The sequence below is a fragment of the Streptomyces luteolifulvus genome, from assembly GCF_008806595.1.
Taxonomy (GTDB): domain Bacteria; phylum Actinomycetota; class Actinomycetes; order Streptomycetales; family Streptomycetaceae; genus Streptomyces; species Streptomyces luteolifulvus.
Map to the genome: position 1 here is coordinate 1 of NZ_VZRB01000024.1, position 115343 is coordinate 115343.

Here is a 115343-nt window from a genome sequence, read left to right on the forward strand (position 1 = left end):
TCCTTCGGCGCTGCGAAGAGGTCATGCGCGACGTGTGCACCGACTTCGGCGCGGAGCTGCGGGAGTTCAACGGCGAACGCGATCACGTCCACCTGCTCGTGCACTACCCGCCCAAGGTCGCCATCTCGGGTGTCTCCGCCCAGCGCCTGCGGCAGGAGTTCCCCGGCCACATCCGCAAGTACCTGTGGGGTGACCACTTCTGGTCGCCGTCCCACTTCGCCGCATCCTGCGGGGGCGCCCCGCTCGCCGTCATCAAGGAGAACATCGAGAACCAGAAACGTCCCGGCTGAGGTCAACAGCGCAGACCAGTGCACCCGCGCAGGTCAGAGCAGCGTTAAGAAGCGCTTCCTCCCGGGCGTGAACGCCCGGGGTTCCGCGCTAGATCACGCTGAAGAGGAACACACGGTCCCGCTAAGGAGCGGGCGACTCGCGGTGAACGGAGCACACCGCCGGTCGGCCCGCTCGTTGCGCATGCTCAGACACTGTCACAGCAGAGCGAGTTCGTCTTCCTTCGGGACAAGGGACTGCTCCGCCCAGATGGTTGACGCCGTCCGAGCAAACGCGTTCCCCAGCCCGATCAGCGAGAACTGCAAAGCGTTCGATCTCACCGCTGCAGCTGTTTGGCGACCACAGTACGCATGCGCGCGACCTGCCGGGGATCACCACTGATGTCCCAAGTGGCGTAGGCATCGGGACTCAGGGCGCGGGTGCGGGCGAGCAGCAGCGCGGCGTCGGCCGCGTGTGGACTTGAAGGGCGGCCTCCCAGCCCCGGTGGCGGACCGACCGGCAGTTCCGCGAGTTCCGCCGTACCGGACGGCGGAAGGACGATGGGCGGTATGTGCCCGGCGTTGGAGAAGGTGCACCGCCGGGAAACCGGGTCGTAGACCGCGTACAGGCACGTGGCCCTCGTCGGCCGCGTCGCTGCGGTGCGGGATGAGCAGGACTGCCCGCCCGGCCACCTTCGCCGATACCGGAGCGACAGCCCCGGCGTCGGCCCGGGCCTGCTCGGCCAGGCGGTTCAGCACCCGCTCCGCGATCGCCAGTTCATCCCGCTCGGCCTGGACCTCCTGGAGTTGCTTGGCCAACTCCTCGGCGAGGGCGTCCAGTTCGCTCCGGCGGGCGGTGATCCACTGCCGCTCCTGCATCCCCGCGCCCTCCCGCGTTCTCACGGCGTGCCGACCTGCTGACGGATCGTAGGCGGGGACCGGTCGTGGGCGCAGCCGAACCCGGCATCCCGCCGGAGCCGGACCTGCCCGATGATCTACGCCATCGTCAAGGCCGCCGACCGGCACGAGTACCCAACTCGCCATTCACACCGGACCCGTGACCTGCGACGTCACGATGCACACCACTCATTGCGTCCGGGTTGTCCGGCGCCTCAGCGGCCGGCCCGGCGTAGGCGATCATCGGCCCGTCGGTGAGCACCACCGCGTCACGGACGGGATCATCCCGACCGGGGATCATGATCTGGGCCTCGATCCGCTGCATGGCGCGCCGTCACCAGATCTTGCGGGCGCCGGCGTCGGCGATCAGGCTTCGCATGGGGACGAGCTCCTTGGACGCGATGGTGCCGAGCATCTGCTGTGACATGTGGAAGCCGAAGTCGTCGGCGACGAGCTTCTTCCACGGCCGCGAAAGGATGTTGTGGGTCGCCCAGCGTGCGAAGCGGGGGCGCTTCATGATGAACTCGGCGAGCTCCCATGCGCGGTCGAGGAGCTGCTCGCGGGGGAGCACGTCGCTGATGATGCCGAGCTCGAGCGCGGTCCTCGCGGGGATCGACTTGCCCCCGTAGATGTAGTATGCGGCTCTCTTTGTCCCCATGAGTGCCTGCAGGGCGAGGGCCTGGCCGTCGCCGGGTGCGCTGCCGGCGAGGAAGTGCGGGTCCATGAAGTCCGCGCTTTCCACGGCGAGGGTGATGTCGCACAGCATGGCGAACTCGGTGTGGATGCCCGGCCCGTTGACCGCCGCGATCGTCGGGATGTCGAGATTGTTGACGAAGCTCTCGATGAGCTTCCAACCGTCGTAGGTCTGCTGGAAGATGTAGTCGGGCTCCTCCTCGACGATCGGCTTCTCCCAGGTCTTGTTGGGGTCGCCCTGGAACCAGGTGTCTCCGGTCGCGGTGATGATGAGGACCTGGTTCCCGGAGTCGTTCCCGACGTCCTGCCAGACGCGGTTCCACGCGTTGTGGGCGGCCCAGTTGTGGATGTAGGGGCCGTCGTTCGTGTGCAGCCGCAGTTCGATGATGCCGTTCTCGCGGCGCATCTTGAAGAAGTCGGCGTACTTCTCGGAGTACTCCTCGAAGGGGACAGGCGGAACGTGACCGGCCCAGGTGTCGCCGTAGTCGCTCGACATGGATTGCCTCCTGTTCGGCGTGGGGAGACTGCGCGACCGGAGCGGAACGTCGCTGAACAGCCCACCTCTTCGCTTAATGAAACAGAATCGTCTCATTAGGTAGGGAGGTGGGTCAATCCCTTTGCGAAGTCAGGGTGCGGGTGCTGTCAGCCCGTGGAGAACGGTATGGGCGATACGTCTGGCAAGCTCCCGAGTGAGTGGGCGACGGTCGCGCATGACCAGCAGATACACGGGTGCAGCCAGCATCGTGTTCAAGAAAGAGGCATCCACAGGGGGCAGTTCGCCCGATTCCACGGCGGTGTCGATCCGGTGCTGCAACGCCCCGAGCCGGGCCTGGAGGACATCGTTGCTGAGCTGCCGGATGGGATCGTCGGCATCCGCCACGATCGACGCGTTGACGATCGCACGACCGATCGGGGTGGCCAGAGTGTCGCTGATCGAGCACAGGAACTCGACGATGTCCGAACGCACGTCGCCGGTGTCCGGGGCAGACACGGATGACTCCGCGAAGCGCATGAGCGCGTCTTTCAAGAGGTCGTCGCGCTCGGGCCACTTGCGGTAGACGGTCGCACGGCTCGTTCCGGCCAGCTTGGCGACCGCGTCGTACGTCACGGCCGCGACGCCGTGCTGCGCGATCAGTTCTGTGGTCGCGGTCAGTACCTGCTCACTCACGCGAGCCGTCCGCCCACCTGGCCGGGAACGTATCGTAACTCCTGACTCCTCATGCGCTGCCATAAGGGCAAGCCTATGTCCTGGCCGCTTCCCATTCTCTGGACACGTGACGCGTCAGTGGAATCCTGCAGCGGCTGGAGCGCGCCCACCGCGGAGGAGCCGCGGACTGGACGGTCCGGTCCATGCGATGGGGCGTTGTGTGCAGCAGTTGCCCTTACGACCGTGGCCTCAGGCGCCGATCGGGACGTCAGCGCTCCAGGCTCCTTCTGGACCCGTTCCGCCCTTTCCGGATGCATGAGCTCACCCAGGGCTGGGGCGGCCGGTCCCGTGTTGTGCCTGATGCGGCGGAGTCGGCGGATACGCACCTGTCAGGCCCGCAGGGGCGGCCGCCGGGCACGCAGCACCTGATCCAGTCGCACTTCGCACGACAAATGTCCGGCCAGCAGTGTCCGCAACGGCCGGACCACGTGCCGTCAGTAAGACGATCTCTCCACGCCCGCCCCCGACTTGACTGGAGCGGCCTCCTACCGGAGGTGAAGAGTTGAAGCGTCCAGGGGGCAACCGTGAGGACCAGCCGGATCAGCGACGGCAGTGTGACCGCGCTGCTCGTCGTCGACGACGTCCGTGTCCGCGAGGCGATGAAGGACCTGTTGTCCGCGGCAGCCGGCTTCCGGCTGGTCGCGGCGGTCGCCGATCCCGCCGAGGCCGTGGAGCAGGCCGCGCGTCACGCCCCGCACATCGGCATTGTCGATCTGTGGTCCACCGCCGCTCAGGTATCGAGAGGATTGAATGTGGTCACAGCCCTGTGCCAGTGCGGGGTGGCCGTGCTGGCGCTGACCCCGAGGGAGCGGGTCGGCGCACTGGCCCTGGAGGCGGGAGCCGCCGCGTTCGTCGACAAAGGATGTGGACCTGACCAGGTCCTGGAGGCGGCACGCAGCGTTGCCGGTGCCCGCAGCGGCGTGCCGACGGCCCCGCGCGGTGAGATCCGGGCGGACCCGGCGTGAGTGGCGCCCAGCCGGCTCCCGCCCCGGCCCCGCTCCGGCTCAGCGAACGGATCGTCTACCCCGAATCGCCCAGGTGGAGAGACGGCGCGCTGTGGTTCTCCGACGTGCACGACCATGCCGTCAAGCGGACAACCGCCGACGGCTGCGTGCACACAGTCGTCGGCGTGCCCGGGCGTCCGGCCGGGCTGGGCTTCCTGCCCGACGGACGCCTGCTGATCGCCAGCGCCCTCGACCGGTGTCTGTGGACCTGGGACGGGGAGGCCCTGACTCAGGTCGCGGACCTGAGCGGCATGACCCGCGGTTTCCTCAACGACATGGTCGTCGACGGTGCCGGACGGGCGTTCGTCGGTGACACCGGTTTCAACCTCATGGCCGGTGAGGAGCCCCGGCCCGGTCAGGTGATCCTCGCTGCCGAGGTCCCGCGGACGCGCGAATTCCGGACCCGGGTCGTGACCCGCGACGTGGTCTTTCCCAACGGGGCGGCTGTCTCCCCGGACGGCCACACGTACTGGGTGGCCGAGACGGCTGCCCACCGTGTCTCCCGCTTCCGCGTCACCGCTGACGGCGATCTCGTGGACCGGTGCACGTTTGCCGAGCTGCCCGACATGCCCGACGGCCTCTGTCTCGACGAGACGGGTGCCCTGTGGGTGGCCCTCCTGCGGCAAGGGGAGTTCCGGCGGATCGGCGCCGACGGGACCACGACGGACGTCGTGTCCGCAGACGGACGACTGGCCGTGGCGTGCACGCTCGGCGGGCACGACCGGCGCACGCTCTTCCTCTGCTCGGCCGCCACCACCATGGCCGACCTTGCCCGTGGCGTGAGCAACGGGCTGATCCACACCCTCACGGCGGCTTCCGGTGCCGGCTGGCCTTGACCGCCCCCTGGTTCGACGCACTGCGCGTCCGACGCACACCACCCGCACACCGACAAGGAGTTCCCATGCCTCAGATCATCAAGGGCGCGACCTCGCCCAGTGGCGCCCGAGTCACCGACGACCGGGTGAGAGAGACCGTTGCAGGAGTCATCAGCGAGATCCGCACCCGCGGAGACGAGGCGGTGCGCGCCTACTCGGAGAAGTTCGACAACTGGTCGCCGGCCTCCTTCCGGCTCACGAAGGACGGGATACGCAGCATCGTGGCGGGCGTGCCCGAGACGACGCTGGACGACATCCGCACCGTGCAGCGCAACGTGCGCGAGTTCGCCAAGGCGCAGCGCGAGTCGATCGGCGACTTCGAGGTGGAGACCATGCCGGGCGTCTTCCTCGGACAGCGCAACATCCCCGTCAGTGCGGCGGGCGCCTACGTGCCCGGCGGACGGTATCCGCTGGTGGCCTCCGCCCACATGACCATCGTGACCGCGAAGGTCGCCGGTGTGGAGCGCACGGTGGCCTGTACTCCGCCCATCAGGGGTGAGATCCCCGCCGCCACCGTCGCCGCCATGTCCCTGGCGGGCGCAGACGAGATCTACCTGCTCGGCGGTGTGCAGGCGGTGGCCGCCATGGCGGTCGGCACCGAGACCATCGGCCGGGTCGACTTGCTGGCCGGACCTGGCAACGCATACGTGGCCGAGGCCAAGCGCCAGCTCTTCGGCGAGGTGGGCATCGACCTGTTCGCCGGCCCCACAGAGATCCTCGTGGTCGCCGACGAGTACGCCGACCCCTTCGTCGTCGCGGTCGACCTGCTCTCCCAGGCGGAACACGGACCGGACTCGCCCGCCGTGCTCGTCACCACGTCCGAGCAGGTGGCGCGAAAGGCGCTGGAGCACATCGACACGCTGCTGCCCACGATGTCCACCCAGGACTACGCCGGCCCCGCGTGGCGGGACCACGGACAGGTCATCGTGGTCGCCGACCTCGACGAGGCGTACACCGTGGCCGACGGCTTCGCCAGCGAGCACGTGCAGATCCTCACCCGGCAGCCGCGGGAGGCGCTGGAGCGGATGAGCCAGTACGGGGCGCTCTTCCTGGGCGAGGGCACCTGTGTCTCGTACGGCGACAAGGTCATCGGCACCAATCACACCCTGCCCACCCGGGGCGCGGCCCGGTACACCGGCGGTCTGTGGGTAGGCAAGTACCTCAAGACGGTCACCTACCAGGAGGTCGTGAACACCGGCTCCAGCGCGGAGCTGGGCGAGCTGTGCGGGCGCGCCGCACGGGTGGAGTTCTTCGAGGGCCACGCGCGCTCCGGTGACGTTCGGGCGGCGAAGTACGCGGGCGCCGACCTGCCGTGGGCCCCGGAGGTCTACCGGGCCGGGTCGGCATGAGCGTGCTCGAGGGCCGTACGGCCCTGGTGACGGGAGCCGGCAACGGCTTGGGTCGGGCTATCTCGCTCGCCCTGGCCGGCGCCGGGGCGCGGGTGATCCTCACCGGCCGCACGTCCGGCAAGCTGGACCGGGTGGCGCAGGAGATCGGCGAGAAGGGCGGCGCCGCGCGCACGGCGGTCTGCGACACCTCCGATCCGGACGCCGTGGAACGGCTGCGCACGGAACTGGACGACGAACGGATCTGCACGCTGGTCAACAACGCCGGCGTGGCCGGGCCGGTGGCTCCGCTGGTCGACATCGACCCCAAGGACTGGGACGACGTCTTCGCCGTCAACGTGCGGGGGGTCTTCCTCGTCTGCCGGGCGTTCCTGCCGGCCATGATGGCGGCCGGACGCGGTGACGTGATCAACATCGCCTCGGTGACCGGCAAGCGTCCGCTGGCCCGCCGCACCCCCTATGCCGCCTCGAAGACGGCCGTACTCGGACTGACCGCGACTTTGGCCTGTGAGGCCGGTCCGCACGGTGTGTCCGTGAACAGCCTCTCACCGGGGCCGGTGAGGGGGCCGCGCATGGAACGCAACTTCCGTCTGGAAGCGGAGCGGACGGGCACTGATGCCGCTGCCGCGGAGGAGGCCTTCGTGTCGCGTTCCGCCCTGGGCCGGATGGTGGAGGAGGACGAAGTCGCCGCTGCGGTGGTGGCCATGCTGCAGATGCCCGGAATGACGGGCGCGGACGTGGACCTCTCCGCCGGGATGATCGCTCGCTGAGAGGCCCGGCACGACAGGACGCCGGCTCACTGAGCCGGCGTCATGCCCTGGCGAATCGCCCACAGCGCTGCCTGCGTCCTGGATGTCACCCCGATCTTCAGCAGGATGCTGCTGACATGTGTGCGCGCCGTACGCTCGCTGATGGTCAAGGCATCGGCGATGTCCCGGTTGCTGTAGCCGTCGGCGACCAGTACCAGTACCTCTCGCTCACGCTGGCTCAGGGACGACAGGCCGTCGGACACGCCGGTCAGCGTGCGAGTGATCTTTCGTGCCACGGCGGTGTCCAGGTGGGTCTCGCCGGCTGTCGCGGCCCGGATCGCGGTCGCCACTTCGTCGGCCTCGGCGTCCTTGAGGAGGTAGCCGGAGGCCCCGGCGGCCAGCGCGGCACGCACCCGCTCGGTTTCGCTGAAGCTCGTCATCGCGACCACCTCGACGCCTGGGTGGAGCTTCTTGATCGCCTGGATGCCGGACACCCCGTCGAGTCGGGGCATGACCAGGTCCATCAGCACCACGTTCGGCATGACGCCCCGTACCGCTGCTCTGGCGAGGAAGTCGAGTGCGGCCTGAGCGTCGCCTGCCTCTCCGACCACCTCCATGTCGGCCTGCAGGGACAGAAATGCCTTCATCCCCTGCCGCACAACCGCGTGATCGTCCACGACCAGTACCCTGATCGGCTCCGGTCCTGCTTGTCCGCTCATGGCGCCGTCCCTTCCTTCATGCCGTCGTCCGGGGAACGCAGTACTCCGGGAATCGCGGCCCGTACGGTGGTCGGCCGCCCTGGGGAGGAGACCACCGTGAACGTGCCGCCGAGCCGTGTGATCCGCTCGGTCATGGAGACCAGCCCAAGGTGGCCCGGATGCGGTGTGTCCGGGGTGAAGCCCTGGCCGTCGTCGCGTACCTCGATGAGCAGGTCTCGCCCGTCCGTGCCTTCGCACCGGATGTGGACTTCCAGCTGCTGCGCCTCGGCGTGTTTCACGGCGTTGATCATCGCCTCGCTGACCATCCGGAACAGGTCGGTCTCCTGTTCCTGGAGCAACGGCAAGGGGTGCTGAGGACCTTCCACGACGACGGGCAGATGATGCCGGGCCTCGATGGCCGCGGCGTGCCGCCGGACGGCGGAGACCAGTCCCTCTTCATGGAGGGCTTCGGGACGGAGCTGGAAGATCAGCGCCCGCATCTCCGCCAGTGCGCCCTGAACCAGGTCCCGCAGTTCGGCAAGGCCGGCCGTCACCTCCGGCATCGGGGGTGAGGCCTGTTCGGCCAGCATCTGCACCGCACGGCTGCGCAGGGTCATGGAGAACAGGGCCTGGCTCACCGAGTCGTGCAGGTCCCGGGCCAGGCGGTGCCGTTCGTCCAGGGCTGCCTTCGCCTCGAGCTGGACCAGCATCCGCGCGTTGTCGACGGCCACGGCCGCCTGGTCGGCGATGGCCGACAGGAACGCCAGGTCGGAGTCGGAGGGCTGACTGCCTTTGAGATAGAAGCCGTTGAACACCCCGACGGTCGTGCCGCGCACGATGAGTGGCAGCACGGCGATGGTGTGCCAGCTCTGCCGCCGGCTGATCTCGTGCAGTGGTGTGAAACGCTCGTCGGCCAGGGTGAGTTCCCGCCATCCTTCGACCACGACGGGCTTGCCGGTCTCGAAGACCTCCGAGGACAGCAGGGGAGCCCCCAGCTCCCGGCAGGCCTTGAGACGGTCCACGTAGTCGGGCGTGCCCGGGTAGTCACCGCTTGTGCCCACCTGCCGCAGCTCGCCCTGCTCGTCCATGATCAGAAAGGTGCACGCTTCCATGCCCGACGCGTGCCGGACGTCCCGTGCCAGGGAGTCGAGGCCCGTGGTGAGCGACTCGGCGAAGGCGATGCTCGCCGAGGTCCGGCTGAACGCCTTGAGCCGCCGTTCCTGGCGTCGAGCGTCGGTCACATCACGGAACCGGACGATCCGAACGGGCTGCGGAGGCGTCCGTACCACCGCCGGCATGTATTCGATCTCCCGGTCCCCGAGGGTCACGACGGCCGTCACACCAGGTTCCGCGCCGACCATGGGCAGGGGGAAGTCGGCAGCGGGCAGGGCGCGCAGTTCGTCGAGATCACGGCCCAGAATGTGGCAGCCTGCCTGGTTGACATGCTGGAAGTGCTCGCTGTCGGGGCTGAGCACGGCGATTCCGTCGAGTGCGCTCTCCACCAGCTCGACGAGTGCGGCCAAACCCATGTTCTCCAGGGACACGCTCGAAGCGTGCCCCACGTGCCCCCCTTTCGCATAGGGCAAATGTCCTGTCTGCGGTTGCCCCCTCGGCCACCCGATGAGTCCGTGTCCGCGCGTGCGCCGAGCGTCAGCTGTCGGATGTGCGGGGCAGCGGCCAGGCCGGAGACTCGCGTCACGCCAGTGTGACGCCCACGTTGCGCCCACCGGCACTCCCCGCGTTCCCTTCGGCGAAAGGCTTCCCATGCGGTTGGCGAATCTAGGCGGACGGTTGTCCCTCGTACACGGTGACGGTCTGGTGGACATCGAGCGACTCAGCGGCGGGCGCTTCGACCACGATCCGCAGCAGGCCTTCGAGCGCTGGGACGAGTTGACCCGCTGGGCCGCGACGGCCGATCTCGAGGCCGCCGAGGTGCTCCCGTTCCGGCCGGAGGACCTGGGGCCGCCCGTCCCGGCCCCCCGACAGGTGTTCGCCGTCGGACTGAACTACGACGAGCACGCCCGTGAGTCCGGCTTTGTGCGTCCGGCCGCGCCGCTGGTCTTCACCAAGTACCTGTCCTCGCTCACCGGGCCGGTGAGCACCGTGGAGCTGCCCACGGACACCGTCGACTGGGAGGTGGAGCTGGTCGCCGTGATCGGGCGTGAGGCCCGGCACGTCTCTGCCGACGAGAGCTGGTCCTACGTCGCCGGACTCACCGTGGGCCAGGACCTCTCCGAGCGCACCTGCCAGCACGCCGGGCCCGCTCCGCAGTTCAGTCTTGCCAAGTCCTTTCCCGGGTTCTCGCCGACCGGCCCCTTCCTGGTGACGCCGGACGAGCTTGACGATCCCGAGGATCTGGCGCTGAGCTGCGAGGTCGACGGCGTGGTGCTGCAGAAGGGACGCACCGGCCAGATGATCTTCCCGGTGCGTGAGCTGATCGCCTACCTCTCGTCCATCGTGACCCTTCACCCCGGAGACCTGGTCTTCACGGGTACGCCTGCCGGGGTCGGCGCGGGCCGGACCCCGGCGCTCTACCTTCGGCCGGGGCAGACGCTGCACAGTCACATCGCCGGCCTGGGCGACCTCCGGCAGACGTTCACCGGAGGTGCGTGATGCCCACCGGACGGCGATCCCACAACGACGCCGGCACCTCCCTTCCAGCGGACGGCGACACGATCCACGACCTGCTGATCATCGGCGGCGGCTCCGTAGGACTGACCCTGGGGGCGACCTGGGCCATGCTCGGCCGGGACGCCGTTGTCTTCGACCGGCAGCCGAGCCTGTACGGCCTTCCCCGAGTCGGCCACATCGATCACGAGATCATGCGGATGCTCCAGCAGCTGGGCGCCGAAGGACCTACCCTCGAGGACGCCTACGCGACCAAGAGCTACACCTGGATCAACGCCGAGGGCGAGACCCTGCTGGAGTTCCCCTGGGGCGAGGAGGGAATCTCCGGCTGGCACTCGGACTACATGCAGAACTCCGCCATCCTGGAACGCAGCCTGCTCGACCGGATCCTGAGGTCCCAGACCGTTGCGCACATGCCGGGCTGGGAAGTCGTGGACCTGGTCCAGCACGACGACCACGTCGAACTGAGCGCGGAACGCACCCGCACGGTCCCGGGCGAGTCGCGCCCCGTTCTCACCGGTGAGCACCGCCAGTTCCGCGCCCGGTACGTGGTCGCCTGCGACGGTGCCAACAGCCGAACCCGCCAGATGTTGGGCATCGACCGCGACGATCTGGGCTTCAACGAGAAGTGGCTGGTCATCGACGCCCGTATCAAGCGTCCGTTCTCGCTGGCCTTCGACTCCGGCCAGGTATGCGACCCACGTCGGCCGACGACCGTACTGCCGCTGGGCAAGGACCACCGACGGTGGGAGTGGCATCTCCGACCGGATGAGAATCCCGAGGACTTCCTCCGACCCGACAAGGCCTGGGAGCTGCTCGCCCCGTTCGACGTCACCGAGCACGACGTCGAACCGGTCCGGCAGCTCGTGTACACCTTCGAAGCACGGATCGCCCATCGCTGGCGCTCCGGCCGCGTCTTCCTGGCCGGTGACGCCGCCCACACCATGCCGCCCTTCATGGGCCAGGGCATGTGCTCGGGCATGCGGGACGCCCGTAACCTCGCCTGGAAACTCGACCTCGTGCTCTCCGGAGTGGCCGACGAGACGCTCCTTGACACCTACCAGGTCGAGCGCGACCCCCATGTCAGGGACTGGACGGTCATCTCCCTGGAGAGCGGCAGGATTCCCTGCATCATCGACCCGGAAGAGGCCCGCAAACGCGACGAGATGTTCCGCGCCGGCTTCCGCCCGCCCATGCCGGACTTCCCGCAACTGGTCAACGGAATCCTGCACCGCACAGCCGACGGCAGCCCGTTGGCGCCCGCCGGGGAACTCGGGCTCCAAGGACGCGTCCGGATCGCAGACCGGATTGACCTGTTCGACCGCCTGCTGCCCACCACCGGCTTCACGGTGGTCAGCATCACCGACGACCCACGCACCACGCTCGGCCCCCGGCGCACCGCCGCTCTGGAACGCCTCGGCTGCCACTTCTACACGGTGCGCTCAGCCGCCTCCGGCCCGAACCGCAGCTCCGGCACGCCGGGCCGCACCGACATCGTCGACGTCGACGGAACCTACGCGGAGTACTTCCGCACCCGAGGCATCGACGTCGTCATCAACCGGCCGGACTTCTACGTCTTCGGCGGCAGCGACCTGTCCGGCCTGGCAGCGCTCGCCGACGACCTCCTCGACCAGACCACGGCCGTGCGGTCCACCCCTGCAAGCCAGGATGACCGGGTGCCGGTCACGGCGGTCCGGGATGGCGGTCACGTATGAGCACCGACCGGTCCCATCCTGTCCGCCCGCGAACCCCGCAGGGGAGGAACCCGTGCCACTCCACAGGATCGAGCAGCTGACTCTCGGAGTTCCCGACGTCGCCGCTGCCGCCGGCTTCTACGAGGACTTCGGCCTCGTCCGAAGCCACACCACACCCACCGCAAGCCCCGAACCCAGCCTCGTCTTCGGCACCACCGACGGCGGCGACCAGCTCCGCCTCGTGCACAGCGACCGGCGTCGGCTGCTGGAGGCCACGTTCGCCGCCGACGACCCCGACGACCTGGCACGCATCACGCGCCGACTGCAGCACCTGGACTTCCCGGTGCAGGTCACCACGACCGGCATCGGCAAGAACACCCAGTGCCTGGCAGCCGAACCGGCCACCGGCATCAGCGTCCGGATCGTCGTCCGCTCACGCCTGGTGCAACCGCCCGCCCCGGCCCCGCTGTACAACGGCCCCGGTCGCACGGCCCGCATCGCCCGGCGGGCCCCCGCCCTGCTGCGCCCCGATCCGGTCCGGCCGCGTCGACTGGGCCACTTCGTCCTGGGCACGACCGACTTCGACACCACGCGCCAGTTCTTCACCGACGGACTGGAGTTCAAGGTCAGCGACATCGTCAAGGACGTCGGAGTGTTCCTGCGATGCTCCACCGACCACCACAACCTGCTCGTCCAGCGCGCCCCGGTACCCTTCCTGCACCACACCAGCTGGCAGGTCGACGACGTCGACGAGATCGGCCGCGGCGCGATGAGCATGCTGGAGCGGGACCCTGGCCGCCATGTGTGGGGACTGGGCCGCCACTACGCCGGAAGCAACTTCTTCTGGTACCTGAAGGACCCGGCCGGAAACTTCGCCGAGTACCACAGCGACATGGACTGCATCCCTGAAGACGCCCTGTGGACCCCGGAGGAACTCGAAGGGGCACGCGGGCTCTATCAGTGGGGGCCGCCGCCTCCGCCCTCCTTCATCAAGCCCGAAGACCTGGCGGACATGATGATCTCCAGCCACCCGTGAGGCCTCTCGGGCGCTGTCGAGCACCGACCCGACTGCGCCCGCGAGCATTCTTGCCGGGCGTGCGCCGGACGGTCCCTCAGGACCCCTGCTTCCACCGGTCATCGAAATCTCCCGCGCACAAACTCCGGTTCTGCTGCCCGGCCTTTCAACGTCGTCAACACAGGCGCCCGCACACGCCCCCGAGGCCGCCACCTCCTCAGCCCGAATCCGAAGGTCGATATGACACCATCCGCAACGCACACCCAGGCCGGCAGCGAGTCGGTGCGACGCAGCCGCTGGCGGGCACGCACCGTCCTGCTGCTGGGCATGCTTGTCTTCTTCGCCTACGGCTACGACCTGTACGCCCTGCAGACCGTTGCACCGTCGCTGCTGAACCACCCCACCTGGGATGTCACACCAGGCACCTTGGGCACGCTGGCCAGCTTCACCGCGCTGGGCGAGGCGATCGGCGCCTTCGGCGTCGGCCGGATGGGCGACGTCTACGGCCGCAGGACTCCGATCGCGATCTGCGTCGCATGGATCTCGGGCTGCATGCTGGCCGCGGGACTGGTCACCGGCTTGCTGGCCTTCGGAGTCACCCGTTTCCTGCTGGGCATCGGCCTGGGGGCGCTGGCCCCGCTCGTCTGTGCCGTTGTCGTGGACTGGGCCCGGGTGGGGCGGCGTTCGCTGTACTGCGGCATGGCACTGTCGGCCATCCCTCTCGGGGGAGTGGCGGCGGCGAGTGCCGGTCGCGGCTTCCTGCCGGGCATGGAGTTCCAGTGGTTGTTCCTGGTCGGGGTCCTGCCCATCCTGCTGCTGCCGGCCTGCTGGAGTCTGATTCCGGCTGTGGCGCCTGAGGAGGCGTCCCTTCCCGACCGGGCCACGCGCCGGAACACCCAGGTGGTCTCGAACGAGTGGTGGGCCCTGTTCGAGCCCGGCTGGCTGGCGGCGAGCATCCTGTTCTCCCTTGCCTCCTTCATCGGGCTGCTGCTGATCTACGGGGCGAGCTCCTGGCTGCCCTCCCTGATGACCGATGCGGGATACGACGTCGACTCCACCCTCGAACTCGTCCTCGTGTTCAACTGCGGAGCCGTCGCCGGAACGCTGCTGTTCTCCATGCTCGCCGACTGGATCCCCGCGAAGATCTGCGTCGTCTGCCTGTTCCTCTGCGCCATGGTGGCCCTGCGGGCTCTGACCACCGCCGAAGGGCACACCGCGCTCCTGGCCGCGGTTGCCGTGGCCGGCGCGAGCATTCTGGGCGCACAGAACGTCATCAACTCCTACGTGGCCCGTTACTACCCCCATCGGATACGTGGCACCGCCCTCGGATTCACTCTCGGGGTCGGACGCTTCGGCTCCCTCCTCGGTCCCAGCTACCTGACCTTCCTGATCGGCGTGAACTCCGATGCCAAGGCCGGCTTCTACACTCTCGTCACACCGGCGCTGATCGGGGCGGTCGTCGTCTTCCTGGTGCCCCGCGGGCGGCGATCGGAGCGGCTCCGGGCGTCCTGACACGGTTCCGTCCTCCGGCTCATGTGCGGGCGTGACCCCGCCGTCCCTTTCACGTACGCGCGTGACCCACCGTCCGATCCAGCCGGCAGCCTGTTTCAGGCTGCCGGCTCCCGGCTTTCCGCCCCGTACTCGGCCACGTCTCCGTTCCGCCTGTGCTTGAGCGCCCAGGGCGCAAGCAGGGCGACCGCGGTGGGAAGTGACAGGTTCGCGACCATGATGAGCAACTCTTCCCGCCAGGTGTAGCCGGCGGCGAACACACCGAGCAGCGCATTGGCGCCGCACACGAGCGACCACAGAGGAAGGAAGGCGGCGGTCGCGCCCCGGCTCCTCGCCCGGTCCGCGACACCCGGAGCCAGCACCGCGACCAGGAGGGTCACGGCTGCCCAGAGCAGGATGCCGGCCGTAAGCATCACCGGAGTGCGGCCCGTCGTGAGGACGGGACCGCCCTCCCACTCACTCTCGCTCACCCACCACATCACCAGGCTTGCCAGGACCGGCAAGGAGAACATGACCCCGAAGTCGACGATCCGGTCGGCGACTCGGATGCCGGAGGCCATGCCGAGCCCTGCGTTCAGCGCCGACAGGCAGTACCAGAGAGGTACGAACACAGCCACCGAAGCCGCGCCCACCGAGCGGGAGGCGGGTGGTGCGAAGAGGGCCGAGAGCAGGAAAACCGCGATGGACAACAGCATCCCGGCGAGCAGAAGTCGTGGCAGACGCATCAAAGTTCACTTTCGTGCTGTACGACGTGCAGGCCGTGCGCGGCCGGCGCGCAGAGGAGTGGGGGGAGATGGCGTGGGGCGACCGGGAGAGTCCCGGTCGCCCCACGCGGAGACTGTCTGCGTCAACTGTTCGCCCGGCACACCGTGAGCAGATCGGCGAGGCCGACGCGGGTCAGGAACTCGCGCCGGATCCGGTCGGCGACGTCCGAGACTTCTTCGGAACCGTCGTCGATCGGGTCGATGGTGACCCGATACGGGCGCTGCCCGGCCGGCAGCGCGACGATGCGGGTGATCTCGTCGGAGACGAGGGACGCCTCGGCACCTTCCGGGGCCAGCGCGGCGAGCTTCTCACCCACCTGACCGACCAGGCCGGCGTACCTGGTCTCGTACTCCGCTTCGACATCGTGGTCGGACGGACGACCGGAGTGGGTGAAGTGGTTGGTGCCGCTCGTGAACGCACCCGGGACCACGATGGATGTCTCGACTCCCCAGCGGGCCAGTTCGGCCGCGTAGCTGACGGCGAGGGAGTCCATCGCGGCCTTGGCGGCGAAGTACGGTGCCAGGTAGGGCGGGGTGCCGCCCTTGACACTGGTGCTGGACACCCAGAGCACCAGGCCTCGGCCCGCCTGACGCATGCTGGGCAGGGCGGCACGGTTGACGCGCTGCGTCGACAGCACGTTCACGTCGTACAGGTCGGCCAGCTGCTCGGGAGTGAAAGCCTCGGTGGGGCCGGTGACCATGTGGCCGGCGTTGTGGATCAGGACATCGATACGGCCGTGCTCGTCGAGGATCTGGCTGATCGCGGTGTCGACGGACTCCTGCGAGGTGACGTCGAGTTCGATGGAGCGCAGGTCGACATCGTGTTCCTTGCTGTAGACGCAAGCGGCTTCGACCTGTGGGGCGTTGCGGGTCGTGGTCTGGCGCATTCCGGCGTACACGGTGTGCCCGGCGTCCGCGAGAGCGCGGGCGGTGAGGGCGCCGAATCCGCTGGAGGCACCGGTGATGACGACGATGTTGCTCATGACACGTATCTCCTGGGGTTTCTGGACGACCGGGTCCAGCCGACGCAGTTGACAGCTGCGGCCGGTTGCGGGCGTTGCGATCAGGCGATGCCGCCGTTGGCGTAGAGGACCTGACCGTTGATCCACCGGGCCGGGCCGGCGAGAAAGGCCACCGTTTCGGCGATGTCCTGCGGGGTGCCGAGGCGTTCGAGCGGTGCCGCCTTGGACAGGTTGTCGATCGTCTTCTCGTCCTTGCCCTCGAGGAAGAGCGGAGTGGCGGTGGGGCCGGGTGCAACGGCGTTGACGGTGATGTCCTTGCCGCGCAGTTCCCGGGCCAGTACGAGCGTCATGGCCTCGACCGCGCCCTTGCTTGCCACGTAGGCGCCGTAGGCCGGGAACTGCAGGCGGGTGACGGACGTTGAGAAGTTGATGACCGCGCCGCCCCCGCGGACGCGCCGGGCCGCCTGTTGGGAGACGACGAAGGTGCCGCGGATGTTGGTGCGATGCATGCGGTCGAGGTCGTCGAGGTCCAGCGTCGCGATGGGCGAAAGGATCATGATCCCGGCAGTGTTGACCACGACGTCGATGCCGCCGAACTCCCGCTCCACCGCGTCGAACGCGGCGGACATCGCGTGCTCGTCGGCGACGTCACCACCCACCGCCACGGCCCTGCCACCGGACGAGGCGATGGCGGCGACCGTCTCCTCGGCCTTGGCCTTGTTACCTGCGTAGTGCACGCCGACGGCTATGCCGTCCGACGCCAGGCGCTCTGCGACCGCCCTGCCGATGCCGCCGGAGCCGCCGGTGACGAGGGCGACGCGGGTCACGTTGTCGTTCATGATGTGTTCCTTCGGTGAATTCAGGTGGGGGAGTGTGAGGGGGCGCCCTGATGTCGGGCGTGCTTGACCAGCGCCGCGAGCTGAGGCAAGTCAGCTCGTCCGGCCGGAGCCTGCGATCTGGGCCAGCCACTGCTCGAGCAGCGCGGACTCGGCAGGCGTGAAGGGCCGCGGCGTCAACTCGTCCACGAACGACAGCAGCGTCGTGGCTGCTGCCACCCGTGCGTCCTGCGCTGCGGCGTCTGCCGCCTGTGTTGCGGTGTCTGCTGCCGGGGCGAGGAGGATCGCCCGGTGGATCGCATCGCGGACCATGACGGACAGGGCCAGGTCCGGGTACAGCGCGGGACGCGTGATCAGGGCGAGGGCGACACCGGTGTTTGCCGACATGACCATGCGTGCGCCCACATCCGGTGTGACACGCAGGCGCCCCTGCTTGGCGAGCCGCTCGAGGACCTCACGCAGGATGCGCATGGCCTCCTCCGCGGCCTCGGGCTCTGGGCCCAGCGCCGAGGAGAACATCAGCTTGTAGGCGTTGGGGTGTGCCAGCGCGAACGCAGTGTGGCTGTCCCATCCCGCCCGCAGGTCCTGCAACGGGTCCTCGGACTTCTCGGCGGCCCTCTTGCTGCCCAGGTACTGATCCCAGACATGGTCGACCGTGGCTCTGAGCAGCCCGTTCTTGTCGCCGAACAGCCGGTACAGCACGGGCTGCTGGACACCGGCGGCCTCGCTGATCGCGCGAGTCGACACGTCGCCACCGGGGGAGTGTGCGAGCAGCTCCGCCGTCGCCTCGATTAGCGCTGATCTCGTATCCATGTAATCGACGATAACAGTGATCGTAGTCAACGACAACAGGAAGTTGTTATCGATGATTCGTCGGGGTGTGCCGTGGGCCGGCTCGGTGCAGGCCGAGTCGGAGGTCGCCGATGGCTCCCGGCGTTTGGTCAAGGCGAGGGCGTGGACTCCACGGCCTGCCCGCTCCTTCGTCAGCCCGGCAGATCTCGCCCGCCGCGGGTCAGATCGCGGGGCCTCAACCAGCGGTGACGGCAGCGCCCGTGACGTTGCCGGCTCGGTCACTGACGGGGAGCGCGACCGCTTGGGCGACTTGTGCCGGATCGGCACCGAGGCGCGGCGTGGTCGCCTCGCCCATGCCGCACATGACGACAGCCTGGGGGTGTGAAGGGGCCGGCGACACTGCGTTCACGCGGGTGCGGCCGTGCTCAACGCCGCTGAGGGTCAACACGTCGCGGCTCGTCGGCTGCTGACCTGGCGGGTGACGGCTGTGCGCCTGGCCGCCTCGCCCCCAGCGAGAACGCACGAGCCGCCGGCACCTCAACCGTCGGCGGCAAGGCGGTCCAGCCACTCCCTCAGTAGATACTGCTCCGCACCGCTGAGGGTCGTCTGTTCGGGCAGTGCGGCGTGCAAGGCGCGCGCGGCGCCTGCCGGGCCCGCGTCTTGCACGGCCGGCTGCTGGTTGGTGACTGCCGCGACCATGGCCTCCCGCAGAGTGGTCAAGAGGGCCGGGCTGCGCCGGTCCTCGGGCAGGGACAGCCAGGTGAGCACTGCGCCGCGCGCCGTGGCATGGATGATCTGGGCCGCGAGTTCCTCGTCGACCCGGAGCCAGCCGCCGGCGGCGAGACGCCTTACACGGCCCATCAGGATCTCCATGCCGGCCTTGAAGGCAGCCGATGTGGCCCTCGTGGGTTCGCTGTACATCAGTGTGTACAGCGCGGGATTGGCCAGACCGAACTCGACCGCGACGTTCCAGCCGGCTCTGAGGTCCTCAATCGGGTCCCGCGGGTCGGGGTCGACGTGTTTGGTGGCGAGAAACGTGGCGAAGCCGTGCTCGGCCACCGCGTCGAGCAGTCCGTCCTTGTCGCCGAACAGCCGGTAGATGGCCGGCGGCTGCAGGCCTGCGCCCTCAGCGACCGCGCGGGTGGTGACCGCGTCGCGACCCCCGCGCGTCAGCAGGTCGATGGCGGCCTCGATGACCCGCTGCCGGGTCTGTTCGCGACCGACTGCCGCAGCGTCGGCTGCGCTGCTCCCGCTCAGTGGACGTGGTGACATGTACCAATGATACCGCGCGACTGGTTCCGTCGTTAGTATCAGTGATACCTTCTCAATGATTCCATTGGAAACGGATCGTTGAGGAGCATCGCATGTCCGACAGGTTGCGGATCATTGCATTGGAAGAGCACGTCGTCGTGCCCGCGATCATGGAGGCGTGGTCGCGGTCCGGGGTGCCGGAGCTGCCGAATCTGGGGTTCGGCGACAGCCCCGTCGCCCAGCGACTGCGCGACACCGCGGAGATGAGGCTTGCGCACATGGACGACCAGGGAGTCGACGTGGCGGTGCTGTCGATCTCGACACCGGGTGTGCAGAACCTGCCTGATGCGGATGCGGTCGCCGTGGCCCGCGACACCAACGATCAGCTCGCGGAGATTGCGGCCGGCAACCCCGACAGGTTCCGGGCGTTCGCAGCGATCCCGACGCAGTCGCCGTCGGCGGCGGCTGCGGAGCTGGAGCGGGCGGTCACCGAGCTGGGCTTCCCGGGCGCCATGCTCTACGGGCGCACCGGATCCAAGCTCGCCGACGACCCCGACTACGACGAGCTGTACGCCGCTGCGGAGCGGCTGCAGGTCCCCCTCCACTTCCACCCGCAGATGCCTGTGCAGGCGGTGAGGGACGCCTACTACTCGAACATCGGTCCCATCGGGACTGCGCTGGCAGGGCCTGCGATCGGCTGGTACTACGACCTGGGCGTGCAGTACCTGCGGATGATCTTCTCCGGCGTCTTCGACCGGTACCCCGATCTCCAGGTGATCGCCGGACACTGGGGAGAGATTGTGCTCTTCTATCTCGACCACACCGGATTCTTCGCCGACGCCGGTGGCCTGGCTCGCCCGCTCGCCGACTACTTCAAGCAGAACTTCTGGGTCGCCGGCAGCGGCACCGTCAGTCCCCGCTACTTCCGCTGGACAGCCGAAGTCGTGGGGACCGAACGGATGCTGTACTCCACTGACTACCCCTTCACCTACGGGTTCCGCCCCCGTGGCTTCCCCTTCGTGGACACCAGCGCCGGCGTCGCCCGGTCCTTCCTCGAGGACGCCCCCTTCACCGACGAGCAGAAGGCCGACATCGCGCACCGCAACTGGGAACACCTCACGTCCCGCGCCACACACCAGGCCCGGTGATCTGGTGTCCCCAAGATGCTGTCCGTGTTTCACAAGGGGCGTCCGGTCGGGTGGCCGGCCCGCGCCGACTCCCGGCTGCCGGAGGGCTCCGGCGTCGAAACCGACGAGTCGGCACTCACCGGGTCATGGCGAGGCGATCAGGCTTCCTGCGCGGGTTCGTGGTCAGTGCAGCCAGCCAGTCCGGCCGCGGTCAGGGTGAGGTGCCGGGCCAGCACCCCGGCCGCGGTGCCGGCGTCGCGGGCCAGCGCAGCCTCCTCCAGCCGGCGGTGCTCGCCAACGTGGTCCCGGTCGGGGGCGCGGTACGCCGACCAGCGGCGGGCCAGCTCGCTCGCGGTCCACATCCGGTCGAACGTCTCCAGCAGGACAGGGTTGCCGCAACCCTCCAGCAGGGTGCGGTGGAAGACCCGGTGGGCCTCTGACCATGCGCCGCTGTAGTACGCGCCCTGCTCCGGCGCGTATGCCGGGGTCCGGGCCAGACGGTGATGGGCGGCTCGTACCCGGGCCTCCCAGTCGACATCGCCGCGCTCGATGGACATGCGCAGCACGACCGGTTCGATGGTCCGGCGGGCCTCCGCGATCTCCTGCCAACGGCGGTCGGAGAAGGCCGGGACGGCGAAGCCGCGGTTGGGCAGCCGGTCGGCGAGGCCCTCGCCGACCACCCGCACGAGCGCCTCACGCACGACGGCCAGGCTCACGCCCTGTTCCTTGGCCAGGTCCTGTGGCTTGAGGGCGTCGCCGGGCGCGTAGTCCCCGCGCATGATCGCGTCCCGCAGATGTGCGTAAACCTGCTCGGAGAGCATCTGCTTCCCCGACGAGGTCGAGGTGTGAACCGTCTGGGTCATGCCGGCATCATAGACGATCCCGCAAATAATCGATTATTAATGCTATCGTCGATCCAGTGGCCGAGGATGCACGGCGTCGGCGCTACCTGCGCGATGGGACGCTGCGGGCCCTCCGATCGGCCGCATCACCGCCACCCCACAGCACGACATGAAAGGAAACGACGCGATGAGCACCAACGACCCCTTCGCCCGCCTCCCCGAGGCGGCCTCCTTCACCGTCACCAGCACCACCGTCACCGACGGCGCGGCCTGGTCGCCCGAGCAGTTCTCCGGCATCTTCGGCGTCCCCGGCGGCAAGGACGTCTCCCCGCAGCTGTCCTGGAGCGGCGCCCCGGAAGACACCAAGAGCTACGCCGTCACCGTCTACGACCCCGACGCCCCCACAGGGTCCGGGTTCTGGCACTGGGCGGTCGCCGACATCCCCGCCACCGTCACAGAGCTGCCCGAGGGCGCCGGCGACGACACCGGCTCGGGCCTGCCCGAGGGCGCCTTCCAGCTGCCGGGCGACGCCCGCGCAGCCCGCTTCATCGGCGCCGCCCCGCCGGCCGGGCACGGCCCGCACCGCTACTTCATCGTCGTGCACGCCCTCGACGTCGACTCCATCGGCGTTGCAGGCGACGCCACCCCGGCCGTCCTCGGCTTCACCATGGCCAGCCACATCCTTGGCCGCGCGGTCCTGACCGCCACCGCCGAAACCCCCGCCTGACCAACAGCATGTCCCCACTCATCAACACCACGGAGATGTATCTCCGCACCATCCTCGAGCTGGAGGAGGAAGGCGCGGTCCCCTTCCGCGCCCGGATCGCCGAGCGCCTGGACCAGAGCGGCCCCACCGTCAGCCAGACCGTCGCCCGCATGGAGCGCATCGGTCTGCTGCACCTCGCCGGCGACCGGCACCTGGAACTGACCAGGGAGGGACGGCGGATCGCCACGCGGGTGATGCGCAAGCACCGGCTCGCGGAGTGCCTGCTCGTCGACGTGATCGGGCTGGAGTGGGAGCATGTTCACGCCGAAGCCTGCCGCTGGGAGCACGTGATGAGCGAGGCCGTCGAACGCCGCCTTCTGGAGCTGCTGCGGCACCCGACGCAGTCGCCCTACGGCAATCCGATCCCGGGCCTCGAGGAACTCGGCGGGAAGAGCCCGGTGGAGCCGTTCATCGACGAGAGCATGGTCAGCCTCAGCGACCTGGAGCCCGGGCCGAACGGCGCGAGCGCTGTCGTACGGCGCATCGGGGAGCTGATCCAGACCGACCCCCAGCTGATGTACACCCTGCGGTACGCCGGGGTGCAGCCCGGCATGGTCGTGAGCGTGACGTCGATGCCCGGCGGCGTGATGGTCGGCAGCGGCGGGGAGGCCGCTGAACTCCCCACGCAGACTGCCGCGCATGTCTTCGTGGCCAAGTGCTGAGGCCAGCCGGGCGCCGGCCCGTTGCCGGGGCCGTGCGGGCACGGGGATGGTCCTGGACCACTGGCCTGGTCCAGGACCATCCCCGTGCTACAGCTGGGGGAGTCAAGGGCCGTGTTTTCCGCCGCGTGAGTTTGGGTGGTTATGGTCGGTAGTTGTGCCAGGGACCCCACCCGTCTCTACACTGCGCGGCCATGTCCACGCACTCTGAGCCTGCACATGGGGCATACGGCACTGATGCCGCGAACAACGCGACCGGCGGGTACGACGTTCATGGCGGGTACCCGCCGATGGCCGAGCCTCAGGGCCTGCCAGCCGTGTACCAGCCGCGGTACGCCAGGACCCCCGCCTACGGGGCGTACGGGGTTCCGGCGGTCGCCGACGGCTGGCAGAACGCGTTCGACCGGACGGCGGAGCTGCCGCCCGTGACCGCGGACGGGAGCCCCGCGCACGGCCCCGGGCCCGGCGTGTACGAGCAGCACACGGTGTACGTCGCTGCGGCCGGAGCGAACGAGCAGTACGGCGCGTACGAGCAGTACGGCGCGTACGAGGACACCGGGCCCGAGGAGGACGACGGCTCGGTGTTCGTCGACGGGTCGGGGAGGCGCGGGCGGCTGATACGCCGGGCGGCGATCGCGGCGGGCGCGGTCTGTGTCCTGTTCATCGCCGTGGTCGTGGCCGGGCTCTTCGACTCCGGGCCGGCCGGCAACCCGCTGCCCTGGGTGCAGGGCAAGGACGACACGAAGACCGGGGAGCCCACGCCCGCCTCGTCGTCCGCCGACGACTCGTCCTCCGGCGCGGGCGGCACACCATCCGACTCCTCCGCCGGTTCCGGAGACTCCGACGAGGCGTCCGTCTCCCCGAGTTCCACACCAAGCGGCTCCTCGGACGGCGATGGCAAGACCGAAGAACCCTCCACGGCGCCCTCGACCACGGCCGCGCCCACCATGACCGGGCCGGACCGGGGGAACGCCGGCGACAACCCGGGCAGGGGCCAGGGTTCGACCAAGGGACCCAAGTGAGCCCACGACCGCGAGCCAACCGTCCGGCGGGACAGGCCCGCACCGCGCGCACCACCCCCGCCCCTCGCTCCTCCGGTGGTCCGCACGGCTTCGTCACAGCACGTGGATCTCGTACGGCCGAGCCGCCGCAGAGCTCCCACGGCGCTCGTGACTTTCGTACGCCTCCGCCCTCCCGCCCCGCCCCCAACCGTCGCGCCCGCCGCCGCGACCCCCGCGCCCACTGGCTGCTGCTCCTGCTGACGCTCGCCGTGGCCGCTACCGCGCTGCTCTTCGGCGGATACGGGCGGCACGAGATAGCGCCGACCGCGGCGTCCGCCCGGGAGTGCGCCACCGCCCCCGAGGCGGTGCGCACCGGCGGACCCGTGCTGACCGAGTCCGACGGCAGACTGCGCAGCGCGCACCTCCCGGCCCGCACGGTCGCCCTGACCTACGACGGCGGGCCCGATCCCTCCTGGACCCCGCGGCTGCTCGACGTCCTCGCGGCGCACCACGCCAAGGCCACCTTCTTCCTCACCGGCACCGAGATCGCGGCCCACCCCGGCCTGGTCCGGCGGATCCGCGACGAGGGTCACCAGATCGGCTCGCACACCTACACCGACGCCGACCTCGCCCAGACCGGCACCTGGCGGGCCCGGCTCGAACTCGCGCTGACCCAGAACACCCTCGCGGGCGCCGCGGGCCTGGGCACCCACCTGCTGCGCCTGCCGCACACCGCCTCCGTCGGCACGCTGTGCGCCGCCGAGTGGAGTGCGGGCAGGCGCGCCGTCGACGCCGGGTACGTCCTGGTGGCCGCCGACGCGCCCGGCCGCAGCCTGAAACGCGGAGCGGTCCGTCAATACACCGGCTCGCCCGCGGCCGTGACGGAGACGGAGAGACTGCTCGCCCACCCACCCGTGAAGGGCCTGCACTTCACGACCGTCGGCGCCGGGCTCGGCATGAACGGCGTCACCTACCCGGTCGACGGGGGGAACGAGGCGAAGGGCAGGGCCGTGGTGTGGGCGCAGGCCTTCTCCCGGGCCTTCGCCGACGGCATGACCTGGCTCATGGCGGCCGCGGGCGTGATCACCGTGGCCCGGCTGGTGCTGCTGTTCGCCGTCGCCCGCGTCCATGTGCGCCGCACCCGCAGGCAGCGCCGCCGGGGCAATCGTCTGCCCCCGGTCACCGACCCGGTCACGGTGATCGTCCCCGCGTACAACGAGGAGGCGGGGATAGAGGCGACCCTGCGCTCGCTGCTCGCCTCGACGCACGAGTACGTGCAGATCATCGTCGTCGACGACGGCTCCAACGACCGCACCTTCGAGATCGCCGAATCGGTGCGGGCAAAGGACGCGCGGGTGATGGTGATCCGACAGCCCAACGCGGGCAAGGCCGCCGCCCTCAACACCGGCCTGTCCTGGGCCCACTTCGACATCGTCGTGATGATCGACGGAGACACCGTCTTCGACCGGGACGCCATCCGCCGGCTCATCCAGCCGCTCGCCGACCCGCGCGTCGGCGCGGTCAGCGGCAACACCAAGGTCGGCAACCGGCAGGGCATCCTCGGCCGTTGGCAGCACCTGGAGTACGTCATCGGCTTCAACCTCGACCGCCGTATGTACGACGTCCTCGAATGCATGCCGACCGTCCCCGGCGCCATCGGAGCCTTCCGCCGTCAGGCGCTCGCTGATGTCGGAGGGGTCAGCGAAGACACCCTCGCCGAGGACACCGACCTCACCATGGCGTTGTGCCGGGCGGGCTGGCGGGTGGTCTACGAGGAGTCGGCGATCGCCTGGACCGAGGCACCCTCGACGGTCAGGCAGCTGTGGAAGCAGCGCTACCGCTGGTGCTACGGCACCCTCCAAGCGATGTGGAAGCACCGGCGTGCGCTCGTCGAGCGCGGCGCGGGCGGCAAGTTCGGCCGCCGCGGGCTGACGTACCTCACCGTCTTCCAGATGCTGCTGCCGCTGCTCGCCCCGCTGGTCGACGTCTTCGCGGTGTACGGGCTCTGCTTCCAGAGCGCCGCGCGCGCCGGAGCGGTGTGGCTCGGCTTTACCGCGATCCAGGTCGTCTGTGCGGTCTTCGCCCTGCGTCTCGACAAGGAGAGGTTCGAGCCGCTCTGGACCCTGCCGCTGCAGATCGTCGTCTACCGGCAGCTGATGTACCTGGTGGTCGTCCAGTCGGTGGTGACCGCCCTGCTGGGCAGCCGGCTGCGCTGGCACCGGATGCAGCGCACGGGCACGGCCATGGACACGTTGCTGCGTCAGCCGACCTGAAACACAACTCCAGCTCACGGGGATCGAGGTACGCCGCAAGGGAAGCCTTCAGTGTCGGTACTGAGCTGACGCGGCGGAGCGTCGGAGCCCCCGTCGCCTCTCAGCAGGACCGAGCGGCATCGGGAGTTACGCATCTTCCAGATGCCCTCCCACGCCCCGAAGTTGAACCAGGCAGAGGGGACTCGGCCCCTGCTCAAGTGGCACCTGCCGACTTCGCCGCGGCCGAGTGGGCATCTGACCCGTGTGATCAAGCGGAAGCCGAAGAAGATCCAGTACCGGGCACCACCTGATCGACGGCTTTCTCCCGCCGACTGGTCTGATCATGGACCACGACGCGATCACATCACCGGACTCCATGAGTTCGCCCCGAGGAGCTGACCGAAAGTTCTCTTACGAGTGGGATGTTCCGCTGCCAGCCTCGCGAGCATGAAGGGAACCAGAAAGCTCGCCGCCATCGGCGCGACAACCGCCGCCATCGCCGCCGCCCTGACCGTCGCGGCCCCGCCTGCCTCCGCTGACACCTACAACGGATGCGTCTGGCCCCGTGTCTGCTTCTACCTCACCAGCAGCGACTGGAACGCCGGAGCGCCCAACGCTGCTTTCCAGGATGTCACCAGCTACTACCAGAACCTCGGCTCCAGGAGCCGAGGGGCCGACTACGTCTGGAACAGCCGCAACGACGATCGTGCATATCTCCGCTACCTCGACAGCAGCGGCAGCACCCGGTACTACTGCCTTCCCCCGAACCAGGGGGTCTACTTCCCTTCGGCGCTGACCGTCACCGGCATCAGGATCGATACGGCGCCCAGTTGCTGAGAGCATCCCCCAAACAAGGAACCTCTACGGCCAGTTCGGTCCGGGCGCCACACTGTGGTGCGGCGCCCGGGCTGTCGACGTGGCGGGGCTGATCACGCGGGTCAGGTGGGCCAAGTCGGCTGCGGCGAAGTCGCCCGGTGCCGCTTGAGGAGCAACCAGACCCCCTCAACTCCCCGGTGTAGAAAGGTATCTGGGGCCCAACCAGGGCGCGCACCGCCTTGCTCCCACGCACGCCGCAACGACCGCGCCGTCACTCGAAGATCCCGCGCGACGGCTTCGCTCTGCTCCCCACGAGCGACCCGGTCCGCCGCCTCCAGGCGCACTCGCTCCCGCTACTCCTGCTCCCTGGGCGTCAGTTCGCCCCCATACGCGTACGGCATGACGACGTCGTGCCGCAACGATCAAGAACCCCCGGCATGGCGAATCTCCTTGGGGATGTGAAGCGCCCCTCGCGACCGGGTCTGCGAGGGTCGCATGGGATGTCGGGGCTTGACGCTGTCGGCGTGGTCGTCTCGCTCGGCACGTGTGCGCGCTCGGTGGCCTGTAGGCCACGGGCTCCCGAGCCGCCGCGGACGGTCGCGAGGACGCATGATATCCCTGCCCGCGGCGTTGGGACCGTGTGTGCCCAAAAGGGCGGCCGCCGCCACAACCGGGTTTGAGCAGGGCGCACCGAGAGCGTCATGATGGGTCCGTTCGAGTCGCCCCGGGTGCGGTGGGAGCAGCAAATGCGGCGAGACGGGAAGACAGCCCCGTCCGATCTCCAGCTGAAGATCGTCCTTCACGGCACGAGACCGCCCCTGTGGCGGCGCCTCGTGCTGCCGTCCGACGCCTCGCTCGGGACGCTGCACGACGCCATCCAGGTCGCCTTCGGATGGCACGGTGGCCATCTGCACCTCTTCACCGACGAGTTCGGCCGGGGGTACGGCGATACGGCCCGACTCACCGACATCGATCTCGGCTTCGGCCGCGGGGTCGGGGACGAGGACGCCACCGCACTCGGCGACGTGCTGGCCGAGGCGGGAGCACGGCTGCGTTACGTCTACGACTTCGGCGATGACTGGGAGCACGGAATCACGCTGGAGAAGACGCTGCCGCGCCCGGTCGGCGCGGAGCGGACGGTGCGCTGCGTCGGCGGGCGTCGCGCCGATGTACCGGCCGAGGACATCGGCGGCGTGTGGGGACTGGCCCAGGTGCTGGAGCTCCTCCAAGCCCCGGACGGTGCCGGGGACGGCCCGCACGGTGAACTCGTCGCCGAGTTGCGGGCGGCCGGTTACGATCCGGCGGCCTTCGACCGGGACGGGATCACCGCGCAGCTGGCCCAGTTGACGCCGGTCGCGGCATCCCGTGCGGCGAAGCCCCCGGCCCGTGATCGGGTCGGGCGCGGCGGCGTCCGTCGGCTGACCGCCGAGGATGTGGCGTTGTGTACCTGCGGGCAGTGCCAGGTGGGCGACCCGGCCGATGCCGGAGTCGACGGACCGGCCGACGACCTGCCTGTGCTGCGCCCGGTGACCCTGGCTCCGCAGAAGGACCTTGTCGCTGCCGTGCGGGGTGTCCCGCTCTTCGACGCGGCGCTGCGGCTCGCCGCCTGGTGCCGCGAGGGACGTCAGGTCACCGCCGGCCGGGTACTGCGCCCCGCACTCGCCCGTGAGGCCGTCGAGGAGCTCGAGCTGTGGAAGCTGGCCGGCGACGGCTCGCCGTACGCCGATGCCGTGGCGCGGGCCCGTGCGTTGAAATCGCTGCGCAGCGCCAAGGACATGACCGTTCTCGATGATCCGTGGTGGCTGGCTGTGGACGGCGGATTGATCACGATCAGCGGAGGCCGCGGGTGGGGCGGTGCGGCGACCGCCTTCGCCGGTGAGGACGTTCTGAAGTTCTGGGCCGCCGCGGTGGGCGACCTGCTCGAGGAGATCGGTGAGACGGGGGTGCTGGACGGGTGGCACGGTGAGCTGGGTGAACTGACGGCCGAGATCGCCGACGGACTGGTCGGGCTGCTGTACGACGCCCCGGACGACGTCTGGGTGGCTGGTGACGACCTGCGCGCGATGACTCGTGAGGCGGGCGAGATCGGGCCGGAGTTCGACCTCCTCCAGGCGCTGTTCGCAGCGTCCTTCCGGGAACTGGGGGTTGCGCTCGCCTATTTGGGCGCGGTGGAGTACGAGCCCGGTGACGGCGACGTATCGTCCGAGGAGGTTCTGCGTACACTCCTGAACGCCATGGGCGGGCAGGAGCTGGGCAGTTCACCTTCGCCGACGGCGTCCGACCGGCCGCGGGACGACAGACGCGGGGACCGTATGCGGCTTACCCCGCTTGGCCGGTACGGGCTCCGCGCCTACCTGATGGAGTGCGGTGTGCCGGCGCCGCTGCTCGGTGAGTACGCCGACGCCGACGCCGGCGCTCTGCTCCAAGGGCTCCTGGGCTACTCCCCCGAGGAGATGCGCCAGGAGGTCGAAGGGTGGCTGGATCACCGCTCTGCGGCGGACGCCGCGGTGGGGCTGCTCGACGCATGCGCGGGAGACGGCCCCGATGCCGCGGCGAAGCGCGCCGTGGCCCGGCTGGTACTGGCCGGCCTCGACGACCCCCGGGCATTGCGCGTACTGCGCAAGGCAGCGGACTCCGACGTCGAGGGGTGCCGCCACGTGGCCGCCGCGACCCTGGGCACACGCCCTGAGGCAGAAGCGCACGTGGAATCGGCGCGGGCGAGGGAGGCCGGGTTGTGGCTGCTCATCGACGGGCTGTCGCTCCACGCCGGTGCTCACGAGGACGAGGAGCTGGTCCAGGGCTTCCTGGAGAACTGGAACACGGCATCGCAGACGCCCCAACAGCGGATGGACGACCTGTGGCGAGTGAGGCATCCGGCCACCGCCCAGGTACTCGCCGAACTGGGGGAGGCCCTGCGCGGCGTCGACAAGCAGCTCGCCAAACGTATGCGTACCGCGGCGAACAAGGCGCGCTCGAGCCGGTGACGACGGGGCCCGCACCCGTTGGTGGGTGAGGTGCGGGGTGAACAGCGGGGCGCGGTGGGTACCGCATGGAGACGATGGGCGGAAGAGAGTGGCACGAGTCGTCGTACGAGAGCCGCGCACCGGCACAGGGAGGACGCCGCCGCTCGCCGCGCCGGAGGCAGCCGACTTCGCGAAGAAAATGCTCGACGACGGCTGGGCGGCGGTGTTCCTGCCGGGCGAGCCCGCCCGCTTGGGACGGCTGCTGCTGTGGCAGCCCGTCGGGGCAGCCGCCGCGAACGGCAGGCCGTCCGCCGGCCTCGGGACCGAGTCGGTGGAGCTGGTGCTGCCGCACGGCCGCTCGGTCAGGCGGCGCCAGGTGGAGGGCTACGCCCTGCCCGTCGCGGTCGCCGTGGCCGCCCTGGCCGGTGCACAACCACCGCATCCGTCCGCCGCAGCCTGGCAGGCCGCCGCTCGGCTGGCGCTGCGGCTGCTCGCCGACGGCCGCCTCCACCCGGCCCTCACCCCGGCCGGCTACGACACCTGGCAGGCGGGCCCCTTCAGCGCCGCCCAGCGGCAGACCCTGGCCGCCCTCGCCGCCGCCTTCCCGCCCCATGCCCACTGCCTGACCGAGTCCGGCCCGGCCCCCCTGCGGATCACCGAACCGGCCGCGCTGGTACGCCAGTTCTGCGACGCGGTCGCCGACGACCTGGTCCGCACTCCGGCCGCAGCACTCGCGATGGGAGCGCTGCCGTACGCCTGGCGCGAGACGCGCGCCGTGCCCGTCCTGCGCGAGTGGGCCGAGGAGACCGCCGCCGCGTTCACCGCCGACGTCAGGGTCTCGCTGCGGGTCGATGTACCAGAAGGACGCCGTCGGCAGTTCCGCGCAGTCCTCCAGCTGCACACCGCTGCGGATCCGGCGCTCGTCGTGGAGGCCGCACAGCTGTGGGGCGAGCCGGCCGAGACCGAGCGCCTGCTCGGCCCGCGCGCCGAGACCGAGACACTGCTTGCACTGCGCCGCGGTGCCCGCGTCTGGCCACCGCTCGACCGGCTGCTCAGGGATGCTGCTCCGGACCATCTGCGGCTGACCGACGACGAGGCGTTCGACCTGCTGGGCGACGCCACTGACACGCTGCGCACCGCCGGTATCGACGTGCACTGGCCGCGCGAGCTGGTCAAGGCACTCACCGCGACCGCGGAGATCGGGCAACGCACCGCGCCCGGCTCCAGCGCGGGCGGCATGCTCGACGCCGACACCCTCCTCGACTTCCGCTGGCAGCTCTCGCTGGGCGGCGAACCGCTCACCGAGACCGAGATGGACACCCTCGCCGAGGCACGCCGCCCCCTCGTCCGGTTGCGTGACCAGTGGGTGGTCGCCGACCCGAAGCTGGTGGCCCGCGCAAGGCGCCGCCGGATGGAACCGCTCACCCCCATGGAGGCACTGGGCGCCGCGCTGACCGGCGAGATGGAGCGGGACGGGGAGACTTTTCGCTGCGCTGCGGCCGGGGCGCTCGGCGACCTCGTCGCCCGTATCCGCGACCCCGAATCCCGCACCCCCGCCGCGCAGCCCGCCGCCCTGAAGGCCACGCTGCGCGACTACCAGAAACGGGGCCTCGCCTGGCTGGCCGAGATGTCAGAGCTCGGTCTCGGAGGCTGTCTCGCCGACGACATGGGCCTGGGCAAGACCATCACGCTGCTCGCGCTGCACCTGCACCGCCAGACCGACCCCACCACCGCGGGCCCCACGCTCGTTGTCTGCCCCGCCTCCCTGCTCGGCAACTGGCAGCGCGAGGCAGCCAGGTTCGCACCGGCCACCCCTGTGCGCCGTTACCACGGCGGCGACCGCCACCTGAAGGACCTCGCCGACGACGAGATCGTCCTGGTCACCTACGGCGTCCTGCGCCGCGACCGGGAGACCCTCGCCGAGCGCGCTTGGTCGCTGATCGCCGCCGACGAGGCCCAGCACGTCAAGAACCCCTACGCCGTCACCGCCCTCGAGCTGCGCGCCCTGCCCGCCCGTGCCCGCGTCGCTCTCACCGGCACCCCCGTGGAGAACAACCTCTCCGAACTGTGGGCGCTCCTCGACTGGACCACCCCCGGACTCCTCGGCCCGCTCACCGCCTTCCGCGAGCGCCACGCCCGCGCGATCGAGTCGGGCGAGGACCCGCGGGCCGCCGAACGGCTGTCGCTGCTCGTCCGCCCGTTCCTGCTGCGCCGCAGGAAGTCCGACCCGGGCATCGCCCCCGAACTGCCCGCCAAGACCGAGACTGACCGCGTCGTCCCACTGACGACCGAACAGGCAAGCCTGTACGAGGCAGTGGTCCGCGAAACCATGGCAAAGATCGCCGAAGCCGAGGGCATTGCCCGACGCGGCCTGATCCTGAAGCTCCTCACCGCGCTGAAGCAGATCTGCAACCATCCCGCCCAGTACCTGCGCCAGTCCACACCGCTGCACGGCCGCTCCGGCAAACTGGCGCTGCTCGACGAACTGATCGACACCATCACCGCCGAAGGCGAATCGGTGCTGGTCTTCACCCAGTACAAGCAGATGGCGAACCTGCTGGAGAAGCACCTCGCAGAACGAGGCGTCCCCACTCTCTTCCTGCACGGCGGCACCCCCGTCGCCGCGCGTGAGGAGATGGTGGACCGCTTCCAGCACGGCGAGGTGCCGGTGTTCCTGCTCTCCCTGAAGGCCGCGGGCACCGGCCTCAACCTGACCCGTGCCACTCACGTCGTGCACTACGACCGCTGGTGGAACCCCGCGGTCGAGGACCAGGCCACCGACCGCGCCTACCGCATAGGCCAGGACAAGCCCGTCCAGGTCCACAAACTTCTCGCGGAGGGGACCGTGGAGGACAAGGTGGCGAAGCTTCTCGAATCCAAGCGCGCCCTCGCCGACGCCGTGGTCGGCTCCGGTGAGGCCGCCCTGACCGAACTCTCCGACGCCGATCTCGCCCGACTCGTCGCCCTGGGGAGGCAGCCATGAGCCCCTCCATCCCCGGCCCGCGCCGCGCGCCCGCCCGCGGCAGGCGCGCCTTCGCCGCGACCTGGTGGGGCCAGGCATGGGTGACGGCCCTGGAGGATTCCACCCTGGACTCCGGACGCCTGTCCCGCGGGCGCACCTACGCCCGTCAGGGCATGGTCGGCGCCGTCACCATCGCCCCCGGCCAGGTCAAAGCCGCCGTCCAGGGCAGCAGGCCCCGCCCCTACCGCTCCGCCGTCCACCTGTCCGTCCTCACCGACGCCCGGTGGGACACCCTCCTCGACACCATCGCGGCCCGGTCCGGGCATCTCGCCGCGCTTCTCGACGGCGAGATGCCCGCCGAACTCGTCGACGACGCCCGCGAGGCCGGCGTACCCCTGCTCCCTCAGCCCACCGAACTCGACCCCGAATGCTCCTGCCCCGACTGGGGTTACCCCTGCAAACACGCCGCCGCGCTCTGCTACGCCATCGCCGCCACCATCGACACCGACCCGTTCGTGCTCTTCGCGCTGCGCGGCCGCAGCCGCGAGGAGGTCCTCGCCCAGCTGCGCACCCGCCGTACCGCCACTCAGGCGACCTGCACCCCGCCGACTCCGGCCGGCCTCCCGGCCGCCGGCGCCTACGCGGCCTGGGCCGCCCTGACCGAACACACCCCACGCCTTCCCGAACTCCCCGAACCGGCCCCCCACACCGCCGCGCTGCCCGCCGCCCCGCCACCCGGAACCGGTCTGTTCACCACGGACCTCGAACGCCTCATCGCCGACGCCGCCGCACGCGCCGCCCAGCTGCTCACGGGCGCTACCACGGGCCTGCACCTGACCCAGCACCAGGACGCGGTACGCATCGCCGCGAACGCCCCCGGACCCGAGTGGTTCCACCGCCTCATCCAGAACACCGGCGCCAAGCCCACCGCCTTCGCCCGCCTCACCCGCGCCTGGCGCCACGGCGGTCCCACCGGCATCACCGTCGCCGAACACCCCCACACGCCCGACCCGACGGCGATGACGGCCGCCCGCACCGCCCTGACCGAGGCCCTCACCGAAATGACCACCGCCCCGATAGCCCTCAGGGCCTGGCGCAACCGCCTCACCCTCAGCGACCACGGCATCCAGCTGCGCCTGGGCCCCGACGCCCGCTGGTACCCCTATCTCCACGACGACGGCGAATGGTGGCCCGCGGCACCGGCCGACCCCGATCCCGTCACGGCACTCACCTCCGTCTGGCAAGACCGAGGAGTGACACGTACGACGGACCTGTGAATCCGCCGCCTCAGCACACAAGTTGGATCTTCCATTGGAGTGGCTTCGGCCAGGGCGTGATCCTCGCGCTGTTCGGGGCCGGCAGCGTGCGAGCTGTCCACCTCACGTGCACCGGTTACGGCTTGCAGTAAGGGCGACCGTCGGTCGGCCGAGGGCGGGTGTGGTCGGAGGGCCCTTACGGCGCGCTCACGGCGGCTCGCCGCAGCAGGCGCAAGGTGTTGCTGCTGGCCGGAGGTGTGGGCATTACCCCGATGCGCCCGCTGTTCGAGACCCTGCCCGCCCAGCCCCCCTTCGCGGTTACGGGGGACGCCAGCGAAGTGCCGCTCCCTCTCCACGTTGCGGCCGATCATTCACGCCGTCGACGGCCCGCGCTCCCATGCCGGCCCAGATCAACCTTCGGCCGTTCTGGATCAGGGAACTCCTACCGTTCCGGGTCAGGAACCGCTGGGCGTGCTGCCGGCCGCGCGCCCGGGCGCCGCGTGCCACGGCTATCGCGTCCGGCTCGTGGCGCAGCGCCAGGTCCTCGGGGCGGCGGGCGCGGTAGACCATGGTCAGGTCGTTCGGCCGCGCCATGTCTCCCGCCCGACGTGTGAAGGTGTGTGGTGGCCCTCCAGCTCAGTGCCCGCCCGGCGCTGGAACAAGCCATCACTGCGCCCTGCCTAACGGATGGTACGGACAAGCGGAACACGCCGTTCGCTTCGTGCAGGGAAGGAATCGGATGGTGCGCCCTTGGCGATGGCCGCCGAGGTGCCCGAATCCTCGCCCACGGCGGTGGGCGTCTCCATGAACGGCAGGTGACTTTTCGTACAACCATCGGTTTGGTTCACGTGTCTCTTGTGGTGTGTGAGCTGGATGTGATGGCTCGTCACTTCAGCGGCTTGCATCCCTTTGAGCAGGAGGTTCGTGTGCCCAAGCGCGCACTTCGTACGACGGTGGCCGTAGCCGTGGCCATGACGGCCACATCGGCTCTGGCGGCGACCGCCGTGCAGGCGGCACCTATGTCCCCCGTGGCGAACGCCGCCCCGGACAAGGTCGACTTCAACGGCGACGGCATCACGGACGTGGCTGTCGCCGCGCCCGGAGCAACCGTGAGCGGCGAGGGGCAGGCCGGGTATGTCGCCGTGGCGTACGGCTCGGCGGCCGGAGTGAAGACCCTGTACAAGAAGGTGTTCCACCAGAACAGCACCGGGATCCCGGGCAGCGCCGAACAGGACGACCGCTTCGGCTCCACGGTGGCCTCCGGGGACGTCGACGGCGACGGCTACACGGATCTGGTCGTCGGCTCGCAGGGCGAGTCCGTCGGGAGTCTCCATGGGGCGGGCAGCCTGACCGTGCTGTGGGGCGGGGCCAACGGTCTCTCCGGTGGCACCGTCATCAAGGGCACGGCGAACTATCAGCACATCGGCGCAGCCGCCGCGGTCGACGACTTCAACGGTGACGGCCACCTCGACATGGCCACGGGAACCACGGTCTCGTACGGGCCGATGTCCCGCACCGGCGGATGGACCCGTACGGACGAGATGACGGTCGAGGTGGGCGGCTCGGCGGAGGAGCTGTGGGGGCGCCCGGAGTTCGCCACTGGTGATGTGAACGGTGACGGCATCTCCGACCTGGTTGCCCTGATCTCGCACGGCAGCGAGGAACTTCCCTACCACGGCCCCCGACTCGTCCAGTATCTGCAGGGCACGTCGGCCGGCCTGTCGGAGGCGCGGACGCTCAAGGACCCGTCCGGGAAGACCCTGGACGGCGGCCGGTCCGTGGCGGTCGGGGACATCGATCGGGACGGATATGCCGACATCGTCCTCGGCCGCACCAGCGAGTACGACATGCGAGGCACGGAGGACGTGAACGATGTCGGCGGCGGTATCGAGGTCGTCGCCGGCACCGCCACCGGACCGGACACCACGAGCCCTCGTACGCTCATCCACCAGGACACCCCCGGGGTTCCGGGCTCGGCGGAGGAGATGGACGGCTTCGGCGACAGCGTCTCCCTGGGCGACGCCAACGGTGACGGATACCTTGACCTCGCGATCGGTGCCGGCCGGGAGGACGTGGGCAGCGCGAAGGACGCGGGCTCGGTGACCGTCCTGAAGGGCAGTGCCGGCGGACTGACTGTGACGGGCGCCCGGAGCTTCACGCAGAACACCGGCGGCGTACCGGGCAGCGCCGAAACCGGCGACGCGTTCGGGCGCGCCGTCAAGCTGGCAGACGTGAGCGGTGACGGCAAGACGGAACTGTTCGCCGGCGCCCCCTACGAGAACGGCGCCGCCGGCGGTGTATGGGCGTTCCCCTCCACCGCGTCCGGGGTCACGGCCACCGGGGCGTATTCGTTCGGTGCGGGCACGCTCGGCCAGATCGCGGCGAACGCCGTGCTCGGCTGGTCGTTCAACGACTGACGAACTCAAGGAACGGTGTAGGGGGCAAGCCCTCCGGACACGCGCCAGGCCGGCGACGTGAGCTCGAGCGCGGCTTCGCCGCCCCAGGTCGGACAGGCTGAGCCGGTCCGCGAGCATCCGGGCTGCGCCGTCGCGCATCGCCGTCCGGGCCACAGCCGGCCGACGCAACAGGCTGGTCGTGACTTCCTCCCCGCACGTGTCGTCCCTGGTAGATCGGTGGCGACCTGGGCAGCGACCGGTGCGATGACGCACCACGGCCCGCTGCTCGCGGACCCCGGGCGGGACGATCCAGGCTCCCGACAGGAGGTCCGCGCGCGGCAGGTGGGCCGCAGATCCCGCCGCGGGATGGCGTCTGTCGGCGCACGAGAATGCCGTTGATCACCCCTGCGGTGGGCTTTCCGCCGTTGATGTCAACTGTCGTCGCGCCAGGGGCGCCGATGGCGGGACTACAGGGCGGCGATGACGTCTGCAGAGGTCATCGGCAGCGAAAACATGGGGAAGTCGTAGGAGATGGCATTGTCGTGCTCCTCCTGCGAGGTGGCGGCGACGCAGTCGGTCAGGGTGATCACCCGGAAGCCGTGCTCGTAGCCGGTGCGCATGGTCGACTCCACGCAGCAGTTGGTGAGGAAGCCGCCGAGGATGATCGTGTCGATGCCCTTGCTGCGAAGGATGAAATCGAGGTTCGTGCTGGCGAAGGTGTCGAGCCCGCGCTTGCCCTCGATGACGATGTCTCCGTTCACCGGAGTCAGCTCGTCGACGATGGCCGCGCCCCACGTGCCCTTCACGAACGCCTTCCCGTCCACCACGCCTTTGAGGATGCCGTAGGGGTGTCGGGTCAGCTCGCCGTAGCCTTCCGCGAACGTGATGGGCGCGTGCATGATCGACACTCCGGCAGCGCGGGCGGTGTCGACCACGGCGACGGTGTTGGCAAGCATGTCGGTGCGCTGCATGACGTCGGCGACTGCTCCGTGCAGCACGCCGCCGTCGCTGGTGAACTCGTTCTGGTACTCGATGAGCACGATTGCGGTCCTGGCCGGGTCGAGCTCGAGCTTGTCGGTCATGTCGCCACCTGTTTTCCGCGTCTTTGAGGCGAGGGGCCTCTGTGTCCTGAGGCACAGCGAGACGTACGATAGCTGCTTGTCCGACAAACAGACAAGAAGCTATCGTGTGCCGCATGACGATCTCGCCGGTATCGCGCGTGCCCCTGAGTCTGGACGTGGCTCAGCGACTGCGGGCAGCCATCCTCGACGGCACCTTCCCCGCCGAGACCGAGCTGCCCACGGAGACCGAACTCGCCCAGTCCTTCGGTGTCGGGCGGTCCACCATCCGCGAAGCGCTCCGGGTGCTGCAGGCCCACGGTTTGATCAGCGGAGCGGATACCGTCTCCACCGCGCGTCCGCGCGTCACCCACGACCGCACGGCGGGCGCGGCGGGCCTGGCGCTGAGCACCGCGTTGCAGGTCGGCGCGATCCCGCTGGGCGACCTGGTGGCGCTGCGCATGCTGCTGGAGGCGGAGGCGATACGGAAGACCACCTCCGTGCCCGATGCGGTGCGGTCCTGCCTGGTGACCATGGCGGCAGCGGTGGAGAACACCGACATCCACACGTTCCACGCCGCTGACGTGGACTTCCACGTGCAACTCGCCTACGCCGGCGGTAATCAGGCGCTGGGGTTCGTCATCGGCGTGCTGCGCGACTGCATCGCCGGCTACCTGCTCGACGCGCTCGACGCGGTGGCCGATCGGGGCACGGTGCTCGCGCGTCTGCTGGCCGAACACCAGGCGATCGTCGACGCGCTGGACGCAGGCGAGTCCGACCGTGCCGCCGAGCTGGTCGTGGCTCACGTCCGCGATTTCTACGAGCCGGAGACACCATGACCGAGGTTGTAGGCGACGTCTCCGCCGCCCTCGCCGCCGCGCTTCCGGGCCGGGTGGTCACCGACCGGGGTGCGATGGAGGCCTACCGTCGTGACCAGTGCCTGTTGGCTCCCGCGGGGCACCCGGCGGCGGTGGTACGGGCCCGCTCAACCGATGACGTGATCGCCACACTGCGCACAGCCGGCGACCATCGCGTCCCGGTGGTGACCCGGGGGGCCGGCACCGGGTTGGCCGGCGCGGCCAATGCGATCGACGGCTGCGTCGTACTCTCCCTCGCCGCGATGGACCGGATCCTGGCCCTTGACGTGGCTGGCCGGACGGCAACCGTCGAGCCCGGCGTCGTCACCGGCGATCTCGACGCCCGCGCCCGCGAGCACGGCCTGTGGTATCCGCCGGACCCGGGCAGCAAGGCGATCTCCACCATCGGAGGCAACCTGGCAACCAACGCAGGCGGCATGTGCTGTGCCAAGTACGGGGTCACCGCCGACCATGTCGCCGCGCTGACGGCCGTACTCCCCGATGGCCGCGTGATCCGTACCGGTCCGCCGACCCGCAAGAACGTCACCGGGCTCGACCTCACCCGGCTCCTCGTCGGCTCCGAAGGCACCCTCGCGGTGATTGTGGACGCCACTGTGCGACTGCGACCGTTCCCGACGGCCACCGCGACCGCAGTGGCCGCGTTCCCGACGCCCCAGCAAGCGGTCGACACCGTGCTGCAGATCGCGGAGGTCGCCGACCCGGCAGCGGTGGAGCTCATGGACCGCACCTGCATTCGCGCGGTCAATCGCCTGACGCGGATGGGGTTGGACGAGTCGGCCGGGGCGCTCGTGCTCGTCCAGTGCGACGGGCCGTCCGCCGGTCAGGAGGCGGCCACCTTCGCCAGGCTGGCAGAAGCCGGCGGTGCCATCGAGGTGCTGCACACCGCCGACCCGACGGAAGGCGAGATGTTCATGCAGGCCAGACGAACGGTGTACCCGGCGCTGGAGAGACTGGGCACCACGCTGCTCGACGACGTCGGCGTCGCGGTCCAGGACCTTCCCCGATTGCTTGCCGCGATCGAGCGCACTGCTGCCCACCACGGCGTGCTGGTCGGCACCTTCGGCCACGCCGCCGACGGCAACTTGCATCCGACCATCGTCTACGACGCCGCAGACCGTGACGCTGCTGAACGTGCTGGTGCGGCGTTCGACGACATCGTGGCCGCCGCGCTCGCACTCGGCGGCACGATCACCGGCGAGCACGGCGTGGGCTCGCTCAAGACGCCCTACCTCGACGCACAACTCGGTCCCACCGAGAGGGAGCTGATGACCGGCATCAAGGCCGTCTTCGACCCGGAGGGCATCCTCAACCCGGGTCGCGCGTATTAGCGGCCTTTCAAAACGACCGCCCCCCTGTTCACGTCCGGTGGTGACGGAGCGGCGCTGGTGTCCTCGTTGCCGTACCCTGCGGTTCACAGCCCGGGGACAAGGCCTCATCCTCTCCGGCCGACCGGCTGGATCCGCTCCAGCGTCCACCAGTGGGTCTTGCTGCAGTCCTGGCCCCGAAGATAGGGCCGGGCGGGCCGGCAACTGCTGTACGTCATCGGCCGCCTCCGAGGATGCCCTGGTCTTCAGGCCGGGGAGGAATCGGACTCCTGCGGAGCGGGGTCAGGGGTAGCCGGATCGCCGTCGGGGCGATCCGGCGTCCACGCCACGCCGGGGTGAGGAGGCCAGGGAGGATCTCGGCGCGGCCGTCCGCGAGGCCCAGGTGTCGCCCGATGCCCTGCACGCGCGCAGCGGCCGAGCGCCGGAACGCTGCCCCGGGCGTCGGCGATCCGCACGAGCCCGTCAACGGATCCTGCCCGTCGCGATGTTTGGCGCCCCGCCGAGCGCCCGGTCCAGCGCGGCGACGGCAGGCGGGTCGCTACCCAGCTGAGCCCACGCGTCCGAAACGACAGCAGCCCCGCGTACACCGACCACGCCCCCATGGTCCACCCGTCGGTTGCGAGGGCGTCCCACCGCACTTTGGCATATGGCCCGACGCGGGAGTGCCGTTCGAAAAACGCGACGTGGAGCGCGTGCGCCCAGGTCCAGTGGGTCTGGCATGTTGCGCTTCGCGTGCCGTGCTGCCTGGCCGCGTGCCCGGTCGGCCGTTCCGCGTTGGCTGGGTCGCGTGCTGGGCGTGCTCACGCGCTGCGGGGTGCGGCAGTCGGTCCGGTGTGCTCCGCGCCCTGCCTCCTCCGTTCGCGTTGCCGCATCCCTTGCCCGTGATGCTCTGCGCCGCGGGGTGCCGACGCGCCTCGCGGTGTGCCCGGGCCGGGCGGCCCAGAACCAAGTTCTGCCAGGGAAAGTGAGCCGAAGAACGATCGTCCCTCCCTTGCAAAACCTGATGCTGGCGCAGGTCGCTGCGTCTCGTCGGGCAATTGCCCGGTGTGGGCCAGGGGAGCGCCCTCCGACCGTTGCCTCAGCTCTTGATGTCGCCGATCTTCGGGGCGAGCTCAAAGTGGTAGTGGGCCCGGCCGAAATGGCGTATCACGGCCCCGCCCCAGGAGCCGTCTCTGACCATCTTCTCGAGAGCCTTATTGATCTTGTCGACGGTTCGGCTGTCGCCCTTCTTCACGCCGATGCCGTAGTTCTCGTTGCTCAGTTGGAGTCCGGCGAGCTTGAACTGGTCCTTGTACTGCTTCTGGGCGGCGAAGCCGGCGAGGATCGAGTCGTCGGTGGTCACTGCGTCCACGGCGCCGCTCTGCAGGCCCGCGATGCACTCCGAGTAGGAGCTGTACTCCTTGAGGTGAGCCTTCGGAGCGATCTTGTTCTTGACGTTCTGGGCCGAGGTCGAGCCCGTCACTGAGCACAGGTTCTTGCCGTTGAGGTCTGTTCCCTCGCTGATGTCCGAGTCCGCTCTCAACAGCACGTCCTGGTGGGCCAGCAGGTACGGGCCGGCGAAGGCGACCCTCTGCTTGCGCTCGTCGGTGATCGAGTAGGTGGCGGCGATGAACTGCACGTCGCCGCGCGAGAGGGCGCTCTCACGGTCAGCGCTCTTGGTCTCGACGAACTCGATCTGGTCCGGCTGGTAGCCGAGCTCTTTGGCTATGTAGGTGGCGACGTCCACATCGAAGCCGGCAAAGGAGCCATTGGGCTTCTTCAGGCTGAGGCCGGGCTGGTCGTACTTGATGCCGATCTTGATGGTGCCGCCGCCGCTGCCGACGTCGTCCTTGTCGTCACCGCCTGCACAGGCCGTTGTGGTCAGGGAGAGGAAGAGCGTAGCCGCGGCCGCGCCGGAGACGTTGAGAAGCTTCATGGTGAATTGCCTTCATATGATCAGGAAATGGCGTGTTGCGGGACAACGCCGTACTCGCGGGTGCGACGGGGCGTCAGTGGGGCAGAAGCATCGACAGGTAGTCGTTGGCGCGCTCGCTGCGCGGGTTGCTGAAGAGCTGATGGGGGCGGCGCTGCATCGACGATGCGACCCTCGGCCATGAACGGCTGAGCGGGGACTTCGTCGGCCTGGGTGCAACGCCGACCTGGTCGACCAGGGCGTGGGCCTTCTCGTTCGCCTTCTTCCTGTCAGTCCCGTGGACCTTGATCTGGCCCAGCATCACGTTTTCGAGCACGATCTTGTGCGCGGACAGGTTGAAGAACTGGAAGAAATGCCGGAGTAATCGTCTCCAGGCGGTTGATGTGCGGCACAAGGTGGTCTTCCCGGACCCGGGGGGCCCGGTCACCACGACGACCTCGCCGCGAGCGATCGTCACCCTGGCCACTGATACTTCGGTCATCGCACGATGGCTCTGTTTCTACTCGGTTGCGGAGGACAGTAATGACCTGCATGACCACCGTCATTACATCTGAGCGGAATCTGAGCTAGGACCTGCTGTCCATCGTCGTGGGTGCACCGCACCCCCCATGGCCCCACCTGCCCCGCCTGTTCCGTGCCGCCGCGGCCCGCCTCGATGGGTATGTCGTCACCCTCGGCCAGACCGCCGTCCAGCTTGACCGTCCCATGCTCCTGACCTGGCGGCCCGGCCAGTTCGGGCGCTGGCACGTCACCGAGCCGGGCGAGGTCGACGCGCAGCGCCTGGTGCGCGTGGCCGGACGCGTGCTCGGGCCTGGCTGCGTGATGTCCGACTGCTACGACCCCGGTCGCGACCGACCGGACGACTGGGACGGACAGGCCGGCCTGATCCTGGTGGACGCCGACGCCGACGCCGACGCCCCGGGAGACCCTGCCGCGTGGTTGGTCATCGAGCGACTTGCCTCCTGTCAGTGCGAGGGCCTGCGCCAGCCGGATCCCCGACCTTCCCGAGCGTCACGTCGCGACCAGCGCGAATGCGTCACTACCGTAAGGCTCCTCTGTGTGGGATCAACTCGCCGCGTACCGGCGGTAATCCGCATGGTGTTCGAAGGGTGCACGGTAATGCGCGGTGAAAGGTAAAGAATTCCCCGGCGATTCGCCGATGAATCGACCTGCCGCCGTCGATTCCGGCCCCTTTCGTGTGAGCGTATGGCATACGTCAGTTCGCCTAAGCGCCTTTCGCGTTCCTTCCCGCTCCTTTCAAGATATCCGAAATTCGCCTTACGTCGCCCATGAGGCACACCTCATCCTGGCATCCCGAGCACCGCACGACGCATCCGGCCAGTTACGGCCGTGCGCGGTGCCGGGCGCGGAAACGGCGCGGAAACGGGGGGTTTCATGGACGTGATCAGGGGTGTGCCCGGAGAGGCGCGATCGGGTACCAACGGCGAGCGAATGTCCGCCCCCTCCGCGAACCCCTCCGCGAACAGCGGACAACTGTCCCCCCCTTCCGTCGCTCTTCCCAAAGGCGGCGGCGCCATCCGGGCAATCGGCGAGAAGTTCACCACCGACCCGGTCAGCGGCACCGGCCGGATGTCCGTGCCGCTTCCGGTCAGTCCCGCCCGGGAATTGACGCCTTCCCTGGCCCTCACCTACGACTCGGGTTCCGGGAACGGGCCCTTCGGGCTCGGCTGGCATCTCTCCCTGCCCGCCGTCAGCCGCCGCACCGAGACCGGACTGCCGCGCTACCGGGACGCCGAGGACTCCGACACCTTCGCCCTCTCCGGGGCGGACGATCTCGTACCCGTGCCCGCCGCGGCGGGCGGCGAGCGGGAGATCGCCGGCCATCTCGTACGCCGCTACCGGCCCCGGACCGACTCCGACACCACCCGGATCGAGCGCTGGACCCGCGGCGCCGACGGGGACGTGCACTGGCGCGTGCTGTCCGCGGACAATGTCCTGAGCGTGTACGGGCGGGACGACGCCTCGCGGATCGTCGACTCCGCCGACCCCCGCCGTGTCTTCAGCTGGCTGCTCTGCGAGACCCGTGACGACCGCGGCAACGCCGTCCAGTACCGCTACCGGCCGGAGGACTCCGACGGCGTGGACCTGACGGCCCCACATGAGCAGGGGCGCGGGGGCGCGGACGCCCCCTCCCGCCGGGCGGCCCGGTATCTCAAGAGCGTCCGCTACGGCAACCAGGTCCCGCTGCTCGACCAGCAGGGCCGCCGCCCCGTCGATGTCAGCCCGGTGGCACTGCTCGACGCGGGCTGGATGTTCGAGCTCGTCCTCGACTACGGCGACCATGAACCTTCGACTCCCACACCGGAGCCGACCCGGCCCTGGCTGTGCCGCGCGGACCCCTTCTCCACCCACCGTCCCGCGTTCGAAGTGCGCACCTACCGGCTCTGCCAGCGGGTGCTGATGTTCCATCACTTCCCCGAAGAGCCCGGCGTCGGCCGCGACTGCCTGGTCGCCAGTACCACCTTCGGCTACCGCGACACCCCCGATACGCAGGGCGTGCCCGGCGACGCCCGCCTCGGCCATCCGGTGGTGTCCCTGCTCGCAACGGTGGCTTCCACCGGCCACCGCAGACGTACCGACGGCCCTGGATACACCACCCGCTCGCTGCCGCCGCTCTCCTTCTCGTACGCCACGCCCACCATCAGCTCCGAGGTCCGGCGGCTGGACGCCGGCAGCCGCGAGAACCTGCCCGCCGGACTCCACGACACCCTGCACACCTGGGTGGACCTGGACGGTGAGGGACTGTCCGGAGTCCTCAGCTCCCACGGTGGCGCCTGGTACTACAAGCCCAGTCTCGGCGGCGGACGGCTCGGACCGCTGCGGCGCCTGAGCCGGCAGCCCGCCGCGCCCGTCGGCGCCGCCGCGCCGCTGCACCAGCTCACCGACCTCGACGGCGACGGCCGGATCGACCTCGTCCGACTCGGCGCCGAACCGCAGGGCTTCTACGAGCGCACCGCCGACGCCGAAGGCTGGGACACCTTCACACCCTTCGCGTCCGTCCCGCACACCGACCTCGCGGGCGCGGGCAGCCGACTTCTCGACCTCACCGGAGACGGCCTCGCGGACCTGCTGACCTGCCAGGACACCGAAGTCGTCTGGTACCCGGCCCTCGGCGCGCAGGGGTTCGGGGCCCCGCAGGGAGCCCCCCACCCCGACGAGGAGGGCCGCGGAGCGCGCCCGCTGCTCGGCGACCGCACCCAGACCCTCTTCCTCGCCGACATGACCGGCGACGGCCTCACCGACCTCGTCCGCGTACGCAACGGAGAGGTCCGCTACTGGCCCAACCAGGGATACGGCCGCTTCGGCGCACCCGTCGTCATGAGCGGGGCCCCGCACTTCGATGCGCCCGACGCCTTCGACCCGCAGCGGCTGCGGCTCGCGGACCTCGATGGCTCCGGCACCGTCGACCTGCTTTACATCGCGCCGGACGGCGTACGGCTCTGGTTCAACCAGTCGGGCAACGGCTTCGGCCCCGCGATGCAGCTGCCCGACCTGCCCCACCTCGGCCACCCGGCCCAGGTCAGCACAGCCGACCTGCTCGGCAACGGCACCGCCTGCCTGGTCTGGTCGTCCCTCCTGCCGGCCGACGCCGACGACCCGCTGCGCTACATCGACCTCATGGGCGGCACCAAACCGCACCTGCTGACCGGCTGCGTCAACAACATGGGCGCGGAGACCCGGATCAGCTACGCGTCCTCCACCGCGTTCCACCTCGCCGACCGGCGGGCCGGACGGCCCTGGCTCACCCGGCTGCCGTTCCCCGTCCATGTCGTCGAGCGGGTCGAGTACCGCGACCGGGTCCGGCGCACCCGCTTCACCACCCGGTACGCCTACCACCACGGCCATTACGACGGCGTCGAGCGGGAGTTCTGCGGCTTCGGCATGGTCGAGCAGCACGACAGCGAGGCGTACGAGGGATACGCGGCCGCGGTGGCGCGGGAGGGGGGCGCCCAGGAGCCCGCCGCCGAACTGTTCCAGCCGCCGGTCACCATCCGCACCTGGTTCCACACGGGAGCTCACCCCGACCGGCGCGCAGCCGCCGGCCTGCTGGAGCGGATGACGGGCGAGTTCTATCTGGGTGAGCGGCGTCTGCCCGGGCCCGAGCTGCCGGCCGGTCTCGATGCCGGAGAACTGCGGGACTGCGCCAGGGCGTTGAAAGGGCTCCCGATCCGCAGCGAGGTCTACAGCTTCGACGGATCACCCGACCAGGAACACCCGTACACCGTCTCCGAGAACACCTACACCGTGGACCTGCTCCAGGCGCGTGAAGGCACCCGGCGGCCGGTCTTTCTGGTCACGGCCCGCGAGTCGATGACCTTGCAGTACGACCGTGATCCCTCCGACCCGCGGACCGAGCACACCCTGGTCCTCGAACGCGGGCCGCACGGCCGGGTGCTGCGCGACGCGGCCGTCGTCCACGGACGGCAGGTGGCCGATCCCGCGCTCCCCGCAGAGGTGGCCCGTGACCAGCGGCGCTGGTACATCACCTGCGCCGAGAGCGACTACACCCCCGACCTTGACATCGTCACGCCCGTCCCGGCGCACCGCATCGGCCAGGTCTGCGAGAGCCGCGGATACGAGATCACCGGACTGGCACCCGGCGGCGCCGCCTTCACGATCGAGGAACTGCGCGCCGGTGTCGACCGGGCCGGCGCCATCGGATACGAGGCCGAAGCCGACCCCGGAGCCGTGCGGAAGCGTCTGCTGGCGCAGAGCCGCACGCTGTTCCGCGACAACGCGCTCGCGCCGCTTGCGCTCGGCCGGTGGGACTCGCTCGGCCTCCCGTACGAGAGCTACCGGCTCGCCCTCACCCCCGCCGTCGTCGCCGCCCACTACGCGGGGGAGCTGACCGACGCCGACTTCACGGCCGCCGGCTATGTGCACCTCGACGGCGACGACAACTGGTGGATCCCGTCCGGCACCGCCGTCCACCCCCCGGGCGACCCGGCGGCCCGCTTCTACCGGCCGGTCGGAGTCCGCGACCCCTTCGGGATCGAGACCGTCGCCGACCACGACCGCTACGACCTGCTGCCCGAACGGGTCAGAACCGTCCAGGCACCCTGGGACACCACCACCGTCCGCAACGACTACCGCGTACTCGGCCCCTGGGAGCTCACCGACCCCAACGGCAACCGCAGCGCCACCGAGTTCGACGAACTGGGCGCCGTCGTCGCGACCGCGCTCCTCGGCAAGGAGGGCGCGGGCGAAGGCGACACACTCGCCGACCCCACGACCCGGCTGGAGTACGAACTCTTCAACTGGACCCAGCACGGCATTCCCAACCGCATCCGCATCCTCGCCAAGGAGCAGCACGGCCCGGGCGCGCGGCTGCGCGAGTCGTACGCCCATCTCGACGGCGGCGGAGCCGTGGCGCTCACCAAGTCCCGCACAGCTCCTGGCGAGGCGCCCGTCGTCCTCCCCGACGGCAGCCCCGGCACGGTCCACGCCGACCCCCGCTGGATCGGCAGCGGACGGACCGTCGTCAACAACAAGGGCCTGCCGGTGAAGAGTTACGAGCCCTACTTCAGCCTCACCTCCGCGTACGACCCGGAGGAGGCGATGGCCACCATCGGCTCCACCGCGATCCACACCTACGACCCGCTCGGCCGGGCCATCCGCACCGACCTGCCCGACGGCACCTTCACCCGCACCGAGTACGGGCAGTGGTCGAGCCTCCTGCACGACCCCAATGACACGGTCCGCGAGAGCCGTTGGTACGAGCGGCACGGGCGGCCCGATCCCGCCACCGAGCCGGAGCCGCTGAACGACCCGGAGCGACGGGCCGCGTGGCTCGCCGCCCAGCACGCCGGTACCCCAGCGGCCACCCATCTCGACAGCCTCGGGCGGCCGGTGCTCTCCGTGTCCTCGTACGGCGGCGGAGTCACGGCCGCCGTACGCTCCGAGACCGATCTGACGGGCCGCCACTCTCGCCTGTACGACCAGCTGGGCCGGGAGGTCGCCTACGGCTTCACCGGCATGGCCGGGCAGCCGGTGCTCGCGAGCAGCGCGGAACGCGGGCGCCGCTGGACCTTCACCGATGTCAGCGGCGCGCTGGTGAAGATGTGGGACGAACACGGCCGCGCTTTTCGGGCTGCGTACGACGAACTGCGGCGCCCCGTCAGCGGTTTCGTCCGCCCACCCGGCGGGACCGAGCGAGCCTTCCAGCATGTCGTGCACGGCGACCGGCACCCTGAAGCGGCCGCACGCAATCTGCTGGGTGCGCCGCACCAGGTCTTCGACGGCGACGGCTGTGTGCGGGTGCTCCGCGCCGACTTCAAGGGCAACCCCGTTGAGGTGGAACGGCTGTTCACCCGTGACCACACGGCCCCGCCGGACTGGACCGCGATCACGCAGGCGGCCACGTACGCGGCGATGCAGGCCGCCGCCGCGCCACTGCTCGATACCACGGAGCCGTACACCGCCGCCTCGGCACACGACGCGCTGGGCCGTACCGTCCGTCTCACGCTCCCCGACGGCACCGAGATCGTCCCCGTGTACGACGAATCCGGGCGGGCGGCCTCCGTGTCGGCCCGCATCCGGGGACAGGGCACGCCGGTCACCTACCTCGCGGAGCAGGCGTACGACGCTCTCGGGCGGCGGCAGTCGGCACGTTTCGGCAACGGGCTTCATACGCGGTACGGCTACGACCCCGACACCCTGCGTCTGATCCGGCTCACCACCGGAGCGACCGGCGCACCGCTGCAGGACCTGCGTTTCACCCACGACCCCGTCGGCAACATCACCGAGGTCCGGGACGGCGCGCAGCAGACCCACTTCTTCGCCAATCAAGTCGTCGAACCGGTCACCCGCTACACGTACGACGCCCTGTACCAGCTGGTGCGTGCCACCGGGCGGGAACACGCGGGCGGCGCCAACGACACCGTCCGGGACAGCGGTGACCTGGCCGCGGTCGGGCAGCTGCCGCACCCCAATGACGCGGGCGCGGTCCGCACGTACACCGAACTGTACGAGTACGACCTGCTCGGCAATCTGAAGCGCCTGCGCCACCGCGCGGCCACCGACCTGTGGACCCGCCGCTACCGGTACGCCCACGAGGACGACCCAACGGACCTCACCAACCGGCTGCGCGCCACGAGCCGCCCCGGCGACCCCGAGGCCGGCCCCTACACCGCGACCTACGACCACGACAGCTGGGGCAACATCACCCGCCTGGCCACCTCGACCCCCGGCGAACTCGCGTGGGACGTCTTCGACCGGCTCACCCGCGCCGAACTCGGCGGCGGCGGACGGGCGTACTACCGCTACGGGGCCGACGGACAGCGCACCCGCAAGGTGATCGAGCGCCCGGGCGGGGAGACGATCGAGCGGCTGTACCTGGGCCCGCTGGAGATCCAGCGCCGCAGCCAGGGCGGCACGCGTCACTTCGAACGCCACACGCTCCACCTGTCGGACGACACCGGCCGCGTGGCCCAGGCGGACGTGAAGCTCCGCGACGACCGCGGCATCGATCCGGCCAACCCGCTGGGAGTGCCGCTGCTGCGCTACCAGTACGGCAACCACCTGGGCTCGGCGACGCTGGAGACGGACGAGGCCGGACGGGTGCTGTCGTACGAGGAGTACCACCCGTACGGCACGACCGCGTACCGCAGCGGGAGGGCGGACGCGGACCTGAGCCTGAAGAGGTACCGGTTCGCCGGGAAGGAGCGGGACGAGGAGACGGGGCTGTACTACGTCGGGGCGCGCTATTACGTGCCGTGGCTGGGGAGGTGGGCGAGTCCGGACCCGGCGGGCTTCGTGTCCGGGCTCAACCTGTACGCGTACTGCAGCAATGCGCCGAGTACGCGGGTGGACCCGGACGGCATGGACGACCACAGCTGCATGCTCGTGCTGGGGCAGGGCGGGTTCATCCCCATGGACCTGGAACCCGGCGGATGCTTCGCCGCCGTGAGGGAGGGCAGGATCGACCCGTCGATCCTGGCTCCCGGCAGCCTGCCGCGGCCTCCGGCGAGGGCGCCGGGAGGCGGATCGTCCGGGTCGGGCGGAGCCGGCTCGGGCCCCGGACGCGGGCGGGCAGCGTCGACACGCCCCCGTGCACATCGGCCCCGCGCGGCGGGCGGGGGACCGGCACCGGCGCCTCCGCCCGCGGACGTCGGCGGCGGCACCGAGCCGTCCGCGAGCCCGGGGCCAACGCCTCAGCCTGCAACGGCGCCGCCCCCGCCGCCTCCCGCCGCGGGTGAGCCGGAGCCTGCGATCGGCGTCACCGGATCGGCGGCTGCCCAAGCCGCTCCGGCAGCCGAACGGTTCATCTGGGACTACGAGTTTCCCGGCACCGGCGTGCGGGGCACCCAGCGTGGCCGCATCCTGGAATGGATGCTCGGCGTGCCGTGGCGGGACAACACCGCGGGCATCGACCGCATCACCGACACCGCCGTGCAGCAGATCAAGTCGGTCGACAGCGGCGGGAAGATGGGCAATATCGCCCGGTCCGCAACCCGGGACGCCGCCGCGCACATCGCGGCCAACCCCGGGACGGCGGGTACCCGTCGGCCGCAGGCGGTCATTGTCACGCGCACCGATGTGAGCGCCGCGGAGGCAGCCGAGATCGCAACGGCCACCCAGCCCGCGCGTGGGCGCCGGATCCCCGCCAACGCCCTTCCGCCGGAACACGTCCGCGGACTGCCCGGCAACTGGGGCCGCGCGGGTACCGGGCTGTCCGTCCTTGGCACCGGCCTGTCCGCCTATTCGCTCTACCAGGACTGGGAGCGCGGCGACTGGGCCATGGGCACGGGCGATGCCCTCAGCACGGCTGGAGGCGGACTGGAGCTGTACGCCCTCGGCTCGTCCGGTGCGACCGTCGCGGGCGTCAGCGCCATGAGTGCCGGACTGGTTCTCGGTGGCGTCGGCATCGCCGTGGCCTCCGGAGTGTCCGGAGTGCGCGCCTACCGGGCCGGTGACACCGCAGGAGCCATCGCCGGAGCCGTGGGCGTGGCCGCCGGTCTCGCCATCGCGGCCGGAGTCATCTTCGGGGCGCCGTTGGTGCTCGCGGCCGGCGCGATCGCCGCCGTCGCCGTGGGCCTGTTCCACCTCGCCCGCTGGCTGTTGTGACCGGATCGCCGCCCTGACGCCTCATGCCAACTGCAGCGGACATCGCGCATACGAAAGGACGCACGCCGATGAGCGACGACGCGACCCCCACCCCCAGGTTCACCGTCCGCGGGCGCATCATCCGCGTCTCGGGACAGCCCTTCCCCGGCCTCACCGTCCAGGTCTTCATCAAGAGCGGCAACTCCGCGCAGGAGCGTGAAGCCGGCGAGCCCGCCGTCACCGACGCGGACGGGCGGTACGAGATCACACTGCAGGGCCTTGGCGACCACGGCGCCGCAGGTCACAGCGGCGGGGGTCACGACGGCGGGGAGAGCGAGTTCTTCGCACGCATCCGGGTCTTCCAGTCCGGGCAGCAGCGCGGCGAAAGCCCCTTCACGCGCCTGGAGCGCGAAACCGTCATCGATCTGACCGTCGACGGCGAGCCCGGTGGAGGGGGCGGGGAACCCGGTGGTGGCAACCAGCCCCTGCGCGTCCACGGCCAGGTCCGTGACTCCGCCGGTGAACTCCTCCGCGACGGCAGCGTCGAGGCGTACGACCGCGACCTCCGCAGTGAGGAGAGGCTCGGCAGCGCCCAACTGCGCGACGGCTCCTACGACATCCGCTACAGCGCCGCCCAGTTCCGGCGGGCCGAGAAGGACAAAGCCGATCTCGTCCTGCGGGTCCTCGACCCCGACCGGCGTGAACTGCTGCGCACCCCCGTCCGCTTCAACGCTCCCGACGAGCTGGAGTGGAACCTCACCCTCGGGGCCCGCGACTACCAGGGCCCCTCCGAGTGGGACGTCATCAGCGGCGAAATCCTGCCGCTGCTCGAAGACCTCGCACCCGTCGACCTCCGCGAGGACGACCGCTTCCAGGACATCACCTTCCTCGCCGGGGAGACCGGCCGCACCCCTCTCGCCATCGGCGTCTGGGTCGGGGCGCACCGGCTCGCCGTCAAGACCGCCCGCGAGCAGGTGCCCCTGTCCGCCGAGGCGTGCTACGCCTTTCTCCGGCAGGGGCAGCCCTCGGTCTTCAGCGAGTCGGTGCTGGAGGACATCAAGGATCCCCAGCGCATGGCCCAGCTGGAGGACCGCACCCTCCGGGCGCTCGCCGAGCTGGCGCAGGAGACCCAGAAGGCGCTGCTGGAGAAGGCCCTGGCGGACAATCTCGTGCCCCTGCGCGTCGAGGCACAGATCCCCTCCGTCCTGGAAACACTGGGCAGGATCAGGCTGCGCTACACGGGGGACACCGTCCTCGGAGAGGGCCAGGGCACCGTCGGGGACCTGCTCGATCTCACCCCGGACGCCGCCGCCCACAAGACCGCGTTCCTGGACGCCTTCTCCTCCTTCTCCGGCTCGCCCGACGACTTCTGGAACAAGATCACCGAGGACGAGGTGATTCCGTCGGCCACCGTTCCGCGGGTGCGGCTCTCGCTGGAGCTCGGCGGGCTGACCCGCAACCATGTCCCGCTGGTGAGCGCACTCGCGGACGACTTCACCGGCGAGCGGACCGAGTTCCAGCGGACGCTCGCGCGCATGACCGCCGACGACTGGGACGCGCGGCTCCAGGAGCCGGGCAGCGGTGGCGAGCCCATCGGCGTACCTCCGGACACCGAGGGCGACACGCCCGAGGAGAAGCGGCAGGCGTACGCGGACACCCTGGACCGACAGTTCGAGCGGGCCTTTCCCACCGCGTCGTTCACCGGGAAGCTCGACCGGTCCGTCCAGCTCCGCGCCCGGGGAGCGAGAGCCGCCGCCGGGGACCAGCAGCTGGTGCACTTCCTCGACCACAATCCGGCCTTCGAGCTGGACCGTGTCCGGGTCGACCACTACCTCGACGCCAACCCTGGCGCCCTGGAAGGGATCGAGGACCCCGAGGCCCTGGTCACAGATCTGAAGTCGGTGCAGCGTGTGTTCAAGCTCGGTCCGACCTATGACTCGGTGACCGGACTGCGGGACCGTGGCCTCGACTCGGCGCAGGCCGTCTATTTCCTCGGACGCGGGCAGTTCGTCGACGCGATGACCGGAGCGGAGGCAGGGCGCCGGGGCCTGCTCGCCGCGCGCGCGGCGAGCAGGCGTACGGCCACCGGCCGCGCGGCGGTCGCGGAGGACGCCGGAGCCGCCACCCTCGCGCAGACCGAGGCCACCCGCCTCTACCGGCGCGCAGAGAACACGTACGCCCAGTCCCTCGCTCTCTACGGCGACTACAACCTCGCCTTCGGCGGGCCCACCCCCTTCGCCCTGCCCGACCAGAGCCCGGACGCCGAGGCCCAGGCCAGGATCCGTGCCCTGCCCAATCTGCGGACCCTGTTCGGTTCGCTCGACTACTGCGAATGCTCCCCGTGCCGTTCGGTCCACAGCCCCGCCGCGTATTTCGTCGACGTACTGCGCTTCCTGGGACAGCGCGGCACCCAGGGGACCGGCCCGAACGCCGGCAAGTCCGTGCGCGACGTCCTGCTCGAACGTCGTCCGGACCTCGGCGCGCTGGAGCTGAGCTGCGAGAACACCGACACCGTGCTGCCGTACATCGACCTTGTCAACGAGGTTCTGGAGGACGTGGTTTCGCCGCCCGAGCCGGTCCTGCTCGACCCCTCGGTCGCGGGGGAACTCGCCGAGGGGCAGATCTCCACCGCGCTGCGCGACGAACTGGCCGCCAAGGGCGTGTCCGTGGCCGCCGACGCCCGGGTCCAGGCCCCCGACAGCCGCGGCTGGTGGACGGTCAGGGACACGGCCCACGCGTACACAATCTCCCGTCATCCGGTCGAAGGCGGCGAGGAACTACGGCTGCTGGTCTCCCGCCAGACCCTCGCCTCCGCCGCCGAACTGCGCGCCAATCCCGAACACACCAACCAGAAGGCGTACGACAGGCTGCGCGGCGAGGTCTTCCCGCTGAGCCTGCCCTTCGACCTGGCGCATCTGCAGACCGGAACGTATCTCGACCATCTCGGGGTCCCGAGGCCCCGGCTCCTTGAACTGCTGCGCAGGCCGGGGCCTACCGGCACGACCCTGCCCACCGAGACCCAGCTCGCCTGCGCCTGGCTGGGCCTGACCGAGACGGCACGGCTGATCGTCACGGGACGGCTGCCGGGCCGGCAGCCCTGGGAGTTCTACGGACTCGCCGAGACGGGCAACGACATCCCCGATCCGGACGATCCTGCCCGCCGCTTCACCGGCACCTGGATCGAGGTGCTCGGCCACGTGCCGGTCCTGCTCCACCGCACAGGGCTGTCGTACAACGGCCTGCTCCAGCTGCTGGAGACGGGCTTCGTCAACCCGGACGGCGAACTGCAGGTGGCCGACGGGGCCGAGGGCGGCACGGTCGAGTGCGACATCTCCACCTTCACCCTCACCGGGCTCGACGCCGACGCACTGGACCGGATCCACCGGTTCGTGAGGCTGTGGCGGCGGCAGGACTGGACGATGACGGAGCTGGACCTGCTGCTGCCGGTCATCGACAACACCGCCGCCCCCGGCGCCCCCTCGGGGACCATCAACGACCGGGCGCTGCGGGAGCTGGCCGGGTTCCTGCGGCTGCGCACCCGCCTCAACCTGGGCTGGATCGAGGTACGCAGCCTCTTCCGCGGCATCGAACACACCCTGTACCGGGACTGGAACACCTCCGGCGCGCCCGTCGTCCAGACGCAGTACCAGCGGCTGTTCCGCAACCGGCTCGTCGACGCCGTGGCGGACTTCCCCGCCGATCCCGACGACATCACCGGCACCATCGGCGACCGGGTGCCCGGTATCCTCGCCGCGTTCCGGATCAAGGAGGCCGATCTCGGGCTGATCCTCGACGACCTCGCACTGGCCCCGGACGACGCCCTGAACCTGAGGGTGCTGAACCGGATCCACCGGATCGCCCTCGCAGCGAAGGCGTTGCGGCTGACGGTGGACCAGTTCCTCAAGGCCGTACGGCTCTGGGACGACACTCCGTTTTCCGGCCACGCGGCCATGCTCGACTTCGCGGACCTCGCCGACCTGGTGGCAGGCTCCGCCTTCTCCGTCGCCGAACTCGATCACCTGCTGGCCCACAGGTTCACCCCGAACTCCGCCACGGCACTGGAGAGCAAGGCGGTCACCGCCTTCCTCACCGCGCTGCGCACCGGCCTGGAGAAGATCACCGACGAGGTGCGGATCCAGGACGAGGAGACGGCCGAGGCGTATGTGAAGGCCCGGCTCGGGCAGCTGCCCGCGCTCGCCGCCGACGCGGACCAGGCCAGCGCGCTGGCCGTCGTCGACGGTTCCTGGAAGGGCGAGGCGGCACAGCTCGGCGCCCTGATCGACAGGTACTTCACCGGTGTAATCGACCTCGCCGAGGCCAGAGCCCGCTTCGCGCCGCTGCCCGCGGGGCTCACACCGCCGCAGCGCCAGCAGGCCGTCGACACGCGCTTCGCGTATCTGCAGCCCGCGCTGGAGACGTTCCTACTCACCACCCGGCGCGAGGCGTTCGTCTGCCAGCAGACCGCCGATCTGCTGCGCCTCGACGTGCCCTCCGCGACCCTGCTGCTCGAAGGGCTGCGGCTGCCGGGGGCGAGCGGGACCCTGCTCGCCGACATCGCCGACCCACGGCTCCTTGAGCGGCTGCCGGACGGCACGTATCGCTTCAGCCCGGTGGAGAGTGACTTCCCGGCGGCGTTCCGGGCGCTGCGTCTGCTGCACAAGGACGCCGTGGTGACCGGGAAGCTGCGGATGACGGCCGTCGATGTCGCCTGGTGGCTCGCACCGGGCAACGCGAGCGGAGTGGGGTGGATGCACCCGGGCGACTTCCCCGTGGACACCGCCTCCGACCCGGTGCCGATGGCGCAGTGGCTCGCGCTCCAGCGGTTCTTCACCTGGCGGGCCGCGCTGCCACCGTCCGACCTCACCGCCCTGGAATTCGCCTCCCGGGTCCTCGACCCCGCCGTGCCCTCGGCCGACGGCCTGGCCGACCTCGCCGCGCTCACCGGCTGGCCCGCGGACGACATCGCCGCCCTCGCCGCCGCCTTCGGCTGGCTCGATCCCGACGCGGGCATCGACGAGGTCAAGCAGCACCTCGCCGACCCCGCGCAGCTGCTGCGGCTCGCCGACTGTGCCGCGGTGCTGCGCCGGCTCGGTGTCGGCGCGGCGCGGGCCCTGTCATGGGCGGTCGTCGAACCCGGCGACGCGGAGGCGGAGAGCCTCAAGCAGACCGTGAAGGCCAAGTACGACCTCGCCCAGTGGCAGGACGTGATCCGGCCCCTCCAGGACGTGTTCCGGGAGCGCAAGCGCCGGGCGCTCGTCGACTGGCTGGTCGCCCATCCGGCCCCCGCGCTCGGACAGCACTGGAGCGACGCCGCCGGGCTGTACCACCACTTCCTGATCGATGTGGAGATGAGCCCGTGCATGCTCACCTCCCGGCTCAAGCAGGGCGCCGCCTCCGCCCAGCTGTTCGTCCAGCGCTGCCTGCTCAATCTGGAGCCCGACATCACGGCCTCCGCCGAACTGGACCCGCGCTGGAAGCAGTGGACCTGGATGAAGCGCTACCGGGTCTGGGAGGCCAACCGGAAGGTCTTCCTCTACCCGGAGAACTGGCTGGAGCCGGAATTGCGGGACGAGAAATCCCCCTTCTTCCGGGAGCTGGAACAGGAGCTGATGCAGAACGAGGTCACCGCCGAGAGCGCCGAGGACGCCTTCCGCACCTATGTCGAAAACCTCGACAAGGTCGCCAACCTGGAGATCAGGGCCCAGCTCACCGAGGTCGTCGGCCCGGACGAGACCTATCTCCACGTCTTCGGACGCACCCGCTCCAGCAAGGGCGCCGAGTACTACTACCGGCGGCGGGTGAACAACGGGCGCTGGACCCCGTGGGAGAAGGTGGATCTGGAGATCGGCTCCAACCATCTCCTCGCCGCCGTCCACCAGCGCAGGCTCCAACTGATGTGGCCCCAGTTCCTGGAGAAGGCCAGCACCAGAGGCTCGATGTCCACGCCGCGCGAGAACTCCACGGCGCTGCTCCCGCATCCGGACCGCCACTGGGAGATCCGGATGTTCCGCAGCGAGCTGAAGAAGGGAAAGTGGACGCCGAAGGTGCTGTCCGACCAGGCAGCCGTCGTCGACCAGTGGGACACCGGCGGGAACAATCCCCACCACATCGCCCTGAGGGCCCGCTCTTTGCCCCACGGCATCCGCACCCAGCTCTACACCAGCCGTGATCCCGGACGTGACGCGCTGATCAGCGGACCCGCCTTCGACCGGACGGGACCCACCACCATCCTCGGCACCACGGGAATCAGCTACGAGCACCTGATCTCGCCGGCGGAGAGCCGGTTCCGGGACGGGCTGATCCAGCACGACAGCCGCGCGCTGTACTTCTCGTACAACTCACTGTTCGAGGACACCGTCAAACCGCACACCTTCCCGGCGCACTCGCAGGCCGTGTCGCTGTGGCTCGCCGGGAACATCGAGGCGGGCGCGACCCACTCGGTGCTCGACTCGACCGCCCAGCACTTCCCCGCCTCCGGGGCCTCCTTCCTGTGGGACTCGCGCCACACCTACTTCATGACGTTCAGCCAGTGGTCGTGGTGGTTCTGGTGGTTCGGCTTCTTCCCCATCCGGTGGACCTTCGCGCAGGTCCGCTACGACATCCACTACCACCCCTTCATCGACCTGTTCGTGAAGGAGCTCAACGCACGCGGGGTCAAGGGCATCCTCAACCGGCGCATCCAGATCGCCCCCCAGAGCGTGCCCGGCGCCCCCACGCGCTTCGACTTCGCCGAGTACCAGCCCGTCGCGTTCTACGTTCCGCCGCCCTGGCCCATCGAGGACGTGGACTTCAGCTACACCGGCGCGTACGCCCCGTACAACTGGGAGCTGTTCTTCCACGCCCCGCTCCTGCTCGCCCAGAAGCTCGCCGCCAACCAGCGCTTCGAGGAGGCCCTTGACTGGTTCCACTACATCTTCGACCCCACCAGCACCGACACCACCACGGCCGACCCGGACACCCCGCAGCAGAAGTTCTGGATCACCAAGAAGTTCTACGAGACCACGACCGCGCAGTACCACGCCCAGCGGATCGAGAACATCATGCGGGCGATCGCCGAGGGCGACACCGAACTGCGCGCCCAGGTCGCCGAGTGGCGCAACAACCCGTTCAACCCGCATCTGATCGCCCGGATGCGGACCGTCGCGTACCAGAAGAACGTGCTGATCAAGTACGTCCAGACCCTGATCGCATGGGCCGACCAGCTGTTCGGCCAGGACACCATCGAAACCGTCAACGAGGCCACCCAGCTCTACATCCTCGCCTCGTCGGTCCTCGGGCCGCGGCCCCGGAGCGTGCCGAAGCGCGACGCCGAGCCCGCCCGGACGTACTACCAGCTGCAGACCGAGCACATCGACGACTTCGGCAACGCGCTCGTCGACATCGAGAATCTGCTGGCGGACACGGACGCGGGCGGCATCGAGGGCGACGAGGAGGGACCCGAACTGCCGCACCTGGACACCCTGTACTTCTGCGTCCCCACCAACGACAAGCTGCTCGGCCTGTGGGACACCGTCGAGGACCGGCTGTTCAAGATCCGCCACTGCATGAACCTCCAGGGCGTGGAGCGCACGCTGCCGCTGTTCGAGCCGCCGCTGGACCCGGGCGCGCTGATCAGCGCCACCGCCGCCGGGGCCGGCCTCGGGGCGGGCCTCACCGATCTGAACGCCCCGCTGCCCCTGTACCGCTTCTCCTTCATGATCCAGCGCGCCCAGGCCGTCTGCGACGACGTCAGGGCACTGGGCGCGGCCATGCTCGCGGCCCTGGAGAAGAGGGACGCCGAGGCGCTCGCCCTGCTGCGCTCCTCGCACGAACGGCGGCTGCTCGTCCACACCCGGCAGATCAGGGCCGACCGGATCGACGAGGAGACCCGCAGCAGGGAGAGCCTGCAAGAGGCACGCAGGGTCGCCGAGGTGCGCCGCGATCACTACCGGAAGCTGCTGGACGACGGCTGGAACGGCTGGGAGAAGACCTGGCTCGGACTCACCATCGGGGCCATGGCGGCCGAGACCGCGGGTACGGTCCTCAATCTGCTCGCCTCCCCGATGGCCTTCATCCCCAACATCTCCGCCGGTGTCTCCGGCTTCGGCGGCTCACCCCACGCCACCTTCTCGATCGGCGGCGAACAGGCAGCCAGCGCGCTCGGCAAGGCGGCCGAGGCCCTGAAGGGCGCGGCCAACGTGGCACAGATGGGGGCCGGGATGACCGCCACCATCGGCTCCTACGAGCGCCGCGCCCAGGAGTGGGAACTGCAATTCGCCCTGGCCGAGCAGGAGATCCGGCAGTCCGACCAGCAGATCGCCGCCGCGAACATCCGGATCCGGATCGCCGAACGCGAACTGGAGGAGCAGGACAAGCGGATCGAGAACGCCGACAAGGAGGACGAGTTCCTGCGCGGCAAGTTCACCGACCGGGAGCTGTACGACTGGACGGTGGCCCAGCTGTCCACGATCTACTTCCAGAGCCACCGGCTCGCCTTCGACCTCGCCCGCCGCTCGGAACGCTGCTTCCGCCACGAACTGGGCCTCGGCGACTCCGACTACATCCGCTCCGGCTCCTGGGACAGCCTGCGCAAGGGCCTGCTGTCCGGTGAGCGCCTGACGCACGACCTCAAGCGCCTGGAGGCGGCGTACTACGAGCAGAACCGGCGCGAGTACGAGCTGACCAAGCACATCTCACTCGCCCAGCTCGACCCGGTGGCGCTGCTCAGGCTGCGCCGGAACGGCGAATGCTTCATCGACATCCCCGAGTCGGTCTTCGACATGGACTACCCAGGCCAGTACTTCCGCCGGATCAAGACCGTCGGGCTCACCGTCCCGTGCGTCACCGGACCCGCGACCACCATCGCCTGCACGCTCACCCTGACCAGCAACCGGCTGCGCAAGGAGTCCACCCTCCTCGCCGGCAAGTACGCACGGGACCTCGTGTCCGACGACCCCCGCTTCCGCGACGAGGTGGGTGCCGTGCAGTCCATCGCCACCAGCAGCGCCCAGGACGACCAGGGGCTGTTCGAGCTGAGCTTCCGCGACGAGCGGTATTTGCCGTTCGAGGGGGCGGGCGCGGTCAGCTCCTGGCATGTGCGGCTGAACAAGGACCTGCCGCAGTTCGACTTCGAGTCCATCTCGGACGTCGTTCTGCATCTGCGGTACACCGCCCGTGAGGGCGGGGCGGTGCTGCGCGCCAAGGTCGTCGAGGAACTGAGGCAGGCCCTGAACGAGGCGGCGCTCGCCGAGTCCCGGCGCGGCCTGTACCGGGTGATCGACCTGCGGCGGGAGTACCCGGACGCCTGGTACCGGTTCCTGCACCCCGTGAGCCCGGCGGACGACCAGCAGATCGTGCTCGACGACATCGCCGAGCGGCTTCCGCACTTCACCCGCGCCTTCGAGGACAAGAAGGTCACCCGCGTCGAGATCGTCACCCGGGCCAAGGAGTCCGCCGACACCTTCCAGGCGATGCTCTCCCCGCTCGGCACCACCCCCGCCGATCTGCTCGCGGTCGGCCCCGACCCGTACTACCAGGGGCTGCACCGAGGAGTGAAGGACCTCACCGGGAACGAGATCGGCCTCGGGGCCTGGACGCTGAAGCTGAAGGAAACGGGAGCGGCCGATTTCCGTTCTCTCGCACCGGACGCCGTGGAGGAGTTGTTCCTGGTCATCACGTACGTACTGGACTGACACGGCCGGGGCCAGCAAGGCCCCGGCGAACAGAGTTCGACCCGCAGCTCGTCGATACGCCCACATGGCGGGCAGCGGCTGCCCGTTTTGAGGCCACCTCTCCGCAGTTCGAAGGGGCTGTGCAGGTCGCAGAAGAAGATGCGGAATCCTGTCAGGTCCTCAGTCCTCGTGGAAACGGCGCTGTCAGCTTATCGATGGGGCGTGGGATGATCTTGAGGTGGTTCGTGGCGGGAGGGGTCGGTCATGGAGCTTGGGGCGCCACCGTCGTACACGGGCTACCGGTTCCCGGGCTCAGGTGATCGGTCACGCAGTGTGGCTGTATCACCGTTTCCCAAGGTGTCGGTGCGTGAGGCGGCGGTGGCGGCTTCGCCGAGGGCGCCCTTGAGCCAGGGGTTGCCAAGGCCGGTGGGGCTGGCGCCGCGCTTGGCGCCGGACTGGGTGGTGCGCGGGGTGAGCTTGGCCCTGAGGCTGATCCTTGGACACCTGACAATGGGTCTTGATGGTCCAGGGAGGGATGCCCAGGTGGGACGCCAGTCTCCGTACCCGGAGGAGTTCCGGAAGGATGCCGTCGCGCTGTACCGCGCGTCCGGCGGCAAGCGCACGTACGCGGCGGTGGCCGGGAATCTCGGGATCACCGGGGAGAAGCTGCGCACGTGGGTCCGCAAGGACACCGTTCGGTCCGCGCCCGAGCCGTCAGACAGCAGCGTGCAGAGTCCGGCCGAGGAGCTGGCCCGGCTGCGAGCCGAGAACCAGCGGCTGAAGGCAGAGAAAGAGTGGCAGCTGGAGCGGGAGATCTTGCGCCGGGCAGCCGCCGATTTCGCTCGGGAGGTGAAGGAGCCCCCCCCGCCGCTGGGACTTCATCTCCGACCACCGTGCCGACTTCGGCGTGAAGCGGATATGCCAGGTCCTCGGCGTCTCCCGCTCCGGCTACTACCGGCACCACGGGCCTCCACGCAGGCCCCGCGCTGCGCGCCAGGCCGAGCAGGCCGCCCGCGGTCGCCGAGATCCGCGAGATCCATGCCGAACACCACGGCGCCTACGGCGCCCCGCGCATCCATGCGGAACTCCGCTCGCGGGGTCGGAAGATCAATCGCAAGCGCGTCACGAGCCTGATGCGCATCAACCAGATCGTGCCCCGGATCCTGGCTGAGCACCGCATCCCCTATGAGGTCTGCGCGCCTGGGCGACTGACGCCTGCCGACGGAGGCCGTAATTCCCCACCCGCAGCGCCGCTTTCCGCGGTCAAACGTCGAGCGTGACAGGGTTGCGGGAAAGGATCACGCGCACGGTGTCCGTGCGGAACTGCTTCCGCTGCCGGAGCGCGAGCACCGGGCCGACGTGGTCGATGATCCGGTCTGCGGCCGAACTTGGAGACCCCCAATAGCAGAGCAAGCTGTCACATCGTCAAGTTCGTGCGGCTCCATCCAGGACGGCACCGACGCCGTGATCACACGAGCCACAGCGTGATCATTTCACTCGGGAGAAGCGGCCGAGCGACATGCCATCGACCATGGAGCAGCAACCATCGCCCCCGTACCTTCTCGACCTGATCCGGTCCAGAATTGCCCCCCATGGTCGAAGAAGAGCACAACGCGCCAGATGCCCGCTCGTTCCTGTCGTGCGCCGCCGAGGTGGCCCGTTGAGCAGCACAACGGCGGTGGTCTGTACGGCCGCAGCGCCGTGTACAGGGGATGGGCCCAGCACGGATGCCGTGGACGCTGCTCTGATCCGGAAGACGTAAGGGGTCGCCCTGGGAACGGGCGGGGTCGTCGAGCTGCTGGGGAAACGGCTGCTCGGCCACGTCCAGCTCCTCTTGCTCGAAGTCGCTGACCTCGCACCCCGGATGCGTGGTGAATGGCGACTCGCCGCTGAGCACGTCGTCAGCCAGTCCCCACCCCGTGTCGGGCCTCCGTAGTTTCACGGATGCCCTGGCCGATCGTGCGGGCCAATATGGGGAGGCTACGAGCTATGTGATGGCCGTCAGTTGTGGACTACGGAGCACCACGAGCACGCCGACCCTGCGCTGGAAGGGAAAGGTCGCGACCGCTAGTCCCCGCCCACGACATACCAAGTTGGAAGGAATCTATGCGTTCCCGATCACTCCTCCGTTTCCGGCCTGTCCGGTCCATCGGCAGGGCGCTGTGCGCGGCGCTGTTAACCACCGTGGCAGTGCTCAGCCCTGGACTCGCGGCCTCGGCCCCGAGCGTCGCCGCCACCGCCGACGATGTGGTCAGCAGCCACTGGATGGGCCTGGGCTACAACCAGAACCCCCAGCCGCCGAACGGCACAAGCTGGAACCCCGCCGACTGGAATCGGATGGTGTCCCGCACCGATTACATGCAACCGGGCTTCGTCCGGGTCATGTTCAACCTGCCCTGGTTCTGGAGCGGCACTGACGCCGGCGGCAGCTACGACTTCACCAGCGCCGCCTATCTGAACGCCGAGAAGGTGATCAAGCACTACGTCGACGAAGGCGTACCGGTGGTCAGCGGGCTCTTCGGCATCGACAACCTGACCTATGCCTCGCCGAACACGGCCGCCATCCAGGCGACGCTGGTCAAGCATCTGCAGGCCGATGGCGCCGCGCCGAAGTACTGGGTCGGTGTCAACGAGCCCAACGTCGCCACCGGCCCGAAGTCGTACTCGTACGCCGACTGGCAAACCGCGACGGCCGGCCTCGCGTCGGCGTTCGCCACCGCCGGGGTGGACACCACCAGAACGGTCATCTCCGGGGCCGACACCGCCGAGGCCGGCATCAGCTCCTACGACGGCGACCTCGGCCACCAGACGGCACCCACATGCAATGCCGGATGCAACTCCGCCCTGGTCTGGAAACTCGCCTCACTCAACACGTTCACCGCGCGGATCTACGCGGACAGCGCTACCGACACCGCGATCAATTTCCAGACCTCGTCGGACGGCACGACCTGGAAGAACCTGGCCGTCGCGCCACCGACGCCGGTCGCTCTGGTCACCGGCAAGAACGGAGGCGGCATGTGGAGCTACACCTACACCGCCTCCGGTATCACAGGCAGCAAGTACCTGCGCCTGTCGGTGGCCTCCTCGGCCCTTGAGCACACGGTCGGATCCATGCACCTCTCCAACAACAGCACGTCTGTGAACGATCCGCTCGACGACCTGACGCAGACACAGACCGCCCTGGACACCGGCACCTGGAAGGGCAACAACTCTTGGTGGCTGCGCTCCGCGCAGAGCGGCCTGCTGGGAGCAAGCGAGGCCCACTTCTACAGCCAGGAGCTGTACGGTGCAGCCCCGGAGTACGTCGAGCCGGTGATGAGCCGGGCGGTGTCCCAGATCCGCACGGCAGCACCGGACAGTCCGGTGTTGCTGGGGGAGACGGGCATGAAGGCTCTCCAGTACCCGGACGGCAGGAAGGACTACCGCTTCGCTCTCGACACGACCCAGCCGCTGCGCATGGCGGATCTGGCCGTGCAGGAGGCCCGCAGCGGCGTCGACGGCGCGGCAGCCTGGTGCCTCGATGGCTATGCCTCGACCACGTTCTGCGGGATGTGGGGGAGGGGCAACGACGACCCCAATGAGGTGTCGGCCCACTCGACGGCCCTACGGCCGTGGTTCTACACCTGGAGTCTGCTGACGCGGTACCTGCCGACCGGGTCCACCATCCACGCGCCGGCCCAGCCGACGGGCGTGCGTGTGCTGGCGGCACAACTGCCTGGCGGCGGCTGGACGTTCGTCCTCGTCAACCGTACGTCCGACACGCAGAAGGTGAGACTGAGCGAGCCGACCGGGTCGATCACCCTCAACAAATACCTCTACACGGACGGGGCCACCCCGAGCACGGACGCCAACGGCTTCCCCACGAAGGTCGGCACGCTGACGGCGAACTTCACCAGCGGACACGCGCTGACGGTGGGCGCCGACTCCGTCCTGGTGTTCACCACCGCGTCGTAGCAAGCTACCGACGACCAGAGGCTGATCGTCTGAGGGTGTCGGCAATGGCTGAGGTGGTTCGCTGATTGCCGACACCCGGGCTCTCGCACACGCAGTCAGGCATCCCAGAGGGATCGCTTGCGAATTCCGGTCGGCCAGGGCCCCGCGTCAAGAGAGGGGCGCCCGCCTGCGCATCCGAACCAGCTCGTCCTCACCGTCGCTGTGAGCAGGGCCCAGGGTGAGGGTGAGGGAGCCGGTCTTCTTCACGCGCCCGTGGTGGCTCACGACCGTGGCGGGGATACGAGCCCCCTGTGTTCCGACCAAAGAGGCACTGACCAGCACGAAGGCCGTGGGCGAATGAGTCTGCTGCATCACGATGTCCGGCGGGAAGCGTTCGCGGTGGCGTCACACTTCCGGGACGCCATTTTCGACTGCCTGCCCGTGCGCGGGGACACGCTTCGACTCCTTTCTGCACCTGCTCCTCGCTGCTGTCACTGCCCCGCTCGGGGCTGCCGCCTCGTCGTCGGCGGGAATGCCCAGGCGGTCGGCCAGGGTGGTGAGGGCCGTTCCCAGAGGGAGCGCGACCCGGGTGACGGCGTGCCGGTCGCCCCGAGTCGGGTCGTGGTTGACGATCAGCACCGGCTTCCCGGCCTGGGCCGCCTGGCGGACGAACCGGAGCCCCGACATCACCGTCAGTGAAGAGCCCAGGACCAGCAACGAGGCCGACTCACGGACCAGCTTGCGGCAGTGCTCGACCCGCTGCGGCGGAACGGCTTCGCCGAAGAACACCACGTCCGGTTTGAGGGTGCCGCCGCAGACCGTGCAGGACACCACGCGGAAGTCCTCTACCTGGTCGTCGGTGAGGTCGGCGTCACCGTCCGGGTTGATTCCGGCGGCCACCGGCTCGAAGCCCATATTGGCCTCTTCCAGCCGCCGAGCGAGTTGGCGGCGCGAGCTGAAGGTGCCGCAGGAAAGACAGACGACCCGGTCCAGGCTTCCGTGGAGTTCCACCACGGCCTCACTGCCGGCGGCCTGGTGCAGGCCGTCGACGTTCTGGGTGACCACACCCGAGAGCAGGCCATGCCGCCCGAACGCGGCCACGGCCCGGTGCCCGGCGTTGGGGCGGGCGCGGCCGAAGGTGCGCCAGCCGAGGTGGCTGCGCGCCCAGTACCGGCGTCGGGCCTGGGCGCTGGCGGTGAAGTCCTGGTAGGTCATCGGAGTGTGCCGGGTAAGGCTCCCGCCCTCGCCCCGGTAGTCGGGGATACCCGACTCCGTGGAGATGCCCGCCCCGCTGAGCACCAGCACCCCGCCGGTGCTCAGCGCATCGGTGACCGGCTCCAGATCCGTGGTGCCCGGCGGCAGGTCCTCGGTGGGAGTCCAGCTCAGGGTGGGGCGCATGCGCATGCCGCCAGGGTACGGAACTAGCGGTCACCGCCCGCTTCCGCGATGACGCCGTTGGTTCGGCGCGGGGACATCCCGGGCGTGCGTGAGCCGGGGCGGCTCCGGCCGGGTGGCCCTTTCGCCGGTCCGGTCACCGCGGGGCGTCCGAGGAGCCCGACAGGGCGACGGTCTGGAAACGCGGGGGCCCGCGGTGCCGAGGCCGGCCGCTATGGGCCGTTCATCCGCCCGGTACTGCTTGGGATCAGCCCGGCGAGGGCTACCCGACGGTTGTTGCGGTGCAGGTCAGCAGACGCAGGGCGGGGGCCGAGACGATTTGGATGTGCGGGACATCGGGGAGCTGGACGTTGATGAAGCCTCCCTCGATCGCGAAGTGGATGTCGTCGGCGCGGTCGATACGGCCGCCGTCGGCGTCGGTGAGGGTGTAGCCGGCGATGAGCTCGATGGAGCCCGTGCGCCAGTTGGGGTTCACGTTCACGCGGCGACCTCCGGGAAGTCCAGCTCGGGCTGGGCCAGGTGGTTGAAGAGGTTCGAGAGGGTGTTGAGCGCGATGTGGGCGACGATCTCGGCCAGTTCGGCGTGGGTCACCCCGGCCTCTCGGGCAGCGGCCAGCGCCCTGTCCTCGACCCGCCCTGAAGTGTGGATGATCTCGCGGGCCAGGTGCAGCACCGCGTCAGCGTGCGGGTCGTTGTCGTCGGACGCCTCACGGGTGCGGACCAGCTCGGCGTCGGTCATGCCGAGCTTGCGTCCTCGCAGGGTGTGGGCGCTGACGCAGTAGGTGCAGTGGTTTTCCTGCGCCACCAGAAGCGCCAGCTGTTCACGGAGCCGGACGCGCAATGCGCCGCGGGTGAGGTGGTCACGCATGGCCAGGTAGCCGGCGAGCGCGGCCGGGCCGTTGGCAAGCGCCGCATAGAGATTGGGCACGCGGCCGAGCTGCTGGCGGGTCTTGTCGAGTAGTCCTGCGGGGTCTTCGGTGAGCTGCGGAATACGTGGCATGGTCGACCTCCAAATGGTACTGATCGGTTCCGTCTTCAGGACGGTACTGATCGGTTCCATTTTTTGTCAAGTTCGGGATAAGCTGCGGTCATGGCCACCAAAGCCCGCGAACGCCTCCTCGAGACCGCTGAGGAACTCTTCTACGCCGAAGGCATCCGAGCTGTCGGAGTGGAGCGCATCCTGGCCGAGTCCGGAGTCGGCCGCGCCTCCTTCTACCGCCATTTCGCAAGCAAGGACGACCTCGTCGTGGCCGTACTCCAACGACGCGACGAGGCCTGGCGCGCCTGGCTGGCGGAGAGGGTGGACGCGCTCGGCGGAGAACCGCTGGATGTGTTCAACGCGCTGGCCGAGCGGTTCACACGAGCCGACTTCCGCGGCTGCGCCTTCATCAACACCATGGCCGAGACCGCCGACACCGAAAGCGGCGCCTACCGGGTCGCGGCGGAGCACAAGGAGCGTGTCACGACGTACGTCGCGGGTCTGCTCGCCCAGAACGGCCATGCGGCACCCGACGAACTCGCGCGGCGGTTCGTGCTGCTGATGGACGGGGCCATTGTCACCGCACTGCGGGAACGCACGCCCGCTGCGGCGAACGAGGCGTGCACCCTGGCGGCCGCCATGCTCACCAGCGACAGGCCCTGAACGCATTCCTGCGCCCGCCGCTCTCCAGGAACCCCGGGGCACCGAACCAGGGGCGGCAGTACGGCGAAGGAGGGGCCAGGATGTCGGCCCCCCTCAGCCCTCGGTCTCGGGCCGCGCGCGAGCGGCGAGGCTCCAGCCAGGGGGCGGCGGGGATCGTACGCCACCCCCGCAGGTGCGGCGCTATTCTTCCCGATCATGGACGCCTCGTGGGCTGAGCACTTCGACCTGATCGACGTTCAGCCCCAGATGAGTGGGGCCAGGTCTTCGGCGACGAGGTCCTGGCCACCGCGATCCTCGACCGCCTTCTGCACCACTGCGAGGTCGTCTCGATCAACGGCAACAGCTACCGGCTCAAGAACTGGCTCCAGGCCATCGAGCGGGACACCGACGTGGCCTGAGCAGTGGTGCGCACAACTTCGCACTCGGTGGTGCACTCAGGCGAGTACGCGGACACCTCCCCCAGGGAGGGGAACAGTCAACAGGTGTCAATGCCGGGTCGGCGTTTGCTGTGGGTCCACTGGTCTCGTGGCGGTGCCGGCCTCGCGAAAAGACCGGCGGCGATGACTGCTCGTGTCTCGGCCGGGTCGATCACGTCGTCGATCTCCAGGTGGCGTGCGGTGTTGACCGCGCTGCCCTGCTGGTAGCCGAGGGCGACGAGCCCGTCGAACTGGCGTTGCCGTTCTGCTGGGTCGCTGATGTCCGCGAGGAAGTCTCGTGCGCCGAGCCGTACTGCGCCCTCGATGCCCATGCCGCCGAACTCGCCGGTCGGCCAGCTTACGGTCATCGCGGTGTTGTGGAAGCTGCCTGCCGCCATGGCCATGGCTCCCAGACCGTACGCTTTGCGGAGGACGACCGTGAGGATGGGCACGGTCATGTTCCCGCCGAGGACGAATAGACGAGAGAAGTGCCGTACGGCTGCTTGTTTCTCGGACTCCGGCCCGACCATGAATCCCGGGGTGTCGCACAGGGACACGACGGGCAGTGAGTGGGCGTCGCAGAGTTGAAGGAACCGGGCGATCTTGTCCGCGGCCTGGGTGTTGATGGCGCCGCCACCCGCCGACGGCTGGTTGGCGATGACGCCGACCGGCTTGCCGTCCAGACGAGCGAGTGCGGTGACGGCTGCCGGGCCGAATCCCGCGCGCAGTTCCAGGACCGAGCCGACGTCGAACAACCCGGCCAGGACCTTCCGCACGTCGTAGACGTGCTTGCGGTTCTCGGGAACGACGTGGCGCAGTGCTCGTTGATCGGGCACCTCGAACCTCGTCAGGTTTCCCTGGAAGTAACTCAGGTACCGGCGCGCGACCGCCGCTGCCTCGGCTTCGTCCGCCACGGGAAGGTCCACCACGCCGTTGCGGCTCTGTACGGTGATGGGGCCGACTTCCTCGGGTGTGAAGGTGCCGAGGCCGCCACCTTCGATCATCGCCGGCCCGCCCATGCCGATCGTGGAATCTTTCGTGGCGATGACGATGTCGCAGGTGCCCAGAAGGGCGGCGTTGCCGGCGAAGCACCTGCCGGCTGCGATGCCGACGGTGGGGACCGTACCGCTCAGCCGGCCCATGGCGACGAACGTCGTCAAATGAAGCCCTGCCACGACGGGCACGTCGCTGTCATTGGGCCTACCGCCTCCGCCTTCTGCGAACAAGATCACCGGATGCCGTTGCTGATAAGCGATCTGCAGGAGGCGGTCGGTTTTGCGGTGGTTGTAGTAGCCCTGAGTGCCGGCCATTACGGTGTAGTCGTAGGCCAGGACGGCGCAGGTCGAGCGGTCGGCGCCGAAGAATTCACCGTTGATGCGTCCCAGGCCGGTGATGATGCCGTCTGCCGGGGATTTGACCTCCAGGTCGGCCAGTTCACGTCGGTTGCGCTGAGCGGCGACCGCCAAACCGCCGTATTCGATGAGCAGGCCGTCGTCGGTCACGGCGTCGATGTTCTCGCGGGCAGTGCGTTGCCCGTTCCGGCGCCGCTTGGCGACGGCGTCCGGTCGGGCCTCGTCGAATCGGCGGTGCCGCAGTTCCAGCAGTGCCTCCAGATCGGGCCGAAGGTGGTCGAGGTCGGTGGACGTGCCGTCGTCATCCGCCTCCTTGGTTACGTCCTCGGTCAGGTCCAGGCCGACAAGGATGTCGCCCTCGGTCACCGTTTCGTCGGGCGAGACCGCGACGGCGGTGACCACACCCGCTGCGGGTGCCTGGACCGGATACTGCATCTTCATGGCCTCGATGGTGAACAGCGCGTCGCCGCGCCCGACAGCCTGTCCCGGGGTCACGTCGACCGCGGTGATCAAACCGCCCAGGGGAGCGCGGACGGCGTGGTTGCCGGACAGGTCGCTTTCCTTCTTGCCGGGAAGGGCATCGGCCGGTGGTTGAGGGGATGCTTCGAGCTGGGCGGCCCGTTGCAACAGCGCCGCGGCGTTTCGCTCGACCCATGAGGTGTCGCAGACGCCGGCGGCGAAGTCCGGGTGCGCGAGGACTGCTCTCTGGAGACCCACGTTGGTGCGGACACCTTCGATGCGGCTCTCGGCAAGGGCATGGGAGGCGAGTCTTATGGCTGCCTCGGGTTTGGTGGCATGGGTCACCACCTTTGCCAGCAGGGAGTCGTAGCGAGGATTGAGTGTGAGACCGCGGTAGCCTGCCGCCTCGACACGCACACCGGCGCCAGTCGCCGTCTCGAACTCGGTGAGTGTTCCCGTGGAAGGGATGACCTCGCCGCGGGACCGCATCTCCTCCGCGTTGATCCGGACCTGGACGGCGTGACCCCGTGGAGTTGGCACGTCGGGCTGCTCCAGCCGCAGGTCCGCCAGGGAGGCGCCGGCGACGAGCTGCAATTGGAGGGCGACCAGGTCGACACCGAGCACCTCCTCGGTGACGGTGTGCTCCACCTGCAGACGGGGATTGGTCTCGATGAAATAGAAGCTGCCGTTCGGCTGTGCGAGGAACTCGACGGTGGCTATGCCGACCACGCGGGCCGCTGCGCCCAGGCGGACGGCCGTCTCCAGCATCCGCGAGCGTGACTCGCCGGCGAGGACCCTGCTCGGGGCCGCCTCGATGAGCTTCTGGTGGCGCCGCTGGATGCTGCAGTCCCGGTCCCACAGATGGGCCACTTGCCCGTGTCGGTCGCCGACCAGTTGCACTTCGACGTGATGGGCGCGGGGGAGAAAACGCTCGATGTACAGGTCACCGTTTCCGAAAGCCTGGCGGGCCTCGACCGCGCATTCCGTGAACGCCCGCTCGACCTCGGCCCGGGTGCGCGCCACGCGCACACCGCGGCCACCGCCGCCGTGTACGGCCTTGATGACGACGGCTGCGTCGAGGCCCAGCTCGTCGGCCTCGCGGTCCCAGAAGGACAGCATCTCGGAGGCTTCGGTCGGGCGGTGGGTGCCCGGCAGCACTGGTACGGCGGTGTCCGCGGCCAATCCGCGCGCGCGGGCCTTGTCCCCGAAGAGCTCCAAGGTCTCGGCAGCGGGGCCGACCATCAGGACACCCGCGTCCTGGCAGGCCCGGGCGAGCTCCGGGCTTTCGGACAGGAAGCCGTATCCCGGGTGGAGTGCGTCCGCCCCTGAAACGACGGCAGCCTCCACCACCGCGTCGATGTCCAGGTAGGCGGCGGGGCCCGTGCCCGCCAGCGCTTGGAGCTCGTCGCAGCGCCGTACGTGCAGGGATGCCTGGTCGTCGGCCGAGCACACGCCCACTGTCGCAATCCCCAAGGTCCGGCCTGCTCTGAAGACACGGCAGGCCACCTCTCCACGATTGGCGACCAGGAGCTTTCGAATGGGGGAGGCGGAGGTCATGCCTTCCCACCCTCGGGTTTGGGTGCACCCACCGGGCGAGTGGCCAGACGGATTTGGCGGTTGGTCGCAGACATCGCGCCTCCTGTCGTTTACGGCTCGCCGCAGCGTACCGACCAGTAGGTATGGTGCGAAGTGTGGGATCCGCCACAGTAGTTGACTGCTCGCAGCCAGGTCGGGGTGGCCGCTCCAGTCCGGGACCTCGCTGGCGGGCGCGGTCGCGGGCACTCCGTCGTCGCGGACCGAGCGGGCGGTCATACGCCACCAGTGACCTGCGTAACGGCTCAGGGTGCCTACCGCGCCGTTTCCTCGACCTCCTCAGACGAACGACCTCGAACCCGCCTGCCTGGGCGGAGCGCGCCGGGGGCGATCACAGCAGGCCCGCCGGCGGGCCTCAGTCCGGGAGCGACTCCGGTCCACCCTGCGGGATGCGGATCGGAAGCGGAGCACCACAATGAGTCTTGTCCGCTATGTCCATTCCATGCCGAGTGGCGGAGGTAACCGTGAAGGATCTGAGCTTCGAGCAGAAGAGCTCGCTATCCCGCCTTGAGGCCGCCGACCAGCTCGCGGCGCTGGCCGAAGCACTCAGGAAAGGCGGGGAGGCCGAGTTCGACCTGGGCTCGGCAGTGGTGCGTCTTTGGATCCCCGACAAGCTCCGCACTGAGGTGGAGGTGGAGGTCGGTGGCGGCGAGATCGAGCTGGAGATCGAGCTGAAGTGGCCGACGGGCCAGTCCTCCAAAGCCGCCCCCGCCGCGGCAAGGACGACAGGGACTTCCCAACAGAGCGCAACCAGGCCTGCCGCGAGACCCACTCGGAGCCGGAAGTCCACGTCACCCGAAAAGCCCAAGCGCGCTGCTGCCAAGCGGACCTGACCGAAGGCCGGGCCGACTGGACGTGCACCGCCGTCGCGTCGCGGTTGAGGCCGGCTTCGAGGAGCCAATCTGGCAGTGCGGGCCGGTTGTCGATGCCGCACTGACGGGCGTTCCGCAGGCGGCGCAGACCCGGCGGCCCCCGTCGGAGACCTTGTCCCAGGTCCCGACCTTGCGCCAGTGCTGCCGCCCGGCCGGTGCTCTTCAAGTCGTCATGCCCGGCGTTCTCTCCCACAGCGAGTCGCCCGGCACAGCCGTCCCGGCGAAGCTGGGGCCGGAGCAGACCGGAAGCCGGGGCCACGTCAAGCCGGAACAATCGCCGCACCAGCACCGAAACGGGGTCAGTTAAGACCCTTAACCCCACCGAAGGCCGCGAAAGCGCGCCATCGTCCATCACCGTCACCACAGGATTCCGTCAACCCATCCGGGAGCACCGCTCCGTGATACCGAAGACCCCCACCGACGAAGGAAGTACCGGGGCGCTCCGACGCGGTGGGAAATCGGCGCTACTGAAGTGCGTGGACCGCGGCGGCGAACACCGGCGGCATCCGGGACGCTGCCGGGACGACGAGGCGGGCAATTCGAGGATGGCGGCTCGCTGCCAGCAGGGCCCCGGTCAGCAGCCGATGGCGCCGGGTCAGCCGGGCCCAAGCACGCTCGTACTCGCCCGGTCGGCCCCCGGCCAGGCAGCGGACGGCGGCCTGGGCCGTCGTCAGCGCGAGGGCGATGCCCTCACCAGTGAGGGCATCCAGGTAACCTGCCGCGTCACCGACGAGGAAGACGCGGCCGGCGATTCTGCGCTGTACTCGCTGCAGCAGCGGTCCGGCGCCGCGTACCTCCGTCGCGGCCGGGCCGCGAAGCGACGCTGTCAGGGCCGGGAAGGCGTTGAGGTGCTCGTCGTACCCGCGACGGCGGCGGCTGAGGACCGCGACGCCCACCAGGTCGTCGCCGACCGGCGTCACGTAGGCCTCGCCGTGCGCCGACCAGTGGACCTCCACGAAGTCCGTCCACGGCTCGACGCGGTAATGGCGGCGCAGTCCGTAGCGACCGTGGGCGATGCCCGGCATGTCCAGTCCCAGGCCCCGGCGCACGGGGGAGTGCAGGCCGTCGGCCGCAATCAGCCAGCGCGCCGTAATGCCAGCGGCCGTGACGGTGTCCGCGCTCTGACGCACCGCGCCGACCTTGCCGGGCAGCATCCGCACGCCGAGTGCGAGAGCGCGCTGGTGCAGCGCCATGTGCAGCGTTGTGCGGCGAGTCCCCAATCCCCTATGGCCGCGGAAGGGCGCCTCGGCGCGGGCGGCGCCGTCCACGTAGCGGATGCCGCGCAGTTCGCGGCCGGGGACCTCGATGCCCAGTGCTCGCAGAGCGGCGACACCGCTCGGCATGACTCCCTCTCCGCAGGCCTTGTCCACCGGGGCTGACCGGGGTTCGACGACGATGGCCTCCATGCCCGCGAGCGCGGCGTGGATGGCGGCGGCCAGACCGGCGGGCCCGCCGCCGGCCACCAGTACGTCGATCATGCCGGGGTGGGCGTGGTCGGGGTGGTCGCGGCGGCCAGCGCGCGGTTCTCGCACCGGATGCGCACGGTGAGCAGAGCGGCGTTGAGTACCGTGAACACGCTCGCGGTGATCCAGGCGGTGTGCACCAGTGGTAGGGCCATGCCCTCGGCGACGACGGCCACATAGTTCGGATGTCGCAGCCGGCGGTAGGGGCCGCCTGTCACCGGCGGCAGTCCGGGTACGACGATGACCCGGGTGTTCCAACGGGATCCCAGGGCGGCGATGCACCACCACCGCAGTGCCTGGGAGGCCGCCAGCACGGCCAGCATCGGCCAGGCCAGGGCGGGTACGAAGGGCCGGTCGGCCAGCCACACCTCGGCGGGGGAGCCGATCAGCAGGCCGGTATGGAGGGCGACCATCGCTGGGTAGTGGCCCTGGCCGGTCACCATCGCGCCGCGGGCGGTGCTCCAACGCTCGTTTCGACGGGCGACGATGAGTTCAGCGCCCCGCTCGGCGGCGACGGCGGCCACCAGGAGTCCGTACCAGATCATGTGTCCTGTGTTCCTCTTGTTCTGTGCCGTACGACGGCTTGGCGGTCTACCAGCGCAACAGGACCAGTTCGCAACAGAAGCCGGGCCCCATCGCTAGCAGCAGACCCGGTGTGCCCGGCGGCGGGCGGCTCTCGGCCAGCGTGTCGCGCAGCACATGGAGCACCGATGACGAGGACAGGTTTCCCACCTCCGCCAAATGACGCCATGTCACATCAAGTGCGTTCTCTGGCAGGTCGAGGGCCTCGATGACGGCCTCCAGGACCTTGGGGCCGCCCGGGTGGCACACCCAGGCGGTCACGTCCTTCGGCTTCAGACCGTGGTCGCCGAGGAACCATTCGACGTCATCGGCGAGGTAACGGCGCACCACATCGGGAATTGTCGGGTCAAGGACCACCTGGAAGCCGGAATCCTTGATGTCCCAGCCCATAACACGCCCGGTATCCGGATACAGGCGGCTACGTGTGTCCACGATCGTCGGGCCGACCTTCTCGCCCGGGCGGTTGGCGCCGCACGCGACGACCGCGGCGGCGCCGTCGCCGAACAGTCCGGTGGCGACCAGATTGGCCATGGAGGCGTCGTTACGCTGAAAGGTGAGCGAGCACAGTTCGACCGACAGCAGCACTGCCACATTGCCGGGCCGGCCCAGCAGGTAGTCGTGCATACGGGCCAGACCAGTGGCGCCGCCGACACAGCCGAGGCCGAACAGGGGCAGCCGTTTGACATCCGGCCGCAGCCCGAGGCGGCCTGCCAACCGTGCGTCGATCGAGGGGGTGGCGATGCCGGTGACGGAAGTGAAGATCAGCAGGTCCACTTCGGCTGCGGACAGCCCGGCAAGGTGCAGCGCGTCCCGGACGGCCTTGGTGCCCAGGTCGGTGGCCGTGGCGATGAAGATGTCGTTGGCGGCGCCGAATCCATCCAGTTCCTCGTACCGCCTGAGCGGCAGCGTCATGTGGCGCGAGCGGACCCTCACGCTGCGGTGCAGCCGGTCCAGGACCCGGCGGTCGCTTCCATCGGGCAGACAGGTACGGGCCACCATGTCGGTGATCTCGGACTGGGCATGGCGGTACGGTGTGAGGGCCCCGTGAATGGCGGCGATGCGCGTCATCTGGTTCCGTCCGGTTACCGACTGAGGGGGGTTGCAATGCACCTCTTCCCCAGACCGGGGCCTCGACCACCATGGATCGCCCGTCCGGTCGTTCCTCCCGGGCGTGGTGCGGCGAGAGGGGCCCGGGGCACCTACGATCGGCCGGGTGGGCACTGTTGAGCAGCCGGCGGCCAACGGCGGGGTGGCGAGTGTGGCCGGCCGGATGTACGCACTGGCGGGGTCGTGCCATCCCGGGCCTGTGGTGGCGGTCACCGCCTTGATGGTTGCCTTGGCCGTCACCGCCGACCAGAGCGCGGCGCGTTCTCTTCTGACCGGAGCCGCCGTTCTGACCGGGCAGTTGTCCGTCGGCTGGTGCAACGACGCGTTCGATGCGCACCGCGACACCGCCGCCGGCCGCAGGGGCAAGCCTGTTGTCGACGGCGCGGTCGGTGTGAGGCAGGTGTGGTGGGCAGCGTATGCCGCGCTGGCGCTGTGCGTGCCGTTGTCGTTCGCCTGTGGCCTGTGCGCGGGTGTCGTTCACCTGGCCGGGGTGGCCGCGGCGTGGGGCTACAACCTGTGGCTGAAGGCGACAGCATGGTCCTGGGCGCCTTATGCCGTGGGTTTTGCAGCGCTCCCGGCTTTCGTTGCGCTGGGTCTGCCGGAACATCCCTGGCCTGCCTGGTGGGTGGTCACCACTGGGGCGATGCTGGGGGTCGGAGCGCATCTGGGCGATGTTCTGCCGGATATCCGCGAGGATCTGGCGACGGGCGTACGGGGATGGCCGCACCGGCTGGGCAGGCAGCGCGCGCGACTGCTGCTGCCAGTGCCGCTGGTAGCCGCGTCCGCCGTACTCGCGCTGGGGCCGGTCGGCCCGCCCGGCAGGTGGGCTGCGGCCGCGTTAGTGGCGTCCAGCGTGCTCGCCGTGGCGGGGACGTTGCTGGGGCGGCGCTGGGAGCAGGCGGCTTTCTCAGCCGCGGTCGCCGTGGCGGTAGTAGACGTGGCGTTACTGCTGCTACGCGGCACCGGGCTCGCCTGACCGCTTCCGGCTCGCGGGTCGGCTCACTCACTGTAGGCCGTGGCTGTACGACCGGGTCGCCGCCGTCGCCTCAACTGCGCAGCTGAGCCTCCAACACGCCCGCACCCGCTACCCGGTGGAGGGGGCGATCACTTCTGGTCCCCGGCCCTATCGCCGCCTCATGCGGCGGCGCACCGCTCACGCTGGCGAAGGAGTACATCGAGAACAAGAAATCCCGGCTGAGGTCAACCCTGCAGACCCATGCTCCAGCACCGGTCAGAGCAGCTAGGACAAGCAATTCCTCCCGAGCCCTTTGGTTCTTTTTTCTGGCCGGTGGTTTCGACCTTGGTGAGGTAGCCGGCGAGGGAGTTGAGGATCTCGTCGGCTGCCTTGGTCCAGGTGAAGGGCCGCGGGTTCTCGTTCCAGGTGTTGATCCACGCAGTGATGTCGTCCTCCAGTGCCTTCACGGAGGTGTGGGCGCCGCGGCGGATGAGCTTGTCGGTCAGCAGGCCAAAACCACCGCTCCACCTGGTTCATCCAAGAGGAGCCGGTGGGGGTGAAATGGACGTGGAAGCGGGAGCGCCTGCCGAGCCACGTCCTGATCTCGGCGGTGTTGTGGGTGGCGTAGTTGGAGGATCACGAGCACCACAGCCTGGTCCAGGTCGCCGATCTGCGCGCCGCCGTCGCGCTGCGCCCCCGCGAGCCGCAGGCCGAGGCACTCGTGCGTGCTCTCAAGACCGGCAGCAGTGAATTCGCCGACCTGCGGGACCGCCACGACGTCGCCGTACGCCGCGGCGACCGCAAGCGCATCGTCCACCCCGCTCTGGGCATCGTCGACATCGACTGCGAGGTACTCGCCACCGCACGCCAGGATCACTGCTCATCTTCACCCCCCGCCCCGGCAGTGAGGCCGCCGGACTGCTGGAACTGCTGCCCGCGATCGGCCGCCAATACCTCCTCGCCCCCCTGATCACCACCCCACCAGCGACTTCCTTACGCAGTCGCTGGCCGCATTCTCAGGAGGAGGCTCACCGGACGCTTACCGGCGAGGAGCCGCGGCCCGGCGAGGAGCCGCGCCTTCCGTGCGCGGCACGGCCACGGACCCCGGCGGACGACGGCGTCAGCAGTCGAGTTCCTGACGCACGGTGGCGGCGATCCGAGTGAGCGCGACCCCGAGGTGGCGGCGTTGGGCGGCGGTGAGCGGGTCGAAGACGAGCCGCTTGACCTGTGCGACGTGCTCGGGTGCGGTCTCGACGAGTTTCTGCCGGCCGGTGTCGGTCAGAGTGGCCAGGGTGTACCGGCCGTCTTCGGGATCGGGTCGGCGGCCGACCCAGTCGCGGGCCTCAAAGCGGTCCATCACCTTGGACAGGCGGGGCTGGGTGCTGTCGCAGTCCCGGGCCAGGTCGCTGAGGCGCATCGTGTGCTGGTCGGCCATGGACAGCCGTGCCAGCACCCCGTACTCGAAGTTGCTGATGCTGGACGTGCGTTGCAGCTGACGGTCGAGGGCTGCGGGCAGGGCGATGACGACGGTGAGGAGCGCCTGCCACAGGGCCTGCTGGTCATCGTCGAGCCAAGGTGACTGGGTGTTCATGAACCCCATCATACTTGCCCAGGCAAGCCGTATTACTTGCCTGGGCATGCCTTCGCGGGTTAGCGTTTCACTTGCCTGAGCAAGTCATAGAGCTTGCCTGGGCAAGTGAAGGAGTCGATTTCGGTGACCCCCATGCGTAGCCTGGCCTCCACAGACGGCCCGGCTTGCCCCTTTCCCTCACCCACTCCGGCCGGGGCATACGACGACCTGTTGGCGCGGGTGCTGCCGCAGGCGCGCCAGCACCGGATGTGGGATCCGTCGGACGGACCCCTGCCTGGCCTCTTCGTCAGTCACGGAGCCCCGTTCACGCTCGACGACCCACAGTGGCTCAGCGACCTGTTCCACTGGGCGCAGTCGATACCCAAGCCCCGGGCGATCTTGGTCGTCTCGGCCCACTGGGAACAGGCGCCGGTCGCGATATCCGGTGCCGCTGCCGGCACCCCGCTCTTCTACGACTTCAGCGGCTTCCATCCCCGCTACAGGACCCTGCCCTACGCGACCCCGGACGCGACTGACCTGGCGCGGCGTCTGTCGGGCCTGCTGGGCCGGGCGCCGGTGCACGAGTTCACCGACCGCGGTCTCGACCACGGAGCGTTCATCCCGCTGATGGCCATGTATCCGGCAGCGGACATCCCGGTCGTGCAGCTGTCGATGCCCAGTCTGGAGCCTGAACCTCTGCTGGAGCTGGGGGCGCGCCTGCGGTCTCTGCGCGAGGAAGGCATCCTCGTGCTCGGCTCGGGCTTCATGACGCACAGCTTCGCCGTCTTCCGGCAACCCGAACTCGCAGCGGCCACAACGGCCTTTGACGAGTGGGCTGTTGACGCGCTGGCCCGGGGTGACGCCGATTCCCTGGCCGACTACCGCGCCAAGGCACCCGGCGCCGCCATCGCTCATCCGACGGCAGAGCACTTCGTTCCGTTGCTGGTCACCGTCGGTGCTGCCGACGATCCGGCCAGCGCGGTGAGCGCCATCGACCGCATGGTGATGGGCAATTCCACGCGGTCGGTGCAGCTGACCTGAGCACCTTGGCGTGCTTCTCGTTCCCGCCTGATCGCCTCAATCCGCTGGCGACGGCATCCATTTGATCACGGAGGAAAGTGTCATGAAGGCAGTGCGTTTTCACGAGTTCGGCAGCAGTGAGGTGCTGCACTACGAGGACATCGACCGTCCCGTTCCCGGCGCCGGTCAGGTGCTGGTGCGGGTGGCCGCGACCTCGTTCAACCCGGTCGACGACCACATCCGCGCCGGCGCCCTGGCCGAGATGATCCCGATCACCCTCCCGTACGTACCGGGGATCGACCTGGCAGGCACGGTTGAGGAACTCGGCGCCAACGTGACGGACTTCCAGGTGGGCGACCAGGTCGTGGCGATGCTGCCCCTCGACTCCGCCGGCGGCGCCGCCGAGTACGCGGCCGTGCCGGCCGAGTCCCTGGCCGCGGCGCCCCGCACGATCGACCTGGTCGACGCCGCGGCCCTGCCGCTGACCGGCCTGGCGGCCTGGCAGACGGCGTTCGAGCTCGCCGAGCTGAAGTCCGGCCAGTCCGTCCTGGTCAACGGAGCGGGGGGCGGGGTGGGCAGCCTGGTCGTGCAGCTCGCCGTCGACGCGGGAGCCAAGGTGACCGCGGTGGACGCGGAGCAGCATGCCGAGCGCCTGCGCGGATACGGCGCCCACCAGGTCCTCGGACCGCTCGACCTTGCTGAGGGTCCGGCCCCCGTGGGCGGTCCGTTCCAGGTCGTGGTCAACCATGTGCGGGTCTCCCCCGACGAGCTCGCACAGCTGACGGCCTACGTCGCCGACGGCGGAGTCGCCGCGAGCACGGCCGGCCAGATCCCCGAGGACCTCGCCCGGGGTGTGCGCAGCGCGAACCTGTTCGTCCGCCCCGACGGCGCGCAGCTGGCCGAGCTGGTCGGCAAGGTCGACGCTGGCAAGGTCCGCACCCACGTCGCCGCCCACCGCTCGGTGGCCGAGCTGGCCGCCGTGCATGCGGATGCCGGCGCCGGACGGCTGCCCGGCAAGACGGTCGTGCTCGCCCCCTGACCGAGCCGCTTCCGGCACGTGCATCGGGGCCTTCGCACCGATGCACGTGCAGCGGCTGCCGATGTGGCGGGGGAGCCCGTCGCCATGCGCGAGGGAGGACGGTGTGACGACTGATACCGGCCAAAGGCGCCTGCGGCGGGCCTGGCTCGCGCGGCTGAGCCCGCAGGGCGAGGTCGACCTCGACCGGGCGGCCTTGCCTCGCGGCCTGATCGAGGACGCTGTCACGCGCCTCGGCCTGGGCCCGGTGGGCTGGGCGATCGAGCTGAGTTCTGTGGTTGTGCAACGGATCGTCGCCGAGGTGCCCCCTCTCGGCGGCAGTCCGGCCGCGGTCGAGATGCTGCGCCGGGGCAATGAAGCCACCACCGTGCGGGCGCTGTCCACACTGGTGGACAGCCCTGACGCCGCGCCGCCCGTCGGTGAGGCGACGCTGGAAGGCATCCGCGAATTCGTCCACCGGGCCATTCCCCTGGAGCGTGTGCTGCAGGGGGTGCGGATCGGGCACGCGGCCACCACCGAGGCGTTCTTGAGGGCCTGCACCGAACTGGTCGATCCGCAGGTGGCGGTCGATGAGGTCACGGCGGTCTCCCGCGAGCTATTCAGCTACGTCGATTTCCTCTCCGACGCCATGATCCGCACCTACCTGGCGGAGCACGAGGCGTGGAGCACCAGCGCGGCAGCGGCGCGGGCCGACCTCGTACGTTCGCTGCTGAGCGATGCCGCGAGCGTGGACGCCGACGAGGCATCCCGTGCCCTTGGCTACAACCTGCGGCGTACGCATGAGGCGGTGGTGGTGTGGTCGGATTCGCCTCACGCAGGCTCCACGCTGCAGGCGGCGGCGATCGAGGTGCTCCGGGCCCGGGGAGCCAACGCGACGCTGACCGTGCCCGTGGCCGCAGGGCGGCTGTGGGCCTGGGGCGTCGTGCCTGCGGACGGCACACGCGAGGACAGTTCACCGGAGGCCATCGCACAGGCGCTGTCCGAGCGGCACTTGCAGGCGGCCTTCGGGACCCCGGGCGCCGGTGTCGCGGGCTTTGCCCGCTCGCACCGCGAGGCCCAGCGCGCGGAGCGCGTCGAGCGGCTGCGCCGCGAAGCGGGCCAGGATATTCGGACCGCGACCGCCTATGGCGACGTCGCCGCCGTCGCGCTCATGGCCACCGATCTCGAGGCGGCCGGTGACTTCGTACGCCGGGAGCTCGGCGACCTTGCTGAACCCGGCGCGGTGATGGAGGCACTGCGGACTACGCTCTTCTACTACCTGGGTGCCGAGCGCAGTCTCGTGGAGGTCGCCCGTCGCCTGCACGTGGCCAGGGCGACCGTGACGTATCGCGTGAAGCGGGCCCAGGAGGTGCTGGGACACGACCTCGACGACCGCCGGTTCACGCTCCATACCGCGCTGGCTCTCGCCGAGGAACTGGGCGACGCGGTCCTCCTGCCACGCACACCCCAGCGGTGAGTGGCGTGCGGATCACGGACGGACCGACACCTCAGTCCGGCAGACCAACGAGAGCGCGGAACTCTCGGCTGGCAGACCAAGCCGCCGCCTGAAATGCGGAGTTGACTTGGTCATGTCGGACGCGGGGATGCACCGGACCACGCGTGCGGCACACCGATTCCAGCGCACCGGGAGGCACGTGATGATCGACCAGGAAACCTTCGTCGAGCTGATGAGCGGGGTCTGTGCACCCGTCACAGTGGTGACGGCGACAGCCGCGGACGGTCGACCGCACGGCAGCACCGTGTCGAGCTTCGCCTCGCTCTCCCTGGCCCCTCCGCTCGTGAGTTTCGCCCTGGACCGCTCCTCCCGGCTGCTGCCCCATCTTCCGCCAGGAGCCCCGGTGGGAGTGAACATCCTCGGCGCCCACCAGCAGGACCTGGCCTCGAAATTCGCTCGCCGGCACCAGGGACCGGGCTCCAAGTTCGACCACGTCACCTGGACCATCCGCACCGGTCTGCCCTGCCTGCCCGAGTCCGCCGGCTGGACCGCGGGACGAGTCGAACGCCACGTGGACGGCGGCGACCACATCCTCCTCGTCGTCAGCGTCGAGGAGGCCGAGTCGACGCCCACGCCGCCGCTGGTCTACGCCCGCCGGACCTTCGGCACCCACTCTGGCCTCGCCGTCGCAAGCTGAGCGCCACCCCACCCTCCTTGACATGGAAGTGACGACGATGAGCATCACCACGCACGCCCCCCGCACCACCGACTCGGCACGCGCCCTGCGGGCCGAACTCGTCGAACGCGCCACCGCCCTGCGGCCTTTGGTCTCCGGCAACGCCGAGGGGACCGACCGCGCACGCATGGTGCCCGCCGAGAACATCGACGCCCTCGCCCAGGTGGGACTGTTCTCGCTGATGCAGCCCGCCCGCTACGGCGGTCTGCAGACCGATTTCCGCACCCTGCTGGAGGTCAGCCGTACGGTTGGGTACGCCTGCGGCTCCACCGGCTGGCTGACCTCCCTGCTCAATGCCAACGCCTGGTTCGTCGGGCTGTTTCCCGCCCGAGCCCAGGACGACGTCTGGGCCGACCACCCCGGCGCCCGGGTCGCGGGCGTCGTCACGCCCATGGGTACGGCGGAGCCGGTGGAGGGCGGATACCGGGTGAGCGGACGCTGGACCCCCGCCTCCGGGTGTGCGCACGCCGACTGGGCGATCCTCGGGGTCAAGCGTCCGGACGCGGACGGCACCGCGGATGCCGTCGGCATCGTGCTCGTGCCGATGCCGGAACTGACCGTGCAGGACACCTGGTTCGTGACGGGCATGCGTGGGACCGCGTCGAACACACTGATCGGCAACGACCTGTTCGTGCCCGCGCACCGCTTCCACTCCGTGCCCGACGCCGTCGAGGGCCGATACGCCACACCCTTCACCGACGAGGCGCTTTACCGGGCGCCGTTCGTGCCGGTCACCGCGCTGGTCCTGACCGGGCCCCAGCTCGGACTGGCCGCGGCCGCCGTCGACATCCTGCTCGACAAGGCCCCGCAGCGGGGCCTGACCCTGACGAGCTACAGCTCTCAGGCTCAGGCCCCCACCATCCAACTCGCCGCCGCGCACGCGGCCTCGCTCGCCGACTCCGCACAGCTACATGCCCACCGCGCCGCCGCCGACATCGACGACGCCGCACAGACCGGCCTCTTCCCCGCCTACGACGCCCGCGCCCGGATGCGCATGGACACCGGCCGGGCGGCGGTGCTCGCGCGGAAGGCGGTCGACATCGTGTGCTCGGCCCAGGGCGCCTCCAGCTTCGGCGAGTCGAACCCGCTGCAACGCATTTGGCGTGACATCGAGGCGGGGAGCCGGCATGCCGTCCTCAACCCGGACGTGGCCGCCGAGATCTACGGCAAGTCGCTGTTCGGGATCCGCGGCACCGTTTCCGCACTGGTGTAAGGCACTCCCGCCGACTGCCGGTTCCACCGTGCCCGCCCATACGACCGGCCCCCGTCGATCGATGCGCCCGGGACGCGGATCGCGCGCCGTTTCGGCCGCAACAAGCTCACAACGTCCATGCGATGCCGAAGGAGAGGGCTGATGACCATCGCCACAGTCACAGGAGCCGCCGTCGTCGACGAGGTGGCGGCGCGTGATCCGGACCTGATCTCGGCCGGCGGCAGCCGGACCTGGTCGGTGTGCGGACGCAACTTCGTCGTCGCAATCACCGAACTGGCAGCAGGTGACCGCCTCACCGAGCACGACCTCCCCGACGAGTACCTGCTGCTCGTCCAGGACGACGCCGTGGTCGGTGTGGAGCGGGCCGGTCAGCCACGGGTGGCCGTGGCCTCGCCCGCACTCGTCGTCGTCCCCGCGGGCACCAGCACGGTGTATGCGGCGGCGCCCACGACGGTGGTGCAGGTGTTCACCGCGCGCTGCGACGAGCAGATGCGGTGGGCCGTCAACCACACGGCCGCAGCCGACCCCCGCACCGCGCCGCTGCCCGAGCCCACCGAGACCGGCAGCGATCACATCCGGGTTCACCGCCTGCGCGACATCCCCACACAGGAGGGGCGCTTCGGCCGGATCTTCCGCACGGCCTCGTTGATGGTCAACTGGTTCCCGGTCCAGGAGGGGCCGCGCGACACCGAACGCCTCACGCCGCACTCCCACGAGGACTTCGAGCAGATGTCGGTGACCCTCGCCGGGGACTACGTGCACCATTTTCGCGTGCCATGGACGGCACGGATGAGCCAGTGGCGCGACGACGAGCACGTCCAGGTCAGCAGTCCCTCGATGACGCTGATCCCGCCGACCGTCGTGCACACCACCCGTTCCGTGTGCGCGGGCCCGCACACGCTCATCGACGTCTTCGCCCCGCCACGCGAGGACTTCCTCACGAAGGGGTGGGTGCTCAACGCCGGCGACTATCACGGAGTCCAGCCGTGACGGGCGACGAGCTGCCCCGGCTCGGTGCCTGGGTCAAGCTTCCCGCGCCGGAGAGCGTCGAGCTGCTCGCGCTCGCCGGGCTCGACTTCGCCGTGATCGACGCCGAGCACGGCGCGATCGACATCCGCACCATGGCGACCATGATCGCCATGGCCCGCGGCTGCGGCATCGCGCCGTTCGTCCGGGTCCCGGGCACTGCGCCCCGTGACGTGCAGGTCCCGCTCGATGCGGGTGCGGCCGGCCTGTTCGTCCCGCAGATCGACTCCGTCGCCCAGGCGCACGAGGCCGTGCGAGCCGTGCGGTTTCCGCCGCTCGGCGAGCGCGGGGCCAGCACGTCCGGACGGGCGGGCCAGTGGGGGCGCACGCCCCTCAGCGATTACCTGCGCTCCGGCAACAACGACGTCCGCCTGGTAGTCCAGGCCGAGAGCGTCACCGCCCTTTCGGCGATCGGTGAGATCGGCGCGGTCCCCGGCATCGATGCGGTGTTCATCGGACCGATGGACCTCGCGGTCTCCGGACAGTTCCAGGAGGGCAGCCCCGAGATGGCAGATCTGATCACAGAGGCCGAGCAGAGCTGCGCCGACCACTGCACTCCGTTGGGGACCGTGGCCTCGGGCGATGCCGCCGAGTTGCTCCAGCGCCGCGGGTACGACTTCCTCGTCCTGGGGGCCGACACCACGATCCTGCGTCAAGGTGCGCACGCACTCGTGAACAGCGCCCGTGCCGCCACGCTGGGAGCCCGGCGATGACCCCCGAGGATGGCACCATCGCCGGCCCGACCCTCGCCACCCTCCTCCACACCGAGCTGTCGATGCTGGTGACGGCGCTGTGGTACGAGATCGACCACGGTGACGGCTCTCAGGCCGCCGGCTTCTTCACCCCCGACGCCGAGCTGACGTTCTCACGCCGCACCTTCCGCGGCACCGAAGAGATCAGCGGCGTCTACCGCGACCGCACCGCCCGGGGACCTAGGGTCTCGCGCCACCTGATGTCCAACTTCCACGTCCTGCGGCACGAGAACGGCCAGGTCGAGGCCGTCTCCGCCCTGGTGCTCTACGCACAGGACGGGACGCCTCCCGTGCCGACGACCGTGCCGGTACTGATCGCCGACGTGCACGACCGCTTCGTCCGGACCGGCGAAACGGACGAGCAAACGAGCCGGTGGCGTATCGCCGCGCGAAGGATCGAGAACCGCTTCCTGATGCCCGGCGACGTCCTGGCCGTTCCGACCGAGTAGTCCGACCGAATAGAAGGAGACGACGATGTCTTCTCAGCAGCAACAACCGGACGAGTTCCCCCTGCCGGACACCCCGGGCGATCTGCCGATCGTCGACTCCCATCTCTTCGACGATCTACTGCCCGCTGAGGCGGCCTTCGAACTGACCGCCGGTCTGCGGGGGTATCGCGAGCCGTTCGTCGGCATCACCGAGGACGGCGCCCCGCGACCCGGCCTGTACCGTCTCAACGACGCAGGCGCAGCCCCCAAGGCCGCGGTCGCCGCGGCCAAGGCGTACCTCGACGGGCTCGCCCCGCACCAGCGGGTGGTCGGCAACCTGCCGATGGACGCCGCGGAATGGCGGCTGTGGACCAATGCCCTTCCGACCTGGCATCCCAAGGGCATGCGCCTGGAACGGCTCACCGAAGGCCACCGCGAACGGGCGCTCGCCGTCGTCGAGGCGAGTCTCAGCCCGGCCGGCCACGCCCAGGTCCGCGCGGCCATGGCACTGAACCAGAACCTGGGCGAGCTGATCGACGACTACCGCGACACCCTCACCGAATTCGCCTACTGGTTCACCGTCTTCGGCACGCCCTCACCCGACGCTCCGTGGGGATGGCAGCTGATGGGACACCACGTGGACCTGCACTGCGTCTTCGTGGCAGGACAGGTGGTCCTCGCCCCGGTATTCCTCGGCGCCGAGCCCACCATCGGCACGGGACGCTTCGAAGGCATCCAGGCCCTGCGCGACGAAACCGAGGTCGCCCTGCAATTCCGCCGCACCCTCAACCCCGACCGTGAGCACGAATTCCTCATGGGGTCCTCGCTGCGCGCCGAAGACTTGCCGCCCGAACTCGCCGGACCCTGGAACGGACGGCATCTCGCCGGAGCGGGCAGCGACAACCTCATCCTGCCGCCCGAAGGCGTCGTCGCCGCCAGCCTGCCCGCCGACCAGCGCGACGCCCTGGTCGAGTTGATCCGGGTCTATCTCGACCGCCTCCCACCGGCGCAAGCCGAGCGCACCCTGGCGCTCGTGCGCGAGCACTTCGACGAGACCCGGTTTGCCTGGCGTGGCGGCCACGACGACGTCTGCGCCTTCTACTACCGGATCCACTCCCCAGTGCTCCTCGTCGAATACGACAACCATCCCGGCGTGTTCCTCACCAACCCCGAACCCGCCCGCTACCACGTCCACACCATCGTGCGCCATCCCAACGGCAACGACTACGGACGCGACCTCCTCGCCCAGCACTACCGGCTCCACCACGGCGGACACCGAACCAGTTGACTACGACGTCCAGGACGAAAACCGCGCGCACAGGACCGAGCATCCCGCCGACCCATATCAGCATGCCTTGGCCGCGCCACCAACACCCGCCGCCAGGGCCGGACTTCACTCCTCCCCGAACGAGAACGACGTTCTCGTCATCGGCGGCGGACCGATAGGGCTCGTCAGCTCCCTGCTGTCCGACCTCGGCATCCCTCACATCGTCGTGGAGCGCCGCGACGGCACCTCTCGCCTGCCCAAACCACGGGAGGCGCCGCCCGGCAGCGCTTCGACTACCAGCACAACGCCGACAACGGGCACGGCTTCGAGGTCAGCCGCTTCCCGAACGACTGCCCGGCGTGCTGACCGGACGTCGTCGGCTACGACGCTCCGCACACGGCCACCGTGCTTCGCGCCAGCCCGCGCAGCCAGGCGTGGGCCTGATCGGTGTCGTAGCGCTGATGCCACGACAGGTATATCGGTGCCGACGGCAGTTCGAGCGGCAGGGGGAGCACGGCCAGGCCTGGGCTGGCGACCGCGGAGCGCGTGGTGGCTTCGGGGACGCTGATCAGGAGGTCGGAGCCGCGCGCGAACTCCAACGCGGCCGCTTCGGTGGGTGCGGTCGCCACCACACGGCGGGTGAGGCCGAGCCGTGCGAGGGCGTCGTCGAGGGCGTTGCTGAGGTTTCCGCGCCGTGAGACGGTGACGTGCTCAGCGGCGGCGTACTGCTCTGCGGTGACGGTTTTGACGCGAGTGAGGGGGTGCCCCTGCCTCACGACGATGACGAGGCGGGACTCGGCCACTTTCTCGGCACGAATGTCCGGTGCGCTCGGACGATTGGCGTTCGCTTCCAGGTCGACCTCCCCACGCCGCAACTCGGGGGTGTCGATGCTCGATTCCGCGACGAAGCGCAGTCGCACACCCGGAGCCTGACCGCGCACCGCCGCGAGCAGCGCGGGACCGCTCAGAGCGATGAGGGAATCGTGCCAGCGGAGTGTGAAGGTGCGCTCCAGCGTCGTGAGGTCGAGTTCGCGGCTCGGTGCCAGCACCCCCTGGACCTGGTGCAGCAGCTCGTGCACCTGTTCCCGGACGGCGATCGCATACGGCGTCGGGGTCATCGTGCGGCCGGTGCGCACCAGGATCTGATCCCCGCTCGTGCGCCGAATCCGGCCCAGACTCCGGCTCATCGCGGGGGCGGTGACATGCAGGCGCGCCGCCGCCCCGGCCACACTGCCCTCCTCCAGCAGCGCGTCGAGCGCAGCGAGCAGATTCAAATCCAATTGCATGTGAGTAATCCTAGCCGTGCCTGACATGCATTTGAAGTAAATGACGGGGCTGCATACCGTTGAGGCGAAAGCGCAAGAAGTAACGCGCAGTTCGGGCCCTCGACCGGCCCCATCACCCCTCCTCAGACGGGAGTACCACCATGTCCGAAACGCTTCAGACCACTGACGTCGCCGCCCTCGACGCCGACGTGCTCGCCCACACCGCGAACGCCGTGCGTGAGGCGGGTTCGGCGCTGCACGAGCGATTCGGCGAGGTGGTCCGCTACCAGACCCGCGAAGAGCTGATGCGCGCACTCGCCGTCAACGACGACACGGCACTCGACATCCTGCGCCCCCGCCTCACGAGCCTGCGCCCGGACGCCGGCTGGATGGAGGACGAGCTGGACGGCGGCGCGCTGCCGCCCGGCGAATGGTGGGTCGTGGATCCGGCCGAAGGCAACGTCAACCACCTGCACGCCCTGCCCGAGTGGGCGGTCACCGCTACCCTCGTGCGCGACAACCAGCCCGTGCTCACCGTGGTCCACATGCCGTTGACCGGGGAAACCTACACCGCGCTCACCGGCGCGGGCGCCCACCTCGACGGCCGGCCGCTGCACGTCTCCCAGACCGCGGACCTCGGCCTGAGCATCGTGGCCACCAGCCAGGCCCGGCCCGACGAGAACGAAAAGGTCGTGCGACGCGTCGGCTCCTCGATCACCGCGATGCTCTTCGACGCGCTCGTCGTCCGCACCGCCGTGCCCGCGACCCAGCACCTGGTGAACGTGGCCGCCGGCCGGATCGACGCCTTCTGGCAGTTCGCCGGCGCCCGCGCGGACCTGCTCCCCGGAGCACTGCTCGTCACCGAGGCCGGCGGAAAGATCTCCGACGCCCAGGGCCGCCCCTGGACCCCCCAGAGCGAGAGCTTCCTGGCCGCCGCGCCCGGTATCCACGCCGAAGCCGTCGCCACCCTCTCCCGCTGACCGCGCACCACAACCCGCACCCACGAAAGCACCACATCACCATGACCACGATCGCAGTTCTCGGATACGGCCGCGTCGGCGGCAACCTGGCCACAGCCCTCACCCGGGCCGGGCATGAGGTGACCGTCGCGGACCGCACGCCAGGCGCCGCCGCCGACGCCGCCCGGACAGCCCAGATCGTCATCAACGCCACCCCGGGCGACGGGTCCCTGGAACGGCTCGCCGCCCTGCGCGACGAACTGCGGGACAAGATCCTCGTCGACGTCTCCAACGCCACCCTCGACGGACCGGACGGATTGCCCGCCGACCTGCTATACCCCGGCTCAAGCCTCGCCGAACAGCTCCAGGAAGCACTCCCCGAAACGCACGTCGTCAAGACACTCAACACCATGCTCTTCCCGGTAATGACCGCGCCGGCCACGCTCTCCCAGACACCGACCGCGTTCCTCTCCGGCGAGGACCCGCAGGCCAAGCAGACCGTCCGCGAACTGCTCACCCACCTCGGCTGGCACAAGGACTGGATCACCGACCTCGGCGGGATCCAGACCGCCCGCGCCACAGAGGCCGCGATCCTCTTCGTCCCGCACGTCATCCGGTCCACCGGATTCACACCTTTCGCGATCTCAATCGCCCGCTGACCCGTACCCAGCGCACCGCCGTGGGAGGACTCACCTCGCCGGATCCTCCACTGTGGGCCTGGGGCAAGAAGCTTGCCACCAACGGCTCGTGGATCAAGTTGCGCCTCGGGCAGAAATCCCGGACCGGACTGCCAAGAACTCCACGGGCTGATGCGTAGCGCCACCCAGTTCCTTGCCCGGGCTGAACCGCAGCATCCTCGATGCGGGTTGGGGACTGTTCTTCGGAATCCTGGCGCAGAAGGCTGATAGTGCCGCTCGCCGCGTGATCCCGGTGGACGCCCGCACCACCTCCCGCACCTGCTCGCCACCACATCCACCGGCTACCAGGCCGCCGGGCGCGACCTGAACCGGCACCGCAAACACCACGGCGATCTACGCGCCAAGCTCCAGCGCAAGGGCACGAAGTCCGCCAAACGGCTGCTGAAGAAGAGCAACCGGCGCGAGCGGCGCCATGTCTCCAGCACCAACCACATCATCGCGAAGACGATCGTGACCGAGGCTGAACGCACCTCGGCCGGAATCGCCCTGGAAGACCTGGGCGGCATCCGGCAGAGGGTACGGCTCCGCAAGCCCCAACGGATCACGCTCCACTCCTGGGCCTTCGCCCAGCTCGGAGAGTTCATCGCGTACAAGGCACGCCGCGCAGGCGTGGTCCACGTCGACCCCGCCTACACCTCACAGACGTGCTGCGAGTGCGGGCACGTCGACAAGAAGAACCGGGTCGACCAGGCCCTCTTCATCTGCCTGAACTGCGGGGGTCACTGCCCACGCGGACCGAAACGCTTCCCACAACATCGCCCAACGTGGCGCCGTGGTGTGGAATGCGGGGCGTGAGTCACGCGTCCCTGCCACCCCATAAGGGGTGTCTGGACGGAGGAGCCCACCCAGCAGCCAGCTGGGCACTACCTCCAAGCCCGGTCCTACAGGACCGGGTCAAGTTGACTCGAGCAGGAGCGGGTTGGGCAGATCGGACTCGGGGTGCATCCGCAGCAGCGTGTGCACGACTCCCGCCAGGCCGGACATCAGACTGGGCGAGAACGCCTCGCGGGCCAGACCCCCGACCGGGCCGCGTTGTTCGAGGCCGGTGAGGATCTCGGCGTCCAGGCCGGCGCGGTCGGCGAAGTCCAGGGCGGTGAGCAACTCCCAGGAACCGAGGTCGCCGTGGCACAGGGTGTGGCTCCAGCCGAAACCCTCGGCGGCGCAGGCGTGAGCGGCGCGCCGTGCCATGTCGAGGTGGGCCGCTTCGCCGGTACGACGGTGGAGGTCGAGCATGCCGATGCCGATGCCCGCGCTGCCGTGGCACCAACTGGTGAAGAAGTCCTCCTCCGTGCCGATCCGCACGTCCAGCCAGTTTCCGTGCTCCGGTCGGTATAAGGACTCCTGGTAGGCGAAGGCCAGTTCGGCGAGGCGGGACCAGTCGCGTCGGTCGGCCGCGGAACCGGCGCCGCCGAGCGCGAGCCGGGCCAGTGCCCAGCCGATGCCGGTGGCGCCGTGCGCGAAGCCTCCGATGCCCTCCGGGTTGAGCCGCGTCGTCCAGCGGGCGCCACTCGCGTCGACGGTGGCCAGACCGGTGAGCCGGCGGCCGATGTGCGCGGCGGCGTCCAGCCAGCGGTCCTGCCCGGTCGCCGAGGCCAGGCCGATCAGCGGCACGATACCTCCGGCCGCGCCGTTGAGGAGGTCCACCTCGACGTCGTCCTCGACAAGCGAGTTGTCCACCAGGAGCGGGGCCCGGCCGGCGGCCCGCTCCAGCAGCCGCTTGTCGCCGAGCACCCGGTGCAGAGCCAGCCACGTCCACACCTGTGACGCGGCGCCGCTGAACGCCCCGGCGGACGGTGTCGGCGTGTGGTCCTCGGTGCTGATCAGCACGCGTAGCGCGCCCTCGTAGGTCTCGGCGACGCCGGGCACCTCGTGGGCCCGCCCGGCCCGCACCTCGGTCAGATACTCGGCGAGGGCCAGCGCCACGCCGCCCTGCCCGGTGTAGAGATCGGCGGGCAGCACTCTGATGGACCAGCCAGCGGGGGTGAAGACGGGACTGATCCAGGTGACCGTGCCGTCCTCACCGCGTACCGCGCCGTCGCACAGCCGCCGGACCATCTGCGCCGCCAGGTCACGGCGGCGCCGCTCCCGGTCCCGGGCGTGCGGGTCCCAGGCGGGGGCCCGCACCCGGCCTGGCAGGGTGCGTTCGTTGAGGTAGGCGCCGACCAGGGCGTCCTGGATCACCGACTCCTCGAACGCCAGGTCGGCGGAACGCCAGTCCTCGACCGTGGCGCGTACGGCTGCCGTGTCCACGGTGAAGGTGAACATCGGTACGTCTCCGGCCAGGAGTTCCGCGATCTCGCCGTCGATGGCCGCCCGGTCGCGGGGCGCGCCGGGCAGTACGTCCGCGTTGCGCCGCAACATGTCCCGGGCGCGTTCGACGGCGGCCGGTTCGTCGTGCAGGGACGCCGGATGCCACAGCATGCGGCCGATGTCGACGTACGCCTGCGTGGGCCGCAGGATCCGCCGCGCCTGGGCGCCCTCGAAACGGCGCAGCAGCCGGTACGGGTCGGTGCCGGGGCGGCGGCGCAGCTGCGCCGTCATCTCGCGGAAGCCGGCGAGGATCCGGTCCCAGTACGTGCTCAGTACCGGAGTGGGGGTGGGGTGGTTGCCCGCGGTGGGCATCGCGACGAGGTCCACCTGGAAGCGGGCCGCGTCGGTGCCGCCGTCGGCGATCACCGGATTGGGGATGAGCGGCTGCTGGCCGGGGAGCGCGCCGATCCCGGAGATGTCGACTCCGCCGAGCGCGAAGCCAGTGCCGCGCACGGGCAGCAGCCCGGTGCGCAGCACCGTGCGCCGGATGGCGGCCGCGGCCACGTCGACGGCGTCGCCCCGGCCGCTGGGCGGGAAGGGGGCGGGGGCGTCGAAGAGTGTCTCGGCGTCCACGATGACCGGCACCGGCCCGGCTGCGATCATGTTCTCGGCGTGCATGTCGGTGCCGCCGGTGAGGCGGAGCACGGCCAGCCAGTGGCCGACGTTGCGGTAGAACGCCGCGAGTTCGGCGTCGTCGGCGCAGTAGCGGTGGGCGACGAACTCTGCCCAGCCGTAGCCGTCGCGGGCCAGGATCCGCGGCACCCGGATGCGTTCCTGCGGCGCCGGGGAGGCAGGGAAGTCCGCATAGATGTCGTCGAGTAGCTCGCCGAGCGCGACGTCGGCCCGCGACGGGCGGGGTTTGTACATGACGGTCCCGCCGGTGAAGTCGGCCCGGCTGACCGTCAGGCCGCCCCGGTGGCTGTCGCCCTCGCCGAAGGCGACGGCCCGCAGCCGGCCGGGAGCCGCTCCCAGCAGGGTCGTAAGCAGTTCGCGGTCCCCGGCGAGTCGTTCGGCGAAGGTGGCGGTGGCCGTGACCGAGAGCTGCGCCACCGAGGTGACGCGCCGGCCGAGTGTCGGATACCGCTCGGCGGCCAGCCGGTCGAGGTAGCCGTCGTCGCCCGCCTGCTCGATGAACGCGGCCCAGGTCTGCGAGGTCCCCTCGGCGGTGGGGCTGTGGTCGGCGGTCATGCGCAGGGCGTGCAGTTCGATGAGGAAGAGCCGGGACAGCTTCGCGTGCAGGGACCTGAGCAGAGCGGTGTGGCCGGCTTCCAGGAGCGTGTTCCGTTCGTCCGGGCCCAGTGTGCCCACGGCGGCCAGCCGCCGGGCCAGTTCCTCCCGCCAGGGCCGGGCGATGGACCGTACGGGCCGGTCGAACCACTCGGTCTCGTCCCGGTCCTCCGGTTCCTTCGCAGTCGGTTCTTCCGGCTTCTCCGTCATCGATCCGCTCACCGTCCGCCGTCTCCCTCTCAGCCGCGCGCGCCCCGCGAGGCGCCTGGACATAGCGAGGGAACCGCGCCGATGAGCGCGCGGTTCCCCGTGATCACGGTGTCAGCAGCACCAGCTGCCGCGCGAGCCGGTCGGGCTGGAACAGAAGCCGTAGAGGGAGTCGCTCGGGTCGGTGAGGGCGGCCTCGGCGGCGGCGCCGCCGACGTAGAGCGGGCCAGCCGGGTTCGACAGGCCGTACGCGGTGTCGGCACCGGTCAGCCACGCATCGAGCACGGCTGCGGTGTGCACACTGGTCAGGGGCATGGATGGCCTCCGGACGTAGGAGTTCGGGCGGATTGCCCAGCCTTGAGTATCACCGTGTTCGAACACCCGTCAGATGACGAATCCGGCCACAGTCGCGTGGAGTCGACGGGGCGCACCGGCATCCGTGGGACGGGTGGGATGCCGGTGCGGCCGGGCGGTCAGTCGCTGTGGACGCCGACGCCTACAGAGGGAGTAGCCCCATCCGGTGCCCGCGCTGGCAGTCCGTGGACACGGATGTAGCGGGCGGGTGTGCCGTCGAAGCGACCTTAACCTCGGCGTTTCGGTTGGGGAGAGGCCGGATGCGGGGCGGAGTCACGAAAGTGCCTTCTGAGCTGGGACGATGAACCTTGTCGAGGGGTTCTGTCGGTCCAGGCGGAAGGCACTTTCTGCGTGAAGGGTATCGGTTCCCGTCCCAAGCTCCGTGTCTCCGCTGACGGTTCGGGGGTGGTCGGTCATGCCGGGGCACGGTTGCTGGCGGATCTTGCCGATGCCACCGGGCTGACCGCCGCGTACTCCGCCGCTCTCAGGCCGCTTCGGCCACGCGGGACCGGGCCTGATCCAGGTCGGATAGCCGCGGATCTGGCGGTGATGCTCGCCGATGGCGGCGAGTCCATCACGGATCTGGCCTTGCTGCGGGACCAGGCCGAGGTATTCGGCTCGGTTGCCTCCATGCCCACGGCCTGGCGGCTGCTTGCCGACACTGACGAGGCCGCACGCGCCTCGATGCGAGCGGCCCGCGCTTCAGCCCGGGAAGTCGCCTGGATGCACGCCGCCGAGACCGGCGAGGGCATACCCGCGGTGACGGCCGCAGGGCGCGAACTTCCCGGCCTGGTCCTGGACCTCGACGCCACGCTGGTCACCTGCCACTCCGAGAAAGAGCAGGCCGCACCCACCTATAAGGGCGGCTTCGGATTCCATCCGCTGCTGTGTTTCCTCGCGAACACCGGCGAGGCCATGTCGGGGCGGCTGCGGCCCGGGAACGCCGGCGCCAACACCGCCGCCGATCACATCACGGTGCTCGACCAGGCACTCGCGCAGATCCCCGACGCTCACCGGCACGGCACCGACATCCTGGTCCGCGCCGACAGCGCCGGATCCGCGAAAGCCTTCCTCGCCCACGTCCGCGACAAGCACAAACGAGGAATCCGTACCTTCTTCTCGGTCGGATACGCCATCACCGAGCCGGTCCGCCGCGCTGTCCGGGCGATGCCGGACCGACTCTGGCATCCCGCCCTGGACCAGGACGGCACCCTGCGTGATGGCGCCGAGGTGGCCGAGCTGACCGGGATGGTTGATCTGGACGGCTACCCGCCCGGCACCCGCATCATCGTGCGCCGGGAGCGGCCGCACCCCGGAGCCCAGCTGTCCCTGTTCGATCAGGACGAGGGCCTGCGGCATCAGGTGTTCCTCACCGACACCCCGTACTCCGGCGGTGGTTCCGCCCAGTTCCTGGAGGTCCGTCACCGCGGGCATGCCACTGTTGAGGACCACATCCGGTGCGGCAAGACCACCGGATTCGGCCGCTTCCCCTCCCGCGACTTCGGCGTCAATGCCGTCTGGCTCGAACTCAGCCTCGCAGCGATCGACCTGCTGGCCTGGACCCGTGTCCTGCTGCTGGACGGGGAACTGGCCACCGCCGAGCCGAAGAAGCTCCGCTACCGGCTGCTGCACGTCGCCGCCCGCCTCACCCGCGGCGGCCGACGCCTGCGCTTGCGGATCTCGGCGACCTGGCCATGGAGATACGAGCTGGCCACAGCCTCCCACCGCCTCGCCGCACTGCCCCGCCCTGCCAGCTGATCAACAGCCACCCCTGACCCACCCACGACTCGAAGGACCCCCGGAGAACCCGACCACCGCGCCGGGCCCCCGGCCATGCCCACTGTCAGGCCAGCAACCGGAATCACCGGTCCAACGCGATCAGTCCAGCCCAGCCACCCGAAGCGAAACGGCGAGGTTAATCGGAGCCGCCGTTACCGGGACTCTTGCAGAAAGCCCTGGCGTTCACGCCGGGGATGAATGCATCTCAAGACTGCTCTGACGTGCACGTTAGAGCGGACGTTTTTGCTGCTCGATGTACTGGCGGACGATCGCCAGCGGTGCTCCGCCGCACGACGCGGAAAAATACGAGGGCGACCACAGGTGCCCGTGCATGACGGCGCGGTTGATCCGGCCGGTGAACTCCTGCCGTATCCGGCGGGCGGAGACGCCCTTGAGGCTGTTGACCAGCTTGGAGACGGCGACCTTGGGCGGGTAGTGCACCAGGAGGTGGACGTGATCGCGTTCGCCGTTGAACTCCTTCAGCTCTGCTTCGAAGTCCTCGCAGACCTTGCGCATGATCTCTTCGCAGCGTGTCAGCATCTCGTCGTTGAACACCCCGCCCCGGTACTTCGTCACGAAGACCAAGTGCACATGCATCGCCGAAACGACGTGTCTTCCACGTCGGTAGTCGTTCCGCCCATCCATGAGACCAATCGTAGTAGGATCTTGGTTATGCAGCTCCGCTACAACTACCGGGCCTACCCGGACGCCTCCCAGTGCCGTGCGCTGGCGAGTGCGTTCGGGTGTGCCCGCGTGGTGTGGAACGACTGCCTGCGCGACCGGAAGGAAGCACACGCGGCGGGGCTGCCGTACGTGACGTCGGCCGAGCTGTCCCGGCTTCGCATCACCCAGGCCAAGCGCACCGAGGAACGCGCCTGGCTCGCCGACGTGTCGGCGGTCGTCCTGCAACAGTCCCTGCGGGACCTGGACACCGCCTACAAGAACTTCTTCGACAGCCTCAAGAGCAAGCGGCAGGGCCGCAAGGTCGGCCCTCCCCGCTACAAGTCGAAGAAGGACACCCGGCAGTCGATCCGCCTCAACACCAACGCCTTCTCCCTCCAGGGCGACGGCACGGTGTATGTGGCCAAGGTCGGCAACCTCAAGGTCACGTGGTCCCGACGGCTTCCGGCCCAACCCACCTCCCTGACCGTCACCAAGGACAGCTGTGGCCGGTACTTCCTCAGCTTCGTCGTGGACACCGAGCCGGACATCCTCCCTGCCCTTCAGACCGACGCCGGTATCGACCTCGGCCTGTCCGCCTTCGCCGTGCTGTCCGACGGCAGAAAGATCGACAGCCCGCGCTTCCTGCGCCGGGCGGAGAAGAAGCTCAAGCGTCTTCAGCGGGAGCTGTCCCGCAAGGTCAGGGGATCGAGGAACCGGGCCAGGGCCCGCATCAAGGTCGCACGCCAGCACGCCCGCGTGGCGGACCGGCGCCGGGACTGGCACCACAAGGCATCCACACAGATCATTCGCGACAACCAAGCGGTGTACGTGGAAGACCTCGCGGTGTCCGGCCTCGGCCGTACCCGGCTCGCCAAGTCCGTGCACGACGCGGGATGGTCCGCGTTCGTCGGCATGCTGGAGTACAAGGCGGCTCTGCACGGCCGCACCTTCGCCAAGGTGGACCGGGCCTTCCCGTCCTCGCAGGTCTGCTCGGCCTGCGGATTTAGGGACGGCCCCAAGCCCCTGCACGTGCGGGAGTGGAGGTGCGGGGCCTGCGGCACCGTGCACGACCGCGACCACAACGCAGCCCGCAACGTCCTCTTCGAAGGACGCCGCATCGTCGCCGCCGGACGGGCGGAGACGCCAAACGCCTGTGGAGCGCCGGTAAGACGGGCACCCGTGCCCGCACAGCGCGGTGAAGCAGGAAACCCCCGGAAGGGTCAAACGACCCAGGCCGGAATCCCTGGACATTAGGCCAGGGAGCACGTCAATGCGTGAGTTCCCTGCACGCGGCGCTGTGCCTGGTTGCCGTCCTCAGCGCAGCCGAGTCGCTGGCTACCATCGCCCGTTTTGCCGCGGATAAGGGACTCCGTCCTGCGCCAACGAGTCGGGTTTCCCTTCAGTACGCCGAACACCGCAACCTGGGCCGATTCCTCTCTCGCCAGGAAGGTGATGTCCTGGACAACGCGTGAGTGCCTGGCTCGCGCGATACGCCGCCGACCCGATCGATGAACTCGGTGGCACATTGGTCGACCTGGCCGCCGACGGAGGTTCCCGCACCGACGGCGAGGTCGTCCACCTCCTCGCCGTGGCGCTCCACGCCTGCCAGGCCGTGATCTCCAGCGCCAGGCCGCCGCGAAGAGCAACGAGAATCCCGCCTTCGCTCCCTTGCTGGAATGGACACGCCGAGCACGTCGTCGCCGCCGACGGCCACTCCCCCCGGGGGCGCCAAGGGGAGCCAGGACAAGCTGCGCAAGCCACTGCGGCACCTGCCCTGGCGGGAGATCCCGCCCCAGCACCGCAGGCTCAGGACCCGGCACACGCCCCGCGAGGTCCTGTCCCGACAAACGAAGATCGAACGGTGCCGCAGGCCATCGCGTAGAGCCTGCCCGCTGGCGGACGATGCTCACCGTCAGGCGCCCTGAACTACGTGTTCGATTGCGTGATTTCCCTGATGGCAACGGGAAATATTTCGGGGGAGAATCCTCCGAAACACTCCTCGAAGAGTGCGCCCCTTGCATCGAGCTTGCGTTCCGAACAGCATCACCCGTGTGACGTGCGATCTGCGCGCCCGCCGGAGCCGGGTGTGATGGCAGCCGTTACAACATAAGCCGACGCAGTGAAAGAGAAACAGCAATGGCCGAGACCCCCCTGAGCGCAACGCCCCGTGCTGCGGCGACTGTGCCACGCAACGCATGTGGCACAGTCGCGGTAACCCTCGGGAGTGTGAGCCTGCTCCTTGCGACAGTGCGTTCGGGGCCATTTTTGGCGCCTCTGTCGGCCTCGCCGCCATCGTTTTCGGCGCTATCGGTCTGCGGGTCGCCTATCGGCGTGAGGCGACCAATCGTGGGCAGGCCACGGCCGGCCTGGTCCTCGGCATCATCTCACTGGCCTTGGCCATCGTGATCATCATCGGGATCATTCAAGACAGCTGTTGACGCTGGAAACGGCGAGAAGCGGCTACTGACAAGTCGCCCGGGGAGGCGAGGGCATCGTCGAGCCCGACGCCCTCCCGCCGGCCCGTCCCAGACCACAGGCCGGCGCAGCAACCGCGGAGGCGGGCGGATGTGTCAGGGACTGTGAGACCCAATGTGAAGGAGTGAATTGTGCCTGGCAATCCCCCTACGAATCCACACGTCACCGCTGGCTTCGACAACCCCGCACCTGTCTACAATCCTGATTCTCGAGGGTGGGCGATCCTTCGGCACTCACTGTCCATCGCCATTACGGCAGCAGTCATCGTAATGGCCTTCATGGTCGTCACCCTTCCGATTGCGGCAGTCTTCTTCATTGACGAAGACTTGATCGCCAGCGATTACGCCAAGGCCGTTCTGGTTGCCGCTGGCGTGGGGGTTACCGCAAGTCTTCTCATTTTTCCTGTTGCCTTTGGATTTGAGCGGTTGGTCCTGCGCGGCGGCCCTGTATGGAAGGCGTTGGCGGCGTGTGCACCTGTAGCTTCTCCGGTCGTGGCTGCGCTGATTTTTGTCTCACTGTTCAAAATTCAGCCATCGGCCGCCGTTGGTGATGCTTTCGGTGTTGCGATCCTGTTCTTCATGAGCTTCTCCGTCTATTGGTTGTCGCTGTGGTCATTGAGTGCTGTTCGCTACGGCGCTTGGCGCCTTACCCAACGCATGAGCCGAGGTCGGCGGTTCGGCTGAGCTTTCTGCACGCACCCCCGCGGGGCTGATTTCGCGAGGTGCCGGAAAGGCCGTGACCTGGACCGTGCGCGGCTCCCGTACCGGCGGCACCGGCGCCCACCTGCTCGCCGCCCGCCCTCCACGGCTGCCAAGCCGTTATCGCTTAGCGCCAGGTCGCCGGGAAAAAGCGACGAGATTCCGGCGTTCATCCCCGGTACTGGCCCGCCTCGACCTGCGCAACACCGTGGTCACCGCCGACGCGATGCACACCCAGCACGGCCACGCGACGAAAATCGTCGCCGCAGGCGGACACCACATCCTGGTCGTGAAGGGCAATCAAAATAAGCTTCGCAGGCAACTGAGGGGCCTGCCGTGGCGGGAGATTCCGCTGCGGGATCGCACCCACCGCCGCGGCCACGGCCGCGTCGAGGTCCGCCGGCTGAAGGTGTGCACCGTCCGCCCCGGCATGCTGTTCCCGCACGCCGTGCAGGCGATGGAGATCAAGCGCCGGCGCACCAACGGGAAGACCGGCAAGGTCGAGATGAAGACCGTCACCAGCCTCACGCCCGAACAGGCCACTCCCGCCCGACTGGCCCAACTCGTACAGGAGCACTGGTCAGTGGAAGCCCTGCACCACGTCCGAGACGTGACTTTTCAGAGGACGCCTCACGCGTGCGCACCGGCGCCGCGGAGCATGGCCACCCTGGGCAACACCGCCATCGGACTGAAGCGCCAGGCAGGCTGGACGAACATCGCTGCCGCCGCCGACCACTACCGGTCACGCCCCGACCACGCGGCTGCACTACTCGATCTCGCAGCCTGAGAACGCGTCAGTCCTGCGTACCGAGGCGAGAACGCAGGCGAGGGCTCGGCCCGCTGCTCGGCGCGAATCATGGGCGTCTCCCGGTAGACACCTCCGCACATGCCGGTGATGTCGCAACTGGTGTGCCCGTCGATCTCGATCCTGTTGGCGGGTTTACCGGCGGTGAAGACGTACCGGTTACCGGTGAACGGGTCGACGCCGGGGCCCATGTCCGCGAGGGCGCGGTTGTACATGTCCCGGGTGGTGTTGCGGTTCAGGCCCGGGTTGTAGTCGCGGAAGCCCATGTCGTACGTGCCGGACTGAGCGTCCCAGCGCTTGGCGTTGTAACGGTAGGGGTTGTATGCCTCCTTGGTGGGGTCGGCGGCGTCGGGCTTGGGTATCTGTCTGCTCGGCAATTAGAGGACGGCGGCACCCCGACACGGCAGCGCTCTCGGCCATCGCGGACATCGCCGCGTGGACTCACCGCGACGGCTACGCCCGCGCTGTGCCCGGGCCAGACCCTCTACGACCGTCTGCCCGAGATGGGGATCGTCCGCGGACGATCCCCAGTGATCACGCTGGAATACGGAACGACCTTCGCCACCTCGGCATCGGCGCCGTGCGGGTCAGGTGGCGGGGTTCTGCGCACCGAAGTGCTGAGCGCGGAGGACCAGGACGACGTCGTCGCGGTAGTCCTCCTGGTACCAAACCATCACGGTGCCCTCGGCGAACGTCCTGACGCCGGACGCCGACTCGGTGATGTCGAAGGACTTGCCGATGCGGCGGACTCCCACGGCGTCAGCGATCCGCTGCGCGATTGCCTCGACCTCCAGCCGCTGGGCTGCTTCCAGGCCGCCGACGACGTTCTCGGCGTCCGGTTCGTACTCCCAGGTCCAGTCGCTCACGCTGCGACGGCCTCCGCGAGGATCGAAGCCAGCTCGGTCGCGGCGGCGCGACGCTCGGCGCGGTCGTCGGACTCGCTGACGATGCGTTCGCACTCGCGGAAGCGGGCCAGGCGCTGCGGGTAGCGGGCGACCCCGACCCATGACCACCAGTGCTCGACGAAAGCGCGGGGCGGCGTGAGCGTGTACTCGTCGCGGGCCTGGCGCATCGCCTCGTCCCACTGATGGTCGAACTGGGCGAGGGCGCCTGGGTCGAGGCGGCCGACGGCGACGCGCAGCGCGGCCGGATTCTTCTCGGGCATGGGGATGCGGGGGCCGGTGGGCTCGGCGGCCTGCTCGGTCATTACGGACTCCTGGGAGGCAGAGGGTCAGGCGGCGGAGTGGAGCACGGATGGCGTGACGGCGCCTGCGGCCTCCTCGGGAGGCTCGTTCCGCCGCGGCTCGCGTGGCGCGGCGTGAAGCCCGGCCGAGACGCGTTCGGCGACGGTCTCGCGCAGCAGCAGCTCGCACAGCACGCTCATGGACTGGATGCCCTCCCGCTCGCGGCGCTCGTCGGCACGGGCCCAGGCGGCGTCGCCGATGGCGGCGAGGTGACCGCTCCGTCCACCGGCACGGACGTCCGCCTCGGGGACGGGGACGTCGACGACGCCGGAGGCATACCGGTCCAGGAGGACCGTGAGCAGGTGGCCCACGGTCAGGGCTTCGCCAGCTGCGATGTCGTCGGCGCGGTCCCAGGTGGCGTCGTCCACGTGGGGGCGGCGGGTTGTGCGGGCGAGGGTGGCCCGCTTCTTGCGGGGCGGCATGGCCGGCCTCCGTGGTGTGTCATGCGGCGGTCGTGGGCCACTCTAGCCTGACCAGGGCTGCTTTTCCGACTCGGTCTGAATTATCGATCTAGTGCTTGATTCCGCTTTCGGTGGTATAGCTGCTGGTAGCGGGGTGGTTGTGGGTGCTCGGGGGCGGGTGCTGGGTCATGATGCTGAGGGCACGGGCGGGCCGTGACGAGGGCGAGGAAACGGTGATCCACCGCCTGGCGGCTGCCAGGAAGGCGCCGAAGGTTCTGGTGGAGCGGCGCCGGATGGTGGAGCTGAGCTGGGACGGCTGGCTGGGCAGATCGCCGACGAGCTGAGGTGCAGTCAGAAGACGGTGCGCCGCTGGTTGCACCGCTTCAACCGCTCGGGGATGGAGGGCCTGGAGGGTCTGGGCGGGCAGGGCCGCAAGCGAAGGATCACCGAGGCAGAACGCTCCCGGATCATCGCGATGGTCAAACTGACGCCGCCCGGCCGACTCGAGGTGCAGCCGTCGAACGAGATGTGGGCCGCGGACGAGTCGGGGCCCTCGGAGTGGACCTTGGACACACTGGCCGCCGCGGCCCGGGGCCTGGGCATCGAGGTCAGCCGTTCCCAGGTGCGCCGGATCCTGCTGGCCGAGGGGGTGCGCTGGCGGCGCACGCGCTCGTGGACCCGCTCGAGAGATGCGGACTTCGAGGGAAAAGGACGCGGATCGTCGAGCTCTACACCAGCCCGTCCGACGGCGCGACGGTCGTCTGCGCCGACGAGCTCGGCCCGGTGATCCCCCGCACCTTCCCGCCGGCACCGGGCTGGTCACCGGACGGACACCGCATCAAGAACGAGATCGACTACTCCCGCGGACCGGAGAAAACCTGGGTCTACGGCGCCTTGCGCATCCGCGACGGCCAGGAGCTCACGATGACCGCCACTTCCCGCAACAGCGCCTTCTACCAGCAGTTCCTTCAACTGGTCGAGGACGCCAACCCCGTCGGGGACATCTATGTGATCACCGACAATCTGTCCTCGCACAACAGCGTGTCCACCCGGACCTGGCTCGAGGACCATCCCCGCATCAGGCACGTGTTCATCCCGGTCGGCGCCTGCTGGCTCAACCTCCAAGAGGGCTGGTGGCGCACCTTCCGCAAGACCGCCCTGGCCGGACGCTCCTTCGGCGACCCCGACCACATCACCCACGCCACCGAAGTGGCCACAGCACAGCTCAACTCCCGTGCGCGACCGTGGATCTGGGGCAGACCCGCACCACCCACCAGGCGCTTACGCCGCCGATATGTGTACATCCTTTCCCGTCACGGATGAAGTCGAGTACCGCCGCGCGTCCGGCGACCGGGCCGAGCACTCCCTGTCCGGGCATCGTGAAGGTCCAGGTGGTGTCTTCGGTCAGGATCGCTTCCAGCTCGGGCACATTCAGCTCGTCCAGGGCGTGGGCGTAGTTCGCCACCGCCTGCTGGAGTTCGGCGATCACGAGGCCACCGTCAGCACGATCTTGCCTTGGATGTGGCCCTGCGCGGCTCGCGTGTGTGCGCTGACAGCCTCGGGCAGCGGGTAGGTGCTGTCCACCCCGACCTGGAGCTTGCCCTCGTCGAACAGGCGCCCGATCTCGGCGAGCTGGGGGCCGTTGGAACGCACCTGAATGTTCGAGACTGTGATGCCCAGACGCGCCGTCTCTTCCGGGTCGTACTGGGCGAAGAACACCGGAAGCATGGTGCCGCCGCGCTTGAGCACGGTCAGGAAGCGTGAGCTGTCCGGGCCGCCGACGGTGTCGATCACCAGGTCGACGCCGCTGACCACGTCCGCGGCCTGCGTCGTGGTGTAGTCGATGAACTCATCGGCGCCGAGCTTGCGCAGGAACTGCTCGTGCCGGCTTGAGGCCACCGCGATGACGTGTGCCCCCTTCCATTTCGCCAGCTGCACCGCGAAGTGGCCCACTCCACCGGCGGCCCCGTTGACCAGCACGGTCATCCCTGGCGTGATCGGCACCGGCTGGTGCACCAGGCCGGTGAAAGGAGACGGCACGTTGTGGCCGAGATCAACCAGGTACTGCCAGGCCGTCAGCACGGCCATCGGCGCCCCAGCCGCCTGCACGTGGTCGGTACCGGCTGGCTTGTGAGCCAGGTCCGAAGCCGGCGCGGCCACGTACTCGGCGTACGTCCGGCCGTCGAATCCGGGGAACCGCAGCATGCCGAAGACCTCGTCACCGACGGCGAACCCCAGCACGTCCGGAGCGACCGCCTGGACCACGCCCGACATGTCCGTTCCTGGGATCAGGGGGAACTTCAGCGCAGGCCTCATCTCGGCCGGCATGACCTTCATCCCCTCACGCAGGTACCAGTCCGGCGGGTTGATGCCCGCCGCGTGCACCCGGACGAGCACCTCGCCCGGGCCGATCTCGGGAACCGGCACCTCGTCGTACTGCAGAACTTCCGGCCCGCCCGCTTCGTGGAACTGGATCGCCTTCATCGCGCCTGTCGCTTTCTCGGGGAAACGTTGCTCCTTCAGTCAAGGCCCGGGACGGCATGGCCGTCCAAGACCGGTTCGTCAACCTGATCATTCCGAAACAGCATGACGCGTACCCTGCAGGGGTGAACGATCTCGGACAGGACCTGGACCTGCGGCTGGTGCGCTACTTCACCGTGGTGGCGGCGCACCTGCACTTCGGCCGGGCCGCCGCCGACTTGCACGTGGCCCAGCCGGCGCTGAGCCGCCAGATCCAACGGCTCGAGAAATATCTCGGCACACGACTGCTGGACCGCACGCCCCAGGGCACGCGGCTCACTCCGGCCGGCCAGAGGTTCCTCCCCCAGGCCCAAGCGCTGCTGCAGGCCGCCCGCCAAGCCGAGCAGGCCGTGCGTGAACAAGCCCAGACCGAACGAATCGCCATCGGTTACGTCGAAGACCTGGTGATCACTGCCGCCGTGCGGGAACTGCGCCGCCGTTACCCCAACGCCGAGATCGCCACCCGGCATCTGAACTGCCGCGACGTCGGGGCACTGTCCGACAAGCACGTCGACGCCCTGATCGCGCGGGCCCCGTTGCCACTCGTTGCCGACGACGTGTTCACCACCCCGCTGTACGAGGAGCCCCGGATGCTCGTGGTCCCGCGTGGCCATCCCTTGTCCGACCGCGCGTCGGTGACCGCGGAAGAACTGGCCGGCGAAGAGGCGGCGCCGTGCGCGTTCGAGACCGCAGACTGGCCTTCCTACCGAATCCTCGGGGCCGGCGTGCCGCCGATCGAGAGCTACGAGGACAAGCTCGAACTCGTCGCGAGCGGCAGGGCGATCGCCGTGCTACCGGTCGGCGATCGGCGCAGCTCACTGCGTCCCAACCTCGTCACCGTGCCGATCGAGGGCGCTCCCCCCAGCCAGGTCGTCCTGGTCAGCCGCAAGGGCGACCCGAATCCGATGATCAGGAATCTCGGGCTGGCGGCCAAGGCCGTCCTGACCGCCGCGGCAGCCTGACCGGAACCAGCCGACCCGCTTGGCGCTGAACTGCACCAAGCGGTGCTCACGCGCACCGTGTTCGTCGCGTATCTGCCGGTATCGCTCGGGGTTGGGCACCGTCGATGACCGGTTCGCTGCCCAGGGCGCGGGCCCACGCGATCGGTGTCGTGTTCGCCGACGCGCAGGATCAGGCTGTGCGGGGGCGGCCCGGCTCGGGGCAGATGCTGCTGGAGATCGCGAAGCCAGTCAGCGGCAGGTCCGGGTGCTGTTGCAGGAGACCGCCACCGGCGTGGCGGGGTTCGACGCGGACGGTGATGCGCATGAGGTGCTGCTCCTTGTCGTGGACGAGAGAGAGCCGCGCCCGTCGGGGAGGCGGGGTGCGCGCTCGGGGTTGGGGGGGAGGGTTAGAGGGTTTCGGTGACCACGAGGAACTCATCGCTTTTGAGGTCCATCACGACGTGGGCGTTGATGCCCTGGTCACGCTGGCCGGCGGCGTACTCTTCCGCCGGCCAGGAGCCGCGAGGAGCTCCGGCGGGGAACCGCTCCTGGACGGTGCGGGACTCGCGGTGGTCGTGTCCATCATCCGTCGTCGCCGTTCACGCGCTCGTGAATCTCGATCAGCGTGCCGACGGCGTCGGGGTTTTCGGCTGTGCCGACCCACTGTCCGCGTGTAGTGCAGACTGGGACGGCGTCGTTGTCTGCGTCGAACACCACGACGTAGTCGCCGTACCTGTCGAGGACCATCTCCTGCAGGGCCCGCGCCGGTGCGACGGCCAGGACTTTCAGGTCGTCGACGGTGAGCCGGGCGGGCTCCGCGGGGTTGTCGGGCTGGGTTGGGAACCCCGAGACGTGCAGCAGGTCGCCGGGCTGGATCTCGGTGAGCAGCGTGGCCGGGATCCGGGGATTGCCGGTGGTGCAGGACCAGACCACGTCGTCGACGGCGTCGTCGGTGGGGGGAGACGACCAGCTGGAACCGGGCGGTCCCCGGGGCGTCGCCGGGTTGGGGGACGGCGTAGAGGTAGCCGTCGACGGTGAGCGGCTTGGTGTCCTTGACTTCCTCCCCTGGTTCCGGCGCGTCAGCGCCGCAAGAGTCTTCGCCGGACGAAGAGGGTGGAACTGACCTGTCCGACGGTGGGAGGCGCGACCTCGCCGCGGTCGGGGAGATCGGCAGCGCCGCGGCGTGCGCTCACTGCGCCTCGTGCAGGCGGGGGTAGTCGGTGTAGCCGCGGTGGTCACCGCCGTAGAAGGTGGCCGGGTCGGCCGTGTTGTAGGGACCGTTGGCGGCCAGGCGCGCGGGGAGGTCGGGGTTGGCCAGGAACAGGGCGCCGAAGGCGATGATGTCCGCGGTGCCGTCCTGGATCAGGTCGAGGGTGTCTGGGCCGGTGGGCGCCGGGTGGGTGAACGGGTTGAGGATGAACGTCCCCGGCCAGGACTTGCGCAGACGTGTGGTCAGCGTGCGGTCGGGCCCCTCGACCATGTGCAGGTAGGCGAGGTCCAGCAGGCCGAGCGCCGCCACCAGGGTGGTGTAGGTCTCCTCCACATCGGCTGGGTCGGTCTCGGCGATGTCGTTGAAGGGGTTGCCGGGGGAGATGCGGAAGCCGGTGCGGTGGCCGCCTATCGCCTCCGCGACGGCAGCGGTGACCTCCACGCCGAAGCGGGCCCGGCCAGCGGCATCGCCGCCCCAGTCGTCGATGCGTTGATTGGTGTTCGGGGCGAGGAACTGGTGGATCAGGTAGCCGTTCGCGCCGTGGATCTCCACGCCGTCGAAGCCGGCGGCGATCGCGTTGCGTGCTGCGTTGGCGAAGTCGGCGATCGTGCGGACGATGTCGTCGGCGTCCAGTTCCTGCGGAGTGACGAAGTCCTTCGGACCCTGGTGGGTGAACACTTGGCCCTTCGCCGCGACGGGCGAGGGTCCCACGGGATTCAGGCCGTCGGGCAGCAGGCTGGGGTGGCTGATGCGGCCGGTGTGCATCAGCTGGGCGAAAATGATCCCGCCTTCGAAGTGGACGGCGTCGGTCACCTGCCGCCATGCGGCCACCTGCTCCGCGGAGTGCAGGCCCGGCGTGTCGGGGTATCCCTGGCCCACTGCGGAGGGCTGGATGCCCTCGGTGACGATCAGGCCGGCGCTGGCGCGCTGGCCGTAGTAGGTCGCCGTCAGGTCTGTCACGGTGGCCCCGGGCCCGTAGGCGCGGCTGCGGGTCATCGGCGCCATCGCGATGCGGTTGGCCAGACGCTGGCCGGCCAGCTCGATCGGGGCGAATGCGGTCGTCGTCATCATTTTCCTTGTCGGGTGGATGGTGGGTGGCCGACCGTCTGGGGCGCGGTCGCGGTTGGGGGCCCGCGCCGGAATCGCTACTGCGGTCCCGTCACAGGGCTCGCCTTGCACGCGCGCCCAGTCCAGTCGCTGCGAAGGGGCTAGGAAGGCCGAGAGAAGTCCCACGAGCGGCCTGTCTCTTCGGACTCGGGATCCGCTGTCACAGTGAGGAGAGGACCCGGATCCGGTCGGCCATGACGCGCTGGGCGACGTCGGTGGTGAAGGCGATGCCGTCGAACTCGTGCGGCACGCCTGGGTGGAGATGGAACTCCACCGGGACGCCGGCCTGGCTCAGCCGCAGCGCATAGGTGAGGTCCTCGTCCCGGAAGATGTCCAGCTGGCCGACCTCGATGTATGCCGGCGGCAACCCTGCCGGATCGGCCACCCGCGCGGGTGCCGCGTGTGCCGGCACGTCCGGGCCGGCGATGGCGTCGCCGAGCAGCGCGCCCCATCCGGTGCGGTTGTCGTCCCACGACCAGGCCACGAACGGTGCCAGATGCGGGTCGGCGGTGAGGTTGCGGTCGTCGAGCATCGGCATGACCAGGACCTGCAGGGCGATTGCGGGGCCCAGCCGGTCCCGCGCCAGGATGGACACCGCTGCGGCGATCCCGCCGCCGGCGCTGTCGCCGAACACCGCGATGCGGGCCGGGTCGACGCCGAGTTCGACCGCGTGCTCGTGCAGCCAGACGAGGGCGGCGTAGGCGTCTTCGACCGGTGTGGGGTGCGGGTGTTCGGGGGCGAGCCGGTAGTCGACCGAGAGGATCGGGGTGCCGCTGGCGGAGACGTAGCGGGCGATCGAGCCGTCGAACAGGCCGACGTGGCCGAGGATCATGCCGCCGCCGTGGAAGTAGACGGCCGCCGGCCCGGGTTCGCTCGGCGTGCCCTGCTTGGTGTACCAGCGCAGCAGTATCTGCTCGCCGTCGGCGGTCAGCAGGTGGTGGTCGGTGATCGTGACGTCGGCCGGCGCCGGCTGGGCGGTGTCGCTGTGGGCGATGAGCCCTTCCAGCGCGGCGCGGCGGCCGGCGACGTCCCCGACCTGCGGGGGCGTCATGTCGGCCATCGCCGCTGCCATCGGAGCGAAAATCTCGGCGACCTGGGGGTCGAGAGCGAATGCCATGACGGTACTCCTTCGTAAATGCGGTGGGCTGATACCGGGGGAGGGGAAGGGTCAGACGGTGATGACGGTCTTGCCGGGCAGCGTCCCGGAGTCGCTGCGGGCGTGCACCGCCGGCAGCTCGGCGAGAGTGACCCGTTCGGCGACATGGACGCGGAGCGTGCCGGCGTCGACGCGGGCGACGAGGCCGGCGAGCTGGTCCGCGTCGCTGCGGACGAAGACGGACACCGTCCGCACCCCGCGGGCGGGGTCCTCAGGTGCCGGGGTGGTCGTGCTGAGCAGCACCCCGCCGTCACGGACGAGGCCCACCAGGTCCACGGTCTCCTCCGGCGAGGTGGTCGCGAGGTTGAGTACGACGTCGAACTGGCCGTCGGCGGCCTGAGTGACGGGAGCAGCGGTGTAGTCGATGATCTGGTCGGCGCCGTAGCTGCGGACTCGGTCGCCACTGCGCGCGCTCGCGGTGGCGGTGACGTGAGCCCCTGCCTGGTGGGCGAGCTGGACGGCGTAGCCGCCGACCGCGCCACCGGCCCCGTTGACCAGGACCCTCTGCCCGGCCTTCACGTCGGTGTACTCGAACAGTGCCTGCCACGCTGTCAGCCCCACCGCGGGCAGGGCAGCGGCGTCGGCCAGCTCGACCGTCTTCGGGGCGGCGGCCAGCGCCTGCGCAGGCGCGAGCACGTACTCGGCAGCTGCGCCGGTCGCGTTCATCGGCAGGAACGCCACGACCGCGGCGCCCACGCTCCAGCTCTCGACTCCTTCACCCAGTTCCGCGATGGTTCCGGCGACGTCGATCCCCGGCACGTGCGGGAAATGGAGCGGGAAAACCTGCTGCAGGTAACCGGCGCGGATCGCCGCATCGACCGGGTTGAACGATGTGCCGTTCACCTTCACCAGCACCTGACCCGTACCGGGGGCCGGCCTCTCGGTCTCTTCCTGGACCAGGACGTCACTGTCGCCGTACCGGTGGTAACGAACTGCCTTCATGGCCGTCTCCTACTTGCTTCGAAATCGAAGTACATGGAAGACGGTAGCCTGCTTCGAAGTCGAAGCAATATCCCGGCGAGTGAGATGTCCGTCACATTATGCTTCGAGGTCGAAGCACATAGGATGAGTGGATGGCCAAAACCGACGCCCTCGCCCCCGAACAGCTGGGCACCTACTTTGCGCTCATGGAGGCCGTCAGTCTGCTGCAGCACGCCGTCGAGCAGCAGCTACGGGCCGATGGCGACATCAGCTACGTCCAGTTCCAGCTCCTGGCCCGCCTTGCCGACTCCGACGGACGGTTGACCATGACCGAACTCGCCGACGGTGTCGTCTACAGCCGCTCGGGGCTGACCCATCAAGCCGCACTGCTGGAAAAGGCGGGTCTCATCACCCGCGGTCCCAGCCCCGACGACCAGCGCGCCACCCTGGTCACCATTACCGACGCCGGCCTCACCCGGGTCTCCACAGTCCTGCCCGGCCACATCCAGGTCGCACGCCGCCTGCTGTTCGACCCCCTGTCCGACCAGGACCTGCACGCCCTCGGCGACATCATGACCCGCGTCCGCGACCACATGCGGGCCCAGCCACCCCGCTCAGCCGCACCCCGCAAACGCCACACCGGCCCGCGAACCGTGCGCGGAGCGGAGGCGTCGACAGACTAAACAGACTCCCTCCCGGTTCCGCGGGATCACCGTGCTGGCCGACGTCAACAGGTTCCCTTGTTTGCGGCAGCGGTTCTGGATCACTTTCCCGGACCCGAGCCCTGAGAAGTGAACAAAGCCAGTCGGCGTGTAGGTGAACTCGACGTTGTTGGCTGCGGCCGAGTCGCGGACCCGGCTGTCGGGAGTGTCATGAATCAGGTGTGAGCCTCCACGAAGGAGTCACCTGATGAGTACGACGATGGATCACCGGATCGAGATCTCCGGCAGCGTGTCGCTTGCCGTGGCTGACAGCAGTGTTGAGGGTGCCGACGTGAAGTCGATGCCGGTGTCGCCGAACGGTCTGTCCAGCGAGCTGCTGGAGGAGCTGGCCGCGCTCGCGGCCGAGAAGGTCCGCGGGGAAGGGCTGCGGCTGTCGGCGCCGAGGCACTCAAGATTGACGTGCGTATCGTCGAGGCCAGCATCGACACCATGAGCGTTCAGAGAGCAGTCTCGAACTGAATCGGCCCATCAGGGCGGCGCGGTTCAGATGCGCGCGGTGCGCCCGTGGCAGTGCGGGAGAGGCGGACCTGTTCCAGGCGCAAGCTGTTCGATCAAATGGCCGCTTCGCGGAGCTGCCGTCCCGGTGTTCCGTTCGCGTTCCGCCGACGAGTGACGCTTGCCATCACCCTTGTCGCAGCGACTCGTTGGGCGGGTCCGGTCAGCCGGTGCCGGCTTTAGAAGGGGGGGTCAGGGCGTCCAGGGTCATGCCGGTGATTCGGGTCTCGAGTTCGGGTTGATCGTCCACGACCGCTGCGCGGAAGGTGCGCGCGGACACGATCGACATCAGCCACCAGGAACCGGCGAGCGGGTCGAGGTCGGCGCGGACGCCGCCCTCGCGCTGACCGTGGCGGATCAGCTCGGCGAACGCGTCGGCGAGCTGGCGCAGGGCCGCGCGTGCGGCGTGCTCGACGCCGGGTTCGGCGGTGAGTGAGGTGGCGTCGGAGAACAGGAACCCGAGTGAGCCGGGGGCGTGGAAGCGTTCCATGTGACCGGGATCCAGAAACGCCGCGAGCAGCTCGGGCACGGGTGTTCCCTGGTCGGCTTGCTCGACGAGAGCGCCGCGCACAGCGGCGACGGCCCGTTCCAGGACAGCGGCGTACAGGGCCGACTTGGAGCCGAAGTTCTGGAAGACCACCGGCTCGCTCACCCCGAGCCGGGCGGCGACCTCCGAGACCTTGCCCCGCCGGTAGCCGTACTCGGAGAACACCTCGATGGCCGCGGCGAGAATCGACTCCTGCCGCTCGGCGGAGTTGAGCCGGGCGCGCGCCTTGCCGCCGGGTTGGGAAGTTCGGATGTCGGTCACCTCGGCATCGTAGCCCCATTGCACCCACAACTTAGTCACGACTAAGCTGCGACCGTTCCGTTCTTAGTCACGACTAAGTTAGGGGTTGATGATGGCTCTCGGACGACTTCTGCACGGCGCACCGCATGCGGACACGCCGGGCCAGACGATCGGGCCGGCTCGTACCTACGAGGCGTTCGTCGAAGTATTCTTCGCAGGCCAAAGGCGCCGGGCCTACACGCGGCTGGTGGAGCTCAGTGGCGCCCGGACCGGTGACCGGGTGCTGGACGTGGGGTGCGGCACCGGTTACCTGACCCGGTTGGTCGCGAAGGCGGTGGGCCCGGCCGGTCAGGCGGTGGGCGTCGATCCCTCGCCCACGGTGATCGAGTACGCGCGCAAGAAGAGCCACGGGGCCGCCTGTGCGTACGAGACGGGCGTCGCTGAGGCACTGCAGGCGCCGGACGGATCCTTCGACGTTGTGGTTACGAGCCTTGCCATCCACCACATCCCCGCAGAACTTCGGCCCGCCGCGATGGGTGAGATGTTCCGGGTGCTGCGCCCCGGCGGGCGGCTACTGCTCGCGGACTTCCGGCCGCCGCGCAGCAGGGTGGTCCGGCACCTGGTGGGCTCGCTGACCGGACCGGCGATGGAGCACAACCCGGTCGACGAACTCGACCGCCTCGCGGCGCAGGCAGGATTCGCCGTCCGCGGTCGCGGTGATGTGCACCCGTGGCTGCGGTACGTCCATGCTGTGCGACCGGAGGTCGCGCGATGAGGCGGTCTCTGTGGATGAACCGCGCCTTCCGGATCATGTTCTGGCTGCTGTTGGCAGCCGGCATCGTGGTGCACCTTTGGATCAGTGCGCGCGTCGGGCTCGTGATGGTCACCGTCGGTTTCACGGCACACGTGCTGGCCGCTGTGGCGGGCCGTCGTTGGCTGGCGCAACGGCGATAGGCCCGCCGCACCGTCAGTTCAGGGGACTGTTCGCTCCAGCATGGTCCCTGCGGTCACAGTTCCTTGATGCGGATGTTCCGGAAGGCGACCATCCCGGTGTGGGCCTGGAGGCCGAGGAAGCCGGAGGCCGGGTCGGCGGTGGCGGCCCTTCCTCGCCAGGTGTCGGTGTTGGTGAACAGCGAGGTCTGGGTGCCGTTGAGACGCACGGTGTACGTGTTGCCGCGGACTTCGATCTCGTAGTCCGTCCACTGGCCGGGGACCAGCGGGGCCGGTCGCTGGTATGCCTGGCCGACGGGGATGGGGATCCCGTACACGGCGCCGGTGCGGTGCTGGTCCTGACCGTCCGGTGACGCCGTTTCGTCGATCTGGATCTCGAAGCCGGTGTCGACGGCGACCCAGTGCTGGTTGTTGTACGGGATGAGGCGGGTGGGGTCGTTCCGGTCGGGGACCCGCCGCTTCGGGTCCCGGAAGCGTACGAAGACGCCGGAGTTGTCGGCGACCGTCGAGGTGCGCAGCTGCAGTCGCAGGACGAAGTCGCTGAAGTTCTGGCGTGTGTAGTAGAGCAGGCCGAGTTCGCCGCCTCCGGGTTGGCTGACGATGGCTCCGTCGACCAGGGCGAAGGTGCCGCCGCCGACGCTGCGCCACAGGTTGAACGTGCGGTCGGTGCCATCGAAGAGGGGGCGGAACCCGTCCTCGGGGGCCGACGGTTGTGGCGGCGGCACGACGTGGTCGGCGGTACGGCGGGTGAGGGCGACCCCGGAGAGCATCGGGTTGGGCGAGCCGATGGTCGGCAGCGTGCTCGGGCCGACCGCGTGAAGGTTGTCGCTCTCGTGCAGACGGCCCCAGATGTCTGTGACCGAGGACGCGGGGTCTTCGCCCATCCACAGGGTGCCGCTCTCGTGGTGGGTGGAGGACAGGATGTCGCGGCGGGCTTCGGTCGCGGGCGGAATGTCCTGCCAGCCGCCTCTGCCGAGGTACTGGATCGGACCGCCGTTCGCCAGGAGGAGAGCGACCTCGTCGGTGGCACGGTCCAGCGCGTCCCAAAGGGCCATGTTGCGCCGGACCGGGTCGGCCGGGTCGTCCGCCTCGAGCCGGACGAGCGCACGAGGCTGTCCGTAGTCGTACGGACCCTGCGGACCCAGGTGGTCGAGAGCGATCCGGTTGAGCGGGTCGGGCGAGGTCCTGTCGCCCGTCATCTCGCCGATACCGCGCAGGGTCACGACGAGCCATTCGTCCGTTAGGTCGCGGAAGCGGTCGAGGGTGTCGATGTCGGGGATCTTCTTGAAGAGCTCTGCCTCGGAGTCGGTACCCAGCGCGCCCACGCCCGAGGCGGTGATCTGGAGGTGGAAATGGCCGGGGCTGCCGTCGGTGTGGGTGTGGACGCCCTTGACGAACAGGGCGGAGACGGCCAGTTCCTTGATGCCGGCCAGGGCGGTGCCGAGGGAGGCGCGGGGCAGGCGGATCGTGACGTTGGAACGCAAGTGCGCCATCAGGTTGCGCCCGATCAGCCCATGTTGGTTCGGCAGCGCGGCCAGAGCGAGCCGGGTGCTCTCCACCGTTCCCAGGGCGAGGAAGACATGGCCGGACGCGGGGACATCGACCGTGCCCTGGTTGGTGACCACCCGGGTGATGCGGCCGCCCTGGCGCTCCAGCCGGATGACCTTGGCACGGTCGACCAGCATCAGCCGCTTCTTCACGTCCCGCTCCGCGGAGCCGCCCACCGCACTCTGTTCCGCCTCGGCCTGGGCCAACCGGGCAGCGCGGATGAGCAGTTGGATGCCGTTGAACTTGTTGAACGGGAAGAATCCGGGGCGCGGTGAAGCGGACTGTACCGCCAGCGGGGCGTCGAGCTCTCGCAACAGCTGTGCCTTCGGCTGCGATGCGGTCATCGGCGTACCCCGGTTGCCGACCAGGGCTGTGGGAGTACCGGTTGGGCGGGTGCGCAGGCCGTCGTAGAGACGCTTCTTGAGGGCGTCGTGGAGCGGGCCGTAGACGAAGTCGTTGGTCTGGGCGGTGCCGATCTGTTCGGCGGCGGTGTCCAGGTATCCGCCTGCGGTGAGGTCGTCGCGGACCGCTTTGGGCCACCCAGCCAGCTCGGAGTCGATGAAGTACGGCGACCAGCCGCCCCAGAACAGGGACCGTCCGCCCGGACAGAACGCCAGGCCGGGGAATCGCTGGTTCCACATCTGCGGGCTGTCCGAATTCCAGGGAACTCCCCACACCTCACCGGGATTCAGCTGGGGCGGAAGATTCTGGGTGTGTTCCGGAAGCGCGAATGGACCGGCCTCCAGCACAAGAATTCGATGCGCGCGCGAAGTGTCGTTGAAGAACAAATGACTCGCGAGGACCGCTCCGAAACTTCCGCCACCCAGCACGATCAGATCGAACGGTCGCGCATCGGCATGCGCGGCCGTATCAGTGCTGGCCAAGGCTTCGTCCAGGCCGTTGCATACGTAGCGGCCCAGGACGTCCAGAGTGAAGTCGGTGGTCTGAGGAACAAGGCTGGTCGGCATCTTCAACCCCTCCGCTGTTCGAGTGCGCACCGGAAATTCTTGGCGCGTCTGACAGACCGGCTTAATCCGCAATGGGCCAACCGTCAATGAATGAGGAGAAATGCGAGAGCGTGTTCCTCTCCCCGCTCGCTCCATCCTCTCTTCGCCTGGTCACAGCCGCAACTTCAGTGAGGCCGCCGCAATCAGCCCAAAGATGAATGAGAATGCCATCCGCGCGGGAGAGGCGAACTCTGGTGCGAATATCGCAGAGTTCGCATGCTGCTCGCTCACGCGGCCGCTCGCCGTTGGGGCCCACCGGCCGACCCTTTGGCGCCAGAGCCAAGGCGGTGGGTGTCGTCGAAGAGGAGGCGTTCGGCGAGACGGACCGCGTGAGGGCGGCGAGGGCGGCTGCGGCGCGGAGCACGTCGAAGGTGTCAGCAGAGGGGACGTCGACGAGCAGGCAGCGGCAGAAGACTCCTCCTCTGCCGCAAGCGCGAGGTGAACGCGACTGTCAGGGTGTCGGCAGGTAGGTGAGGAGGGCGGGCCTGCCGCCGGGACCGTGCGGAACGGGACAGTAGCTGCTGTGG

The 115343-nt window shown here is 69.5% G+C and carries 93 protein-coding genes and 10 pseudogenes (1 of these 103 running past the window's edge); 58 read left to right on the forward strand and 45 right to left on the reverse strand.

The features are described 5' to 3' along the window. Positions 1-290: IS200/IS605 family transposase (tnpA, locus tag F7R91_RS28640; protein WP_225320825.1), on the forward strand; the 290-nt coding region annotated here is incomplete at its 5' end. 314 nt (positions 291-604) lie between these two features. On the opposite strand, the gene F7R91_RS28645 is transcribed toward tnpA (F7R91_RS28640), so the two are convergent. Then, positions 605-982, reverse strand: coding sequence for a SpoIIE family protein phosphatase (locus F7R91_RS28645; RefSeq protein WP_150953331.1), 378 nt, complete (start codon positions 980-982; stop codon positions 605-607). Between F7R91_RS28645 and F7R91_RS42180 the strand changes: the two genes are divergently transcribed. Then, positions 900-1187, forward strand: coding sequence for a hypothetical protein (locus F7R91_RS42180; RefSeq protein ID WP_191971668.1), 288 nt, complete (start codon positions 900-902; stop codon positions 1185-1187). The two genes, F7R91_RS28645 and F7R91_RS42180, sit on opposite strands and share 83 nt — an antisense overlap. An 85-nt stretch (positions 1188-1272) precedes the next feature. Here F7R91_RS42180 and F7R91_RS28655 read toward each other — a convergent pair whose 3' ends face one another. The 3 genes from F7R91_RS28655 to F7R91_RS28665 all read right to left on the reverse strand — a co-directional run bounded on the left by F7R91_RS28655 (position 1273) and on the right by F7R91_RS28665 (position 3087). Then, positions 1273-1488 carry a hypothetical protein gene (locus F7R91_RS28655; RefSeq protein WP_150953088.1) on the reverse strand — a complete coding sequence of 72 codons (216 nt, stop codon included), beginning with the start codon at positions 1486-1488 and terminating at the stop codon, positions 1273-1275. A 9-nt stretch (positions 1489-1497) separates the two neighbouring features. Next, on the reverse strand, positions 1498-2352 hold the full coding sequence (locus F7R91_RS28660; protein ID WP_150953091.1) for an enoyl-CoA hydratase/isomerase family protein: 855 nt from the start codon (positions 2350-2352) through the stop codon (positions 1498-1500). Positions 2353-2481: 129 nt separating this feature from the next. After that, positions 2482-3087, reverse strand: a complete 606-nt coding sequence (locus tag F7R91_RS28665) for a TetR/AcrR family transcriptional regulator (protein WP_150953094.1) — start codon at positions 3085-3087, stop codon at positions 2482-2484. Between the two features lie 500 nt (positions 3088-3587). Here F7R91_RS28665 and F7R91_RS28670 point away from each other — a divergent pair, with 500 nt between their 5' ends. The 4 genes from F7R91_RS28670 (at position 3588) to F7R91_RS28685 (ending at position 7058) form a co-directional block, all read left to right on the forward strand. After that, complete coding sequence (locus F7R91_RS28670) at positions 3588-4028, forward strand: response regulator (RefSeq protein WP_150953096.1); 441 nt, start codon at positions 3588-3590, stop codon at positions 4026-4028. Continuing rightward, positions 4025-4903, forward strand: coding sequence for an SMP-30/gluconolactonase/LRE family protein (locus tag F7R91_RS28675; RefSeq protein ID WP_150953099.1), 879 nt, complete (start codon positions 4025-4027; stop codon positions 4901-4903). Before F7R91_RS28670 ends, F7R91_RS28675 begins: the two co-directional genes overlap by 4 nt. Before the next feature lie 65 nt (positions 4904-4968). Beyond that, positions 4969-6291 (forward strand): histidinol dehydrogenase, encoded by a 1323-nt coding sequence (hisD, locus tag F7R91_RS28680; RefSeq protein WP_150953102.1) that lies wholly within the window; start codon positions 4969-4971, stop codon positions 6289-6291. Next, positions 6288-7058, forward strand: a complete 771-nt coding sequence (locus F7R91_RS28685; protein ID WP_150953105.1) for an SDR family NAD(P)-dependent oxidoreductase — start codon at positions 6288-6290, stop codon at positions 7056-7058. Before hisD ends, F7R91_RS28685 begins: the two co-directional genes overlap by 4 nt. 26 nt (positions 7059-7084) lie before the next feature. On the opposite strand, the gene F7R91_RS28690 is transcribed toward F7R91_RS28685, so the two are convergent. Further along, a complete protein-coding gene (locus F7R91_RS28690) occupies positions 7085-7756 on the reverse strand; it encodes a response regulator (protein ID WP_150953108.1) in 672 nt (223 codons plus the stop codon). Beyond that, the gene (locus F7R91_RS28695; RefSeq protein ID WP_191971669.1) at positions 7753-9279 is read right to left on the reverse strand and encodes a sensor histidine kinase; all 1527 of its coding nucleotides are present in this window, start codon (positions 9277-9279) and stop codon (positions 7753-7755) included. The genes F7R91_RS28690 and F7R91_RS28695 overlap by 4 nt, the downstream gene beginning before the upstream one ends. 274 nt (positions 9280-9553) lie before the next feature. Here F7R91_RS28695 and F7R91_RS28700 point away from each other — a divergent pair, with 274 nt between their 5' ends. The 4 genes from F7R91_RS28700 to F7R91_RS28715 all read left to right on the forward strand — a co-directional run bounded on the left by F7R91_RS28700 (position 9554) and on the right by F7R91_RS28715 (position 14584). Then, positions 9554-10348, forward strand: a complete 795-nt coding sequence (locus F7R91_RS28700; protein WP_331000640.1) for a fumarylacetoacetate hydrolase family protein — start codon at positions 9554-9556, stop codon at positions 10346-10348. Continuing rightward, positions 10348-12078 (forward strand): bifunctional 3-(3-hydroxy-phenyl)propionate/3-hydroxycinnamic acid hydroxylase, encoded by a 1731-nt coding sequence (locus F7R91_RS28705; RefSeq protein WP_150953117.1) that lies wholly within the window; start codon positions 10348-10350, stop codon positions 12076-12078. The genes F7R91_RS28700 and F7R91_RS28705 overlap by 1 nt, the downstream gene beginning before the upstream one ends. A gap of 52 nt (positions 12079-12130) precedes the next feature. Further along, positions 12131-13093, forward strand: coding sequence for a VOC family protein (locus F7R91_RS28710; protein WP_150953119.1), 963 nt, complete (start codon positions 12131-12133; stop codon positions 13091-13093). Between the two features lie 219 nt (positions 13094-13312). After that, positions 13313-14584 carry an MFS transporter gene (locus F7R91_RS28715; RefSeq protein ID WP_150953122.1) on the forward strand — a complete coding sequence of 424 codons (1272 nt, stop codon included), beginning with the start codon at positions 13313-13315 and terminating at the stop codon, positions 14582-14584. A 95-nt stretch (positions 14585-14679) separates the two neighbouring features. On the opposite strand, the gene F7R91_RS28720 is transcribed toward F7R91_RS28715, so the two are convergent. From F7R91_RS28720 to F7R91_RS28740, 5 genes are all read right to left on the reverse strand, one after another. Further along, a complete protein-coding gene (locus F7R91_RS28720; RefSeq protein WP_150953125.1) occupies positions 14680-15306 on the reverse strand; it encodes a hypothetical protein in 627 nt (208 codons plus the stop codon). Between the two features lie 122 nt (positions 15307-15428). After that, positions 15429-16328 (reverse strand): SDR family oxidoreductase, encoded by a 900-nt coding sequence (locus tag F7R91_RS28725; RefSeq protein ID WP_150953128.1) that lies wholly within the window; start codon positions 16326-16328, stop codon positions 15429-15431. Positions 16329-16408: 80 nt separating this feature from the next. Then, positions 16409-17146: an SDR family oxidoreductase gene (locus F7R91_RS28730; protein ID WP_150953132.1), complete on the reverse strand. Its 738-nt coding sequence runs from the start codon at positions 17144-17146 to the stop codon at positions 16409-16411. A 90-nt stretch (positions 17147-17236) separates the two neighbouring features. Beyond that, positions 17237-17956, reverse strand: coding sequence for a TetR/AcrR family transcriptional regulator (locus F7R91_RS28735; RefSeq protein WP_150953135.1), 720 nt, complete (start codon positions 17954-17956; stop codon positions 17237-17239). A 516-nt stretch (positions 17957-18472) separates the two neighbouring features. After that, positions 18473-19207 carry a TetR/AcrR family transcriptional regulator gene (locus F7R91_RS28740; protein ID WP_150953138.1) on the reverse strand — a complete coding sequence of 245 codons (735 nt, stop codon included), beginning with the start codon at positions 19205-19207 and terminating at the stop codon, positions 18473-18475. Between the two features lie 92 nt (positions 19208-19299). Between F7R91_RS28740 and F7R91_RS28745 the strand changes: the two genes are divergently transcribed. Beyond that, complete coding sequence (locus F7R91_RS28745; RefSeq protein ID WP_150953141.1) at positions 19300-20334, forward strand: amidohydrolase family protein; 1035 nt, start codon at positions 19300-19302, stop codon at positions 20332-20334. 137 nt (positions 20335-20471) lie between these two features. Here the strand turns inward: F7R91_RS28745 and F7R91_RS28750 are convergent, their stop codons facing one another. Next, a complete protein-coding gene (locus F7R91_RS28750; RefSeq protein ID WP_150953143.1) occupies positions 20472-21176 on the reverse strand; it encodes a GntR family transcriptional regulator in 705 nt (234 codons plus the stop codon). Positions 21177-21342: 166 nt separating this feature from the next. Between F7R91_RS28750 and F7R91_RS28755 the strand changes: the two genes are divergently transcribed. From F7R91_RS28755 to F7R91_RS28775, 5 genes are all read left to right on the forward strand, one after another. Next, on the forward strand, positions 21343-21882 hold the full coding sequence (locus F7R91_RS28755) for a YbhB/YbcL family Raf kinase inhibitor-like protein (protein ID WP_150953146.1): 540 nt from the start codon (positions 21343-21345) through the stop codon (positions 21880-21882). 8 nt (positions 21883-21890) lie between these two features. Next, a complete protein-coding gene (locus tag F7R91_RS28760; RefSeq protein ID WP_150953149.1) occupies positions 21891-22583 on the forward strand; it encodes a metal-dependent transcriptional regulator in 693 nt (230 codons plus the stop codon). 191 nt (positions 22584-22774) lie between these two features. After that, entirely contained in the window at positions 22775-23602 is an 828-nt protein-coding gene (locus F7R91_RS28765) for a hypothetical protein (protein ID WP_150953152.1), read from the forward strand. Further along, the gene (locus F7R91_RS28770) at positions 23599-25854 is read left to right on the forward strand and encodes a bifunctional polysaccharide deacetylase/glycosyltransferase family 2 protein (protein ID WP_225320826.1); all 2256 of its coding nucleotides are present in this window, start codon (positions 23599-23601) and stop codon (positions 25852-25854) included. Before F7R91_RS28765 ends, F7R91_RS28770 begins: the two co-directional genes overlap by 4 nt. Before the next feature lie 426 nt (positions 25855-26280). Next, a complete protein-coding gene (locus F7R91_RS28775; RefSeq protein ID WP_150953155.1) occupies positions 26281-26670 on the forward strand; it encodes a hypothetical protein in 390 nt (129 codons plus the stop codon). Positions 26671-26879: 209 nt separating this feature from the next. Here the strand turns inward: F7R91_RS28775 and F7R91_RS44525 are convergent. Continuing rightward, positions 26880-26993 (reverse strand): annotated as a pseudogene (locus F7R91_RS44525) (IS630 family transposase); the annotation flags it as partial. Positions 26994-27395: 402 nt separating this feature from the next. On the opposite strand from F7R91_RS44525, the gene F7R91_RS28780 reads away from it, so the two are divergent. The 4 genes and pseudogenes from F7R91_RS28780 to F7R91_RS28795 all read left to right on the forward strand — a co-directional run. Beyond that, positions 27396-29633, forward strand: a complete 2238-nt coding sequence (locus F7R91_RS28780) for a plasmid pRiA4b ORF-3 family protein (RefSeq protein WP_191971670.1) — start codon at positions 27396-27398, stop codon at positions 29631-29633. A gap of 178 nt (positions 29634-29811) precedes the next feature. Continuing rightward, positions 29812-32595, forward strand: a complete 2784-nt coding sequence (locus F7R91_RS28785) for a DEAD/DEAH box helicase (RefSeq protein WP_150953337.1) — start codon at positions 29812-29814, stop codon at positions 32593-32595. Next, complete coding sequence (locus F7R91_RS28790) at positions 32592-33851, forward strand: SWIM zinc finger family protein (protein ID WP_150953161.1); 1260 nt, start codon at positions 32592-32594, stop codon at positions 33849-33851. Before F7R91_RS28785 ends, F7R91_RS28790 begins: the two co-directional genes overlap by 4 nt. Before the next feature lie 155 nt (positions 33852-34006). Then, positions 34007-34129 (forward strand): annotated as a pseudogene (locus F7R91_RS28795) (ferric reductase); the annotation flags it as partial. A gap of 19 nt (positions 34130-34148) precedes the next feature. Here F7R91_RS28795 and F7R91_RS28800 read toward each other — a convergent pair. After that, positions 34149-34424 (reverse strand): hypothetical protein, encoded by a 276-nt coding sequence (locus F7R91_RS28800; RefSeq protein ID WP_150953164.1) that lies wholly within the window; start codon positions 34422-34424, stop codon positions 34149-34151. Positions 34425-34756: 332 nt separating this feature from the next. On the opposite strand from F7R91_RS28800, the gene F7R91_RS28805 reads away from it, so the two are divergent. After that, a complete protein-coding gene (locus F7R91_RS28805; RefSeq protein WP_191971671.1) occupies positions 34757-36247 on the forward strand; it encodes an FG-GAP and VCBS repeat-containing protein in 1491 nt (496 codons plus the stop codon). Between the two features lie 446 nt (positions 36248-36693). Here the strand turns inward: F7R91_RS28805 and F7R91_RS28810 are convergent, their stop codons facing one another. Continuing rightward, positions 36694-37308, reverse strand: coding sequence for a cysteine hydrolase (locus F7R91_RS28810; RefSeq protein ID WP_150953170.1), 615 nt, complete (start codon positions 37306-37308; stop codon positions 36694-36696). A 113-nt stretch (positions 37309-37421) separates the two neighbouring features. Between F7R91_RS28810 and F7R91_RS28815 the strand changes: the two genes are divergently transcribed. Both F7R91_RS28815 and F7R91_RS28820 read left to right on the forward strand, forming a co-directional pair. Continuing rightward, complete coding sequence (locus tag F7R91_RS28815; protein WP_150953173.1) at positions 37422-38123, forward strand: FadR/GntR family transcriptional regulator; 702 nt, start codon at positions 37422-37424, stop codon at positions 38121-38123. Then, positions 38120-39490 (forward strand): FAD-binding oxidoreductase, encoded by a 1371-nt coding sequence (locus F7R91_RS28820; RefSeq protein WP_150953175.1) that lies wholly within the window; start codon positions 38120-38122, stop codon positions 39488-39490. The genes F7R91_RS28815 and F7R91_RS28820 overlap by 4 nt, the downstream gene beginning before the upstream one ends. 1075 nt (positions 39491-40565) lie before the next feature. On the opposite strand, the gene F7R91_RS28830 is transcribed toward F7R91_RS28820, so the two are convergent. The 3 genes and pseudogenes from F7R91_RS28830 to F7R91_RS44365 form a co-directional block, all read right to left on the reverse strand. Further along, positions 40566-41402 (reverse strand): glutamate ABC transporter substrate-binding protein, encoded by an 837-nt coding sequence (locus tag F7R91_RS28830; protein ID WP_150953177.1) that lies wholly within the window; start codon positions 41400-41402, stop codon positions 40566-40568. Positions 41403-41587: 185 nt separating this feature from the next. Beyond that, positions 41588-41748, reverse strand: a pseudogene (locus F7R91_RS44360) (amino acid ABC transporter ATP-binding protein); the annotation flags it as partial. A 36-nt stretch (positions 41749-41784) separates the two neighbouring features. Next, positions 41785-41856: pseudogene (locus F7R91_RS44365) on the reverse strand (ATP-binding cassette domain-containing protein); the annotation flags it as partial. A gap of 248 nt (positions 41857-42104) precedes the next feature. Between F7R91_RS44365 and F7R91_RS28840 the strand changes: the two are divergent. The 5 genes and pseudogenes from F7R91_RS28840 (at position 42105) to F7R91_RS28865 (ending at position 64069) form a co-directional block, all read left to right on the forward strand. Further along, complete coding sequence (locus F7R91_RS28840; RefSeq protein ID WP_150953183.1) at positions 42105-42536, forward strand: hypothetical protein; 432 nt, start codon at positions 42105-42107, stop codon at positions 42534-42536. A 315-nt stretch (positions 42537-42851) separates the two neighbouring features. Then, entirely contained in the window at positions 42852-50486 is a 7635-nt protein-coding gene (locus F7R91_RS28845; protein WP_191971672.1) for a SpvB/TcaC N-terminal domain-containing protein, read from the forward strand. Positions 50487-50554: 68 nt separating this feature from the next. Further along, positions 50555-60136 carry a Tc toxin subunit A-related protein gene (locus tag F7R91_RS28850; protein ID WP_150953189.1) on the forward strand — a complete coding sequence of 3194 codons (9582 nt, stop codon included), beginning with the start codon at positions 50555-50557 and terminating at the stop codon, positions 60134-60136. A 522-nt stretch (positions 60137-60658) separates the two neighbouring features. Beyond that, positions 60659-61281 (forward strand): annotated as a pseudogene (locus F7R91_RS28855) (IS3 family transposase); the annotation flags it as partial. A 1024-nt stretch (positions 61282-62305) separates the two neighbouring features. Further along, on the forward strand, positions 62306-64069 hold the full coding sequence (locus F7R91_RS28865) for a hypothetical protein (protein ID WP_150953194.1): 1764 nt from the start codon (positions 62306-62308) through the stop codon (positions 64067-64069). 384 nt (positions 64070-64453) lie between these two features. Here the strand turns inward: F7R91_RS28865 and F7R91_RS28870 are convergent, their stop codons facing one another. The 3 genes from F7R91_RS28870 to F7R91_RS28880 form a co-directional block, all read right to left on the reverse strand. Then, positions 64454-65452, reverse strand: a complete 999-nt coding sequence (locus tag F7R91_RS28870; protein ID WP_225320827.1) for an NAD-dependent protein deacetylase — start codon at positions 65450-65452, stop codon at positions 64454-64456. A 253-nt stretch (positions 65453-65705) separates the two neighbouring features. Continuing rightward, positions 65706-65924 (reverse strand): hypothetical protein, encoded by a 219-nt coding sequence (locus F7R91_RS28875; RefSeq protein WP_150953197.1) that lies wholly within the window; start codon positions 65922-65924, stop codon positions 65706-65708. Continuing rightward, positions 65921-66442: a carboxymuconolactone decarboxylase family protein gene (locus F7R91_RS28880; protein ID WP_150953200.1), complete on the reverse strand. Its 522-nt coding sequence runs from the start codon at positions 66440-66442 to the stop codon at positions 65921-65923. The genes F7R91_RS28875 and F7R91_RS28880 overlap by 4 nt, the downstream gene beginning before the upstream one ends. Before the next feature lie 90 nt (positions 66443-66532). Between F7R91_RS28880 and F7R91_RS28885 the strand changes: the two genes are divergently transcribed. Both F7R91_RS28885 and F7R91_RS28890 read left to right on the forward strand, forming a co-directional pair. After that, complete coding sequence (locus F7R91_RS28885; protein WP_150953202.1) at positions 66533-67084, forward strand: TetR/AcrR family transcriptional regulator; 552 nt, start codon at positions 66533-66535, stop codon at positions 67082-67084. A 248-nt stretch (positions 67085-67332) separates the two neighbouring features. After that, positions 67333-67482: pseudogene (locus F7R91_RS28890) on the forward strand (ATP-binding protein); the annotation flags it as partial. 77 nt (positions 67483-67559) lie between these two features. Here the strand turns inward: F7R91_RS28890 and F7R91_RS28895 are convergent. Then, positions 67560-71123, reverse strand: a complete 3564-nt coding sequence (locus F7R91_RS28895; RefSeq protein WP_225320828.1) for an acetyl-CoA carboxylase family protein — start codon at positions 71121-71123, stop codon at positions 67560-67562. Between the two features lie 245 nt (positions 71124-71368). On the opposite strand from F7R91_RS28895, the gene F7R91_RS28900 reads away from it, so the two are divergent. Beyond that, positions 71369-71737, forward strand: coding sequence for an amphi-Trp domain-containing protein (locus F7R91_RS28900; protein WP_150953205.1), 369 nt, complete (start codon positions 71369-71371; stop codon positions 71735-71737). A 503-nt stretch (positions 71738-72240) separates the two neighbouring features. Here the strand turns inward: F7R91_RS28900 and F7R91_RS28905 are convergent. The 3 genes from F7R91_RS28905 to F7R91_RS28915 are packed head-to-tail and all read right to left on the reverse strand — an operon-like array spanning position 72241 to position 74889. Continuing rightward, positions 72241-73254, reverse strand: a complete 1014-nt coding sequence (locus tag F7R91_RS28905; RefSeq protein ID WP_150953208.1) for an NAD(P)/FAD-dependent oxidoreductase — start codon at positions 73252-73254, stop codon at positions 72241-72243. Further along, positions 73251-73784, reverse strand: coding sequence for an isoprenylcysteine carboxyl methyltransferase family protein (locus tag F7R91_RS28910; protein WP_150953211.1), 534 nt, complete (start codon positions 73782-73784; stop codon positions 73251-73253). Before F7R91_RS28910 ends, F7R91_RS28905 begins: the two co-directional genes overlap by 4 nt. Before the next feature lie 46 nt (positions 73785-73830). After that, positions 73831-74889: a type III polyketide synthase gene (locus tag F7R91_RS28915; RefSeq protein ID WP_150953213.1), complete on the reverse strand. Its 1059-nt coding sequence runs from the start codon at positions 74887-74889 to the stop codon at positions 73831-73833. A 145-nt stretch (positions 74890-75034) separates the two neighbouring features. Between F7R91_RS28915 and F7R91_RS28920 the strand changes: the two genes are divergently transcribed. Next, on the forward strand, positions 75035-75904 hold the full coding sequence (locus F7R91_RS28920; protein ID WP_225320829.1) for a UbiA family prenyltransferase: 870 nt from the start codon (positions 75035-75037) through the stop codon (positions 75902-75904). Positions 75905-76224: 320 nt separating this feature from the next. Here the strand turns inward: F7R91_RS28920 and F7R91_RS28925 are convergent. Continuing rightward, a pseudogene (locus tag F7R91_RS28925) lies at positions 76225-76513 on the reverse strand (transposase); the annotation flags it as partial. Between F7R91_RS28925 and F7R91_RS43015 the strand changes: the two are divergent. Further along, on the forward strand, positions 76512-76853 hold the full coding sequence (locus F7R91_RS43015) for an MmyB family transcriptional regulator (protein ID WP_150953217.1): 342 nt from the start codon (positions 76512-76514) through the stop codon (positions 76851-76853). The pseudogene F7R91_RS28925 and the gene F7R91_RS43015 overlap by 2 nt on opposite strands. A 150-nt stretch (positions 76854-77003) precedes the next feature. Here the strand turns inward: F7R91_RS43015 and F7R91_RS28935 are convergent, their stop codons facing one another. After that, entirely contained in the window at positions 77004-77474 is a 471-nt protein-coding gene (locus F7R91_RS28935) for a MarR family winged helix-turn-helix transcriptional regulator (protein WP_150953220.1), read from the reverse strand. 270 nt (positions 77475-77744) lie between these two features. On the opposite strand from F7R91_RS28935, the gene F7R91_RS28940 reads away from it, so the two are divergent. The 10 genes and pseudogenes from F7R91_RS28940 to F7R91_RS43020 all read left to right on the forward strand — a co-directional run. Beyond that, a complete protein-coding gene (locus tag F7R91_RS28940; protein WP_408056070.1) occupies positions 77745-78494 on the forward strand; it encodes a DODA-type extradiol aromatic ring-opening family dioxygenase in 750 nt (249 codons plus the stop codon). Between the two features lie 82 nt (positions 78495-78576). Continuing rightward, positions 78577-79512, forward strand: a complete 936-nt coding sequence (locus tag F7R91_RS28945) for an NADP-dependent oxidoreductase (protein ID WP_150953222.1) — start codon at positions 78577-78579, stop codon at positions 79510-79512. 103 nt (positions 79513-79615) lie between these two features. Continuing rightward, complete coding sequence (locus F7R91_RS28950; RefSeq protein WP_225320830.1) at positions 79616-80965, forward strand: PucR family transcriptional regulator; 1350 nt, start codon at positions 79616-79618, stop codon at positions 80963-80965. A gap of 181 nt (positions 80966-81146) precedes the next feature. Beyond that, on the forward strand, positions 81147-81641 hold the full coding sequence (locus F7R91_RS28955) for a flavin reductase family protein (RefSeq protein ID WP_150953225.1): 495 nt from the start codon (positions 81147-81149) through the stop codon (positions 81639-81641). Positions 81642-81663: 22 nt separating this feature from the next. Beyond that, on the forward strand, positions 81664-82893 hold the full coding sequence (locus F7R91_RS28960) for an acyl-CoA dehydrogenase family protein (protein ID WP_225320831.1): 1230 nt from the start codon (positions 81664-81666) through the stop codon (positions 82891-82893). Positions 82894-83034: 141 nt separating this feature from the next. Continuing rightward, positions 83035-83883: a cupin domain-containing protein gene (locus F7R91_RS42190; protein ID WP_191971673.1), complete on the forward strand. Its 849-nt coding sequence runs from the start codon at positions 83035-83037 to the stop codon at positions 83881-83883. Then, the gene (locus F7R91_RS28965) at positions 83880-84632 is read left to right on the forward strand and encodes an HpcH/HpaI aldolase family protein (protein WP_191971674.1); all 753 of its coding nucleotides are present in this window, start codon (positions 83880-83882) and stop codon (positions 84630-84632) included. Before F7R91_RS42190 ends, F7R91_RS28965 begins: the two co-directional genes overlap by 4 nt. Beyond that, positions 84629-85120 carry a nuclear transport factor 2 family protein gene (locus F7R91_RS28970; protein WP_150953231.1) on the forward strand — a complete coding sequence of 164 codons (492 nt, stop codon included), beginning with the start codon at positions 84629-84631 and terminating at the stop codon, positions 85118-85120. The genes F7R91_RS28965 and F7R91_RS28970 overlap by 4 nt, the downstream gene beginning before the upstream one ends. Before the next feature lie 25 nt (positions 85121-85145). Next, a complete protein-coding gene (locus tag F7R91_RS28975; protein ID WP_150953234.1) occupies positions 85146-86387 on the forward strand; it encodes a DUF3500 domain-containing protein in 1242 nt (413 codons plus the stop codon). Positions 86388-86454: 67 nt separating this feature from the next. Next, positions 86455-86574 (forward strand): annotated as a pseudogene (locus F7R91_RS43020) (hypothetical protein); the annotation flags it as partial. Positions 86575-86746: 172 nt separating this feature from the next. Here the strand turns inward: F7R91_RS43020 and F7R91_RS28985 are convergent. Next, positions 86747-87652 (reverse strand): LysR family transcriptional regulator, encoded by a 906-nt coding sequence (locus tag F7R91_RS28985; RefSeq protein ID WP_150953237.1) that lies wholly within the window; start codon positions 87650-87652, stop codon positions 86747-86749. Between the two features lie 140 nt (positions 87653-87792). On the opposite strand from F7R91_RS28985, the gene F7R91_RS28990 reads away from it, so the two are divergent. From F7R91_RS28990 to F7R91_RS29005, 3 genes and pseudogenes are all read left to right on the forward strand, one after another. Beyond that, positions 87793-88611: a 3'(2'),5'-bisphosphate nucleotidase CysQ gene (locus F7R91_RS28990; protein WP_150953240.1), complete on the forward strand. Its 819-nt coding sequence runs from the start codon at positions 87793-87795 to the stop codon at positions 88609-88611. A gap of 41 nt (positions 88612-88652) precedes the next feature. Next, the gene (locus F7R91_RS28995) at positions 88653-89249 is read left to right on the forward strand and encodes an NADPH-dependent F420 reductase (RefSeq protein ID WP_150953243.1); all 597 of its coding nucleotides are present in this window, start codon (positions 88653-88655) and stop codon (positions 89247-89249) included. Between the two features lie 300 nt (positions 89250-89549). After that, a pseudogene (locus F7R91_RS29005) lies at positions 89550-90108 on the forward strand (RNA-guided endonuclease InsQ/TnpB family protein); the annotation flags it as partial. 74 nt (positions 90109-90182) lie between these two features. On the opposite strand, the gene F7R91_RS29010 reads toward F7R91_RS29005, so the two are convergent. Beyond that, the gene (locus F7R91_RS29010; protein WP_225320832.1) at positions 90183-93047 is read right to left on the reverse strand and encodes a type 2 lanthipeptide synthetase LanM family protein; all 2865 of its coding nucleotides are present in this window, start codon (positions 93045-93047) and stop codon (positions 90183-90185) included. A gap of 99 nt (positions 93048-93146) precedes the next feature. Further along, positions 93147-93347, reverse strand: a complete 201-nt coding sequence (locus F7R91_RS29015; RefSeq protein ID WP_202426702.1) for a DUF6229 family protein — start codon at positions 93345-93347, stop codon at positions 93147-93149. A gap of 390 nt (positions 93348-93737) precedes the next feature. On the opposite strand from F7R91_RS29015, the gene F7R91_RS29020 reads away from it, so the two are divergent. Further along, positions 93738-95144, forward strand: a complete 1407-nt coding sequence (locus F7R91_RS29020; RefSeq protein WP_150953245.1) for an IS1380 family transposase — start codon at positions 93738-93740, stop codon at positions 95142-95144. A gap of 249 nt (positions 95145-95393) precedes the next feature. On the opposite strand, the gene tnpA (F7R91_RS29025) is transcribed toward F7R91_RS29020, so the two are convergent. Beyond that, positions 95394-95810: an IS200/IS605 family transposase gene (tnpA, locus tag F7R91_RS29025; protein ID WP_150953248.1), complete on the reverse strand. Its 417-nt coding sequence runs from the start codon at positions 95808-95810 to the stop codon at positions 95394-95396. Positions 95811-95837: 27 nt separating this feature from the next. Here tnpA (F7R91_RS29025) and F7R91_RS29030 point away from each other — a divergent pair, with 27 nt between their 5' ends. From F7R91_RS29030 to F7R91_RS29040, 3 genes are all read left to right on the forward strand, one after another. Continuing rightward, positions 95838-97082, forward strand: coding sequence for an RNA-guided endonuclease InsQ/TnpB family protein (locus F7R91_RS29030; RefSeq protein ID WP_150953251.1), 1245 nt, complete (start codon positions 95838-95840; stop codon positions 97080-97082). A gap of 1352 nt (positions 97083-98434) precedes the next feature. Next, a complete protein-coding gene (locus tag F7R91_RS29035; RefSeq protein ID WP_150953254.1) occupies positions 98435-98986 on the forward strand; it encodes a hypothetical protein in 552 nt (183 codons plus the stop codon). Between the two features lie 52 nt (positions 98987-99038). After that, positions 99039-99788, forward strand: a complete 750-nt coding sequence (locus tag F7R91_RS29040; protein WP_191971675.1) for an ISAs1 family transposase — start codon at positions 99039-99041, stop codon at positions 99786-99788. Positions 99789-99889: 101 nt separating this feature from the next. On the opposite strand, the pseudogene F7R91_RS44370 reads toward F7R91_RS29040, so the two are convergent. From F7R91_RS44370 to F7R91_RS29060, 4 genes and pseudogenes are all read right to left on the reverse strand, one after another. Next, a pseudogene (locus F7R91_RS44370) lies at positions 99890-100168 on the reverse strand (RHS repeat-associated core domain-containing protein); the annotation flags it as partial. 225 nt (positions 100169-100393) lie between these two features. After that, positions 100394-100672, reverse strand: coding sequence for a hypothetical protein (locus tag F7R91_RS29050; RefSeq protein ID WP_150953262.1), 279 nt, complete (start codon positions 100670-100672; stop codon positions 100394-100396). Next, positions 100669-101013: a DUF6247 family protein gene (locus F7R91_RS29055; RefSeq protein ID WP_150953264.1), complete on the reverse strand. Its 345-nt coding sequence runs from the start codon at positions 101011-101013 to the stop codon at positions 100669-100671. The genes F7R91_RS29050 and F7R91_RS29055 overlap by 4 nt, the downstream gene beginning before the upstream one ends. 24 nt (positions 101014-101037) lie before the next feature. Beyond that, positions 101038-101472 carry a hypothetical protein gene (locus tag F7R91_RS29060; RefSeq protein ID WP_225320833.1) on the reverse strand — a complete coding sequence of 145 codons (435 nt, stop codon included), beginning with the start codon at positions 101470-101472 and terminating at the stop codon, positions 101038-101040. A gap of 167 nt (positions 101473-101639) precedes the next feature. On the opposite strand from F7R91_RS29060, the gene F7R91_RS43030 reads away from it, so the two are divergent. From F7R91_RS43030 to F7R91_RS29070, 3 genes are read left to right on the forward strand one after another with little or no spacing between them, the layout of a single operon-like run. After that, positions 101640-101795: a hypothetical protein gene (locus tag F7R91_RS43030; protein ID WP_225320834.1), complete on the forward strand. Its 156-nt coding sequence runs from the start codon at positions 101640-101642 to the stop codon at positions 101793-101795. Positions 101796-101812: 17 nt separating this feature from the next. Continuing rightward, positions 101813-102238 carry a helix-turn-helix domain-containing protein gene (locus tag F7R91_RS29065; protein ID WP_230989811.1) on the forward strand — a complete coding sequence of 142 codons (426 nt, stop codon included), beginning with the start codon at positions 101813-101815 and terminating at the stop codon, positions 102236-102238. Continuing rightward, on the forward strand, positions 102235-102774 hold the full coding sequence (locus tag F7R91_RS29070) for a transposase (protein WP_150953267.1): 540 nt from the start codon (positions 102235-102237) through the stop codon (positions 102772-102774). Before F7R91_RS29065 ends, F7R91_RS29070 begins: the two co-directional genes overlap by 4 nt. On the opposite strand, the gene F7R91_RS29075 is transcribed toward F7R91_RS29070, so the two are convergent. Both F7R91_RS29075 and F7R91_RS29080 read right to left on the reverse strand, forming a co-directional pair. Continuing rightward, the gene (locus F7R91_RS29075; RefSeq protein ID WP_225320836.1) at positions 102677-102940 is read right to left on the reverse strand and encodes a nuclear transport factor 2 family protein; all 264 of its coding nucleotides are present in this window, start codon (positions 102938-102940) and stop codon (positions 102677-102679) included. The genes F7R91_RS29070 and F7R91_RS29075 overlap by 98 nt on opposite strands. Next, complete coding sequence (locus tag F7R91_RS29080; RefSeq protein ID WP_150953270.1) at positions 102937-103935, reverse strand: NADP-dependent oxidoreductase; 999 nt, start codon at positions 103933-103935, stop codon at positions 102937-102939. Before F7R91_RS29080 ends, F7R91_RS29075 begins: the two co-directional genes overlap by 4 nt. A 56-nt stretch (positions 103936-103991) precedes the next feature. On the opposite strand from F7R91_RS29080, the gene F7R91_RS29085 reads away from it, so the two are divergent. After that, on the forward strand, positions 103992-104933 hold the full coding sequence (locus F7R91_RS29085) for a LysR family transcriptional regulator (protein WP_225320837.1): 942 nt from the start codon (positions 103992-103994) through the stop codon (positions 104931-104933). Positions 104934-105102: 169 nt separating this feature from the next. On the opposite strand, the gene F7R91_RS43855 is transcribed toward F7R91_RS29085, so the two are convergent. The 5 genes from F7R91_RS43855 to F7R91_RS29105 form a co-directional block, all read right to left on the reverse strand. Next, on the reverse strand, positions 105103-105237 hold the full coding sequence (locus F7R91_RS43855; protein WP_269144768.1) for a hypothetical protein: 135 nt from the start codon (positions 105235-105237) through the stop codon (positions 105103-105105). 257 nt (positions 105238-105494) lie between these two features. Next, the gene (locus F7R91_RS29090) at positions 105495-105845 is read right to left on the reverse strand and encodes a hypothetical protein (protein ID WP_150953273.1); all 351 of its coding nucleotides are present in this window, start codon (positions 105843-105845) and stop codon (positions 105495-105497) included. Positions 105846-106101: 256 nt separating this feature from the next. Continuing rightward, positions 106102-107193, reverse strand: coding sequence for an alkene reductase (locus F7R91_RS29095; RefSeq protein ID WP_150953276.1), 1092 nt, complete (start codon positions 107191-107193; stop codon positions 106102-106104). A gap of 196 nt (positions 107194-107389) precedes the next feature. Next, positions 107390-108346 (reverse strand): alpha/beta hydrolase, encoded by a 957-nt coding sequence (locus tag F7R91_RS29100; RefSeq protein WP_150953278.1) that lies wholly within the window; start codon positions 108344-108346, stop codon positions 107390-107392. A 51-nt stretch (positions 108347-108397) separates the two neighbouring features. Continuing rightward, complete coding sequence (locus F7R91_RS29105) at positions 108398-109327, reverse strand: NADP-dependent oxidoreductase (protein WP_150953282.1); 930 nt, start codon at positions 109325-109327, stop codon at positions 108398-108400. A 131-nt stretch (positions 109328-109458) separates the two neighbouring features. On the opposite strand from F7R91_RS29105, the gene F7R91_RS29110 reads away from it, so the two are divergent. Then, complete coding sequence (locus tag F7R91_RS29110; RefSeq protein ID WP_150953285.1) at positions 109459-109989, forward strand: MarR family winged helix-turn-helix transcriptional regulator; 531 nt, start codon at positions 109459-109461, stop codon at positions 109987-109989. 226 nt (positions 109990-110215) lie between these two features. Further along, entirely contained in the window at positions 110216-110461 is a 246-nt protein-coding gene (locus tag F7R91_RS29115) for a hypothetical protein (protein ID WP_150953288.1), read from the forward strand. Positions 110462-110686: 225 nt separating this feature from the next. On the opposite strand, the gene F7R91_RS29120 is transcribed toward F7R91_RS29115, so the two are convergent. Next, the gene (locus F7R91_RS29120) at positions 110687-111331 is read right to left on the reverse strand and encodes a TetR/AcrR family transcriptional regulator (RefSeq protein WP_191971676.1); all 645 of its coding nucleotides are present in this window, start codon (positions 111329-111331) and stop codon (positions 110687-110689) included. Positions 111332-111422: 91 nt separating this feature from the next. Between F7R91_RS29120 and F7R91_RS29125 the strand changes: the two genes are divergently transcribed. Together F7R91_RS29125 and F7R91_RS42195 are read left to right on the forward strand one after the other, a co-directional pair. Then, complete coding sequence (locus F7R91_RS29125; protein WP_150953293.1) at positions 111423-112085, forward strand: class I SAM-dependent methyltransferase; 663 nt, start codon at positions 111423-111425, stop codon at positions 112083-112085. Positions 112086-112099: 14 nt separating this feature from the next. Beyond that, positions 112100-112264, forward strand: a complete 165-nt coding sequence (locus tag F7R91_RS42195) for a hypothetical protein (protein ID WP_191971677.1) — start codon at positions 112100-112102, stop codon at positions 112262-112264. A gap of 53 nt (positions 112265-112317) precedes the next feature. On the opposite strand, the gene F7R91_RS29130 is transcribed toward F7R91_RS42195, so the two are convergent. Together F7R91_RS29130 and F7R91_RS29135 are read right to left on the reverse strand one after the other, a co-directional pair. Beyond that, positions 112318-114777, reverse strand: coding sequence for a family 16 glycoside hydrolase (locus tag F7R91_RS29130; RefSeq protein ID WP_150953296.1), 2460 nt, complete (start codon positions 114775-114777; stop codon positions 112318-112320). A 490-nt stretch (positions 114778-115267) separates the two neighbouring features. Next, positions 115268-115343, reverse strand: partial view of a YncE family protein gene (locus F7R91_RS29135; protein ID WP_225320838.1) — the final stretch only. The gene runs 968 nt beyond the window's last position; 76 of the gene's 1044 nt are visible here — the last part of the coding sequence; its start codon lies beyond the right edge, outside the window; the stop codon is at positions 115268-115270.

Excerpts from the sequence above, each read along its gene's own strand:
- F7R91_RS28655 (WP_150953088.1), bottom strand. The coding sequence starts at position 1,488 with ATGCAGCGGATCGAGGCCCAGATCATGATCCCCGGTCGGGATGATCCC.
- F7R91_RS28660 (WP_150953091.1), bottom strand. The coding sequence starts at position 2,352 with ATGTCGAGCGACTACGGCGACACCTGGGCCGGTCACGTTCCGCCTGTC.
- F7R91_RS28665 (WP_150953094.1), bottom strand. The coding sequence starts at position 3,087 with ATGGCAGCGCATGAGGAGTCAGGAGTTACGATACGTTCCCGGCCAGGT.
- hisD (WP_150953102.1), top strand. The coding sequence starts at position 4,969 with ATGCCTCAGATCATCAAGGGCGCGACCTCGCCCAGTGGCGCCCGAGTC.
- F7R91_RS28685 (WP_150953105.1), top strand. The coding sequence starts at position 6,288 with ATGAGCGTGCTCGAGGGCCGTACGGCCCTGGTGACGGGAGCCGGCAAC.
- F7R91_RS28690 (WP_150953108.1), bottom strand. The coding sequence starts at position 7,756 with ATGAGCGGACAAGCAGGACCGGAGCCGATCAGGGTACTGGTCGTGGAC.
- F7R91_RS28705 (WP_150953117.1), top strand. The coding sequence starts at position 10,348 with ATGCCCACCGGACGGCGATCCCACAACGACGCCGGCACCTCCCTTCCA.
- F7R91_RS28715 (WP_150953122.1), top strand. The coding sequence starts at position 13,313 with ATGACACCATCCGCAACGCACACCCAGGCCGGCAGCGAGTCGGTGCGA.
- F7R91_RS28720 (WP_150953125.1), bottom strand. The coding sequence starts at position 15,306 with ATGCGTCTGCCACGACTTCTGCTCGCCGGGATGCTGTTGTCCATCGCG.
- F7R91_RS28725 (WP_150953128.1), bottom strand. The coding sequence starts at position 16,328 with ATGAGCAACATCGTCGTCATCACCGGTGCCTCCAGCGGATTCGGCGCC.
- F7R91_RS28730 (WP_150953132.1), bottom strand. The coding sequence starts at position 17,146 with ATGAACGACAACGTGACCCGCGTCGCCCTCGTCACCGGCGGCTCCGGC.
- F7R91_RS28735 (WP_150953135.1), bottom strand. The coding sequence starts at position 17,956 with ATGGATACGAGATCAGCGCTAATCGAGGCGACGGCGGAGCTGCTCGCA.
- F7R91_RS28740 (WP_150953138.1), bottom strand. The coding sequence starts at position 19,207 with ATGTCACCACGTCCACTGAGCGGGAGCAGCGCAGCCGACGCTGCGGCA.
- F7R91_RS28745 (WP_150953141.1), top strand. The coding sequence starts at position 19,300 with ATGTCCGACAGGTTGCGGATCATTGCATTGGAAGAGCACGTCGTCGTG.
- F7R91_RS28750 (WP_150953143.1), bottom strand. The coding sequence starts at position 21,176 with ATGACCCAGACGGTTCACACCTCGACCTCGTCGGGGAAGCAGATGCTC.
- F7R91_RS28755 (WP_150953146.1), top strand. The coding sequence starts at position 21,343 with ATGAGCACCAACGACCCCTTCGCCCGCCTCCCCGAGGCGGCCTCCTTC.
- F7R91_RS28760 (WP_150953149.1), top strand. The coding sequence starts at position 21,891 with ATGTCCCCACTCATCAACACCACGGAGATGTATCTCCGCACCATCCTC.
- F7R91_RS28765 (WP_150953152.1), top strand. The coding sequence starts at position 22,775 with ATGTCCACGCACTCTGAGCCTGCACATGGGGCATACGGCACTGATGCC.
- F7R91_RS28775 (WP_150953155.1), top strand. The coding sequence starts at position 26,281 with ATGAAGGGAACCAGAAAGCTCGCCGCCATCGGCGCGACAACCGCCGCC.
- F7R91_RS28780 (WP_191971670.1), top strand. The coding sequence starts at position 27,396 with ATGCGGCGAGACGGGAAGACAGCCCCGTCCGATCTCCAGCTGAAGATC.
- F7R91_RS28785 (WP_150953337.1), top strand. The coding sequence starts at position 29,812 with ATGCTCGACGACGGCTGGGCGGCGGTGTTCCTGCCGGGCGAGCCCGCC.
- F7R91_RS28790 (WP_150953161.1), top strand. The coding sequence starts at position 32,592 with ATGAGCCCCTCCATCCCCGGCCCGCGCCGCGCGCCCGCCCGCGGCAGG.
- F7R91_RS28800 (WP_150953164.1), bottom strand. The coding sequence starts at position 34,424 with ATGGCGCGGCCGAACGACCTGACCATGGTCTACCGCGCCCGCCGCCCC.
- F7R91_RS28810 (WP_150953170.1), bottom strand. The coding sequence starts at position 37,308 with ATGACCGACAAGCTCGAGCTCGACCCGGCCAGGACCGCAATCGTGCTC.
- F7R91_RS28815 (WP_150953173.1), top strand. The coding sequence starts at position 37,422 with ATGACGATCTCGCCGGTATCGCGCGTGCCCCTGAGTCTGGACGTGGCT.
- F7R91_RS28820 (WP_150953175.1), top strand. The coding sequence starts at position 38,120 with ATGACCGAGGTTGTAGGCGACGTCTCCGCCGCCCTCGCCGCCGCGCTT.
- F7R91_RS28830 (WP_150953177.1), bottom strand. The coding sequence starts at position 41,402 with ATGAAGCTTCTCAACGTCTCCGGCGCGGCCGCGGCTACGCTCTTCCTC.
- F7R91_RS28840 (WP_150953183.1), top strand. The coding sequence starts at position 42,105 with ATGCTCCTGACCTGGCGGCCCGGCCAGTTCGGGCGCTGGCACGTCACC.
- F7R91_RS28845 (WP_191971672.1), top strand. The coding sequence starts at position 42,852 with ATGTCCGCCCCCTCCGCGAACCCCTCCGCGAACAGCGGACAACTGTCC.
- F7R91_RS28850 (WP_150953189.1), top strand. The coding sequence starts at position 50,555 with ATGAGCGACGACGCGACCCCCACCCCCAGGTTCACCGTCCGCGGGCGC.
- F7R91_RS28870 (WP_225320827.1), bottom strand. The coding sequence starts at position 65,452 with ATGCGCATGCGCCCCACCCTGAGCTGGACTCCCACCGAGGACCTGCCG.
- F7R91_RS28880 (WP_150953200.1), bottom strand. The coding sequence starts at position 66,442 with ATGCCACGTATTCCGCAGCTCACCGAAGACCCCGCAGGACTACTCGAC.
- F7R91_RS28885 (WP_150953202.1), top strand. The coding sequence starts at position 66,533 with ATGGCCACCAAAGCCCGCGAACGCCTCCTCGAGACCGCTGAGGAACTC.
- F7R91_RS28895 (WP_225320828.1), bottom strand. The coding sequence starts at position 71,123 with ATGACCGCCCGCTCGGTCCGCGACGACGGAGTGCCCGCGACCGCGCCC.
- F7R91_RS28905 (WP_150953208.1), bottom strand. The coding sequence starts at position 73,254 with ATGATCGACGTACTGGTGGCCGGCGGCGGGCCCGCCGGTCTGGCCGCC.
- F7R91_RS28910 (WP_150953211.1), bottom strand. The coding sequence starts at position 73,784 with ATGATCTGGTACGGACTCCTGGTGGCCGCCGTCGCCGCCGAGCGGGGC.
- F7R91_RS28915 (WP_150953213.1), bottom strand. The coding sequence starts at position 74,889 with ATGACGCGCATCGCCGCCATTCACGGGGCCCTCACACCGTACCGCCAT.
- F7R91_RS28935 (WP_150953220.1), bottom strand. The coding sequence starts at position 77,474 with ATGAACACCCAGTCACCTTGGCTCGACGATGACCAGCAGGCCCTGTGG.
- F7R91_RS28945 (WP_150953222.1), top strand. The coding sequence starts at position 78,577 with ATGAAGGCAGTGCGTTTTCACGAGTTCGGCAGCAGTGAGGTGCTGCAC.
- F7R91_RS28955 (WP_150953225.1), top strand. The coding sequence starts at position 81,147 with ATGATCGACCAGGAAACCTTCGTCGAGCTGATGAGCGGGGTCTGTGCA.
- F7R91_RS28960 (WP_225320831.1), top strand. The coding sequence starts at position 81,664 with ATGGAAGTGACGACGATGAGCATCACCACGCACGCCCCCCGCACCACC.
- F7R91_RS42190 (WP_191971673.1), top strand. The coding sequence starts at position 83,035 with ATGACCATCGCCACAGTCACAGGAGCCGCCGTCGTCGACGAGGTGGCG.
- F7R91_RS28970 (WP_150953231.1), top strand. The coding sequence starts at position 84,629 with ATGACCCCCGAGGATGGCACCATCGCCGGCCCGACCCTCGCCACCCTC.
- F7R91_RS28975 (WP_150953234.1), top strand. The coding sequence starts at position 85,146 with ATGTCTTCTCAGCAGCAACAACCGGACGAGTTCCCCCTGCCGGACACC.
- F7R91_RS28985 (WP_150953237.1), bottom strand. The coding sequence starts at position 87,652 with ATGCAATTGGATTTGAATCTGCTCGCTGCGCTCGACGCGCTGCTGGAG.
- F7R91_RS28990 (WP_150953240.1), top strand. The coding sequence starts at position 87,793 with ATGTCCGAAACGCTTCAGACCACTGACGTCGCCGCCCTCGACGCCGAC.
- F7R91_RS28995 (WP_150953243.1), top strand. The coding sequence starts at position 88,653 with ATGACCACGATCGCAGTTCTCGGATACGGCCGCGTCGGCGGCAACCTG.
- F7R91_RS29015 (WP_202426702.1), bottom strand. The coding sequence starts at position 93,347 with ATGCCCCTGACCAGTGTGCACACCGCAGCCGTGCTCGATGCGTGGCTG.
- tnpA (WP_150953248.1), bottom strand. The coding sequence starts at position 95,810 with ATGGATGGGCGGAACGACTACCGACGTGGAAGACACGTCGTTTCGGCG.
- F7R91_RS29030 (WP_150953251.1), top strand. The coding sequence starts at position 95,838 with ATGCAGCTCCGCTACAACTACCGGGCCTACCCGGACGCCTCCCAGTGC.
- F7R91_RS29055 (WP_150953264.1), bottom strand. The coding sequence starts at position 101,013 with ATGACCGAGCAGGCCGCCGAGCCCACCGGCCCCCGCATCCCCATGCCC.
- F7R91_RS29060 (WP_225320833.1), bottom strand. The coding sequence starts at position 101,472 with ATGCCGCCCCGCAAGAAGCGGGCCACCCTCGCCCGCACAACCCGCCGC.
- F7R91_RS43030 (WP_225320834.1), top strand. The coding sequence starts at position 101,640 with ATGATGCTGAGGGCACGGGCGGGCCGTGACGAGGGCGAGGAAACGGTG.
- F7R91_RS29080 (WP_150953270.1), bottom strand. The coding sequence starts at position 103,935 with ATGAAGGCGATCCAGTTCCACGAAGCGGGCGGGCCGGAAGTTCTGCAG.
- F7R91_RS29085 (WP_225320837.1), top strand. The coding sequence starts at position 103,992 with ATGGCCGTCCAAGACCGGTTCGTCAACCTGATCATTCCGAAACAGCAT.
- F7R91_RS43855 (WP_269144768.1), bottom strand. The coding sequence starts at position 105,237 with ATGCGCATCACCGTCCGCGTCGAACCCCGCCACGCCGGTGGCGGTCTC.
- F7R91_RS29095 (WP_150953276.1), bottom strand. The coding sequence starts at position 107,193 with ATGATGACGACGACCGCATTCGCCCCGATCGAGCTGGCCGGCCAGCGT.
- F7R91_RS29100 (WP_150953278.1), bottom strand. The coding sequence starts at position 108,346 with ATGGCATTCGCTCTCGACCCCCAGGTCGCCGAGATTTTCGCTCCGATG.
- F7R91_RS29105 (WP_150953282.1), bottom strand. The coding sequence starts at position 109,327 with ATGAAGGCAGTTCGTTACCACCGGTACGGCGACAGTGACGTCCTGGTC.
- F7R91_RS29110 (WP_150953285.1), top strand. The coding sequence starts at position 109,459 with ATGGCCAAAACCGACGCCCTCGCCCCCGAACAGCTGGGCACCTACTTT.
- F7R91_RS29115 (WP_150953288.1), top strand. The coding sequence starts at position 110,216 with ATGAGTACGACGATGGATCACCGGATCGAGATCTCCGGCAGCGTGTCG.
- F7R91_RS29125 (WP_150953293.1), top strand. The coding sequence starts at position 111,423 with ATGGCTCTCGGACGACTTCTGCACGGCGCACCGCATGCGGACACGCCG.
- F7R91_RS42195 (WP_191971677.1), top strand. The coding sequence starts at position 112,100 with ATGAACCGCGCCTTCCGGATCATGTTCTGGCTGCTGTTGGCAGCCGGC.
- F7R91_RS29130 (WP_150953296.1), bottom strand. The coding sequence starts at position 114,777 with ATGCCGACCAGCCTTGTTCCTCAGACCACCGACTTCACTCTGGACGTC.